The organism is Aliigemmobacter aestuarii, assembly GCF_004799285.1.
Lineage (GTDB): Bacteria > Pseudomonadota > Alphaproteobacteria > Rhodobacterales > Rhodobacteraceae > Aliigemmobacter > Aliigemmobacter aestuarii.
In genome coordinates, this window is record NZ_SSND01000002.1 from 338,522 (window position 1) to 450,861 (window position 112,340).

Below are 112,340 nucleotides of genomic sequence, written 5' to 3' on the forward strand. Positions count from 1 at the left end.
AGTCGGTCTGGGCCGGGCGGCCGTGTTCGTGGCTGACCATCTGGCGCGGGCGGTTCGGCCAGTCGGCACAAAGCGGCAGGTCAACCCGTCCGCTTTCGGGGGTCAGATGGCCCCAGAGCCGCGCGACATAGGTCTTTTCGGTCTGCCGGTGTTCGAACTGCTTGCCCAGATGCCCCTGTGCCGCCTTGGTCAGGGCAAAGACCATCACGCCCGAGGTGTCGCAATCCAGCCTGTGCACCAGCAGGACCTGCGGGATCTCGGCGGCGATGCGGGCAATCAGGCAATCCTCGCGCCCTTCCAGCTTGCCGGGCACCGACAAAAGCCCCGGCGGCTTGTCCACCACCAGGATCGCCTCGTCCCGGTGCAGGATTTTCAGCGGCACATCGGGCGGCGCATAGGTGAATTCCATCATGCGATGCGGTGCCCCGCCGCGACCAGCCGCGCGGCAAGTTCCCGGATATGGGCAGGCCCCACCTCGCAGCAGCCGCCGACGATGGTCGCGCCCATCTCGACCCAGCCCATTGCGAAATCCGCGTATTTCGCGGGCGTCAGGTCGTGCCGGTGGGTCAGCTCCTTGACCGTGGGCGCATCCTTCAGGAAATTGCCCGAGATGTGGGTGAACCCGTTGGCATAGGCCCCGAAGGGCAGCCCGAGCGTTCTGAGCCCTCCCAGAGCATCGGCCATCGCCTCGGGGACGGAACAGTTCGCCAGGACCGCCGCCACGGGATAATCCCGCACCAGCCGCGCCAGATCGGCGACAGGCTCGCCCGACCGCAGGCGGCTGCCGTCATGGTCATCCACCGTCACCGAAAGCCAGACGGGCACGCCCGCAACCGCGGCCCCCTTGACCGCGCCTTCGCACATCTCGACCGAGGCGAGCGTTTCGCACAGGATCATGTCGACATGGGCGCCGAGGATACGGGCGATCTCGGCATATTTCGGGGCGGCGATCGCGACCGGCAGCGTGACCTCGGGCCGATAGGTGGCCACCAGCGGCCCCATCGACCCGGCGATCCGCCCCGATCCGTGCGCGGCACGGGCCTCGTGCGCCTCGACCAGCGCGCGCAGGTGCAGCGCGTGGAACATGTGGTCAAGGTCGAACCGCTCAAGCCGGTCGTGATGGATCGCATAGGTGTTGGTCGTGGCCACTGTGGCGCCTGCCGCGAAATAGTCGGCGTGGATGTCGCGCACCATGCCGGGGTGGTCGATCATCACCCGCGTGGCCCAGAGCGGCGTCGGATCATCACCCGACCGCGCCACCAGTTCCTGCCCCATGCCCCCGTCCAGAAGCGTGATATCGGCCATGATGTTCCCCTTTTCCGTTGCCGAACAAGAACCACAAGCCGCGCCGGATTGCCACCACAGATGACACCGCGCCGCGTCACCCGGGGACGGAATTGACAGGTACAGAAAGGTCAGCGATGCTGTCCTGAAATCCGGAGCCCGCGCATGGATTACGAAACCGTCCCCGCACCCGACTTCGGCCGCGCACTGCGCGGCATGGGGCTTAATCTTCTGGTGGCGGATGTGCGCCGTTCGGTCGCCTTTCTGGAAACCGTGTTCGGGATGACGGCCCACCGCGTCAGCGCGGATTTTGCGATCCTCGTCTATCACGGCCAGCCGTTTCAGCTGCATGCCGATGGGACCTTCGCCGCGCATCCGCTGTTCGCGCTTCTGCCCGAGGCCGGACCGCGCGGCGCGGGGGCCGAGTTGCGGCTTTACGAAACCGATCCGGATCAGGCGGCGGCACGGGCCGAAGAGGCGGGCGGCATGGTGGTTCAGCCCCCGGCCGACAAACCCCACGGGCTGCGCGAAACGGTCATCCTTGACCCGGACGGATACGCCTGGGTGCCGTCACGCCGGATCTGATGGTTCCCATTCCGGATATTGCGGCAGGCCGTCGGTCAAATGCAGCCAGCCCGGGGGCGAGGCGATGAAGATATGCGCGCCCATCCGCCCCCCGGTCGGCCCCGCGATGCACCCCGCCTCGATCGAGAAGGCGCCGTCAACCGCCCGGAAATAAAGCGACGATCCGCAATCGCCGCAGAACCCGCGCAGCGCGCCGCCGGCGGTGCGGTATTCCTTCAGCGCAGTGCGCGATCGCCAGATCAGCCGCGCCTCATCGGCATCGAAGCTGGCCGAATGATAGCCCGAAAGGCGGCGGCACTGGTCGCAATGGCAGGCCGTCACCGCCCCCATCGGCCCCGGCAGCCCGAACCGGCACGCCCCGCACAGGCAGGACCCCTCCAGCCGATCCGGAAGCGGCACATCGGGCAGCGGGGGCGGGCCTTCGGGGGCGTAATAGTAACCGGCTTCGGCAGTAAAGACATGGCCACCATGCGACAGCAGCGCCGGGTCGTCGAACGCGCCCGCGGCGATCTCGATGGTGCCCGCGGCATCTTCGGCCCGGAATAGGCTTGCGCCGCAGTCACCGCAGAATCCGCGCCGCGCCCTTTCTGACGAACGATGCCAGCGCAGGGCTTGCGCCCTGTCCAGGTGAAGGCCGGAACGCGCCACCTCGACCGCGCCCCAGACATGGCCCGACCAGGCCCGGCACTGCCGGCAATGACAGACCGTGACCGCCGGGCGTGTCACATCGGCCCCGAACCGCACAGCGCCGCAATGGCATCCGCCCGCATGCATGGCCTTACCCCCACCCCGAAAGCGCCAGCGCCAGCCCGTAGCCCACGAATGCAACCCCCATCAACCGCCGGAACCAGACGTTCAGGACCGCCCCCAAGGCCGCCCGTCCCAGTCCCGTGCCAAGCGCAACATAGCCGGAATAGCTGGCGGCGGTGATCGTCAGCGCGGTCGGATAGATCAGCCCCATCTGCGCCATCACCGGCACGTCGGGCTGCACGAACTGGGTGAAGGCGGCAAGGTATCCCGCCAGGCTTTTCGCGTTGAAGGTGGCGATGGCAAGCGCGCGCAGATAGATCGACCGCGACGGCACCTGATCGACGCGAACCGGCCGCCCCGCAAGCCACAGCGTGCGCAGCCCGAGTCCGACCAGCACCGCCGCCCCCGCCAGCCGCAGCGCGCCGTAAAGCCCGGGCGAAGCCGCGACGAAGGCCGCGATCCCGGCTGCGGAAAGGGTCAGGAACAGGGCCGCCTGCGTCAGGATGCCCGCCACCGCCCAAAGCCCGCGCCGGAACCCCACCTGCATCCCGGTCGTCATGCAGTTGACGGCATTCGGCCCCGGCGTGGTGACGAAGAAGACCCAGAAGCTGGCGAAGACCAGCCAGCCCTGAAGGCTCACGCCGCCACACCCCCGCGCGCGTCGCGGAAGGTGCGCGCAAGGATCGCGGCCAGTTCGCCTGCGTCCTTTTCGGTGAAGGCGGCCGGCGTGTCGCTGTCCAGATCCAGCACCCCCAGCAGTTCGCCCGCGCCGTTCCGCACCGGCAGGACAAGTTCCGACCGGGTGGAAGACGAACAGGCGATGTGATCGGGAAAGGCGTCCACATCCGGCACAAGCTGCACCTCGCCCGTGCGCGCGCAGGCCCCGCACACCCCGCGCGAGAAGGGGATGACAAGGCAGCCGTGCCCCCCCTGATAGGGTCCGATCTTCAGCATGCCGGGCGCGGTGACACGGTAGAACCCGGTCCAGTCGCACATCGGGTGGCTATGGTGCAACTCGCAGACGACAGTCGCCATCAGGGCGACGGTGTCGGTTTCACCGTGGCAAAGCGCCTCGATGCGGGCGGACAGATCGGCGTAATCCATGACGGGCCTCTGAGGTGCAGGAAGGCCGGGGAGCTGTCTGCCCCCGGACCCCCCGAGGATATTTGAACCAGGGTGAAGGGAAAAGGGGGCGCGGGTTCAGGGGCGTTCGATGGCGATGGCCGTGCCTTCGCCGCCGCCGATGCAGATCGCGGCGACCCCGCGTTTCAGGCCGCGCGCCTCAAGCGCGTGGAGAAGCGTCACCATGATCCGTGCACCCGAGGCGCCGATCGGATGGCCGAGCGCGCAGGCCCCGCCGTTCACGTTGACCCTGTCATGCGGGATGCCGAGTTCCGCCATGAAGGCCATCGGCACCACGGCGAAGGCTTCGTTCACTTCCCACAGATCGACATCGGCGACCGACCAGCCGAGCCTGTCCAGCAGCTTGCGCGCGGCAGGCACCGGCGCGGTCGGGAAATCGGCCGGCGCATGGGCATGACTGGCATGGCCGCGGATGATGGCGCGGACGGGAAGGGACGCCGCCTCGGCCACGCTGCGCGCCGCCAGAACCAGCGCCGCCGCCCCGTCCGAGATCGACGAGGAATTCGCCGCCGTCACCGTGCCGTCCTTGCGGAAGGCGGGTTTCAGCGTGGGGATCTTTTCGGGCCGCGCCGTGGCGGGCTGTTCATCGTCGGCCACCACCGTCTCGCCCTTGCGGGTGGTCACGGTGACGGGCGCGATCTCGGCCAGCAGCGCGCCGCTAGACTGGGCCGCCCGCGCGCGGGTGAGCGAGGCGAGCGCATAGGCATCCTGTGCCTCGCGGCTGAATTGGAAGGCCTGGGCGCAGTCCTCGGCGAAGGTGCCCATCAGGCGGCCCTTGTCATAGGCATCCTCAAGCCCGTCGAGGAACATGTGGTCGATCACCTGCCCGTGGCCAAGCCGCGCGCCGCCGCGCATCTTCGGCAGAAGGTAGGGGGCGTTCGTCATGCTTTCCATGCCGCCCGCCACGATCACCCCGGCCGCGCCGAGCGCGATCTGGTCATGGGCGATCATCGCGGCCTTCATGCCCGAGCCGCACATCTTGTTCAGTGTGGTCGCCGGCACGGATTGCGGAAGACCCGCGGCAAAGCCCGCCTGCCGCGCGGGCGCCTGGCCCTGACCCGCCGGAAGGACACAGCCCATGAGCAGCTCGTCCACCCGGTCGGGGGCAACGCCCGCCCCCTGCAACGCCGCCCGGATCGCCGCGCCGCCCAGCTTCGGGGCATCGAGTTCGGCAAAGGCGCCCTGAAAGCCACCCATCGCGGTCCGCGCCGCCCCGACGATCACCACGTCCTGCATCCGATCCTCCGCTTCGCTGTCGTTGACCGAATGCTAACGATGCGCGCCTAGGCTGCAAGGCATCTTCCGGGGAAAGGACAGAGATGGACGTGAATTCGGAACGGGTGGGCGATGCGCTGATCGTCCGGATCGGGGATGAAAGGATCGACGCGGCGGTCGCGATCCACTTCAAGGACGCGATGCGCGAGGCCGCGCGAACGCCGTCCCGGCGGGTCGTGCTGGACCTGTCCGGCGTAGGCTTTCTTGACAGCAGCGGCCTTGGCGCGGTCGTCGGCGTGATGAAGGAACTGGGGCCGGGCCGACCGCTGGAACTGGCCGGCCTGACCCCGACGGTGGATCGCGTGTTCCGCCTGACACGCATGGACAGCGTCTTTACCATCCATGCGGATGCCTCTGCCGCCGTCGCGGCGACCGCCGGGCAGGATGTCCGCCGCGATGCCGGTTGAAGCCACCTGCGTTCGGGAGGGGTGCGTCCGCCCGTTGCGCCTGGCCTTTGCCGCAGACAGCCACGCGGTGCGGCAGGCACTGGCCGCGACCCTGGCGCATCCGGTTCTTGCGCAGGCCGACCTGACCTTTGCCGGGCAGGTCGAGATCGTTCTGGCCGAGGTGTTGAACAACATCGTCGAACACGGCTATGCGAATGGCAGCGGGACGATCCGGCTGGTCGGGCGTCGGCATCGCGGGGGCGTGCTGTTCCGGATCACGGATCTGGGGCGGCCCTTTCCGGGGGGGACGCTGCCCGAAGGCCAGCCGCCGGACCCCGGCAGCGACGGAAATCCACCGGAAGGCGGCTTTGGCTGGTTTCTGATTCGACGGTTGTCCTGCGCCCTGCGCTATCGGCGGGGGCAGGGCCGGAACCGGCTTCTTGTCCTGCTATGCCCGGAACAATCGGAAAACTGACCGCGCGACTGTTTCCGCGCCGGGATTTCTGACACCAAGTCGCCGCATTTTCCCCCTAAACGCGCCGCAAGGACCGACCATATAAGCGGTGTAGCTGCATAAAGCTTCCCTCGGCGTCGCGGATAAAAGCCCCCACCCAGTCTGCGGCGCCGAGGTTCTGCCCCCCATCAGTGAAGACCTGCAGATTTCCACCGGTTCCGGTGTCCGGACGCTTGAATCGCCCGCCGCGATGCCTAGGCTCTGACCCGCAACAAGCGGGAGGAAGCGATGCGCGATTTTCAGATGCCGGGCCGTTCGGCCGTGCTTGCCACGAACGGGGTCTGTGCCACCTCGCACCCGCTGGCCGCGAAGGTCGCGATCGACATCCTGCAATCGGGCGGAAACGCCGTGGACGCCGCCATCGCCGGGGCGGTCGTTCTGGGGATTTGCGAACCGCAGATGACGGGGATCGGCGGCGATTGCTTTGTCCTGCTGAAACCCGCCGGAGAGGATGGTGTTGTCGCGCTGAATGGATCGGGCCGGGCACCTGCGGGCCTGTCAGCCGCCGAGATGCGCGACCGAGGCCTGACCGCCGTACCGCTGCGGGGGATCGAATCGGTCACCGTTCCGGGCGCGATCGATGCATTCTGCCGCCTGTCCGCCGACTGGGGGCGCCTGTCGCTTGCCGAAACGCTGGCGCCCGCGATCCGCTATGCCGACGAGGGCGTGCCAGTCGCACCGCGCGTGGCCTTCGACTGGGCGGGCGATGAACCCGACCTGAAGGGCGCGGCGCGCGATTTCTATCTGATGGGCGGCAAGGCTCCGCAGGTCGGTCAGGTCTTTCGCGCTCCGGGCCAGGCCGAGGTTCTGCGCCGCATCGCCCGGGTAGGCCGCGCCGGGTTCTACGAAGGCGAGGTGGCCGAGGACATGGTCGCCTCGCTCCGCGCGCTTGGCGGCACCCACACGGCCGAGGATTTTGCCGCAACTGCCTGTACTTACACCGATCCGGTCAGCGGACCCTATCAGGGGATCGACCTGCTGGAACACCCGCCGAACGGCCAGGGCGCCACGGCCAACCTGATGCTGAACATCCTGTCGCATTTCGATATCGCCGGGATGGACCCTTGGGGCGCGGACCGCATCCATATTGAGGCCGAGGCGACCAAGCTGGCCTATGACGCGCGCAACCGGTTCATCGCGGATGCCGATCACACCACCCGGCTGGCGCATATGCTGTCCCCGGAAACGGCGGCGCGGCTGGCTGCCCTGATCGACCCGAAACGCGCGATGCCCTCGGCCGCCCCCCTGGCCGAGGCCGTTCATCGCGACACCATCTACATTACCGTCGTCGACCGCGACCGAATGGCCGTCAGCCTGATCTATTCGATTTTCTGGGGCTTCGGGTCCGGCTTCGCCTCGTCGAGGTTCGGCATCAACTTCCAGAACCGCGGCGCGGGCTTCACGCTTGAAGCCGGCCATCCGAACGAGGCCGCGGGTGGCAAGCGCCCCATGCATACGATCATTCCGGGGATGATCCGCAAGGGCGGGCGCGTCACCATGCCCTTCGGCGTGATGGGCGGGGCCTATCAGCCCTGCGGACATGCACGGTTCGTGTCGAACCTTGTCGATTTCGGCCAGGACCCGCAGGCGGCGATCGACGCGCCCCGCGCCTTTTCCGCACCCGAGGGGCTGAAACTGGAACGGGGCTACCCGGCCGCAGTGGCGGCCTCGCTGGCCGAAATGGGCCACAAGGTCGTTCCCGCCGACGAACCGCTGGGTGGCGCGCAGGCGATCCTGATCCATGATACAGGCGTTCTGGAAGGGGCGTCGGACCCGCGCAAGGACGGCTGCGCCCTGGGCTACTAGGCCCGGCGCATCCGCCCCCCGTCAGTTGAGCTGGAAGGTCAACGGATAGCGGCCGTTCTCGAAATCGCCGAACAGGTCATGCAGGTCGGGGTGATCGACCGGTTCCCCGGTTTCGTCCGGAACAAGGTTCTGTTCCGACACATAGGCGACGTAATAGCTTTGGTCGTTTTCGGCCAGAAGGTGATAGAACGGCTGGTCCTTCGACGGGCGGCTTTCCTCGGGGATGTTCTCGTACCATTCCTCGGTATTGGAAAACATCGCGTCGACATCGAAGACGACACCCCGGAACGGGTGCTTCCGGTGCCGCAGCACCTGACCCAGATGATATTTCGCCTGCGTCTTCAGCATAGCTTCAAGTCCCCCGATTTTGGTTAGTAATCCTCGGGGGGGCCACTTGTCCACATTGACCGCGCGAAAAAAGGGGAAACAGTCTGTGGCCCTTAGCCCGACAGTCGGGCGCGCGGGATCGGTGCGTCGGCACCGGCTGCGGCTGTGTCCTTGTCGCCCCCTCTCGGTTTTCTGATCGGAAATCGCTGCGGCGGGCATTCCCCCGGCGCGTGTTTTCCCCTATCCTTGCTGCAAAACAAGAATGGTTTCGCGAGGGGCAGATGAGCAGACTTCTCCGCGCGGCGGTGCTTTTACTGTTGCTGGCGTCCTGCGGGGGAGGCCGGTTCTCGGCGCCCCGCGATCTGGACAACGCATGCAGTATTGTGCGCGAGCGCCCGCAGTATTACCGCGCCATGAAGGCCACCGAACGCAAGTGGGGCGTGCCTGTGCATGTGCAGATGGCCACGATCCATCAGGAATCGAAGTTCATCGGAAACGCCCGCACGCCGCACCGGTTTGCGCTCGGGATCATCCCGATGGGACGGCAATCCTCGGCCTATGGCTACAGCCAGGCCTTGGACGGCACCTGGGAAGAATACCAGGTCGCGCAGCGCAAGCGATCGGCCAAGCGCGACCGCATCCAGGATGCGACCGATTTCATGGGCTGGTATTTCCACGAAACCGAAGCGCGGCTTGGCATTTCGCGAACCGACGCCCGCAACCAGTATCTGGCCTATCACGAAGGCCGCACGGGTTATGCCAACGGCAGCTATCGCGCCAAGTCCTGGCTGATGGATGTGGCCGACAAGGTCGGGTCGCGATCGGAAATGTACCGCCAGCAGTTGCAATCCTGCCGCCGCTGACAGCCTGACCGCAATCGGAAAAGCGGATGCCTCAGCGCATCCGCTTTTCGGTTTCCCGGGTGATGTTGAACAGCGAGGGCGAGATGTCGCCGCCCTTGGCCATCTCGCCAAGGATCACAGTCGTCTGGTTGCCGGAATCGTCATTGATGACCCATTGCCGCAGCTCCGTCGGTCCGGCGGTGAACACAAGGTCGATGGAGCCGTATTCCGGGTGCTCGGGGTCCTGCGCGCGCACCTTGGTGGTGGTGCCGTCCTCCTTGTGCGAGATCACCATCTTCGCCCGGCCCAGATCGACATTCGCATCGAGGATCAGGTTCAGCGGCGTCTTTTTCAAGGGATACTGTTCCGGTGGCTGGTTCGACTTGGGGTCGAACACGGCGACCTGCCCGCCACCGGCCAGGACGAGGCTTCGATCAGGCGGGTTGTATTCGAACCGCACGCGACCGGGCCGCTTGATGAACAGCGTGCCGGTGGTGATCGACCCGTCGGGGTTCACCTGCGTGAACTGCGCCTGAGCCGTGGTCAGCGCATTCAGATAGCGCGACAGTTCCGAAAGCGGAATCTTCTCGGCCTGCGCCGGAAGGGCGAAGGCCGAGAAGGCGAAGGCCGAGAGGGCGAGCGGGGCAAGAAGGGCACGAAGACGCATCATGGGCCGAATATAGCAACGCCGGGGGTAGGCTGCATCCCCCGGCGCATCACGAAAGAGGGATGGCGCGGAAACATGCCGGGGCGACACGGCGCACCCGGCATGTTGCGCTCTGGCCTTATTGCTCGGGCAACAGGATCTCGCGCTTGCCCACATGGTTCGCGGGTGTGACGACGCCGTTTTCCTCCATCTGCTCCACCAGACGGGCGGCCTTGTTATAGCCGATCCCCAGCTTGCGCTGGATGTAGCTGGTGGAACACTTCCGGTCCTTGGCCACGATGGCGACCGCCTGATCGTAAAGCGCGTCGTCGCCGTCGGTGTTGCCGCCGGTGTTCAGCCCCAGCACCGCGTCGATATCGTCGGCGCGGTCATCCTCGGGGCCTTCCACCACACCCGACATATAGCTGGGCGGACCGAAGGATTTCAGATGGTTCACGATTTCCTCGACCTCTTCGTCGGAAACGAAGGGTCCGTGGATGCGGGTGATGCGCGCACCGCCCGCCATGTACAGCATGTCGCCCATCCCCAGCAGTTGCTCGGCGCCCTGTTCGCCAAGGATCGTGCGGCTGTCGATCTTCGACGTCACCTGGAAGGAAATCCGGGTGGGGAAGTTCGCCTTGATCGTGCCGGTGATCACGTCGACCGAAGGCCGCTGCGTGGCCATGATCAGGTGAATCCCCGACGCCCGCGCCATCTGCGCAAGGCGCTGGATGCAGGCCTCGATCTCTTTCCCCGCGACCATCATCAGGTCGGCCATCTCGTCGACGATGACGACGATATAGGGGAACAGCTGCGGCGCGAATTCCTCAGTCTCGAAGACGGGTTCGCCGGTGTCCTCGTCAAAGCCGGTCTGGATCGTGCGCTTGAACATCTCGCCCTTGGCCAGCGCCTCGCGGACGCGGCCGTTGTAGCCCTCGATGTTGCGAACGCCCATCTTCGACATCTTGCGATAGCGTTCCTCCATCTCGCCCACGACCCATTTCAGCGCGACGACCGCCTTCTTCGGATCGGTTACCACCGGCGACAGAAGATGCGGGATGCCGTCATAGACGGACAGTTCCAGCATCTTGGGATCGATCATGATCAGGCGGCATTCCTCGGGCGTCAGCTTGTAGAGCAGCGACAGGATCATGGTGTTGATCGCCACCGACTTGCCCGAACCCGTGGTCCCGGCGATCAGGAGGTGGGGCATCTTGGCCAGGTTCGCCACGATCGGATCGCCGCCGATATCCTTGCCAAGCGCAAGCGGCAGCCGCATGTTCGAATCGCCGAAGTCACGGGCGGCGAGGATTTCCCGCAGGACCACCTTTTCGCGATGCGCGTTCGGCAGTTCGATCCCGATCACGCTGCGTCCCGGCACGGTCGAGACGCGCGCCGACAGGGCCGACATCGACCGCGCGATATCGTCGGCAAGCCCGATCACGCGGCTGGCCTTCAACCCCGGAGCGGGTTCCAGTTCGTATTGCGTCACCACGGGGCCGGGACGCACGGAAACGATCTCGCCCTTCACACCGTAGTCGTCCAGCACGCTTTCCAGCATGCGGGCGTTTTCCTCAAGCGCCTCTTCCGACAGCGTATGCCGCTGGATCGAGGAGGGGCTGGCCAGAAGCGACAGGGGCGGAAGCTCGTATTCCTGCTTCGGTTCCTCGAACCGCAGGCGCGGCTGCGCCTCGGCCATCGCCTGACGCGAAGGCGCAACCGGCTTCTTCGCCGGGGCCTGCACGACGCGGCGCGTGTCAAACTGCACGGCGGCACGCAGCGGCGGCGGGGCCATGACGGGCAGTTCGTCTTCGGCCTCCAGTTCCCACTGGGCCATCGCGTCCATGTCGTCATCCGGTTCGTCGGCGTCGTCCCATTCCGTCCGGGGATCGGTGGACGGGGCGGCCACATGCGGCGGCACGGCCTGCGACGGGGTCAACGCCATCGTCCCCCAGGACGGGGATGCCGGCGGTTGGGTCGCACCGGCGGCCGCGGCAACGGCCACATCCGCCACAGAACGCGTTGCGCGCAGGCCGGATACGACCGGCGCCGTCGCGGCTGCATGGGCCGCTGTCAGCGGCGGTTCAGCGACCATGAGCCCCCGGTTGCGCGCCGTGTCGGCCATCAGGGGCTGCGGCCCGCGCGGCCGCATCATCGCAGGTTCGCGCCGGGCGATCGCCGCCTGGATCGGCGTCATCGGCTGGGTCGGCGCGGCAGTCGGAAGCCCTTGGCGCGCGCGCGTCCTGATCACGCTGTTGATGCGGGCACGGATGCGTTCATCGGCGGAAAGGGCGGACAGGTCTTCCTGTTCCGTCTCGACCGGGTCGGCCACGGGGCTGGGTTCCACCGCGCGACGGATGCGGGCCAGAAGCCCCTTCTTCTCGGGCGGCGCGGAAACCACTGCGGCCTGCGCCATCATCGGATGCGCAATGCCCGGGGCGGCAGGCTCATACGGTTCGCCCTGGTCGTCCCAGGGTTCGATGACCGGTTCGGCGCGGCGGACGCGGGTCGCCCGCAACGGTTCGGGCGTCATCGCAAGGGCGGGTTGGCCGCCGGTCACCGCCGGTTCGGCGCGACCGAAAAACCCGCGCCGACGGACAGGCGCGGCGTCTTCCGCCATCCAGTCGGCGGGTTCGGCGTGGCTTGCAGCCTGTTCGCGGCGCTGCCTCTGGCGCTCCTGAAGCGAGGCGGCCGCCCGCGCGGTTCCCGCCGCACCCCGGCCCGCTAGGCCAAGCAACGCCGAATAGGTGGTGACAAGGCTGATCGACAGGAACCGCAGCACGCCCGCCAGTTCGGCCCGGTCGCAGCCCGCCACGAACAGCACCAGCGCCACCATCACAAGGCCCGAGATCAGCGACAGGATCTTGAGCCCCGCCCCCGCACCGATCGGCAGCAGGCCCAGAACCGCGCCAAGAACCGTGTCGCCGAACAGCCCGCCCAATCCGAAGGAATGTGGCCAGTCGGCGCCCGGAACATGGGTTGCGGCAAAGACCGAACACATCGCGACCGCGATCACCGCAAAGACCATGCGCCCCATCGCGCGATCCTCGCCCTGATGCAGGACAAACCGCGCGCCCCAGGCCAGCAGGATCACGGGTATGCCCCAGGCGCCCTTGCCGCCGATGATCATCAGGGTCGATGCCACCGAAGCGCCAAACCGGCCAAGCCAGTTGCGCGCCGGTTCATCAGTGGCCACCATCCAGCCCGGATCCTCGGGCGAATAGGATGCCAGCATCGCCGCGAACAGCGCCGCGACCACGATCAGCCCGACGCCCAGCAATTCGCGCCCGCGCCGCTCCAGTGCGGCTTGCGTGCCCGGATCGACCAGAGGGTCGCGCTGCCTGACCTGATAGGATGCCATGCCTTACCGTCCTCACCCGTAAAGGCAGTCGCGAAGCGTCGTCAGCCCGCGCTGCATTTCGTCTTTTGGGGCCACAAGCGCGACCCGGATATATCCCTTGCCGGGGTTCTCGCCCCCGACATCGCGCGACAGGTAGGCGCCGGGCAGAACCCGCACCCCCGTCTCGCGCCACAGTTTCAGCGCCGCCGCCTCGCCATCGGGCACCGGCAGCCACAGGAAGAACCCGCCTTCAGGCGATTGATAGCCCTGCATTCCGGCAAGGATCCGGTCGGCCAGGGCGAACTTTTCCTGATAAAGCGCCCGGCTTGCCGCGACATGCGCCTCGTCTGACCAGCAGGCCTCGGCCACGCGCTGCAGCGGCAGCGGCAGGGGCGCGCCGGCAAAGGCCCGCAGCTTGCGGATGCGCGCGATCCCCTCGCGCCCGCCCGCGACAAAGCCCGACCGCAGCCCCGGCAGGTTCGACCGCTTCGACAGCGAATGGAAGGCAAACACGCGTTCCGGATCCGCGCCGACCTGGGCCGCCACCTCCAGCACACCGGGCGGGGGCGCGCTGCGCCAGATCTCGGAATAGCATTCGTCGGCGAAGATCACGAAATCATGCTTTTCCGCCAGCGCCAGCAGATCGGCCCAATAGTCGCGCCTGGCCACCGCGCCCTGCGGGTTCGCGGGCGAACAGATATAGGCCACCGTCACCCGGTCCAGCAGATCGGCGGGAAGGCTGCCGAAATCGGGAAGATGCCCCGTTGCCGCCGTGGCAGGCACATATACGGGCTCTGCGCCGGCGGTGACGGCCGCAACCGTGTAGACCTGGTAGAACGGGTTCGGCATCAGAACCACGGGGGCCTTGCCGCCCTTCCGTTCCGGGCTGATCGCCAGACAGGCGTTGAACAGCCCTTCGCGCGTGCCGTTCAGGACCATCAGGCGGTCTTCTTCCACCGCCACGCCATAGCGGCGCGAGATCCACCCCGAAATCGCGGCCAAAAGTTCCGGCGTGCCATCGTTCGGCGGATAGACCGCGAACCCGGACAGGTTCGCCGCAAGGATCGGCCCAACGAAATCGGGCATCGCATGGCGCGGCTCGCCGATGGTCATGGCGATGGGTTCGCCCCCCGGCGCATGTGCATCCAGAAGCTTCCGCAGACGCGGAAACGCATAATCCGGCAGGTTCGAAAACCGCTCAGGAAACGCCATGACTGCCTCGTTCTCGGGGTCGTTTCGCCCCGTATTGCGGCCAGATTAGCGCGCGATTTCGCGGTGGTCCAGAAAAACGCGTCAATCTGTGGGGTTAGAGGCCACAGGTTGTGGCTTTTTCGTCCTGATCCGAGAGACTCGCCCCCTGCCCCGTTTCAGGCCAGGGCGCGTTCCGCCGCCGCCCCGATCCGGAGCAGCCGTTCCTCGCCCATCGGTGTGCCCATCAGGCTGATCCCGCAGGCGGGCTCGCCCGTGGGCAGGGTCAGGGCGCAGAGGCCCAGCACATTGCCGATCCGGGTGTTGCGCAGCGCCATCAGATTCTCGGTGGCGAAATAGTCGGGATCCGTCAAAAGCCGCGTCGCTTCGGGCGGAAGGATCGGCGCGGTCGGTACCAGCACCGCATCATATCCCGCGACGGCGTCAAGCCATTCGGCGCGGTGCCGGTGCAGCGCCTGCCAGGCGCGGATATGGTCGATCGCGGATACGGCAGCCCCGCTGCGGAACCTTTCGAGGATCACGGGGAACATCCTTTCCGGCGCGGCCTCGATCACCTCCTGCCACTGGGCATAGGCCTCGGGCGCGAACAGCGCGGGCGACAGCGCAAGCGCCTTGTCGGCGGCAGGCACGGCCCGGCGTTCGATCACCGCCCCCGCCCGCGCCAGCCGGTCGACTGCGGCCTCGAACCCGGCGCCGGGCAGTTCGCGCACCCCGTCCAGCGCGACTCCCTCCAGAACCAGAAAACGCGCACCCTTCAGCGTGACACCGCGCAGGTCCACGGCGCGCCCGCCTTCCAGAACCGCGAGGATCTCGGCGCAGTCCTCGACCGTGCGGGCCAGCGGGCCGACCGTGTCGAAACTGGCGCACAGCGGAACGACGCCCTTCAACGACAGCCGACCGTGCGTGGTCTTCAGCCCCACAAGATCGTTCCAGGCGGCCGGGATACGGACCGATCCGCCGGTGTCCGATCCGATGGCGGCGGGCGCCAGATGATGCGTGATCGAGGCTGCGGCGCCGCTGGACGACCCGCCCGGTGCCGCACCGGGGATGACGCGGTTGGGGGGCGTGGCCGTCATCGGGTTGATGCCCAAGCCGGAAAAGGCCAGTTCTGTCATATGGGTCTTGCCCAGGCAGACCGTACCGCAGGCGGTGGCGGTGGCCAGCACCTCGGCATCGCTGCGCGGCACGCGGCCTTTCAGAAGGCGGCTGCCTGCCTCGGTCGGGGCGTCGGCGGCATCGAAGAGATCCTTCCAGGACAGCGGCACGCCATCCAGAAGGCCGATCCGCGTGCCTGCCTTGGCCCGATCGGCGGCTGCCATCGCCATCGAGCGCGCCCGTCGCGGGGTGACGCGGGCATAGATGCGATCGCGGTCGGGGTGGCGTGCGATCGCCTCGAGAAAGACCTCGGTGAGTTCCAGCGCATGGATCCTTCCCGCGCCGATCCCGCGCCCCAGATCCGCCGCCGTCATCTTCAGCCAGTCGCTGCCCATGCCATGTTCCCCACTCGCCGGATTTTCCAGACGCTAGCGGCTGAGGGGCGCATGGACAATCCCGCATCAAGGGCCATATTGGACCCCATGATACCGAACCGGAAACATGATGCGGATGTGCTGATCGTGGGCGGCGGGCTGAACGGCCCGGCGCTTGCGCTGGCCTTGGCCCAGAACGGGCTGACGGTCGCCGTGGTCGATGCCCGCCCCGCCCCGGCCCGGGCCGAAACGGGGTTCGACGGGCGCGCCTATGCTCTGGCGCTGGCATCGCAGCGGTTGCTGGCGGCAACGGGCGTCTGGCCCCTGATCGCCGGGCAGGCGCAACCCATCCTTCAGATCAAGGCCAGCGACGGGCTTGCGGGCGACGGGCCTGCTCCCTTCTTCCTGGCCTTCGACTCGGCCGAGATCGAGGAAGGCCCGATGGGCTTCATGGTCGAGGACCGGCATCTGTACGCGGCCTTTCTGAAGGCAATGCGGGACGAACCGAAGATCACGCTGATTTCCGGCGAAACGGTCGTGGAACAGACCTGTGGCCCGGCCGAGGCCAGCCTTGCCCTGGCCTCTGGCCGCCGGTTGACAGGCCAGATGATCGCGGGCTGCGACGGTCGCGCCTCGGGTACCGCCCAGCGTGCCGGGATCGGGCGGACGGGCTGGGGCTATGGCCAGACCGCGCTGGTCACAGCGATCCGTCACGAACGGGATCACCAGGGGATCGCGCATCAGTTCTTCATGTCGGCCGGTCCGCTGGCGATCCTTCCGCTGCCCGGCGGGCATCATTCGTCGATCGTCTGGTCGGAACGGGATGATGTGGCCCAGGCAATCCAGGCGCTTCCGGACGATCAGTATCTGGCCGCGCTGCGCCCCCGTTTCGGCGATTTCCTGGGCCGGATCGAACTTGCAGGCGCGCGCTTCACCTATCCGCTGAACCTGACGCTGGCCAACAGCTTTGCCGCGCCGCGCCTGGCGCTGGTGGGCGATGCGGCGCACGGGGTTCACCCGATCGCCGGTCAGGGGCTGAACCTTGGCCTGCGCGACGTGGGCGCGCTGGCCGAAGTGCTGGTCGAGGCGATGCGGCGCGGCGAGGACATCGGCGCCATCGACGTGCTGGAACGCTACCAGACCTGGCGGCGGTTCGATTCAACCACGCTCGCCCTCGGGATGGATACGGTGAACCGGCTGTTCTCGAACGACAATCCGATCCTGCGCGCGGCCCGTGACATCGGTCTTGGTGCGGTGAACGCCATGCCCGGCCTGCGCCGTGCGTTCCAGCGGCAGGCCGCGGGGCTTACGGGCGAGTTGCCAAGGCTTCTGGCGGGGCAAAAGCTGTAAGTCGCGGGGCAACGGCCCGCGGCGGGGTCATTCGACCTCGCGCGCCTCGTTCACCAGCATGATCGGGATGCCGTCGCGGATCGGAAAGGCCAGATGCGCGGCCTTCGACAGCAGTTCCTGCCGTTCGGCATCATAGGTCAGCGCGGCATGCGTCACCGGGCAGACCAGCGCCTCGAGCATCCGGCGGTCGAACTGCGGAGCCTCGTTCATTGCATCACCTCGTCTTCACCGCCCCCGCGCAGGGCGAATTCCATCAATGTCACCAGTGTCTCGCGCCGGGTCGAAAGCGACGGCGCCTCAAGCAGGGCCTGCTTGTCCTCGGGCGCGAAGGGGCAAAGCATCGACAGCGAGTTAATCAGCAACTCGGCCTCGGCCTCTTTCAGGCTGGACCAGTCCGATGAAAGCTGCATCGCCTGGAAATAGCGCGCGAGAAGGTCAAGAAACGCATCGCGGTCAAAGGCCCGGTCCTGTTCCGCCTCGCCCAGATCGCGGGAAAAGGGCGCCCAGTCCACGTTGCAACGGCGATAGGGGGTGAACCCCTGCACCTCTTCGATCACGCGGAACCGCGAGATTCCGGTCAGCGTGATCATGTAGCGCCCGTCCTCGGTTTCCGAAAACCCGGTCAGCCTGCCCGCGCAGCCGATGGCGTTAAGCCGCTTTTCCCCGGTGCCCGGCACCTCGCGCGGCTGGATCATCCCGATCAGCCGGCCGGGCGTCTTCATGCAATCCTCGATCATCGCAAGATAGCGGGGTTCGAAGATATGAAGGGGCAACCGCCCCCGGGGCAGCAGCAACGCTCCGGGCAGCGGGAACACCGGGATGATGGCAGGCAGGTCGGCGGCTTTGATCATGCCCTCGAACCTAGACCGGAACGGCCATCAGGCAAATATCATCGACGACAGGCGCCGACGGCCCTTCAGGACCACGGGGTCCGTCGGTTTCAGCGCCTCGAAGATGGTCATCAGCTGTGCCTTGGCCGCGCCGTCGTTCCATTCGCGGTCGCGCCGGAACAGTTCCAGCAGTTCATCCACGGCTTCGTCCACCTTGCCGCTGGCATGCAGCGCCTGCGCCAGATCGAACCGCGCCTGATGATTGCCGGGATCGGCATCGACTGCGGCGCGCAATTCGGCCTCGGGCCCGGCATTGGCCGCCTGCCGTACCAGCGCCAGTTGCGCGCGGGCGGCCTCCACCTCCTGCGCGCGGGCGATGGCCGCGGGTGCCGCATCCAGCAGCCCTTCGGCCTGGTCCAGATTGCCAAGGGCCAGGTGCGCCCGCACAAGCCCGCCATAGGCCGCAGCGTTTTCCGGCTCTTCCCCCAGGATCGCCGCGAAGGTTTCGGCGGCATCCACCGCCGCGCCTTCGGCCAGCATGCCTTCGGCGGCCTCGATCGCCTCGGCCAGGCCGCCGTCACCGGCCACGCCCGCGACACGTTCGATGAACTTCTTCAACTCCGACGCCGGAAGCGCGCCCTGGAACCCGTCAACCGGCTGGCCCTGCCAGAAGGCATAGACCGTGGGAATCGACTGGATCCGCAGTTGCGCGGCGATCCGCTGGTTTTCGTCCACGTTGATCTTGACCATGCGGACACGGCCCTTTGCCTCGGTCACGGCCGCTTCGAGGGCCGGGCCAAGCGACTTGCACGGGCCGCACCACGGCGCCCAGAAATCGACGATCACCGGCACGTCCCGGCTGGTTTCGACGACGTCGGCCATGAAGCTGGCCTCGTTCCCGTCCTTGATCAGATCGCCCGCTGCGGCAGGGGCGGCGGGCTTGTCGCTCATCCCGAACATGATGGTCCTCATGCGCTTTGACTTTGCACCCTATATGCGCGCGCATCCGGGAAAGGCCAAGGGGCAAACACCCGATGCGACCTTCAAGCCGATGCCGCGCCCCCCGCGATCAAAGATCAAAGGTGGCAAAAACGGGCGCGTGGTCGCTTGGCTGGTCCCAGCCGCGCGCGGCCCGCAGGACGCGGCTGGAATGGGCGGCATTGGCGATATCGGGCGTGGCCCAGACATGATCCAGCCGCCGCCCTTTGTCGGCAGCGTCCCAATCCGCCGCGCGGTAGGACCACCAGGAATACAGAAGGCCATCGGGAATGTCCTTGCGCGTCACGTCCACCCAGGCCCCCGCATCCTGCACCGCCCCAAGATGATCGACCTCGATGGGCGTGTGGCTGACAATCTTCAAAAGCTGCTTGTGGTTCCACACGTCATCCTCGCGCGGGGCGATGTTCAGGTCGCCCACAAGGATGGATTTCCGCGGCCGGTCCGCGTGGAACCAGTCGCGCATCCCGGTCAGGTAATCCAGCTTCTGGCCGAACTTCTCGTTCGCGTCCCGGTCGGGAATGTCCCCGCCCGCGGGCACATAGAAATTGTGGATCGTAACCCCGTTTTCCAGCCGGGCCGCGACGTGGCGGGCATGACCGAGCGCGGCGAAATCCTCGCCCCCGACATCGGCGATCGGCAGTTTCGACAGGATCGCGACCCCGTTATAGCCCTTCTGCCCCCGCGCGACGATGTGGTGGTAGCCCAGGGCGCGGAACCGATCCATCGGGATCTTTTCGACGGGGCTCTTGCATTCCTGAAGGCACAGGATGTCCGGCATCTCTTCGGCCATCAGGCGCGCCACCAGCGCCTCGCGCAGGCGGACCGAGTTGATGTTCCAGGTGGCAAGGGAAAAGGGCATCGTCTGTCTCGCTTCTGTTCGCGCGCCAGAATGCATGTTTCCCCGCCGGGGTCCAGACCGGCATCCGGGCGGCCCCGTCATGCAAAACGCCGCGCTGGCCGGGCGCGGCGTTCCAAATCATGTCACCGGGTGCGGGCCTTGGTTGGCCGGCCTCAGTTGATCGTGTAGCTGGGGTTCTCGCAAAGGTTCGCGCGGTCTTCGAGCTGGTCGCCATCGGCAAAGACCATCCGCAGGTCGAACTCGCAGGCACCCGCGCCCGCGATCGTCACCGTGCCATCGTTGCCGGAGGGAAGCGTTGCACCGGCAAGGATGTTTTCCTCCCAGTCGCCAGCCCCCGCGGCACGGGCATAAAGCTCGGTGATGTCCACGCCGCTCTGGTTCACTATTGTGAACTGGATGTCCTGCGCCAGGGCGGGAGCCGCCGCCAGAACCGCCACTGCTGCCATCAGGGTTTTACGCATACCCGTCTGCCTTTCCATTCCGCGCCCCAAGCCAGGCACGATTGCAACATAGGGATTGATTGCATGTTTTCCAATATCCCCCGGCCCGCTTTGCGCAAGGTCAGCCGCGCGGCATGGAACCGGGATCGTCCCGGAGAGGCCAGAAACAGCACGCCAGAAACAAAACGCCGGGCACGAAGGCCCGGCACAGTCCAACAGGGAGGTGAGACGTGTATACCACGGGATTCCCGAAACGATCTGATCTAAATCAAACATTCAAAAGGTCTGATTTAAATAAGTGCAGAAATGCAACGCAACCTTTGCGCGAAACCGCAAAAAAAGGCCGGGCACAAGGCCCGGCCAGTCCAACAGGGAGGATGCCGTGTCATGACCCCGACACGGCGAGGGGTGCTCGTAGCGGAACCAATTCCGCAATATCGTTCGGATAACAGGCGATTCCGGCGACAATAAGGCGCGGATCACGCCACCAGACGGTAGCCCCCCGACTCGGTCACCAGAAGACGTGCGTTCGAGGGATCGGGTTCGATCTTCTGGCGCAGACGGTAGATGTGGGTTTCCAGCGTATGGGTCGTGACCCCGGCATTGTAGCCCCAGACCTCATGAAGCAGCACATCGCGCGCCACCACATTTGACTGTGCCCGATAGAGGAACTTCAGGATGTTGGTTTCCTTCTCGGTCAGGCGGATCTTTCGTTCACGTTCATCCACCAGCATCTTCTGCGCCGGCCGGAAGGTGTAGGGGCCAAGCTGGAACACCGCATCCTCGGATTGTTCGTGCTGGCGCAACTGCGCCCGGATCCGCGCCAGAAGCACCGGAAACTTGAACGGCTTGGTCACATAGTCATTCGCGCCGGCATCCAGGCCAAGGATCGTGTCGGCGTCCGAATCATGCCCCGTCAGCATCAGGATCGGGCATTTCACCCCCTGCTTGCGCATCCTGCGGCACAATTCGCGCCCATCCGTATCGGGCAGGCCGACATCGAGAATCACCAGGTCGTACTGGCCCACCTTTGCCTTTTCCATGCCCTCGGCGCCATTGCCGGCTTCGAAGACGTCGAAATCCTCTGTCATCACCAGTTGCTCGGACAGCGCCTCGCGCAGGTCATCGTCATCGTCGACAAGAAGGATCTTCTTCAGGTTCGGCATGGCATCGCTCCTTTGGGCGGGCTCCCTTGGTCGTGATTTCCAGATGCGTCACGCGCGCTCTTGCGGCAAGATTTGCAACGGCCATCTCACGCGGTCGTGTCGCCCTGCGGGCAAATGTTTCAATTTCCTGCAAGCGGTTCTAGATATGGGCGCGAAAGGATGCCGCATGACCCTTGGCCCGACCCTGTCCGAACGGCTGTCCCGCGCAAGGGGCGATCTGCGCATGGGGGTTCCCGTGGCGCTGACGCTTGGCACCGGGGCCGCTCTGGTCGCGGCGGTGGAAACACTTCCACCCGACCGCCTGGCGGACCTGCGCCGGATCGGGCGGCCGGAACTGGCGATCACCGCGCGGCGGGCCGAAACCCTGAAGGCACGCGCCTATGATGGCGATCTGGCCCGCATCGCCCTGCCGGACGAGGCGGATGTCGGATGGCTTCTGGCCGTGGCCGACCCGGTGGATGACCTGCGCCATCCGATGAAGGGGCCGTTCCATGCCCTGCGCGAAGGTGATGCGACCCTGCACCGCGCCGCGCTGGAGCTTGCGAAATCCGCACACCTTCTGCCCGCCGTTCTGGTCCTGCCCCTGCCGCCTGCGTCGCCCCTGCCCGAGGGTGTGACGCAGATCGACCTGACGGGCGCCGATCTGCGGGCGGCCGCGCAATTCACCCCCGTCGTGCATGCCCGCCTTCCGATGGAAGCCTCGCAATTCGGCCGGGTCCATGTCTTTCGCCCCGAGGACGGGGGCGAGGAACATTATGCCATCGAAATCGGCCAGCCCGACCGGTCAAAGCCGGTTCTGGCGCGGCTTCATTCGGCCTGTTTCACCGGCGACGTTCTGGGCAGCCTGAAATGCGATTGCGGCCCGCAGTTGCGCGCCGCCCTGCAGCAGATGGGCGAGGAGGGCGCGGGCATCCTTCTTTACCTCAACCAGGAGGGCCGCGGCATCGGGCTTGCCAACAAGATGCGGGCCTATGCGCTTCAGGATCAGGGGTTCGACACCGTCGAGGCCAACCATCGGCTTGGCTTCGAGGATGACGAACGCGACTTCCGCATCGGCGCCCAGCTTCTGCGGCGACTGGGGTTCGGGTCGGTGCGCCTTTTGACGAACAACCCGAAGAAGATCGCCATGATGCAGGCGCAGGGGATCGACGTGGTGGAACGCGTGCCGCTGAAGGTCGGGCAGACCGAACAGAACGCGGGCTATCTGGCGACCAAGGCCGCCAAGTCGGGGCACCTGCTGTGAAGCCCGCAGATATCGTCGTCACACGGCAGGGCGCGCGCTTCATGGGGCGGCATTTCCCCTGTTCGATCGGCCGGGGCGGCATCGTGCCCCGCAAGGCCAAGCGCGAAGGCGACGGGGCCACACCCGATGGCGAACACCGGATCGTGGGCATGCTCTACCGTCCCGACAGGCTCCGGTCGCCGGCAGACTGGGCGCTGCCCCTCGCACCGTCGGACCTGTGGTCGGATGACGTGGAAGACCCGGATTACAACCTGATGGTCCGCCGGCCGCACGAGTTTTCCCACGAACGCCTGTGCCGCCCCGACCCGCTTTACGACCTGATCCTGATCACCGACTGGAACTGGCCGCAGGCCGAACCCGGACGCGGATCGGCGATCTTTGTCCACACCTGGCGCAGGCCGCGCTTTCCCACGGCGGGCTGCGTCGCCTTCGCCCGGGCCGACCTGCTGTGGATCGCCCCGCGCATCACCCATCAGACCCGCCTGATCGTGCGCGGCTGACGCAGCGTCAAAGTCTTTCCAAACCGCTTTGGAAAGACTATCCTCCGCCCCGCGACAGGGGGAAACGGCATGGCACGCAAGGCAGGCAGCATCACGCCCGAGGACGAGGTCTTTGCCTTGCGGCTGGAACGGTCGGCCCCAGATCTCTGGCCGATGCTGGAACAGCTTTACGGGCATCGCGAGGATTTCGCAGGCTTTCGCGAGGCACTGATGGATTGCCTGCGCCGCAACTGGGCAGAGCGTCCCGCCGATCTGAAGCGGCTTGACCTCAAGCGCGACCTGGAGCCGGACTGGTTCCAGCGCCCCGACCGCGCAGGCTATGTCTTCTATATCGACCGCTTCGCGGGAAGCTTGAACAAGGTTTTGGAAAAGCTGGATTATCTTTCCGATCTTGGAATCACATACGTCCATCTGATGCCCTGCCTTCACCCCCGTCCGGGTGACAGCGACGGCGGCTATTCGGTGATGGACTACCGTTCGATCAACCCGGCCCATGGCACGATGGACGATCTTGAATCGGTTGCCCGCGCCCTGCGGCAAAGGGGGATGAACCTCTGCGTCGATCTGGTTTTGAATCACACCGCAAAGGAACATGCCTGGGCGCAGGCGGCGCGGGCGGGCGACCCCATCCATCAGGATTACTACCTGATGTTCGACACCCCCGACCTTCCAAAGCGGTATGAAGAAACCCTGGTCGAGGTCTTTCCCGACCACGCGCCGGGCAACTTCACCCATTACCCGGATTTCGGCAAATGGGTCTGGACCACGTTCAGCGAACATCAATGGGATCTGAACTGGGCCAATCCGCGCGTGTTCCTGGAAATCACCGACATCATGCTGTTTCTGGCCAATCGCGGGGTGGATGTGCTGCGGCTGGATGCGGTGGCCTTCATGTGGAAGCGGATGGGCACGCGATGCCAGTCCGAACCCGAGGTGCACATGATCCTTCAGGCCTTGCGCGCCTGCTGCCGGATCGCCGCCCCCGCCGTCATCCATCTGGAAGAGGCGATCGTCGCCCCGGCCGAGATGCTGCCCTATCTGGGCCGGGGAAAGCACGATGGCAAGGAGGGCAACCTTGCCTATCACAACAGCCTGATGGTGCAGTTCTGGGGGGCGCTGGCCACCCGCGATACGGGCATGATGACCCATGTCCTGCTCAGCCATTTTCCGACCGTCCTTACCAACGCGACCTATGCCACCTATATCCGCTGCCACGACGACATCGGCTGGGCCGTGACCGACGAGGATGCCGCCGCACTGGGGATTTCCGGCCCCGCGCACCGCGCCTATCTGTCGGATTTCTACGAAGGCGGGTTTCCCGGGTCCTTCGCGCAGGGAGCCCTGTTCCAGGTCAACGAAGCCACCGGCGACAAGCGGATTTCGGGCAGTTTCGCGTCACTGGCCGGTCTGGAAAAGGCGCTTGCTGCGGACGATGCCGCCGCGGTCGAGGCCGCCATCCACCGCATCCTGATGGGGCACGCGCTGATCGCCTCCTTCGGGGGAATCCCGCTGGTCTACATGGGCGACGAACTTGCGATGCTGAACGATTACAGCTATCGCGACGATCCCGACCACGCCCATGACAGCCGCTGGCTGCACCGTCCGCGGATGGACTGGGCGGTTGCGGCGCAGCGGGAAACGGACGATGGTCCGGCGGGCCGCGTGTTCCGCGGCATCCGGCACATCCTGCGGCGGCGGCGCGATACGCCGGGCCTGCACGCCATGTATCCGACCGAGGTGTTGCCTGCCCCGGCGCATGGCGTCTTCGCCTTTGCGCGGCGCGCGCCGACCGGCACGATCCTTTGTCTGTTCAACTTCGCCGACGCTTGGGTCAACCTTCCGGCCGATTGGCTGCGCGGGAACGGGGCCGGCAAGATGTTCGATCTTCTGCACGAAGCGCCTCTGGTCGGGCACGACGGGCTGATCCCGCTGCCCCCGCAGGCGCGTGTCTGGGTGGCCTGAGCAGCCTCAGCCGTAGTTGCGGGCGCCGAAGATGGCCGAGCCCACCCGCACATGGGTGGCGCCGTGGGCGATCGCGGCCTCGAAATCGCCGCTCATGCCCATCGACAGGCCGGAAAGCCCGTTCCGCGCCGCCATCGTGGCCAGCGTCGCGAAATGCGGTGTGCTGTCCCGATCCTCGGGAGGGATGCACATCAGCCCCTCGACCGGCAGGCCCAGGCCGCGGCACATCGAAACGAAGGCATCCGTTTCCCCCGGAAGGACGCCCGCCTTCTGCGGCTCCTCGCCCGTGTTGACCTGCACGAAAAGCCGCGGGCAGGCGCCGCGCTGGTCGGCAAGACGCGCCAGCTTTTCGGCCAGCGACGGGCGATCGACGGTGTGGATGGCGTCGAACAGATCGACGGCCACTTTCGCCTTGTTGGTCTGCAACGGGCCGATCATGTGCAGTTCGACCCCGGCAAAGCGGTCCTTCCAGGCCGGCCACTTGCCCGCCGCCTCCTGCACGTAGTTTTCGCCGAAGACGCGGTGGCCTTCCCTCAGCACCGCTTCCACCCGTTCGGGCGGCTGCACCTTGGACACCGCGATCAGTGTCACCGATCCCTCGGGCCGCCCGTGTGCCGCCTCGGCCGCGCGGATGCGGGCAAGGATATCAGTCAAGGACATGGCCATCCTCCTTCAGCGCCTCGATCATCGGGGCCAGTTCGGCCTCGTACCGCCGCCAGGCCTGCACCGACCCTTTCGAGATCGGCTGCCGCACCTGAAAGACGCTCAGTGTTTCGACCTTGCGGCGGTTTTCGTGGAAATTGAGGCAGGCATCCTCCCAGTCAAGGCCGCAGGCCGCGATCAGCTTGCGCGTCTCGGCCTCGGGGTTCGCAACCAGGTCTTCGTACTGCACCTCATGGAACCACCCCGGCACCAGATCACGCCAGAAGTCGATCATGCGGGTGAAGCTGGTGTAGTATTTCGCCAGGTCCCGCTGGTCATAGGCATAAAGATGCGTGCCGTCCGGGAACTTGTTCTTGTAGATCGACAGCAGCGTGTCGCGCGGATCGCGGCGCACTACGATGATGCGCGACTTCGGCAGGGCCAGCCGTGTCAGCCCCAGGAACAGATAGGTCTGGATCGACTTGTCGGTGACGCGGGGGGCGTCGGGGAAACGACGGCGCATCATCGCCTCGTATTCGCGGCCCAGTCCCGCGATCTTGTCCCCTGACAGGTCGGCCATCCGGCGGAACATGCCCGCCCCCGCCCCCTGCATCAGCAGCGCCTGCGCCGCGCGGGTGCCGTCACCGACCTCGCCCGCGCCTTCCACGGTGGAATGACTGGCAATGATCTGTTCCACCAGCGTCGTCCCCGAACGCGGCATGCCGGTGACGAAGATCGGGGCGAAATCCGTCGCGCCCTCGATCCGCGCCGCCTGCCAGTCGAAACCGGACATGGCCGTGCGCACGGCCTGCACTTCGGCCTCGCGTTGCGCGATGTCATAGGGATGGGCCTTGCGCATCAACCCGTTGGCGGCATCCAGATAGCGGAAGACGCGGGCGTGATCCTTCACATCCTCCAACACCTTGGCGATGGCAAAGCCAAGGTTCATCCGGTCGGTCTCGGGCGTGGCGGGATCGTCAAACCGGGCGGTCATCTGGTCGATGATCGGGTCGCCTGCCTGCGTCTTGTGCGAGGCGACGAACAGGCGGTAATTCTCGCCATTCGCGGGGTCGGTGCGAAAGGCGCGGCGGAACCAATCCTCGGCCTCGTCGAACCGGCCAAGGGTCTGCAACAGGGCGGCCTTGCCTCCCTGCGCGACCGGATGATCGGGGTTGATCGCAAGGGCCGCGTCATAGTTCCGCAACGCTTCTTCATCGCGCCCCTGCCGGGCCTGCGCCTGCGCCAGCATGGCAAGGACGGCAGGCGTGCGCCCATCGGGCAGCCTTGCGGCCTTTTCCAGCGCCTCGGCGGCGGCGGCGTAGTCATGCAGCCGCGTCCGCGCATTTCCCATCGCCAGCAGCGCAGGCATCGACCGGGGATCGGCCTTCACGGCCCGTTCCAGAAGCGGCAGCGCCTTTTCCGGCTGGTCAGATCTTGTGAACTGCACCGCAAGCGCGACCAGTGCCGGGACCATCCCCGGCGCACGCACGACAGCCTCGCGGAAGGCCAGGCGCGCGGCTTCCTCTTCGCCCCGCTCCAGCAAGAGCTGGCCAAGGTTCAGGTGCGGTTCTGCATAGGCCGGGTCAAGCCTTGCCGCTTCGCGGAACGTGGCCACGGCCTCGGCCTTGCCAAGCGCGGCGCGGGCCGAGGCCAGGATGTTCGCCGCCGCAGCTGATTTCGGATGCGCCTTCAGCAGCGCCATGGCGCGGGCCTCGGCCTCGGCGGGCTTGCCCGTGGCCATCGCCTGCGCGGCGGCGGTCAGCGCGGCGGGCGCCGCCCCGCCGGTTTCCGGCCGCGATTTCGCGCGCCGCGCGCCGAAGCGGTCCTGAAGTGCAAGTTTCAGCGCCGGAGGCAGGGCCGCGGCCTTGAGCCGGGCAAGGAATTCCGCCTCGGCCGCGGTGTCGCCATGCAGCGCCACGGCAGCGGCCCAACCGTGCCAGATGCTGGCCTCTTGCGGGCGCAGCCCTGCGGCAAGGGCGAAATGGTGATGCGCGCGGTCGTACCTGTCCGCCGAAAGAAAGATCCGCCCGATCTGGAACTGCACTTCGGGGATCGAGGGGTTCGCCTCGGCGATCTCGCCCAGAACCGGCAGGGCCTCGTCCGGCTTGCCATCCGACAGCAGCGCCATCGCACGGGCATAGCGTGCCTTGATGTCGGCGGGGGAAAGAGCGGGCATGGGCAGGTCCAGTCAGATCGGAAATCCGTGCGGACCATAACGGCGGGTGGCCGCAGTGTCGAGTTACCCGCCCGAAATGAAAAGAGCGGGCACAAGGCCCGCTCTTCCCATAACCGTCTGATCGTCAGATCAGAACGACAGGCCGAGACCCAGCGAGAAGGTGTCGTCGCCGTGGCCGTTGCCAGCCGGGCCGTTGCCCGAGCCGTAGCCAGCCATCACGACAGCGCCGCCGCCCAGGTCGTAGTTCACGACCAGACCGAAGCCGTCAGCACCCGAGTCGTACTCGCCGTAGTTGGCCTGCACGAGCAGAGCGCCCGAGGTGTAGCCGATACCCAGGCCCATCCACTCGTCCACGTCCAGGTCAGCGTAGTTCAGACGCAGGTCCAGGCCGCTCGACAGAGCAGCGTGAGCCGACACACCGATGATGTCGGTGGTGCCGTCGGTCTGGTAGCCGAGGCCGACGTTGACGGTGGTGCCGCCCATGTCAGCGCCCCACTTGAAGCCGAGGCCGATGACAGCGTCGTTGACGCCGGTGTCGTCGAGTTCAGCCGACAGAGCAGCCGCGAAGTCGCCGAACGAGTACTCGTAGCGCATCACCTGGCCGTCATAGGTGCCGTCGAGGCCCGAGTTGCCGTTCGAACCAGCGTGGGTCGAATGGTCGTCGGCCAGGGCGGTGCCCATGTAGACTTCGGTCAGAGCCCAGTCGTAGGCGCCGTCGGTGTCACCCAGGGTGACTTTGCCGAACGAACCCGAGATGAACACCGAATCCGGGCCGCCATCGCGAGCGTCGAAGTCACCAGCCACGTTGCCCGCGTTGGTCACTTCGTCCAGGTCGATGGTCGCGCCGAACTGCAGGCCGCCATCGGTTTCACCCGACAGGGTGAAGGTCACGTCGATCTCGTTCCAGAACTGGGTTTCGACGGCGTCACCACCAGCGATACCCATTTCGGCGTAGCCCGACAGGCTGACTTCGGCGGCAGCAGCGCCGGCGAAGCCGACGAGAGCGGTCGAAGCGAGAAGAATCTTTTTCATCGTTTTCCCTCTTTTCTCACAAGGTGCGGCCCAACTCAGGGGAATCCGAATTGGGTATGCCTTTGTTTCCCTCTTGTGACCGACGATTGCAATCACGACCGTCTGGCGGATCGGGAAAGACGGCAATGATGGTGCAGCAATGCCACACTGATCCCGACCTGCCCCGGCGTCACCCGGCGCACCTTTGCGGTCACGCATGCGCGCGATTGATGCGGCAAACCTGCAGGCCATCAGGGCAAAGGCCGCCAAGTGGCGGGCAAGTGGCGGGATTGTCGGCTGAAAAGCCTTGTTCGGGCCGGAACGCTCGGCTAGACAGACCCATGCGTGTATCGGGGGACCGTATGGCTTTTGAACGTCTCGTCCGGATGGCCGCCATGAGCGGCGTTGTTCTTTCGCTTGCCGCCTGCGGTGGCGGGATCGCCAGCGGGGACAGCGGTCTTTTCCGTCGCCAGAACAGTATCCCGACCCAGGATCAGTTCGAACGCCGGATCGCGGCCGATCAGCAACGCGCAGCCATCGAACGGGTGGAACAGCGCGGCCAGCGCCAGCGCGGCACTATCTGGGACCTTTTCACCAACAACCAGGATCCGAACAACACCGTCGAGGTGAACAAGTATCTCTGGAACGCCTCGCTCGACATCCTGAACTTCCTGCCCATCGAATCGGTGGACCCGTTCACCGGCGTGATCGTGACGGGCTATGGCACGCCTCCGGGCGGCGGCCGGGCCTATCGCGCGACTGTCCTTGTGCAGGATCCGGCGCTGGATGCCCGGTCGCTGAAGGTGTCGCTTGTGGCACGCGGCGGCGGCCCGGTTTCGTCCGAGACGCAGCGCGCCGTGGAAGACGCGATCCTGACCCGCGCGCGCCAGCTGCGCATCCAGGACGGCAACCTCTAAGGCCGCGCCCGCACTCTGGACCTTTTCCCCAAGGTCGGTGTAATTCCGCCGGGCAACCGGAGGGAACCTGATGTCGCGCTACGACCCCGCAGTGATCGAGAAGAAATGGCAGGATGCCTGGGACCAGGCGGGCTGCTTCACCGCGCGTCGCGATCCGGCCCGGCCGAAGTACTATGTGCTCGAGATGTTCCCCTACCCGTCGGGACGCATCCACATGGGACATGTGCGCAACTACACGATGGGCGATGTGGTGGCCCGGACCAAGATCGCGCAGGGCTATTCCGTGCTGCATCCGATGGGCTGGGACGCCTTCGGCATGCCCGCCGAAAACGCCGCGATGGAACGCGGGGGCCATCCCAAGGAATGGACCTACGGCAACATCGCCGACATGCGCGACCAGATGAAACCCCTGGGCCTGTCGATCGACTGGAGCCGCGAATTCGCGACCTGCGATCCGGAGTATTACGGCCAGCAACAGGCGATGTTCATCGACATGATGGAAAAGGGGCTGGTCTATCGCAAGAACGCGGTGGTGAACTGGGACCCGGTCGACATGACCGTGCTGGCAAACGAACAGGTGATCGACGGCAAGGGCTGGCGGTCGGGCGCGGCGGTCGAACGGCGCGAACTGACGCAGTGGTTCTTCAAAATCTCGGACTATTCCGAGGACCTGCTGACCGCGCTCGACGGGTTGAAGGACTGGCCGGAAAAGGTGCGCCTGATGCAGGCCAACTGGATCGGCCAGTCGCGCGGCCTGCAATTCGCCTTCGAAACGGTGGGCGCGCCCGCGGGCTTTGAGCGGCTGGAGGTCTACACCACCCGGCCCGACACGCTGCTGGGGGCGTCCTTCGCCGCCATCTCGCCCGATCATCCGCTGGCCAAGGCGCTTGAGTCAGACCCGAAGGTCGCGGCCTTCGTCGCCGAATGCCGCAAGGGCGGCACCAGCGCCGAAGAGATCGAGACCGCCGAGAAGATCGGCTTCGATACCGGCATCCGCGTGAAGCATCCGCTGGACCCGAACTGGGAACTGCCGGTCTGGATCGCGAATTTCATCCTGATGGATTACGGCACCGGCGCGATCTTCGGTTGCCCCGGCCATGACCAGCGCGACTTTGATTTCGCAACGAAATACGGCCTGCCGATCAAGCCCGTCTTCGTCGCCGAAGGCGCCGACGAGGCGCCGCTGGCCGAAGCCTTCGTGCCGATGAAATCCGAACGCGTCCGCTATGTGCGCGGCTTTGCCGGCGATGCGGTGCAGACCGGCGATCAGGCCGTCGCCGCCGCCATCGCCCATGCCGAGACCAATGGCTATGGCCAGGGCGTCACCAAGTACCGGCTGCGCGACTGGGGCATCAGCCGCCAGCGCTATTGGGGCTGTCCGATCCCGGTCATCCATTGCGCAACCTGCGGCGTGGTGGCCGAGAAGAAGGAAAACCTGCCCGTCCGCCTGCCCGACGACGTCACCTTCGACGTGCCCGGCAACCCGCTTGACCGGCATCCGACCTGGCGCGATTGCACTTGCCCGAAATGCGGCGCGAAGGCCCGGCGCGAGACCGACACGATGGATACCTTCGTGGATTCGTCCTGGTACTACGCCCGCTTCACCAGCCCGCATGCGGCCACGCCCACCGATGCGGCGGATGTGGATTACTGGATGAACGTCGACCAGTATATCGGCGGCATCGAACACGCGATCCTGCACCTGCTGTATTCGCGCTTCTTCGCCCGTGCCATGCACAAGACCGGCCACCTGCCCGCCAAGGCGATCGAACCGTTCAACGCGCTGTTCACCCAAGGCATGGTGACGCACGAGATCTACATGACGCGCGACGGCAACGGCCGCCCGGTCTATCACCTGCCCGAGGACGTGATCCGCAGCGAAAGCGGCGCGACGCTGAAGGACGGCACCCCGGTCGAGGTCATCCCCTCGGCCAAGATGTCGAAATCCAAGAAGAACGTCGTCGATCCGATGAACATCATCGCCCAGTTCGGCGCGGACACCGCGCGCTGGTTCGTGATGTCCGACAGCCCGCCCGAACGCGATGTGGAATGGACGGCCAGCGGCGCCGAGGCCGCGTTCAAGCACCTGACCCGCGTCTGGAACCTGTGTTCCCGCATCGGTGAGCTGCCCGCCGATCACACCGGCCCCGATGACGACATGCTGCGCAAGGCCACCGCCCGCGCCATCCATGACGTGACGCAGGGCATCGAAACCTTCGCCTTCAACAAGGCGATCGCCACGCTTTACGCCTTCACCAACACGCTGGCCAAGGCCGATGCCTCGACCCCGGTGATGAAGGAGGCGATCCGCACGCTGGCGAAACTGATGTCGCCGATGACGCCGCATATCGCGGAATCGATCTGGACCTACCAGGGCGGCGATGGCCTTTGCGCCACTGCGCCCTGGCCCAAGGCCGACCCGGCGCTGCTGGTCGATGACACCGTGACCCTGCCGATCCAGATCAACGGCAAGCGGCGCGCGGAAATCACCGTGCCGAAAGAGATGCCCGCATCCGAGGTTGAAAAGATCGCGCTGGCGGACGAAGCTGTGATCAGGTTCCTCGCCGGTCAGCCGGTGAAGAAGATCATCGTCGTGCCGGGGCGCATCATCAATGTGGTTGTCTGACCGCCGTGCCTTTCTGATCCTGCTGGCGGGCCTTCCCGCCTGCACCTTCACCCCGGCCTATGCGCCGGGGGGGCCTGCGGCGGGGCTGCAAGGCGCGATCCGCGTGGACGGGCCGGACACGAAGAACGGTTTCGATCTGGTCGAACGGCTGGAAGAACGGCTCGGCCGCCCGGAAGGCGCGCGCTTTCGGCTGGCCCATTCGATCACGACCGAGGCGATCGGCGTCGGCATCACGCCGGAAAACGCGATCACCCGCTACAACCTTGTCGGCCGGGTGGACTGGACCCTGTTCGACGCAGAAGGCCAGCGCCTGACCGGCGGTCGGGTGGAAAACTTCACCTCATATTCCGCGACCGGTTCCACCGTGGCGGGGCTTGCTGCCGAAGAAGACGCCGCCTTTCGCCTGATGCGGATTCTGGCCGACCAGATCGTCACCCGGCTGCTGGCGACTTCGGGCCAGTGGGCGGGGGACCCGTCGACCGGGTCCGGCGGCGCATGAAACTTACCGGCGCCGCGGCAACGTCCTATTTCGCCAAGCCCGATCCGAACGCCGCGGGCCTTCTGATCTTTGGCGCCGATGCGATGCGCATCGCCTTGCGCCGGCAAGAGGTGATCGCCGCCCTGATCGGACCCGAGGGCGAGGCCGAGATGCGGCTCGCGCGCCTGCCCGCCGCCGATGTGCGCAAGGATCCGGCGGCACTTCTGGATGCGGTCAAGGCGCAGGGGTTCTTCCCTGGTCCGCGTGTGGCCTTCCTTGAGGATGCAACCGACGCCATGACGCCCGTCGTGACCGAGGCGCTGAAGGCCTGGAAACCCGGCGATGCGCAGATCGTCGTCACGGCAAGCGGCCTGACCACGAAATCGAACATGGTCAAGCTGTTCGAAGCCCACCCCACCGCACGCTGCATCGGCATCTACGACGACCCGCCAAGCCGCGAGGAAATCGAGGCGACGCTGGCGAAATCCGGCCTGACCAACATCGACCGCGCCGCGATGACCGATCTTCTTGCGCTGGCCAAGGAACTGGACCCAGGCGATTTTCGCCAGACCGTGGAAAAGATCGCGCTTTACAAATGGGGCGACCCTTCGCCCCTGACGCCCGCTGACGTGGCCGCGATGGCACCCGCCACGATCGAGGCCGAGGTCGATGACATCCTGCATGCCGTGGCCGAGGGGCGCGGCGCCGAGGTCGGGCCGATCCTCAGGCGGCTGGAAGGCCAGGGCGTCAACCCGGTGACGCTGTGCATCGGGGCGATGCGCCATTTCCGCACCCTGCATGTTGCGGCCTGCGATCCGGGCGGACCGGCACAGGGCGTGGCCCGGATGCGCCCGCCCGTGTTCGGCCCGCGCCGCGACCGGATGATCCGTCAGGCGCAGGGCTGGGGCCTTGCGCGGCTGGAAGAGGCGCTGTCGATCCTTGTCGAAACCGATCTGACGCTGCGATCCTCGTCGCGGGCGCCCGCGATGGCGGTGATGGAACGCAGCTTGATCCGCCTTGCGATGATGCGCCGATGAGGCTGCCGCTGCGAGTCCTGCGGGGCCTTGGCCCTGCGATGGGTCGCCCCCGCCTGCGCGAGATGATGCGCGCTTCGGCCGGGGCGGCGGCGGGGCTGCTGGCCTGCCTGGCGCTGGCCCATCTGTTGACCCCGGTCGATACGGCGATATCCCCGGCGGCGCTTCTTTTCGCGCCGCTCGGGGCGACGGCCTTCCTTGTGTTCGCGGTGCCAAACAGCCCGCTGTCGCAGCCGTGGTCGGCCATCGTCGGCAACACCGCTTCGGCCCTCATCGCGCTGACGGTGATCCGGGTGGTCGGCAACCCTGCGCTGTCGGCGGCGCTGTCGGTCGGGGGCGGGATCCTTGCGATGATGTCCCTGCGGGCGATCCACCCGCCTGCCGCCGCGGTGGCCTTGCTGATCTCGCTGAACGCGGGGGCGCTGCGCGATACCGGCTATGCCTTTGCCTGGCGCCCGGTAATGCTGGATACCACGCTTCTGGTTGCCTTCGCGGTGCTGTGGAACCGGGCCACGGGCCGCATCTATCCCTTTCGCCAACCACCGACCGAGGCAGAACGCGCCAGCGCGCCCGACCGGCGTCTTGGGCTTTCGGCAGATGACCTGGCCGCCATCCTGCAACGGATGCACCTTGGCGCGAACATCGGCCCCGAGGATCTGGCGCGCGTGATCGGCGCAGCCCAGGCCGAAACGACGGCCCGACATCTGGGCGGCATCACCTGCGGCGAGATCATGTCGCGCAACGTCTTTGCCGTTCGGCCAAGCGCCACGCTGGACGAAATCGGCGCGATGTTCCGCAGCCATCCCGTCAAGGCGCTGCCCGTGACCGATGCAGCAGGCCATCTGTGCGGCACGGTGAACCAGTCGCGCTATATCAAGGCGTTGACCGATGCCCCGGACGCGACCGCCGAAAGGATCATGCGCCGCGACATGGCCACCGTGGCACCGGACGATCCTCTGGCGCCGCTGATCGCGATCCTTGCGGCGGGCGGGCAGGCCAACGTGCCTGTGACCGAGGATGGGAAACTGGTGGGCGTGATCACCCGGACGGATCTGATCGCGGCCCTCGCGGCAGAGTTCGGCCATTGACCAGCGCCGCGGCGTGGCGTCCGGCCCAGAGGCCGGTAGCCATGCAGCCCGTCAGCAGGTAGCCACCAGTCGGCGCCTCCCAGTCCAGCATCTCGCCCGCGGCAAAGACACCGGGCAGCGCCCGCAGTTCCAGCCCGCCGGTCAGTGCTTCGGCCATGATGCCGCCTGCGGTCGAAATCGCCTCGTCCATCGGGCGGGGGCCGGCGTGCCGGACGGGCAGCGCCTTCACTGCCTGCCCAAGCGGCAGATCGCGCCCCCATTCCATGACCAGCGCCGCCGCGGCCGGTGACAGGCCCAGCTTTCGCAGCCGGTTCGGCAGGCTTTCCCCCGGTTTCAACCGGGCGATCCGGTCGGCCAGCGCCCGGGGCGTGACATCGGGCACAAGATCCAGCGTCAGGGATGCGCCATCCCGCACCGCGCGCGATACCGCATAGATCCCGCCACCCTCGATCCCGCGGGCCGAGATCACGAATTCGCCCCTTTCCACCTGATCGCCGACAATCAGGGCTGCACCCTTTACCGGCTGGCCGAAATGGCGGGCCATGTGCGGCGACCAATCCACCGCGAATCCCATGTTGGCGGGCCGGAACGGGGCCAGCGCCACGCCGCGGGCCGCCAGAAGCGGCGCCCAGTCCCCGTCCGACCCCAGCCTGCGCCAGCTTGCGCCGCCCAGGGCCAGAACGGTGACCGAAGGGACGATCCTGCGCCGCCCCTCGGGCGTGTCAAAGGCAAGGGCCGCGTCTTCCCATCCGGTCCAGCGCCAGCGGGTCCGCACCTCGACCCCCGCCCCGGCCAGCCGGTGCAGCCAGGCCCGCAACAGCGGCGATGCCTTCATCGACACGGGAAAGACCCGCCCGGACGATCCGGTGAAAACCTCCTGCCCCAGATCGCGGCACCATTCGACAACCTGTTCGGGCCCGAACCCTGCCAGCACCGGACGCAGCCATTCGGCCCCATAAGCCGCGGCGAAGCGGTCGAACGGTTCATCCTTGGTGATGTTCAGGCCGGATTTCCCCGCCATCAGGAACTTGCGGGCGGGGCTTGGCTTTGCTTCCGCCACGATCACAGGCACCCCGGCCCGCGCTATCGCCTCGGCCGCCATCAGGCCGGCAGGCCCGGCCCCGATCACAAGCGCCTGGGTCACGCCCCGGCCTTCTTCACCCGCGCCTTCACCGGCGTTGATCCGTCGCGCAGTTCGACAACGCGATGCGGATAGGGGATTTCGATCCCTTCCGCCTTCAGCGCGTTCCAGATCGCGAACAGCACCTGGCTGCCGTACTTGTTCTTGCCGTCGTCGATCCCGTTCACCCAGTATTCGACCGCGAAATCGATGCCGCTTTCGCCAAAACCGCGCAGTTCCACATCCGGCCCGTCGGGTTTTTTCAGCACGAAGGGCAAGGCGGCGACCGCTGCTTCGATGATCCCCGGCACGCGGTTGATGTCAGTGTCATAAGAGACCGAAAAGGCCGCCTCGTACCGGTTGGCGCTGCCCTGGTCGGAATAGTTGACGACCCGGCTGGTGATGAAATGTTCGTTCGGCACGACGATCCATTTGCCGTCGAACGTCTCGAGGATGCAGGAGCGCGCCGTCATCTTCACGATCGTGCCCTTCTCGCCACCGTCAAGTTCGACGTAATCGCCCACGGTCGTCTGACCCTCGACCAGCAGGATGATACCCGACACGAAATTGGCCGCGATCTGTTGCAGGCCAAGGCCGATGCCCACGCCAAGGGCACCGCCCAGAACGGCAACGGCCGTAAGGTCGATCCCCATGATCGACATCAGCAGAAGGAAGGCCGCGCCGAAGATCAGCACCTCGGTCGCCTTCACCGCCAGCTCGCGCGTGGCCGGGCGCAGTTCGGCCTGCTTCTTGATGTAATCGGCGCTTTGCCGGTTCGACCATGACCCCAGCCAGAACAGCAGGCTGCCCGCGATCACGCCCCGGATCAGCGCCATCACCGAAAAGCGGATGTTGCCAAGCGCGATCACCGTTTCCTCAAGCCGGGTGGTGATGTCGTCCAGCAGCCCGAGGGTATAAAGCGCGGCAACCGGGATCAGCACGTACCGCCCCAGAAGCCGCAGGAACGGATCGGTCAGGATATCGCGCACAAAGGCGCGGACGGCCAGAAACAGGAACACCCGCTTGCCGAAGGCGATCACCTCGCCCGAGCCGAACAGCGACCGCGTCACCTCTTCGCCGACCGCCGTCAGGCCATAGGCAAAAAGCGGCAGCAGAAGCGGCAGGAACCGCAGCACGAAGGAACGCGCGGTGGCGATCGGGCCGGTCCTGCCTTCGGGCGGCGCGATCAGGCGGCTGAGCACGGGGTTGACCCGCAGCGTCACGATGCGCGCCACGATGAAGGCCGCCGCCAGCAGCGCGAACTGCGACCAGGCCGCCGGGCTTGCCAGCCAGCCCATGGCCACCTCGCCCGCATCGGCAAGCCAGCCTGTGACCTTCGTCACGATTTCCGGTGTCTCATCCATGGCACGGCCTTACCAGTCACGACCGGCCATCGTTTAGGCCAGAAGGCCCTTCCCACTCAAGCGAAAGCGGTGGCTTCCCGGCGGCAGGCACGGATTCAGATCATCCGGATGGCATCCTTGCCCACGGCCAGAACATAGCCACGCCGCGCGATGGTCTTGACCAGAAGCTCGCTGACAAGCTGGTTGCCAAGGGTGTCGCGCAGGCGTTTCACGCGGGTGGCCCCCGCCGCCTCGTCGCAATCGGCTGCATCGCGCCCGGAAATGACTGCCTCGATCTGGGCGCCGGTCAGCACCTCGTCATCCATCCGGGCCTCGGCCAGGACCGCCAGCGTCTCAAGCGCCGCATCGGTCAGGGCGAATTCCAGATCGTTGATGTAGACCGCGCGCGCATCGCGGCTGATCAGCATCGACGACACCTGGATCCCCGACCGCTGGATTGCCGAGATCCGACGGTTCAGGGTGACGATCGTCACCAGAAACACCAGCGCCGCCAGAAGAAGCGCGGTCGAAAACACCAGAAGCACGAAGATGATGCCGCGATAGCTGGCCAAAACCTCGGAAAAGGCCGTGCCCGACTGCGCGAGAATCTCCAGCAGCTTGATCTCGGCCCCCGAGGTCATATCGTCATTCTCGACAAAGATCCGTTCGACACGGGCGTTGAAGGCGTTCGCGTCGGGCAGGTTCACGAACAACAGGACCGCCGCGACCAGCAGGATCACGACGATGGCGATGATCCCGCCCGCAACCACGCGGTTGCCGGCCTTCAGCACATCAGTAGCGGAGGAAGTATTCGCGCGCACTTGCCTTCCCTTCGTCCAGACCTTCCGGCCCGAAGATGTCAATCACGTTGAGCAGCGTCCAGCCCCCTTGGGCAAGGCGAGGGGCAAGTGCGCGTTTCGCTGCCGCCTTGCTGCAATCGGCATCGGCCACCTCGGCCACGCCGACGTGAAACCGCAACGGGTTGTCCTGCTTGGCCTTGTATTGCGCATAGCAGGCCGCCTGGGCCGGGGCGGCCAGCGCCATGACCGCCACCACGGCCAGAACCACGGGGGCCATAACGGCGGGAATCGGGCGTTTCATGGGACTGCTCCATAGGTTCTTCTTGGGCACATCCTCGTGATCGGGGCACTGCTATTCAATAACAATCCGCCTTTCGCGCGCCGCTATCGCATAGCCGGGCGGCGATATTGCCTGTCCGGCGGGGGCTGGCCGACCTTTCCGGCATCCCCGGTGCGATCGTCGTGCCGGACCCGCAACGAACGACCCGCAACGAACAAGGATGCACGCCATGACACGCACCCGGAACATCAAGCGCCGCTTTGTCGCCACTCTGGCCGCGACGGCAACCGCGCTTGGCCTGATGACCGCGGCCGCCCTTCCGGCCCGCGCCGAAACCGATGGCGCCGATGTCGCCAAGTGGATCGCGGGACTCGCAGTTCTGGCGATCATCGCCGACGCGGTCGAAGACAACCGCAAGAAATCGGCGCGCCCTGCCCCGGTTCCGCAGCCGGTCCCCGACTGGCAGGGCGTGAACCGCCATCCGGTTCCGACGCAACCGGCCTATCCGCCCTATGGCAATGCCTGGGGCCATCACAAGCCCGTGCCGCCCGTCGCGCAACCGCATTGGCCGCACCGCCCGCCGGTGGTCGCGCCGGTCAAACCGCCGGTCCGGGTCGAACCGCAACTGCCGCGCATCTGCCGCGTCAACGTGCAGGGCATCCGCGGCGAAACCCGCGCCTATGCCGAAAACTGCCTGCGCGCTCAGGGTTTCTGGGACCCGCTGCCGCAGCATTGCGCGACGCCGGTGCAGATCAAGGGCCGGTGGGATCGCGTCTATGGCGCGAACTGCATGGCCGATCTGGGGGTCTACGGCCGCCAGAAGCGGCGCAACTGATCGTCCTGTCCCCGGCCTTGGCGGGCCGTGAATTCCCTTGACCACCAGGCCCGCCTTGGGCGCGGATCGGCCGAGCAGCGATCCGCGCCCCTCTTTTTTCCGCTTTCCTCGACCGGCGTGATGGGGTCTTGATGCGACCATGCGCCCGCCCGTTCCCGCCCCCGACTTCGCCTTTGAAACCGCCGCCCTTTCGCGCGGCGCACGCATCGTCTGCGGGGTGGACGAGGTGGGGCGCGGACCGCTTTGCGGCCCGGTCACTGCGGCGGCCGTCGTCCTTGATCCCGGCCGCATTCCACCCGGCCTGAACGACAGCAAGAAACTGACACCCGCCCGTCGCGAGGCGCTGTTCGATGCGATCCTCGGGTCGGCCGAAGTCGGCATTGCGCATGCCACGGTCGAAGAGATCGACAGCCTGAACATCTTGCGCGCCAGCCAGCTGGCGATGATCCGCGCCATGGCCGCCCTGCCCCGCGCGCCCGACCATGCGCTGATCGACGGGAACCGCCTGCCCTCGGGTCTGACCTGCGCCGCCGAAGCGGTCGTGAAGGGCGACGCGCGGTCGCTGTCCATCGCGGCGGCGTCGATCGTGGCCAAGGTGACACGCGACCGGATCATGGTGGATTTGGCGCAACAATACCCCGGCTACGGCTGGGAACGGAACGCGGGCTACCCCACAAGAGACCACCTCGACGCGCTTCTAAATCTTGGGCCAACCGCAGTTCATAGACGTTCCTTCGCGCCGGTGCACAAGATATTGTATCAACAGATTTCTGTAAGTGATTGATTCAAAAAAGAATTTGACGCCGAATCGGTCCTGACTCATTCTTGGCCTCAACGACACGGCACAAAATGGCCGGGGACAGAGGCAGATATGACGACGAAAACCAAGGCAGCAGAGGCGCCGGCGCTTCCGCTCAACCAGATTCTTGCGGGTGACTGCATTGATGTGATGAACGCGCTTCCGGCGGGCAGCGTGGATCTTGTGTTTGCCGATCCGCCCTACAACCTGCAACTGAAGGGCGAACTGCATCGCCCCGACAACAGCAAGGTCGACGCTGTCGACGATCACTGGGACCAGTTCTCCAGCTTTGCCGCCTATGACGATTTCACCCGCGAATGGCTGAAGGCCGCGCGCCGCCTGCTGAAGCCGAACGGCGCGATCTGGGTGATCGGCAGCTATCACAACATCTTCCGCCTGGGCGCCGAGTTGCAGAACCAGGGGTTCTGGCTGCTGAACGACGTGGTCTGGCGCAAGTCGAACCCGATGCCCAACTTCAAGGGCAAGCGCCTGACCAATGCGCATGAAACGCTGATCTGGGCCAGCCGCGACGAGACCGCGAAATACACCTTCAACTACGAGGCGCTGAAGGCGCTGAACGAGGGCGTGCAGATGCGGTCGGACTGGGTCTTGCCGATCTGCACCGGGCATGAACGCCTGAAGGACGAAAACGGCGACAAGGCGCATCCCACGCAGAAGCCCGAAAGCCTTCTGCACCGCATCCTTGTCGCCACGACCCATCCGGGCGACGTGGTCCTTGACCCGTTCTTCGGCACCGGCACCACCGGCGCGGTCGCCAAGATGCTGGGACGCGAATTCATCGGGATCGAACGCGAAGAGGCCTATCGTCAGGCCGCCGCGCAGCGCATCGCCCGCGTCCGCAAGTTCGACGCCTCGGCGCTGGAAGTCACCGGATCGAAGCGCGCCGAACCCCGCGTGCCCTTCGGGCAGGTCGTGGAACGCGGCATGCTGCGCCCGGGCGAGGAACTTTATTCCATCGGCAACCGCCACAAGGCCAAGGTCCGCGCCGACGGCACGCTGATCGGCAATGACGTGAAGGGCTCCATCCATCAGGTGGGCGCCGCGCTGGAAGGCGCGCCCTCGTGCAACGGTTGGACCTACTGGCACTTCAAGCGCGACGGCAAGATGATCCCGATCGACCTTCTGCGCCAGCAGATCAGGGCCGAAATGGAAGCCGACGGCACCCGCCCGAACTGACGGGCCCATCCCCGAACACATCGGTTACGCCTGTGCCATGGTCCGCCTGTGGCACAACTGCCCCGCCATGTCCGCATGGCGGGGCCTTTTCGTCACGACAGGCCCGCCACAGGGGGCGACATGGCGCGCCCCTCCGCGCGCCAGTCCGGCAGACCGCCCTCCATCCGGCGCGCGGCCAGCCCGTGGCGGCGCAGGGCGGCGACAGCCTGATGGGCATAGATGCAGTAGGGCCCCCGGCAATAGGCGACGATCTCGGCCCCGTCGGCAAGCTGCGGCAGCGCTTCGGGCAGGGTGGCAAGGGGGACGTTCATCGCACCGGCGATGTGACCCAGCGCGAATTCGTCGGCAGGCCGCACATCCAAGAGCGTCACCGAACCTTCCGCCAGACGCGCCTCAAGTTCGTCCCGGCTCAGCGGTTCGGGCGCCTCTTGCCCGCCGGACAGAGCCCGCAGGATCTGTCCGACCTCGGCCAGGTTCCGTTCGGCCACCGTGCAGAGCAGTTCCATCAGGCGCAGCGCGCGAGAATCCGTCAGGCGGTAGAGGATCGACTTGCCCTCGCGCCGGTTTGTCACCAGACCCGCCCGCCTGAGTTGCTGAAGGTGCTGCGAACAGTTGGCGAAGGTCAGCCCTGTGCGTTCGGCCAAGCCTTCGACCGCGCGTTCACCCTGTGCGACCTGTTCAAGGATCAGCAGCCGTGCAGGGGCCGCAAGGGCGCGTGCGACAAGCGCGTATTCCTCCAGCAGCGCTGCCTTCGGGCTTGTTGACATCGGCAACCCCGCCTTCCTATCATTCAAGTGATCACTTGATTATCATGTCGCAACCCCGGACGACAAGGCAGGAGCAAGAAACCGGATGGGCGAATTCCTAATGGTGCACGAACCGGGGGTCCGGGTTGTGGCCTTCCTGTTCGTGCTGGTTGCGATGATGATCTGGGAACTGGCCGCGCCGCGCCGCCGGCTGGAGATCCCCCGGGTGATCCGCTGGACAAACAACCTGGCCCTCGTCGTGATCGATACGGCGATCCTGCGGCTTGCCTTTCCGGTCCTTGCGGTGGGCCTCGCCGGTCTTGCCGCCGAACGGGGGTGGGGCCTGTTCAACGTGATCGACCTTCCCGGATGGCTGGCCTTCGTGGCAGCGATCCTGATCCTGGATCTGGCGATCTACCTGCAGCACGTCTTGTTCCATGCGGTGCCCGGGCTTTGGCGATTGCACCGGATGCACCATGCCGATCTGGATTTCGACGTCACCACCGGGCTGCGGTTCCACCCGGTCGAGATCCTGCTGTCGATGGTCATCAAGCTTGCCGTGGTGGGGGCAATCGGTGCCCCCGCCGTGGCGGTGCTGGCCTTCGAGGTGATCCTGAACGCCACGTCGCTGTTCAACCATTCCAACATCGCCCTGCCGCCGCGGGTTGACCGCGTGTTGCGGCTGATCCTTGTCACCCCGGACATGCACCGCGTGCACCATTCGGTCGACCCGCGCGAGACGAATTCCAACTACGGGTTTTCTGTCCCCTGGTGGGACCGCCTGCTGGGCACCTATGTGGCCCAGCCCGCCAAGGGCCATCGGGGGATGGAGATCGGGATCGATCAGTTCCGCACGCCGCGTGACCTGTGGATCGACAGGATGCTGGTGCAACCCCTGCGCGGACCGGCCTCGGGGCATGCGCTTGATCCGCGGATCACCACAAGGCGCGATCCCGACTGACGGCAAAAGAACAGGGTCCTGCAGTCGGGTCAGGCGCAGTGACGTCAGGCGTAGTGACGTCAGGTGCAGTCACGTCAGGCGGGCAAGAAGCGCCGCCAACTGTTCCACCTCGGCGGGCGAAAGGGGCGCAACGGTGCGGGCAGAGACTGCAAGCGCATCGGCCACGCGCCTGCGATACAGCGCCTGCCCCGCCTCGGTCAGCGATACCGTCAGGCGACGCCTGTCGTCGGGATCGGGCAGCGTCGCCACCAGACCCTGCCGCGCCAGACGCCCCACCACCCCCTTGATCGTGGCCGCGTCCATCGCCGTCTCGCGCCCCAGGTGGTTCTGCGACAGCGGGCCCATCTGGGCCAGCCGCGCCAGAACGGCGAACTGGGTCGTGGTCACTTCGGGGATAGCCTCGGAAAAGATGGCAAGATGCCTTTGGGTCACGCGACGCAGCACGTAACCGATCTGGTCGTCCAGCAGGTAGGAAACATCGGCATCATCCACAGGTTTGTGGCATAGCGGGCCGCCACCCCTGCCGCAAGCCGATTGACAGGGAACCGGGCGATTGGCCACAGTGTTTGCACACAAATGAAATTCGCTGCCCGAACGGTGAATGTGCAACAGGGAAAAACCGGCCGATGGGTGACTATCTCCGCCCCCGTTCCTTGCACGAGGCCCTTGCCGCCATGGCGACAGGCCCTTGGCGCCTTCTGGCCGGCGGCACCGATCTTTACCCGGCTGAGAAGGGCCGCGCCCTGACCTTCCCGGTTCTCGATCTTGCGGGGCTCGACGGCCTGCGCGGGATTGCGGCTACCGATAACGGGCTGCGCATCGGCGCCTGCACGACCTGGGCCGACATCGCCCGCACCCCGTTGCCACCGGCGCTGGCCGCGCTGCAACAGGCGGCGGTCGAGGTGGGCGGGCCGCAGGTCCAGACCGCGGGTACACTGGGCGGCAACCTCTGCAACGCCTCACCTGCGGCCGATGGCGTGCCACCGCTGCTGGCCTGCGACGCAAAGGTCGAACTGGCCTGCCAGCGCGGGACGCGCCAGATGGCGCTTTCCGACTACCTGACCGGGCCACGCCAGACCTTGCGCGCGCCCGATGAAATCCTGACCGCGATCCTGATCCCGCAAACGGGGCTGTCCGGACGGTCACGCTTTCTGAAACTCGGCGCGCGACGGTATCTGGTGATCTCGATCGCCATGGTGGCTGTCCGGCTTGCCGCAGATGCGGGCCGGATCACCGATGCCGCCGTGTCGGTCGGGGCCTGTTCGGCAACGGCACGCCGCCTGCCCGCCGTCGAGGCCGCCCTTGCCGGCCATGCCCCCCATCTGGCCGCCACCGCCGTGCGCGATGCGGATGTGGCCGCGGCACTGGCGCCGATGGATGACCTGCGCGCCTCTGCCGCCTATCGGGCGACGGCGGCAGCCGAACTGATCCGCCGCGCCCTGTCCGATCTCGCCTCTTCCGGGGCATCCGAGCCTGCTTGGGGGACGGCATGAGACTGCGCTTTTCCCTGAACGGACAACCCGCGGAATGTGACACGCCCCCCACCCGGCGCCTGTCCGAACTCCTGCGCGAGGATCTGGGCCTGCGCGGCACCAAGGTCGGCTGCGACGCGGGCGATTGCGGGGCCTGCACCGTGCTGGTTCAGGGCGAACCGGTCTGCGCCTGCCTGACACCCGCTGCCAGGATCGACGGACAAAACGTGGAAACCGTCGAGGCCGAAGATCCGGTTCTTGCCCGCTTGCGCGCCGCCTTCCTGCGCCAGGGGGCGGCGCAATGCGGCATCTGCACGCCGGGCATGCTGATGGCCGCCGCCGCCCTGCTGCGCGACCGGCCCCGCCCGACCCCGGCCGAGGCCGAAGCCGCACTAGGCGGCGTCCTGTGCCGGTGCACCGGCTATGCCGCCATCATCGCCGCCGTCTGCGATGCCTGGCGCGACGGCGATCCTCCGGCTGCCGTGACCGGCGCGGTCGGTGCCCCGCTGCCCCGCCTCGACGGCGCCGAGAAGGTGGCGGGCGACGCCTTCGGCGCCGATGTCTGGCAACCCGGCGGCCTGCGCCTTCATGCCATCCGTTCACCGCATTTCCACGCGGCCTTCTCCTTCGGCGATCTGGCAACATGGGCGGCGCGCCATCGGGCGCAGGTGTTCACCGCCGCCGACATCCCCGGTCGCAACGTCTTTGGAGCGATCCCGTCCTTTGCCGACCAACCCGCCCTTGCGGTTTCGCACGTCCGTTTCCGGGGCGAGGCGGTGGCCATCGTCGCGGTCGAGGATGACGGCCACGACCCCGATCTTTCGGATTTTCCGGTGACATGGACACCGCAGGATGCCTGCCTTGATCCGGCCGAAGCGGCGCGGTGCGCGCCCCTCCATCCGGCCCGGCCCGGCAACCTGCTGATCGAAGGGCGCGTCCGCAAGGGCGATGCGGCCGCCGCCCTGGCCGCCTCGACCCATGTGGCCGAGGCAACGACCGAAACCGGGTTCGTCGAACATGCCTATATCGAACCCGAGGCCGGCGCCGCATGGATGGAGGGCGATACGCTCTGCATCCGCGCCTGCACGCAGGCCCCGGTCATGGATCGGGATGAAACCGCGCTGATCCTGGACCTGCCCCCCGAACGGCTGCGCATCCTGCCTTCGGCTGTGGGCGGCGGCTTCGGGTCGAAGCTCGACGTCTCGCTGCAACCGCTGATCGGGCTGGTCACGCTCAGGACGGGGCGACCCTGCCGGATGGTCTTTTCCCGGCAGGAAAGCATGGCCTCGACGACCAAGCGCCACCCGTCGCGCATCACCGGGCGGATCGGCTGCGACGCCAAGGGGCGGATCACCGGCGTCGAGGTCGAAGGGATCTTCGACACCGGCGCCTATGCCAGCTGGGGCCCGACGGTGGCCAACCGCGTGCCGGTCCACATCTCGGGCCCCTACCGGACGCCCGCGATCCATGCCCGCGCCCGGGCGATGCACACGAACGGCCCCGTCGCCGGGGCCTTCCGTGGCTTCGGCGTGCCGCAGGCGGCGATCTGGCAAGAGCCGCTCTTTGACCGCCTGGCCGCAGCGGCAGGGATCGACCGGCTGGAATTCCGCATCCTGAACGCCCTTCAGACAGGCGATGCCACGGCCACCGGCCAGGTCCTTCGGGCGGCCGGCATCCGCGATTGCCTTGTCGCGCTGCGCCCGGCCTGGACCCGCGCGCTGGCCGAGGCTGCCGCGGCCAATGCCCGCCCCGGCCCGGTCCGGCATGGCGTCGGCGTCGCCTCTTGCTGGTATGGCTGCGGCAACACATCGTTGCCCAACCCGTCGACGATCCGCCTGGGGATCACGCGGCAGGGCGAGGTCGTCCTGCACCAGGGCGCGACCGATATCGGCCAGGGTGCGAACACCGTCATCACCCAGATCGCGGCCGAAGCCCTGGGCCTGCCCGTCACGGCCTTCCGGCTGATCGGGCCCGATACCCACCTGACGCCCGATGCCGGCAAGACCTCGGCCAGCCGCCAGACCTATGTGACGGGCCGGGCCGCACAGGCGGCGGGCGCGGCGCTGCGTGCGGCCGTGCTGCGGATGGCCAATGCGGGCGAAGGGGCGTCGCTTGCGCTGGAAGGCGCGGCGCTGCTGGTCCGTGACGGCGGGCGGACGACGCGGATCGACCTCGCCGCCCTTCCCGCCGACGGCTCCGGCTATGCCCTTTCGGCCGAAGAAACCTACGACCCGCCCACGGCCCCCCTCGATGACGACGGGCAGGGCACCCCCTACGCCGTCTACGGCTTCGGCGCGCAGCTTGTGGAACTCTCGGTCGACACCGCCCTCGGCACCGTCGCCCTGCACCGGATCACCGCCGCCCATGACGTGGGCCGGGCGATCAACCCGCAACTGGCCCGAGGCCAGATCGAGGGCGGCATCGCCCAGGGCGTCGGCCTTGCGCTGATGGAGGAATACATCCCCGGCCGGACCGAGAACCTGCACGATTACCTGATCCCCACGACAGGCGACATCCCCCCGGTCGAAAGCCTGTTGATCGAGGTGCCCGATCCCGAAGGTCCCTACGGCGCAAAGGGCCTTGGCGAACATGTGCTGATCCCCACCGCGCCTGCGATCCTGAACGCGATCCACCATGCCACCGGCGCCACGGTCACCCGCCTGCCCGCGCTGCCGCACCGCGTCCTCGATGCGATCCGAAAGGCCGGATCATGACCTGCATTCAACCTGATCCAAATACCCTCGGGGGGTGCGGGGGGCAGACAGCCCCCCGCCGCCACGCTCGCCAACCCGCGACGCGGCCATGACCCAAGCGCCCGAAAAGATCCGCTGCGACGCCTGCCCGGTGATGTGCTACATCGCCCCCGGCCAGACCGGCGCCTGCGACCGCTATGCCAATGACGCGGGCCGGATCGTGCGGACCGACCCTGTGGTGATGCTCTCGCGCACCGCCGAAAGGGGCGGCCGTCTGGTGCCCTTCGCCCGCGCCGGATGGGATGGCAACCCCGTCACCCCGTCCGATGCCTTCGTCACCGGAATAGGCTCGGGCACCACCTATCCCGATTACAAGCCCGCGCCCTTCATCGTCGCCTCGCAGGTCGACGGCGCCGATATGGTAACGGTCGTCACCGAGGCGATCTTTTCCTACTGCGGCGTCAAGGTGAAGATCGACACCGACCGCTTCCTTGGCCCCGAGGCCGCCACCGTCCGCGCCGGGGGCGAGGCCGTGGGCCATGTCACCACCGCCGAATACGGCAGCCAGATGCTGTCGCTCGGCGGTGTCCATCACCTGACCGGGGGCGAAAAGGCCGAGGGCCGCGTCACCTGCGCCACGCTCCTGGCGCTCTGCAACGGCGAGGCGGTGGAACTTTCCATCGACGGCGGCTCCACGGTGATCGTGCAGGCGGGCCGCGCGCCCATCGTCGATGGGGTGCCCGAACGGCGGATGCGGGTGGGCTGCGGGTCGGCCACGATCGGCATGTTCGCCAGCCAGTGGCGCGGCCTCGTCGATGAGGTCGTCGTGGTCGATGACCACATCACCGGCGTCGTCAGCGAACACCAGGCCGGAAAGGTTCTGGGATGGGAACCGACGGGGATCAGGATCAAGGGCCACCGCTCCACGCCGGGGCGGTATTTCCGCGTCTCGGAACCGGGCCTTGGCTGGGGCGGCACGCGGCTGACCGACCCGCTGGAAATCCTCGGGCCGTGGAACGCGGCCAAGGGCGCACGGCCCGGCCTGCGGCTGTTGATGGTGTCGACCACGGGCGAGGAATACGCCTATTTCGTCCTCGACGAGGCGTTGCAGCCGGTCCCGCGCCCCCTGCCGCCCGAACTGGAACCCACCGTCCGGCTGATCGACGAAAACTGCGAACCCTCGCTCTGCACCGTCCTGTTCATGGGGGGCGCGGGCGGGTCGCTGCGGGCAGGTGTCACGCGCAATCCCGTGCGGCTGACACGATCCGTGCAGGCCGGGATCACGCGGCTCACCTCGGGCGGGGCGGAAACCTATGTCTGGCCCGGCGGGGGGATCACCTTCATGGTGGACGTCACGCGCCTGCCTGCCGGCGCCTTTGGCCATGTGCCCACGCCGGCGCTGGTCGCACCCCTGGAATTCACCCTGCCGCGCGCGGATTACCTTGCCCTCGGCGGCCACGCCGAGGCGATCCGGGATCTTGCGGGGGTCGAGGCCGAGGGCGGCGAATACACCACTGCCGGAAGGGTTGAACCATGGCCCGCGCGCTGAAGCCCGCGCCCCGGTATCAGGCGGCCTGGCTTCCCGGCGGGCGGCTGCACCTGAACCACGGCCCAATGGACCTGGTCATCGGCGCGGACGGGCCGGGGGCCGAGGCCGGATTTTCCCGGGCGATATCGCGGTTCGACGGCCTGCTCGAGGAACTGGTGGCCGAACTGCCCGCATTGCGAAAACCCGATGCGCCGCTCGCTGGCCCGGTGGCGCGGGCTATGGGGCAGGCGGTCGCGCCGTTCCGCCCGGCCTTCGTCACCCCGATGGCGGCGGTTGCGGGCGCCGTGGCCGATGCGGTTCTGGCCGCGCTGATCGCCGGGCCGGGGATCAGCCGCGCCTATGTGAACAATGGCGGCGACATCGCCTTGCACCTGACCGCCGGGCAGTCCTACGCCGTGGCCATTGGCCGGTCGGGCCAGACCGCACGGGTTGCTCATGGCGCGGGCGTGGGCGGGATCGCCACCAGCGGCTGGCGCGGGCGGTCGCAATCTCTGGGCATCGCGGATGCGGTCACCGTGCTGGCCCCCACCGCCGCGATGGCCGATGCGGCCGCCACGATGATCGCCAATGCCGTGGACCTGCCGGGCCACCCCGCCATCACCCGCCGCCCCGCGCATGAGGTGAAGGCCGACAGTGACCTTGGCTTTCGCCACGTGACGGTGGATGTCGCGCCCTTGTCGCGGCGCGATGCATCCCGCGCGCTGGACACGGGCGCAGCCTTTGCCGATACCTGTCTGGGCCGGGGTCTGATCCTTGGTGCCGCGCTGTTCCTGCAATCCGAAACCCGCATCCTTGGCCGGGCCGTCCTGCCCGCCGCACCGCCGGAGGCCCCCCATGGCTGACTTTCCCATCCGCAAGATCGTGACCCAGATCGAGGAAATCCGCCACGAAGGCGGGGCCGATGCCGCCACCCCGCGCCTGCGCGGTGCCATCGCGGCCATTGTCGCGAACCCGTTCGCGGGGCAGTATGAGCCCGACCTGCAAAGCGCGATGGACGACCTGAAGCCCCTCGGCCTGATGATGACCGACCGGCTGATCGCCGCCCTTGGCGGGCGCGAGGGGATCGACGGATACGGCAAGGGCGCCATCGTGGGCGAGGCGGGCGAGGCCGAACATGGCGCGATGTGGCATGTGCCGGGGGGCTATTCGATGCGCGAACGGCTGGGCGAAAGCCGCGCCATCGTGCCGTCGGCGATGAAGGTGGGGGCCATGGGCGCGGCCCTTGACGTGCCATTGGGCCATATCAACGCGGCCTATGTCCGCAGCCATTTCGACGCGGTCACCGTGGCCGTCCCCGATGGCCCCCGCGCGGGCGAAATCCTGTTTATCCTCGCAATGGCCAAGGGGCCGCGCATCCATTCCAGGATGGGCGGGCTCGAGGTCTGGCAGGTCAAGGGCGAAGACGGGCTGCGCTGATGGGGGGGCAGGTTGCGGGGATCGACGTTGGCGGCACCTTCACCGATCTGGTGCTGCTTGACCCGGTTACCGGGGCGGTAAAGCTGGCCAAGGTGCCCACGACCCTGCCCAATCAGGCGGGCGGCGTCCTCGCCGCACTTGACGAGGCCGGGGCCGACCTCGCCACCATGGACCTGATCGTTCACGGCACCACGACGACGACGAACGCGGTGCTGGAACGCAACCTGTGCCGCACCGGACTGATCACCACCGAAGGTTTCCGCGACGTGCTGGAACTGGGCCGCCGCACCCGCCCGCAGGCCTATGGCATGTCCGGCCGCTTCACCCCGGTGATCCCGCGTGACCTGCGGCTGGAAGTGCCCGAACGGATGGACGCACGCGGCAATGTGCTGACGCCGCTGGACGAGGACGCCCTGCGCGAGCGCGTCGCGCGCCTGCTGGAGGCCGGTTGCGAAAGTCTGGTGATCCATTTCCTGCACGCCTACGCGAACCCCGCGCACGAGTTGCGTGCAGGCCAGATCGCGCGCGAGCTTTGGCCGAACGACCACATCACCCTTGGCCATGCGCTGCTGTCGGAAAGCCGCGAGTTCGAACGCGGCGTGACTGCGGCGGTGAATGCCTCGGTGCAGCCCCTGCTGGAACGCTATGTCGGGCGACTGGCGGGTGAGTTGCAGGCACGCGGGTACGCGCGTGACCTTCTGGTGATGAACGGAAACGGCGGCATGGTCAGCGCCCGCGCGGTGTCGCGCGAAGCGGTGAAAACGGTGATGTCGGGCCCCGCTTCGGGCGTGATGGCGGCCTGCTACACGGGCCGCCGCGCCGGGGTGGGGAACCTCATCACCTATGACATGGGCGGCACCTCGACCGATGTGGCGCTGATCCGCGATGCCCGCGCGCCGGTTTCGAACGAGATCGAGGTGGAATACGCCATGCCGATCCATGTGCCGATGGTCGATGTCCGCACCGTCGGCGCGGGCGGAGGCAGCATCGCGCGGGTCGATGCGGCGGGGATGCTGCGCGTCGGCCCGGAAAGTGCGGGCTCCGATCCGGGCCCCGTCTGCTATGGGCGTGGCGGCACAAGAGCCACGATTTCGGACGCGAACCTAATCCTTGGCCGCCTGCCCGCCAGCCGCTTCGGGCAGGCCGCCGAGGCCGCGCGCGCCGCGATGGCCGATCAGATCGCCCGCCCGCTTGGCCTGTCAGTGGAGCAGGCGGCCGAGGCCGTGCTGCGCATCGCCAACACCCATATGGCCGGTGCGATCCGGATGGTTTCCATCTCGATGGGTGCGGACCCGCGCGATTTCGCGCTGTTCGCCTTCGGTGGCGCGGGGCCGCTGCATGCCGTGGCTCTGGCCCGCGAACTGGCCATTCCGCGCGTGCTGATCCCGGCGCGGCCGGGTATCACCAATGCCCTGGGATGTGTGGTTGCCGATCTGCGGCATGATTTCGTTCGCACCCTGAACCGCCCTCTGGACGGCTGCGACATGGAACAGGTCCATGCCATCTGGGCCGCGCAGCAGGCCGAGGGCCGCGCCCTGATCGGGGCCGAGAAACTGGCGCTGAAGGGCATCCGCGCCGAATATTCCGCCGATATGCAGTTCATCGGCCAGACCCACCTGCTGCGCGTGCCGCTGCCCGATGGCACGCCGACCCGCGAGGCCCTGCAACAGCGGTTCGAGGCGGCCTATCACGCCCGCTTCAAGGTCGATCTGCCGACGATCCGGGCGAACCTTGTGAACCTGAACTGTTCCGTCATCGGCGAACGCCCCGAGATGGACCTGCGCGCGCTGATCGCCCCCGATGGCCGCCGCGATCTGGCAGGCGCGCTGACGGGGAACCGGCCCGTGTGGTTCGGCGGGGGCTGGCAGGATGTGCCGGTCTACTGGCGCGATCACCTGCCGCTTGACCTTCACCTGACGGGCCCCGCGATCATCGAACAGATGGATACGACGACCATCGTCGAACCCGGCGGCATCGTCACCTCGGACGCCGAGGGCAACCTGTTCATCGAGGTGGGCCATGCCGCTTGATCCCGTCACGCTGGCCGTCATCCAGGCGGGCCTGCAACAGGTCTGCGACGAGATGGACCTGTCCTTTTCCCGCGCCGCCTTTTCCCCCGTGATCGCCGAGGCCGACGACCGGTCTGACGGCATCTATTCGGCCTCCGACGGCAGCCTGATCGCGCAAGGGTCAAGGGGCCTGCCGGTGTTCGTGGGGGTGATGCAGTTTTCCACCCGGACGATCATCGAACGCATCGCCGCGGGCGAAACCGAGCCGCCCGACGAGGGCGACATCTACATCGTCAACGACCCCTACCTTGGCGGCACCCACCTGATGGACGTGCGCTTTGCCATGCCGTTCTACCGGGGCGGCCGGCTGGTCTGCTGGCTGTCGAACACCGGGCACTGGCCCGATACCGGGGGCGCCGTGCCGGGCGGGTTTTCGGCATCCGCCATTTCCGCCGAACAGGAAGGGTTGCGCCTTCCGCCGGTGAAACTGTTCCGCAAGGGCGTGATGAACCGCGACATCTGGCAGATCGTCTGTTCCAACATCCGGGTGTCGGAACAAAGGATCGGCGACGTCAAGGCGCAGGCGGGCGCGCTGATGGTGGGGGCCGAACGGCTGGCCGCACTGATGGACCGCTACGGCGACGCGACCGTGGAACAGGCCATCGCCGAGATGCGCGCCCTGGCCGCCCGGCAGATGCGGGCGATGATCGCGCTGGTCCCCGATGGCCGATACGAGGCGCAGGCCTTCGTCGACAGTGACGGCGTGGTGGACCGCCCCCTGACCATCGCGCTTGCCGTCACGAAACGCGGCGACGGGCTGGAATTCGATTTCGCCGGGTCCTCGCCGCCCTGCATGGGGCCGATGAACTCGGTCCGCGCAACCACCCTGTCATCGGTCTATCTGGCGATGCGCCACATCTTTCCCGACGTGCCGATCAGCGCGGGCGCCTTCGACCCGCTGCACGTCACCGGGGTCGCGGGCACCTTCCTTGACGCTTCCTACCCCCGCCCCGTATCGGGCTGCGCCGCCGAGGTCAGCCAGCGCATTGCCGAGGCGGTCTTTGCCGCCATGGTGCAGGCCCTGCCCGACCGCGTCACCGCCGCGCCCGCGGGCACCTCGGGCAACTTCGGCCTGGGCGGGCATGATCCGGCGACGGGGGCGGATTACGTGATGTACCAGATTTCCGGCGGCGGCTACGGCGGCAATGCCGACCATGACGGGCTGTCGAACGGCTGTTCCACCATCGGCATCTCGAAGGCGCCGCCGGTCGAGATCATGGAACAGAAGTTCCCCGTCCTCTACCGCCGCTATGCGCTTCACGAAGGGTCGGGCGGGGCCGGGCGGCACCGGGGCGGCTTCGGCCTGGATTACGAGATCGAGCTGTTGCGGGGCGAGGCGCGGGCCTCCTTCGTGATGGATCACGGCCGCTTTGGCCCGCAAGGGGTGGAAGGCGGATGGGACGGCGCGCTGAACCGGGTCGAGGTGATCCGCGAAGGCGAGGTCTGGGTGCCGCCGCACCTGTCCAAGGCGCAGGACATCCCGCTGAAACCCGGCGACCGCGTGCGCGTCCGCACACCGGGCGGCGGCGGCTACGGCCCCCCCTCCGCCCGAGACCCGGCGGCGGTGGCCGAAGACGTGCGGCTCGGCCGCTACTCCCCCCTCGACGCCGAGCGGCTCTGGGGGTGGCAAGCCTGACGTTCAGATCAGGACGGATCCAAGTCCAAAGCCAACCCTTCTCAGGGCTGGATACGGAACGCTTTTGACACAATGCGCCAAGCGCCTTCATGGTAAAGCAGGGTCAGGATATCGTCAAAGCGCATCCCCGCCCAATCATCCTCTACGTGGACAACAGCGATATCGCCGTGAACCGAGAGGTTGCGAATTGTCCATGCTGGATCTGTTGAACCGTCAGCGGCCTCCTCGCACATGCGGATGAACCCATCCCGTGAGTTCCAGAGAAGTTCACCTTGATAGTGACCAACTTCGCTCGCGTTTTCGAAGAACACTCGCTCAAGGCCCTGACGATCGCCAGCGGTCATGGACGTAACGTAGGTGCGAACAACCCTAACAATAGCTGCAACTGTTTCTTCGTTGGTCATGGCCTCCTTGCCTCCCATGCCCGACTCTTGCAGAAAGAAGACGCGGTAGGGCTTTGCCCATGCAATGCGCACCGCCCGCGACCCAACTTGCCGATGATACGATTTCTACAGCTTTCAGGCCAAATATTCTTTGCCCGGTTCGGCTCGCCCGGCAAAGCACGGCCAGCGGTATTCGTCTGTTTTTACCCCACCACCCGCGCCAATGCCTCGTCCAGCGCCGTCGGATCGTCGATCCGCAGCCGGACGGGCAGGGTCAGGACCTTCGAGCGGAAGGCGGGGGGCAGGCGGACGGCGTCCTTTTCGGTCGTCACCATCTGCGCGCCCAGAAGTTTCGCCTCGGCCTCGAGCCGCAAAAGAAGCCGGTCGGTCAGCGGCTGGTGATCCTCCAGCGCCTCGGCGCGCAGGATCGTGGCGCCTTCGGCCCTGAGCGTGGCAAAGAACTTTTCCGGATGGCCGATCCCGGCGAAGGCCAGCACGCGTTCCTCTGCCCAGTCGATCCCCATGGGCAGCACCTCAAGCCGGCCGGTCAGATGCGGCACGGGGCTTTGCAGGCCTGAGGCAAAGACGGCCTGCGCGGCGGGCGGGCCGATCGACAGCAGCAGATCCGCCCGTGCCAGCCCCGCCTTGACCGGCTCGCGCAGGGGGCCGGCCGGAAGGCAGCGCCCGTTGCCGAACCCGGCGACCGCATCGACCACGACGATGGACAGGTCCTTTTCCACCGACGGGTTCTGGAACCCGTCATCCATCAGGATCACCCGCGCGCCCGCGGCCTCGGCGGCGCGCACCCCGGCGGCGCGGTCCCGTGCGACCCAGGTCGGGGCGAAGGCCGCCAGAAGCAGCGGCTCGTCCCCCACCTCATCGGCGGTGTGGCGGACCGGATCGACCTGGACGGGCCCCGACAGGCGGCCGCCATAGCCACGGCTGACGACATGCACGCCGGTCAGACGGTCGATCAGGGCGATGGCCGTGGGCGTCTTGCCGGTGCCGCCCGCGTTCAGGTTGCCCACGCAGATCACCGGCACGCCCGCGCGATGGCCGGGCCGCGCCACACGCCGCGCCGTCGCGGCGGCGTAAAGCGCGCCGAGGGGCGACAGGAGCCGCGCCAGAAGGGCGGGCCGGTCGGGCGGCGTGAACCAGAAGCGGGGCGCGCGCATCACTCTTCCCCCAGCAGGTGGCGCACCAGGGACAGCGCCCGTTCCGTCGCTTCCACCCCGTCCGAACAGACGCCCCAGGCCGCACCGGCCAGGCGCGCCATCCGGTCGGGCGACAGAAGGTCGGCCAGCGCCTCGGCCAGGTCCGAGGCCGAGGCCACCGACCGCGCGCCGCGCGCCGCGCCAAGCCGCCCGAAGGCCACGCCCCAGGGGCCGGGGCGCGGCCCGTGGATGATGGCAGAGCCAAGCGCCGCGGCCTCCATCGGGTTGCGGTAGCACCCGGTGCCCGAAAGGCTGCCGCCGAGGAAGGTGATCGGCGCAAGCCTGTACCACAGCCCGTATTCCGAAGGGTTCTCGACGATGTAGACCTCGGTTTCGGGGTCGGGCTCTTCTTCCTGCGAGCGGCGCGCCACGGCCCAGCGTTCCTGTGTTTCCATCCGCTCGGCCAGCGCGGGCACGCGCGCCGGGTCGCGCGGCATGACGATCAGAAGCAGGCGGTGCGCCAGGCGAAGCGCATGGCGATGCGCCTCGATCACGGCGGTCTCTTCGTCCTGCGGCAGGTCGGCGGCCAGCCAGACCGGTCGCGCCGCCCATCGGTGGGCCAGCGCGGCGCGTTCGGCCTCGGTACAGGGCAGCGCCGCCGACCCTTCTTCCAGGCGTCCGCTGACATGCACGGCCGCCGGGTTCGCGCCGGCCTTGAGAAAGGCGCGTGCCGCTGTTTCGTCGATCACATGGACATGCCGCATCCGGGCAAGGACACTGCGCAGCGTCCCCGGCCACCAGCTGTCGCGCCCTCGGGCCAGCGCGGGCGCGCGCGCGTTGATCATGGCATGAGGAATGCGCCACCTGTCCAGTTCGCCAAGCAGAGCCGCACGCAGTTCGCCCCCGACGATCACCGCACATTCCGGCCGCCAGTGATCCACGAAGGCACGCGCGTCGCCGGGCTGATCGGCCGGAACCGTCGCCGTGAGAATGCCGATATGCGACGTGGCCTCGGCGGCCAGTTCCGCAGGGAAGGTCAGAAGGACGGGGTGCCCGTCGTCGTCACGGATGCGGCGTGCCAGTTCCGCTGCGGCGGGCAGATGCACATGGTCGCGCGCATGCAACCACACCAGCCGCCCCGAAGGCCGTTCGGGCGGAACGGCGGCTTCGGGGGGCGCCTTCCTTCCGCGCGACAGGGGATTGAGCCGCAGCCCCAGACGACTGGCCATGGTCAGGCGGCGCGTCAGTCGCCAAGTTCTTCCGTCGGCGAACCGGCCTGCGCCTCGTCGCGAAGACGGTGGATATGGGCGATGAAATAGCGCATGTGCGCATCATCCACGGTCCGCTGCGCCTCGGCCTTCCAGGCGCTGAAGGCGCTGGCATAGTCCGGGAACATGCCAACGATGTGGATCTTGGACACGTCCTTGAACACGGTCTTCGACGGCGTCACGAGTTCGCCACCGAAAACGAGGTGAAGGCGTTGGGTCATGGGTCGGGCTCCTGCCGTTGCATCGCGCGCAACCTACTGGAACCCGGGCCGAAGGAAAAGGCGCGACGGGCGCTTATCCCTTGGCGGCCAGAACCTCGTCCTGATGCTCGCCCAGCTTCGGGGCCGGCCGCGACAGGGCCAGGTCGGCGCCCGAGAAGGCGAAGGGCGACCGGACACCCGGCACGCCATCCAGGTCAAGCTGCATGCCCCGCGCCACGATCTGGGGATCGGCGAACACCTCGGCCAGGTCGTTGATCGGCCCGGCCGGCACACCCTGCGCCTCGCAGGCGGCCAGCAGGTCGGCCTTGGTCCAACGGCGCGTCGCCTCGGTCAGGCGTCGCGTCATTTCGGCCCGGTTGGCGATGCGGTCGGCGTTGGTCAGGAAGTCCGGCGCCTCGGCCATCCCGTCAAGCCCGAGGATCGCACAAAGCTTGCGATACTGGCCGTCGTTCCCCGTAGCCAGGATCAGCCAGCCATCGGCGCAGTCGAACACCGCATAGGGGGCAAGGTTCGGATGGGCGTTGCCCATCTTCTGCGGCGCACGCCCGGTGGCCAGATAGTTCATCGCCTGATTGGCCATGATCGAACAGGCCACGTCCATCAGCGCCATGTCGATCTGCTGGCCCTCGCCGGTGCGGTCGCGCTGGATCACGGCGGCCAGGATCGCGGTGGCGGCATAGATGCCGGTGAAGACGTCCGTCACCGCGACACCCACCTTCTGCGGCTGTCCGTCGGCCTCGCCCGTCACGCTCATCAGCCCGGCCATGCCCTGGATGATGAAGTCATAACCCGCGCGATGCGCATAGGGCCCGGTCTGGCCGAACCCGGTGATCGAACAATAGATCAGCCGCGGGTTGACCTTGCGCAGGCTGTCGTAGTCCAACCCGTATTTCGCCAGCCCGCCGACCTTGAAGTTCTCGATCACCACATCGGCCTCGGCCACAAGGCGGCGCACCACCTCTTGCCCTTCCGGCGTGCGGAAATCGCAGGTGACGGATCGCTTGCCGCGGTTGGTGGCGTGGAAATAGGCCGCCGATCGGTCGCCCTCGCGGTCGATGAAGGGCGGGCCCCAACGGCGGGTGTCATCGCCTTCGGGCGCCTCCACCTTGATCACGTCGGCACCCAGATCGGCAAGCGTCTGACCGGCCCAGGGGCCGGCCAGGATGCGCGCCAGTTCGATGACCTTCAGGCCGTCAAGCGGAGACGTCATGGGATTACTTGGCCAGTTCTTCTTCGATGATCGCCTTCAGGTCGGCATAGCTCATGTTCGAGTGCTTGACGCCGTTGATCATCAGCGTGGGCGTGCCCTGGATGCCGTCGGCTTCCATGTTCGCCTGCGAGGTCGTCACCATCGCCTGCGCCATCGCACCGTTTTCCATGCAGGCGCCAAGCGTCGCATCATCCATGCCCGCCGTCCGGCCAATGGTCTTGATGTTCTCGACCGCGACCAGCGGATCATCCGTCGCCGCCCATTCGGACTGTTTTTCCATCAGCAGGCCCGAGATGCCGAAATACCGCATGTCGCCACCGCAGCGCGCCACCATCGCGGCCCACAGGCCGTAACGGTCGAAATAGACCTCGCGGAAGGTGAAATGCACCTTGCCGGTGTCGATGTAATCGGCCTTCAGCGGCTTGAAGACAGCCTCGTGGAAGGTGGCGCAATGCGGACAGGTGTAGCTGGCATATTCGATGATCTTGACCTTGGCATCGGGGCTTCCCAGGGCCATGTCCTTGATCTCGATCGCCTCGCCCGCGGCGGGCGCTTCCTGGGCGTTCGCGGCCATCGTCGGCAGAAGTGAGGTTCCGGCAGCCTCTGGCGCGCGGGTGGTGGACCAAAGGCCGAAACCGGCGATCAGGGCCAGCGCAAGGGCGCCGATACCGAGTTTTGCGTTCATGTCGTGAAGCCTCATTCTGATTTGTGGCGAGTTAAGATGTTTTGCGCCAAAGCTTCAAGGGCATGGCGCAGCCCATCGTCATGGATGCCTTCGGCAACCTCATGCGCGCGCGCCACGATCTGCGGCGGCACGGGTGGCGGGCCTGCCGGTTTCGGCGCGGGCGCGAAGGCGGCCTGACCTTCGGCAAAGCCGCTGGCGGCGGTCTGGGTCAGGTGGATGCGCGACACGGCGTTGTAGCCGTAGCAGGCGTTCACCTTCTCGCGGATCTGTTCCTTGCGCATCTCGATCACCGGGGCCATCGGTCCGGTGGTCAGAAGGGTCAGCGTCGCGCCAAGCCCGCCCTTGCCATAGCCGATCTTGACCGGCCGGGTGCATCTGGCCAGGTCCTCGCCCACGATATCGGCCCAATGCGTCAGAAGCCGCGTTGCGGCAAAGCCCCGGCTTTCGCCCGCGACCCGGATGCGATCCTTCAAAAGGCCCGATGCCGCTTCGAACCCGCGCATGCGGCGGGTATCGGCGGACGGTTCATCGGCTTTGCGAGCGGCCATCTGGCAATCATCCTTTCACCGGTTATCTTACGCCGGATCGGGCCATGTGCCAGCGAATAGGAACCGCGGGGAGCATAAACATTGCGTGACGGCGATCTGAGCGGCAGCCTTCTGGCCTGGTATGACCGGTACGCGCGGGTGATGCCCTGGCGCGTCGGTCCCGCCGACCGCGCGGCGGGCATCCGCCCCGATCCCTATCGCGTCTGGCTGTCCGAAGTGATGCTGCAACAGACCACGGTCGCCGCGGTGCGGGATTATTTCCGTCGTTTCACGGACCGCTGGCCAACGGTGACCGATCTGGCCGCCGCCGCCGATGCCGAGGTGATGGCCGAATGGGCGGGTCTGGGATATTACGCCCGGGCGCGGAACCTTCTGAAATGCGCGCGCGCCGTGGTGGCGGATCATGGCGGGGTGTTTCCTGCCACGCGCGAAGGGCTTCTGGCGCTGCCGGGGATCGGCCCCTATACCGCGGCTGCCATCGCCGCCATCGCCCATGACGAACCCGCGACCGTCGTGGACGGCAACGTTGAAAGGGTGATGGCCCGGCTTCACGCGGTTGAAACGCCGCTGCCCGCGGCAAAACCGGAACTGGTGGCGCTGGCCGCCGGACTGACGCCAGCGGATCGGCCGGGCGACTATGCGCAGGCGGTGATGGACCTGGGCGCCACGATCTGCACGCCCCGCAACCCGGCCTGCGGCATCTGCCCCTGGTCGGCCCCCTGCGCGGCGCGCGCGCGGGGGATCGCGGCGCAGTTGCCGCGCAAGACGCCGAAAGCCGCCAAACCGGTGCGCGAGGGTACGGTCTGGGTGGCCCGGCGCGCCGACGGCGCGATCCTCCTGGAAACCCGGCCCGAGCGCGGCCTTCTGGGGGGCATGCCCGGCTTTCCCGGCGATGGCTGGGACGGCGCGGGCGGCGGCCCACCCCTGGCCGGCGACTGGCGCCTTGCGGGCGAGGCGCGGCACACCTTCACCCATTTCCATTTGATCCTGTCCGTGATGGTCGATCCCGACGCGTCGGACGCCCCCTTGCGCGGTGCCTTCGTGGCGCGCCCGGCCTTCCGCCCGGCAGACCTGCCCACCGTCATGCGCAAGGTCTGGGATATCGCATCTGGCACCTTTGGTCACAGTTGAGCCGCAAGCCGGATTGGCGCTAGACTTCCGCCAGCGTGAGTGAAGGTGTGACAGATGACGATGATCCCCGCAGCCGAGGTTTCCCGCCCGGTCAATGCCTTGCCCTTCTGGCTTTCGCTGGGGATGATCCCGGTCGCCTTCATCGAGGCCTGGCATGGCGGCTGGACGCTGGTTCTGCTGCCGCTCTACAGCTGGGGGATGTTTTCGCTGCTGGACGCGATCACCGGGCTGAACGAGGACAACGCCGACCTTGATACCCCAGAGGGCGGGTTGTTCTGGTACCGGCTGATCACGCTGCTGTGGTTTCCGATCCAGTTCACCGTCCTGTTCGCGCTGATCTGGTACGTCCCGCAGGCGGATCACCTTTCCACCATGGAAAAGGTCGCCCTGTTCTTCGGCGTGGGCGTCATCTCGGGCACGATCGGCATCAACTACAGCCACGAACTGATGCATCAGAAATCGGCGGTCGAACGCTGGCTGGGCGATCTGCTGCTGGCAAGCGTGCTTTACGGCCATTTCCGCAGTGAACATCTGCGGGTGCATCACCCCTGGGTCGGCACGCCGCGCGATCCGGTCACGGCACGTTACAACGAAGGCTTCCACCGGTTCTTTCCCCGCGTGCTGCGCCAGGTCCTTGCCTCAAGCTGGGCGGCGGAAAAGGCGATGCTGGCGCGGCGTGACCTGCCCGTCTGGCATCGGTCAAACCCGTTCTGGCGCTATGGCGCGCTGCAACTGGCGATGCTGGTCCTTGCGCTGATGCTGGGGGGATGGCAAGGGATGTTGCTGTTCGTCTGGCAGTCGGGCGTCGCGATCTGGCAGCTGGAGCTGGTCAATTACATCGAACATTACGGCCTGACTCGCCGCCATCTGGGCGAGGGCCGATATGAACACGTCCTGCCGCGCCATTCCTGGAACGCCAGCCACCGTGCCTCGAACTGGCTGCTGATCAACCTGCAACGCCACTCGGACCACCATTACAAACCCGACCGGCGCTTTCCCCTGCTTCAGACCTATTCCGAGGACGAGGCCCCGCAACTGCCCTACGGTTATCCGGCGATGACCACGCTGGCGATGATCCCGCCGCTTTGGAAACGCGTGATGAACCCCAGGGTCAGGGCATGGCGGCGCCGGTTCTATCCCGATGTCGAGGACTGGAAGCCCTATAACAAGGCGCGGAACCCGATGCCCCGGGGGGCAGCCTGAGATGGGCGCATGGGCCAGGGCAGCCGACCGGCAGAAGGCGCAAGGCGCAGCGCCTCATGATCAGGGGGTGCGGGCATGACGCCGCCGCCCAAACCCGACGGCGACGCCATCCTGCCCCGCGACACGCGGTCGTCGCTGCCGATGGCGCTGCTTCGGGCGCGCGAGGCGGTGATGGCGCGGTTCCGTCCGCTTCTGGCCGAGGCCGGCATCAACGAACAGCAGTGGCGCGTGATCCGGGTGCTGGCCGAAGCAGGGCCGCTGGATGCCACCGAAGTGGCGGCGCGCGCCAACATCCTTGCCCCGTCGCTGACGCGGATGATCCGCGCGATGACGGAACGCGGCCTGATCCACCAGATGCGCGACGAACGGGACAGGCGGCGAATCGTCCTGTCCATCTCTGACACGGGCGAGGCGCTGATCGGGCAGGTTTCGCCCCACAGCCTGCGGGTCTACCGCGACCTAGAACAGGAATTCGGCGCCGAGCGGATCGCGCAACTTCTGCAACTGCTGCATGCGCTTGCGGCGCTGGACAACCCGTCGGACTGATCCCGATATCGTGAGGTCCGGGGTGCGACACCCACGATCCCTTGACGTTCCCCGCCTTGGTCCCTAGCTTCGATAGCCGACATATTCATTCCCGGAGATATATCATGGGCGCTGCTACGATCGCCGTCACCGACGCCACCTTCGACGCCGAAGTCCGCAAATCGGACATTCCGGTTGTCGTGGATTTCTGGGCCGAATGGTGCGGCCCCTGCCGCCAGATCGGCCCGGCCCTGGAAGAGCTGGCCGCCGAATACGCGGGCAAGGTCAAGATCGTGAAGGTCAACGTGGACGAGAACCCCGACAGCCCGGCCGTTCTGGGCGTTCGCGGCATCCCCGCGCTGTTCCTGTTCAAGAATGGCGAGGTCGTGTCGAACAAGATCGGCGCCGCGCCCAAGGCCGCGCTGGCCAACTGGATCAACTCGGCGATCTGACGTATCCCGAAACGGGTTTCGTGGCATTGGACGATGCCATTGGGGGCGGTTCCGCAAGGGCCGCCCCTTTACCTTGTCAGGCCGCGCCAACCAACCGCGCCATCAGCGCGCCATGCAGGCCGGGGGCCGCGGCCACCACACCGGCATTGCGCGCAAGCGGCGTGTTGAAGGACAAGGGCCGACCGGCCCTGTCGGTCACCACCGCGCCCGCCCGTTCCGCGATCAGCCCGCCTGCCGCGATGTCCCATTCCCAGGCGTCGCGCAGCGTCAGCATCCCGTCATAGCGCCCTTCGGCCACCAGGCACAGCCGGTAGGCCAGCGAGGCGCGAAAACTGCGCTTCAGGTCGGGCACGCCGCCGGGCCATTGCTCGGGCTGGAAATTCGCCCTGGTCGAAAGCACATTCGCCCCCTCGATCCCCGCGATGGTCGAGGCGCGGACCGGTTGGCCATCGCACATGGCCGGCGTTACCGCCGACGCGGTGTAAAGGCGATCCATCGCCGGCAGATAGACCACCGCCGCCACCACCCGGCCCCGTTCGGCTACGGCCAGCGAATGGGCGAAATGATCCTCGCCCGCGATGAAGGACCGGGTTCCGTCGATCGGATCGACGATGAAGACACGGTCGGCCGCCTGTCGCGCGGCGCTGTCCTCGCTTTCCTCGGACAGCCAGCCGTAATCGGGGCGCGCGCCCTGAAGCCGGTCGTGCAGCATCCGGTTCACCGCCAGATCGGCCTCGGTTACGGGTCCGGCCCCGTCGCCCTTGTCCCAGACGTCGGGATTGCGCTTCCAGTAGCGCAGCGCGATGGTCCCCGCTTCCAGCGCGGCTTCGGTCAGAAGGGCCAGATCATGCGCCGGCAAGCGTCATCCCCGGAACCAGAAGGCTGGGCACGCGCGTCGCCAGATGCGCCCGCGCGTCATTGGCCGGGACGATCTGCATCAGCATCTGCCGCAGGTTGCCCGCGATGGTGCATTCGTTGACCGGATAGGCGATCTGCCCGCCCTCCACCCAGAACCCCGACGCCCCGCGCGAATAGTCGCCCGTCGTCGGGTTGATGGTGGACCCGATCAGAGACGTGACCAGCAGCCCGGTTCCCATCGCCGCGATCAGGTCGTCGCGGCTGTCGGTCCCTTGCGTCAGGTCGATGTTCGAAGTCGAAGGCGAGGGCGGCGAGGATGTCCCGCGCGAGGCATTGGAGGTGCTTTCCATGCCCAGTTTCCGCGCCGTGGCCAGATCCAGCGTCCAACCGGTCAGAACACCATCTTGAACGATGGCGCGGCGGCGGGTCGGCAGACCCTCGCCATCGAAGGGGCGGCTCGATCCGATCCGGGGGCGATGCGGGTCCTCGATGACAGATAGGCCCCTGGGCAGGATCTGCTGGCCAAGCGCATCCCGCAGCCAGCTTGACCCGCGCGCGATGCTGGCACCGTTCACCGCCGCCAGAAGATGCCCGATCAGCGAACTGGCGATGCGTTCATCGAACAACACCGGATAGACGCCGGTCGCCGGTTTCCGCGCCCCGGCACGTGCCAGCGCCCGTTCGGCGGCCAGCGCGCCCACCTCGGCCGCCGACGGCAGGTCGGCCTGCCACACGCGCGACTCACCGGCCCAGTCCCGTTCCATCGCGGTGCCCTCGCCGGTGAAGGCCACGGCCGAAACCGATCGCGACGTCCGCGCATAGCCCCCGGCAAAGCCGTTGGTGGCCGCAAGGAACATCCGCCGCCGCGAATAGCCCGCCGATGCCTCGACCTGCCGGATGCCCGCCGATGACATCGCCGCATCCTCGGCGGTACGCGCATCGGTTTCCAGCGCCCGCGCCTCGGGTTCGGGGGCAGGGTCGCACAGCGCCAGCGCGTCCAGGTCCCACGCCGTGGCGATCTGTGACGGGTCGGCAAGCCCCGCGTAGGGGTCGACCGGTGCCTCGCGTGCCATCGCGACGGCCCGTTCGGCAAGGTCCGCAATCGTCCGGTCCGAAGTGTCCGAGGCAGAAACGCAGGCCTGCCGCCCGCCGATCAGGACGCGCAGGCCGATTTCCACCGCCTCGGCACGTTCGGCCTGTTCCAGCTTGCCCTGACGGATGTCGATCCCGACCGAGGCACCATCGATGGCCAGCGCATCGGCGGCCTCGGCCCCCGCCTTGCGGGCGGCGGACAAGAGCGCGGCGGTCAGTGTTTCAAGCCTGTCGGTCATCGGCGCCCCAAAATGTTGCTGCGTCTCGCACCTAGTGCGGCTCGCAGGCCAGTGCAAGCCTCAGCCAACGCTCAGGTCGACGGCCCGCATCGCGGCGACCAGCCGGTCATGCGCGCCAAGCGCCAGCGTCTCGAACGCAAGAACACGCTCTTCGGTAAAGAAGCCTTCGGCATCCAGGATGTTGATCGTGCCCAGAACCCGGTCGCCATCGAAGACGGGGATGTTCATCGCGGAATGACATCCCAGGCTGTTGATCAGTTCATGGTCGGGAAAGACATCGGCGAATTCCGCCGTGGTGTTGGCGACAAAGCTTTCGCCCTGCACCAGCACCTGTAGGCTCCATCGATCGTGCTGCAAGGGCTTTGTGCCCGACACCGGATAGGCCTCCGGGGCCGACGACCAGGCCCGGCGCACCACGCCCGCGGCATCGTCCTGCACCGTGATGGTGAACAGCCGGCCCCCCATCGCGGCATGCAGATCGGCAAAGACGATGGCGGGGTCGGTCATCCGGTGGTCCTTTCACAAGAAAGGGCCGCCCGGCAGGTTTGCAGGGCGGCCCGGTTCGCAGGCTCAGCGGCGATTACTGCAGCTGCATGCCATTGGCAAAAAAGCCCTTGTCCTTGAACTCCAGCGTCGAGGTCAGCGTGTCGGTCTCGCCCTCCACGACCTTGGCGAACATGCCCAGCATCATGCGCGCGCCCATCACCTGATCCTCGGGCAGAAGACCCATGGCAACCAGCTTGTCCATCACGCCGTTCACGCCTACGGCCTTGATGTTGATCGTGCCGGTGGGCACGGGCATCCCGCCGAAGGTTTCCAGATCGGAGTTGTCGAAGGTCAGAGCGCCGTCGCCGGTGATCTCGGCGCCGATCGCCTTGATCTGCAACTGCGTCAGGTCAAGCGCGTGCAGTTCGCCCGGCGCGCCCTCGCCCATGGCCTCGGCCTGTGCCGGATCAAGGATATCCGTCGTCATCTTCGCCTTGCCCTTGGTGTCCAGGACCACCGACACCGGATCGCGCGGCAGCTGCGCCGTGGGATCGAACATCCCCCAGATCTCGTCCGAGATGGTCAGGTCGACGATCTTCGTAAGGAAGGCGAAATCGGCGGGTTCATCGGATTTCGACACTGGCATCATGAACTTGAAGGCGCTGTCGGCATAGGCCAGCTTGACCTCGGGGAAGGGCATGTCCGACGACGAAAAGGTCATCTGCGCCCCCTGCGCGCTGGCGCCATAGCCCATCTGCGCCTGGTTCAGGACCACGGTGAAGTCGCCGCCCGTGAAGGTGCCATTGCCCTTGCCGCTTTGCCCGTCGGCGTTGTAATCGAAGCCGAAAGTCGAGGCGCCATAGGTGAAGCCGCCATCAACCGACATGCCCGCCGCCAGCGCCGCCGCAGGGTTGGCCGCATCGTAGTTGGCCGGAAGCGTCGCGTTCGACGTGCCGGTAAGGTTCGCGGCCGCGCCTTCGAACTTCATCACGCCATCGCCTTCGGGTTCGTCGACGTTCATCACGAAGGTCATGCTGTCCGCCTTGAAGGACGAATTCAGCGTCTTGGTATCGGTTCCGGCGAACAGGTAGTTGCCCGCGATCCCGCCAAAGCCGAAATCAAAGGTCATGGCCGGCGCGGTGGCGCCCTCTTCGGTGCCGGTCAGGGTGATCTTCATCTGCGGGCCGGTGAAGTCATACCGCATCTCGCCCGGCGCGCCCGAGGCGATGATCTCCAGCCCCGGCTGGCTGATCTGCATCGCCATGTTGACGGCCTTCGCCTCGCCCTCGACCGGGGGCACGGCCATCTCGACCGGCACCTGTTCGGACATCTTCACCAGAACCGACCCGTCGCCCCGGTCCTGGAACGAGATTTCGTCGATATTGACGGTCGCCGACGCGCCCTCTTCGGTGGCGATCATCTTCACGCCCGACACGACCAGCGTATCGCCCGACCGGTTTTCCCCACCCACCTCAAGCGTCTGGCCATAGGCCTTGATCAGGCCCTGCCAATCTTCCCAGACCTGTTCGGGGGTCACGTCGGCCAAAGCCGAATGGCCGGCGACCAGCGCGATCACCGCCGTCGAAGCCGCGAGTTTCCATTGGGACATAACAAATCATCCTTTCGTAATCGATGCCTCAGCATCAGTCCAAGGCACGGCGCGGTCAAGGGATTCCGCGCAGTCCGCGGATGGGGTAACAAGGTTTGAACCGGGACGAAAGCAGGGGTCGGACATGAACGGAAAGGTGATCGCAATTACCGGCGCAAGCCGGGGGATCGGCGCGGCCGCCGCCCGGCTTTTTGCAGCGCAGGGCGCCCGTGTGGCGCTGATCGCGCGCAGCGGCCATGACATCGCCGCCCTCGCCGAAGAAATCGGAAACGGCGCGATGGCCCTGACCTGCGACGTGGCCGACTGGGTATCGGTGCAGGCTGCGGCCGAAACGGTCATGGCGCGCTGCGGCCGTCTTGATGTCTGGATCGGGAACGCCGGCGTGATCGACCCGATCGCCCGCCTGACCGAGGCCGACCCCGCCGAATGGGCGCGGTCGATCCAGATCAACCTGACCGGCGTCTTCAACGGCATGCGCGCGGCCATCCCCTTGATGAAACGGCAGGGCGGGGGGACGGTGATCACCGTATCCTCCGGCGCGGCGCACAACCCCCTGGAAGGATGGAGCGCCTATTGCGCCGGAAAGGCCGGGGCGGCGATGCTGACCCGCAGCGCGCATCTGGAAGAGGCGTCGAACGGCCTGCGCGTCATGGGCCTGTCGCCCGGCACCGTTGCGACCGAGATGCAGGTCAAGATCAAGGCCAGCGGCATCAACCCCGTCAGCCAGCTCGACCCTTCGGTGCACATTCCCGCCGAATGGCCGGCGCGGGCGCTTCACTGGATGTGCAGCCCGGATGCCGACGAATTCCTGGGGCAGGAAATCTCGTTGCGGGACGAGGCCATCCGCCGCCGCGTGGGGCTGATCGCATGATCGGGGTGCAGGTCGATGAGGGCGTGTGGACGCTGACCCTGAACCGGCCGGACAAGGCCAATTCCCTGACCCGCACCATGCTCGAGGATCTGGATGATGCCGTGGCGCACGCGCATGCGGCCAGCGCCCGCGTGCTGGTGCTGACCGGGGTGGGCAAGGTGTTTTCCGCCGGCGCCGACCTGGACGAGGCGCGCGCCGGCCTCGCCACCGATGGCGTCTGGGAACGGCTGTCGGGCCGGATCGCGGCCCTGCCCTGCCTGACCATCGCCGCGCTGAACGGGACGCTGGCGGGCGGCGCGATGGGTATGGCGCTGGCCTGCGACCTGCGCATCGCAGTGCCCACGGCCCGGTTCTTCTATCCGGTGATGAAACTGGGCTTCCTGCCGCAGCCATCGGACCCCGGTCGCCTTGTGGCGCTGGTCGGGCCCGCCCGCGCAAGGATGATCCTGATGGCAGGCGCCCGCGCCACCGCCGAAGAGGCGCTGGCCTGGGGCCTGATCGACCGGATCGTGGAACCGCAGGACCTGATGGCCGAAACCGCCACCCTCGCCGCCGACGCAAGGGGCGCCACGGCGGATCATGTGGCGGCGATCAAGGCGATGACCGCCGCCCGCTGATCGTCACTTCTTTTTCGGCGGGACGAACCGTTTGGAGGTGTCGCGCGCGTCGGCCTTGGGGCGCGCCGGTTTGGCGGCGGCTGCCGGCTTGGCCCCGAACTTGCCCGCGGGCTTGCCAAAGGGCTTGCCGCCCGGCTTGCCAGCGCTGCCCGATGCGGGCTTGCCATAGGGTTTGCCCTCGGGCTTGGGCCTGTCGCCGTGGCTCTTGAAGCCGCCGGACCGCGCCGGGCGGGCGTCGGCGCCTTCGGCGCGCGGCGGACGGTCGCCATGGGGCTTGTCGCCGTGGCTCTTGAAGCCGGAGGACCGGGCCGGGCGATCCTCGGCCCCGCCGTGCGACTTGTAGCCGGCGGAACGCGCGGGCTTCCCGGCGCCGCCGCCGTGGCTCTTGAACCCGGCCGAACGTGGCGCGGGGTTGGCCGCACGGTCGCGGTCATCGGGCGTCCAGCGCGGCTTGCGCGGGGCGGGCGCATCGCCCTCGGCGCGGCGCGGGGGACGCGGCGCATCCTCGCCACGCGGGGCGCGCGGCGTCCAGCCGCCTTCGTCGCGCGGCTTTCTGGGGCGCGGGGCCTCCTCAGCCACGGCGCGGGGCTTGCGCGGTGCGCGGTCTTCGCCGGCATCCTCCTTGCGCGCCCAGGGTTTGCGCGGCGCTTCGGCCTGTGCATCGCGGCGCGGGCGCGGCGCTTCGGAGGCATCCTCGTCGACAAAGCGCGGCGGCTTGGCCGAACGATAGGCGGGACGCTCCTCGCGCGGCCTGTCGTCGCGAGGGCGATCCTCGCGCGGGGCACGGGCGGGGCGCGGGGCGGCACCGTCGCGCGGCGCGGCCGGGCGACGGTCCGGGCGGGCACCGCTGCGCGGCGCACCGCGTTCGGGGCGCGCCAGATCGGGCTCGTCGTCCATCGGCTCCATCAGGATACCGTTCTCAAGCTCGATCCCGTCGGCGAAGCGTTCCGCCGCCTTGGTCGCAATCTGCACGAAGGTCCGTTCCTGCTGCACCCGGATCGCGCCGATATCATTGCGGGTGATCCCGCCCGCGTCGCAGATCTTGGGCAGAAGCCAGCGCGCCTCGGCCCGGCCGGTATGGCCCACCGACAGCACGAACCAGCGGCTTGCGCCGAATTCGGTGCGCGGCCGGGGTTCGGCCGGGGCCGGTCCGGGCGAGACGTCATCCCGCAGCACCTCGGGCGCTGACCGCCCCTGCCGCCACAGCCGCACGAAGGCCGCCGCCACCTGTTCGGGGCCGTAACGGTCCAGCAGGTCCACCGCCAGCGCCTCTTCGTCGCCGGGTGCATCGGCCAGCGCGGGATGATCCAGCATCCGCGCGTCCTCGCGTTCCTGCACCTGATCGGCCGAGGGCGGCTGGCCCCATTCGGCCACCACCTTCGCGCCCTGAAGCAGGCGATGCGCCTTCTTGTATTCGGACCCGGCGACGATCAGGGCCGAAACGCCCTTCTGCCCCGCGCGCCCGGTCCGGCCGGAGCGGTGCAGAAGGGTTTCGGAATTCGACGGCAGATCGGCATGGATCACCAGTTCCAGCCCCGGCAGGTCGATCCCGCGGGCGGCGACGTCGGTCGCGATGCAGACCCGCGCGCGCCCATCACGCAGCGCCTGAAGCGCGTGCATCCGTTCCGATTGCGACAGCTCGCCCGAAAGGGCCACGGCCTGAAAGCCCCGGTTGCCCATCCGCGCCAGCAGGTGATTGACCGCCGTGCGCGTCTTGCAGAAGACGATCGCGGTCTGCGCATCGTAGAAGCGCAGCACGTTGAAGATCGCACCTTCGCGGTCGCGCGGCGAGACCGACAGCGCGCGGTATTCGATATCGGCGTGCTGGGTCGCCTCGCCCTTCACCTCGATCCGCTGCGCGTCGCGCTGGAAGGTTTCGGCCAGCTTGGCGATCTCTTTCGGCACCGTGGCCGAGAACATCAGCGTGCGGCGGCCTTCCGGCGCGGCCGAAAGGATGAATTCCAGATCCTCGGCAAAGCCCAGATCCAGCATCTCGTCCGCCTCGTCCAGCACGACGGCGCGCGCCTCGGACAGATCGAGCGAACCGCGTTCGATATGGTCGCGCAAACGGCCCGGTGTGCCGACGACGATATGCGCGCCACGTTCCAATGCCCGGCGTTCGGTGCGATAATCCATTCCGCCCACGCAGGTGGCGATCTGCGCGCCTGCATTGGCGTAAAGCCAACCCAGTTCGCGCGCCACCTGCTGCGCCAGTTCGCGCGTCGGCGCGATGATCAGCGCGATTGGCTTGTCGGCGGGCAGAAGCGCATCGATCCCGCCCAGGATCTCGCCCGCGACGGCAAGCCCGAAGGCCACCGTCTTGCCCGATCCGGTCTGCGCCGAAACCAGCAGGTCGCGTCCCGCGATCTCGGGGGCCAGCATCGCCTGCTGCACGGGGGTGAGGCTGGCATAGCCCCGGTCGGAAAGGGCCGCAGCCAGAGGCGCGGCAATCGTCGTCATGTCAGTCATGGTCCAAGCCTGATGGGGGGCGGTGGCGGCCTTCGGCCGGGCGCCCGTATGGTGCCCCCTCATCCCGTGTCGCGGCAGGGCCTCCCTGCCCGTGCCACCCCTGGAACCGCAGGGCGAAGCGTGGGCGATACAGGAAAAGGCCGGGGTTGTATAGGGGGAAGGCCGGAAGCCTGGCCCGAAGTTTGGCCGCGATGGTTGACCGCGTGGCGGCGTGCCTGCCGCTTTACCCGACGGCGCGGGCGGCCGTCACACCGGCCCAAGCGGAAATCGCCGTGACCGTCGTGCCCCAGACCATGTCGATCGCGACCATCGAGGGATGCCAGTCGCGCATCACGGCCCAGCTTGTCAGCTCATAGGTCCCGTAGGCGACAAGCCCCAGGACCGCGCCGTTGACCAATGCCGAGGTCGTGCTGGCCTCGCGCAGGGCAGGAAGGCTTACGAACCACATCACCCCCAGCATGTAGACCAGGTAGAACCCCACCGCCGCGGGCAGGCGGAACCCGTCGGGATAAAGCTGATCGCCCAGATGGCTGGCAAAAAGCGGTTGCAGCACATTGCGCAGCATGACCGCATCGGCAGCCAGAAAGACAAGCGAGGTGACGACGAAGGCGATGACGGCCTGCATGGGATGCCCTTTCCTTTGTCGGGGATACGGCCCGGCGTCAGGCCCGGATCACACCGCGGGCGCACCAATCGTCGAATTCTGCCAGGACCGCCTCGGCAAAGGCCGCATCGTTGATGTGGGCGTCGATCTCGACAAGCCGTGCCGTGGCCGGGCAGACCGCGCGGATTTCCTCGCAGAAGGCGGCAAGCCCGCCTGCATCATGCAAGGGCGCGCCGGGGCGGTCCCATTCGTTGCAGCCCTGCGTCGGCAGGAACAGCGTGACCGGCCCGGTGGCACCGGCCAGCTTCGCCGCGATCTCGCGCGCCACCATCCGCCTTTCTTCCGCCCCCAGAAGATAGGACGACAGAAGCCGGTTGTGCGCATGAGCAGGATGGTCGCGGAAGCGGTCCGGCGGGGCGTGCCAGCCGACCACGTCCAGCAGGTCGTAGCAACCCGGCGCCACCATCTGCGGGATGCCCTGCGCCCCGGCGGTCGTCATCCGGTCAGGACCGGCGGTGATCGCCGAGCCGAACAGGTGGTTGGCCACCTCCTGCGGGGCGAAATCCATCACCGCTGCAAAGGCGCCTTCGGCGGCGAGGCTTTCGAAGGCGCGCCCGCCCATGCCGGTGGCGTGAAACACCGCCACCTCGAACCCGCGCGCCTCAAGCGCGGGCTTCAGCGCCACCATATAGCGCAGCACGGTCTTGCCGAAGCTGGTCATGCCGATCAGTGGGCGGTCGCGGGTGGGCGGCTCCACCGCGCGCACGGCCCCGAGAACCGCGCCCGCCGCCTGGCTGAGCGAGGCCTTGCAGACCGAGTTCAGCCCGTAGAGCCCGCCCGCCCAAAGGATCATCTGGATATCGGCCGCCAGCCGTTCGGGCGGGATCATGGGCGAGAAGCTGACGGTCGAGACGACGTATTTCGGCACCCCCATCGGCAGCGCGGCGCACAGGTCAAGCGCAAGGTCGGTGCCCATCGTGCCCCCCAGCACGATCACCCCGTCGAAGCGCCCCGCCTGGAACCATTGCCGCGCCAGCCGCGCCGCGCCGGTGGCCATGATCTGCATGGCGGTGTTTTCATCCTCGGCCGCGATCGCCGCGGCAATCGACGATCCGGCCGCCGCCGCGACATCGTGCTTGGAGATGTCGGTGGGCGCCTTCGGTTCGCCCAGGACGGACACGTCCATGGTGACGACCTCGCCGGCCTGCGCGCGGATGCGTCGGGCCAGGTAGGTCAGTTCATCGTCCTTGGTGTCATAGGTGCCGACAACGAGGATGCGGTTTCCCATCGGATTGACCTTTGCTTGGGTGGCGGGCGCCGGGGGCCTTGCCCCCGGACCCCCAGGGTATTTGCATCAGGTTGAAGAGGTCAAAGCTGGATCCAGGCGGTCTTCAGGTCGGTGTACTTGTCCAGCGCGTGCAAAGACTTGTCATGCCCGTTGCCGGATTGCCTGACGCCGCCCAGGGGCACGGTGATGTCGGCCCCGCCGTAGGTGTTGACATGGACCACACCGGCGCGGATGGCCCGCACCATGCGGTGCGCGCGCGACAGGTTCGCGGTCCAGACCCCGGCGGCAAGGCCGTAGTCGGTGGCATTGGCAAGGCGGACGGCCTCGGCCTCGTCGGTGAAGGGGGTGACGGCCAGCACGGGGCCAAAGACCTCTTCGCGGAACAGACGGTGCGCGGGGGCGACATCGGCGACCACGGTCGGCGCCATGTAGTAGCCGCCGGTGTCCGCCAGCACCCGTTCGCCGCCGGTCACGACACGACCGCCTTCGGCGCGGGCATCCCGCACGAAGCGAAGGTTGCCCTGCAACTGCCCGTCCGAGTTCACCGCGCCGACCTGGGTGGCCAGCGACAGCGGATTTCCCACGCGCATCGCCCCGGTCGCGGCGACGAGTTCGGCCAGGAAGGGCTCTTGCACCGATGCCTCGACCAGAAGGCGCGAGCCTGCCACGCAGACCTGCCCGGCATTGCGGAAGATCGCCGTCGCGGCGGCGCGGGCGGCGGCGGCAAGATCGGGCGCATCGGCGAAAACGATGTTGGGAGACTTGCCGCCCAGTTCCAGATAGCAGCGTTTCAGGTTCGATCTGGCTGAATATTCCAGCAGCCTGCGCCCCGTCGCCCCGGAGCCGGTGAACACCAGCACATCGACATCCCGCGACAGGGCCAGCGCCTCGCCGGTGATGTGGCCCGGGCCAGTGACCACATTCAGAACGCCGGGCGGAAGCCCCGCCTCAAGCGCGAGATCGGCCAGCCTCAGCAGGGTGAGCGAGGCGGTCTCGGCCGGTTTCAGCACCACGGAATTGCCCATGGCCAAGGCGGGTGCCACCTTCCATGCGCCGATCATCAGGGGAAAGTTCCAGGGCACGATGGCCCCGACCACACCCACCGGTTCGCGATGGACGAGGCCAAGGACACCGGCGGCGGTGGGGGCGATTTCGCCCGTCACCTTGTCGATCGCCTCGGCGTAATAGCGGAAGGTCGCGGCGGCGCTGCCGGGTTCGGCCTTCAGCGCCATGGAAATTTCGGTTCCGTTGTCGCGCACGCCCAGTACCGCAAGCTCCAGCGCATGCGCGTCGATCAGATCGGCAAGCCGCATCAGCACCGCCTTTCGCGCGGCAGGCGGCTGGCGCGACCAGCGGCCATCCTCGAAGGCGGCGCGCGCGGCGGCAACGGCGCGGTCCACATCCGCGGCACCGGCGGTCGCGATCGTGGTCAGCACCCGGCCATCGATGGGCGAGATCACCTCGGCCTCGCCGCCTTCGCCCGCCACATGGCGGCCCCCGATCTGAAGGCGGCCCGGCGGCACCGGCGCACGCGCGAGCGTATCGATGCGGGTCTGAAGGTCGTCCGTGCTATTGGTCATTGATCTGCCAGTCTTCGCGGGCGCGGCGGCGGTTCTTCAGCTCTGCGCGCAGGGTGAAAAGGATCAGGATCGCCAGCGCGGCCACCAGTATGGCCGAGATCGGCCGCGTCACGAAGATCGAGAAATCGCCGTTCGCGCCGCCAAGGGCCTGGCGCATCCGGCCCTCGACGATCGGCCCCATCACGAGGCCCAGCATGATCGGTGTAAGCGGCCAGCGGTGGCTGCGCAGGATATAGCCCAGAAGCCCGAAGACCATCGCGATCGCGCAATCCGAGAAATTGTAGTTCGAGGCATAGGTGCCGATCAGCGACAGGGTCAGGATCAACACCCCGAGAAAGCGCCTGTCGACCGTCGCCGCGCGCGCGATCCACCGCGTCGCGAACAGCAGGAAGACGATGATGACGACGTTCATCAGAAGCAGCGTCCAGTAGAGCCCCGCCACGAACTCGGGCCGGTTCAGGAACAGGTCCGGGCCGGGAATGACGTTGTGGACCAGAAAAACCGCCAGCATCATCGCGGTCAGTTCCTCGCCCGGGATGCCAAGCGCCAGCATCGGGATCAGGGCGGCGGGGGGCACCGCATTGTTGGTGGCCTCGGACACGATGATGCCCTCGGGCGCGCCCTTGCCGAAAAGATGCCCCTCGCGGCTGAACTTGCGCGCCCAGACGTAATTGACCTGCTGGGCCAGAAACTCGCCCACCCCCGGCATGATGCCGATCACGATGCCTACGCCGGACGATCCGAACAGCGTTCGCGGATAGCGGAAGACCTCGGCAAAACCCTGAAAGAAGCGACCGCCCAGCTGTGCGGGGGCCGCCGCGTGGCTGCGCGAGGAAAGCTGCACCAGCGCCTCGGACATGGCGAACAATCCGATCACCAGCGGCACCAAGGGTATCCCCGATATGAGCGAGGGGATGCCGAAGGTATAGCGCTGCGTGGAATAGGCGGTTTCGATGCCGATCGTGGCGAGGAACAGCCCGAAGGCCAGCGCCGCCGTCGCCTCGGCCCTGCGCCCGCTATGACCAATGATAACCAGCACCAGCGCCGAGATGGCCAACATCGCGAATTCGGCCGAGCCGAAGTTGCTGGCGATCCGCGCCAGCGGCTGCGTCATCACCATCAGCGCCAGCACCGCCAGAACGCCCCCCACGAAGGACGAGGAATAGGCCAGCGACATCGCCCGCCGCGCCTCGCCGCGTTCGACGAAGGGACGCGCCTCCATCGCGGTCAGGACCGCCACGGGCGAGCCCGGCGTGTTGATCAGCACGGCGGGAATGGCCGATCCGTAGGCCGACCCACAATAGACGCCCAGAAGCAGGGTCATCCCCGTCAGCGGATCCATCGCAAAGGTGGTGGGCAAGAGGATCGAGATCGTGACCGCAGCGCCCGCGCCCGGGATCGCCCCGACGACGACGCCAAGGATCGCGCCAATGACCATCACGGCGATCACTGCGGGATCGGACAGTTGCGCAAGGCCGGTCAGCAGGAAATCCATCGCCCCGCCCCCATCAGAACCAGCGGATCAGGGCGGTGCGCATCCCGCCCGGCATCAGGTCATAAAGCGCGGGCGCGGGCATCCATACCCCCAGCCCGACGCGGAAGATCAGCACAAGCGCAAGCGCGGTCAGCGCCCCGGCCAGCATCCAGCGCCCGCCCCGCAGGCCCACGCGCCACATGAGGCCGGTCACGAAAACCAGCGTTGCCGGGAAATAGCCGATCAGCTTCAGCGACCACAGGTAGGCGGCGAAATAGGCCAGAAACTCCACCGGGCGCAGCCACGCGATCACGCGCGCCCGTGCCTCGGCCCATTCGGCGGGCGTGGCCGGGCTGCGCCTGAGGCTTGCGATCTCTTTCCACAGCGTCAGCGCGTTGGCCAGAACCAGCACCGTCAGCGCGACGCCGGGGGCAAGCGCCGGGCGCGTCCACCATCCGGCCTGTGCCGGCCCGGTCCGGGTCGCAACGAAGATGGTCAGCAGAAGCGCCAGTGACAGCGCCGCAAAGATCAGCGTGAGCAGCAGGCTTTCCAGCCGGTTCGTCTGTTCGTCGGGTTCGGGCATGGCTTTCCCGGTTCGGCGCGGCAGGGGCGCGGCGGCAGGATGCGGCGGAGGAGGCGGCGCGGGCAGGATAGGCCGCGCCGCCCGTGCAAAGAGGCGGGGCCTATTCGGTCACGCCCAAGGCTTCGCGCACGCCCATCAGCATCTGCATGTCGCTGGCGATCTGCGCGGCGCTGTCCTCGGCGCCCTTCCAGTAGACCAGCGCACCGGTCGTGCTGGCGATCTCCTGCGCGGCGTCGGATGCGATCACGGTCTGCGCGACGGCGGCGATCTTGTCCTTCACCTCCTGCGGGGTGCCCTTTGGAACGAACAGCCCGTTCCACAGCGTGACATCAAGGCCGGGCACCACTTCGCCCAGGGTCGGGACATCCGGGGTGATGGCGGTGCGTTCGTTGGTGATCGTCGCAAGCACCTTCAGATCGCCGAGGCAGGACAGGACAAGCTGTGCGGTAGTGTTGATGACATCGGCATCGCCATTCGACAGGGTCGAACAATCGACCGCGTCAAAGGCGGCTTCGGCGCTGAACTTGCCACCCAGATCCGCCATCGCCTTGAAGGTCAGCAGCGTCGGTTCAAGACCATAGCCGAAATGGCCCAGGCGCACGTCATTGGCCTTCGAATGTTCCGCCAGTTCCTGCATCGTCGAATAGGGCGCATCCGCCTTCGTCGCGATGAGGAACGGATAGGTCAGGAAGATCCCCACCGGTTCCAGCGCGTCCGGGGCGATCTGCGCATCCGCGCCCATCGTCTTGATCGTGGGAATCCCCACGACGAAAGAGCCGACGGTATAGCCGTCAGGCGCCGCCGTGGCCACCTCGACACCGCCCACGACACCGCCGCCGCCGGGCTTGTTCACCACCGCGGCCGGCACGCCGGTCTGGTTCTGCATTTCTTCCGCGATCATCCGCGTCAGCACGTCCTCCAGATCGCCGGGCGGCCAAGGCACGATGAAGGTCACGGGCTTTTCGGGGTATTCGGCCATTGCCGTGCCGGTCATGGCGGCCAGCGCAAGCCCCGCGGCTGCGCCCAGAAGGTGCATCTTTTTCATTCGCGACTCCCTGTTGTGATTGGTTCATTATTTGAACCATTGGTTTTAATTTAGATTGACAGCGCCCGTGCCGATCTGTCAACAAAAATGACAGGGCGCCCGGCAACAGGAATGGCGCCGCCAGAAGGAAAGGCCGCATATCCGATGGGCACAGTCGCCAAGGCCCTGCAATTGTTGACGCTTTTCGATCGGGCAAGGCCCCGGATCGGGCTGAGCGAACTTGCGCGGCTGTCGGGGGTGAACAAGGCCACCTGTCACCGCCTGATGTCAGAGCTTCAGGACTTCGGGCTTGTGGAACAGCTTGAAGGGTCGCGCGAATACAGGATCGGGCCGGCCGTCCTGCGGCTGGCGGTGTTGCGCGAATCGACCGTGCCACTGCGCGAGGCGGCACTTCCGGTGCTGCAATCCATCGCCCATGCCACGGGCGAGACGACGCATATGTCGGCCTATGCGGGGGGCGAGCTGATCACCCTGGCCTTCGCCTACAGCCCCGCCCACGGCATGAAGGTGATGATGGAGGATGCCGACCGCCTGCCCCTGCACGCCACCTCGTCCGGTCACGCGGTTCTGGCCCAACTGACCGATGCCGAACGGCAGGGGATCCTGGGTGGCGCGCTTCGCCGCCTGACGGCGGAAACCCCGACCGACCGCGCGGCGCTGGATGCACGGCTCGCCGAGGTGCGCCGGAACGGATTTGCCGAGACCGTCGGCACATTCGAGGCGGATGTGCACAGCCTGGCGGTCCCGCTGTTCGGCCAGTCGGGCCGGTGCACGGGGGCGCTTGCGGTGGCGGCCCCGGCCGCGCGGATGACGCCGGACCTGCGCCAGACGATCCAGCGCCACCTGACTGATGGCGCGCGGCGGATGACCGCACTCGCGGGCGGGACCCTGCCCGCCGATCTTGCGGCGATCTGGCAGGCCGCCGGATGGGCAGGTGCCGAAGACGGCAGCCGGAACGACCGGGCCATGGAAACGGGCGGGCCATGAAAGAGGACAGGCCATGAAAGAGGACAGGCCATGAAAGAGGACGGGCCATGAAAGACGAAAACTTCCTGAAGGCGAACAACGCGCGCAGCCTCTGGCATCCGATGACCGCGCCGGCCGACAGCCTTTCGACCCCGCCGACGATCGTCACCGGGGCCAGCGGCGTGCGCATCCGCGACATCGACGGGCACGAGGTGGTCGATGCGGTCGGCGGGCTGTGGAATGTCAACCTCGGCTATTCCTGCCAGCCGGTGAAGGACGCTATCGCCAGCCAGCTTGAGGCGCTGCCCTATTATTCGATCTTCCGCGGCACCTCGAACGACAAGGTGATCGAACTGGCCGAGGATCTGCGCGATTTCTTTGCCCCCGACGGGCTGGAACGCGCCTTCTTCACCTCGGGCGGGTCGGACAGCGTGGAAACCGCGCTGCGGCTGGCGCGGCAGTATCACAAGATCCGCGGCGAGGCCGGCCGGGTGAAGTACCTCAGCCTGAAGAAGGGCTATCACGGCACCCATACGGGCGGAGCCAGCGTGAACGGCAACGCCAATTTCCGCACGGCCTATGAACCGCTCCTGCCCGGCTGCCACCACATCCCGGCGCCCTACACCTACCGCAACCCTTTCAACGAAACCGATCCGGCGCGGCTGGCCCAGCTGTGCCTTCAGGCACTGGAGGATGAAATCGCCTTCCAGGGCGCGGGCACCATCGCCGCCTTCATCATGGAGCCGATCCTTGGCGCGGGCGGCGTGATCCCGCCGCACCCGTCCTTCATGCCCGGAGTCGAGGCGATTTGCCGAAAGAACGGGATTCTGCTCATTGCCGACGAGGTGATCACCGCCTTCGGTCGCACGGGTGCATGGACGGGCAGCAGGCTCTGGGGCGTGAAGCCCGATTTCGCCTGCACGGCCAAGGCCATCACCAACGGATATTTCCCGTTCGGCGCGGTCATGATCTCGGGCGCGGTGGCCGAGGTCTTTGAACGCGACGCCACGGGCAAGGCCGCGATCGGCCACGGCTATACCTATTCCGGCCACCCCGTCGGCGCGGCGGCGGCCATCGCCTGCCTTGCCGAAACCCGCCGCCTGAACGTCACGGACAATGCGGCGGCGCGGGGGGCGGAACTGTTCGACGGGCTGAAAGCGCTTCAGGCGCGCCACGCCGTCATCGGAGATGTGCGCGGCGGGCACGGCCTGATGTGCGCGCTGGAACTGGTGGCCGACCGCGCCACCAAGGCCCCCGCCGACAAGGCGACGACGGCCCGCGTTCAGGAAACCGCCTACCGGGCCGGGGCGATGGTGCGCGTTTCGGGGCCGAATATCATCCTGTCGCCGCCGCTGGTTCTGACCTCGGCCGATGTGCAGACGATCCTGACCGCGCTGGATGCCGGTTTCGCGGCCCTCTGACGGCGCGGCGCTTTACTTCCCGGCCCGCGGCGTTCAAAGAAAGCCCGACGGATCAACCGGAGCGGCGGACATGGCAGCAAAGCACTGCCTCATGGTGGGCGCGGGCCTGAGCGGGGCGGTGATCGGCCGTGCACTGGCCGAGACTGGCCATCGTATCGATGTGATCGATGCGCGCGCCCATGTCGCGGGCAACTGCCACACCGAACGCGACGCGGAAACCGGGGTCATGGTCCATGTCTATGGCCCGCACATCTTCCACACCGACGATGCCGAGGTCTGGGCCTATGTGAACCGGTTCATGCCGTTCCGGCCCTTCGTCAACCGGGTGAAGGCCACCACCGGCGGCGCCGTCTATTCGCTGCCCGTGAACCTGCACACGATCAACCAGTTCTTCGGCCGGACGTTGCGCCCCGACGAGGCGCGCGCCTTCATCGAAGCCCGCGCCGACCTGTCGATCGCCGATCCGCAAAGCTTCGAGGAACAGGCGCTGCGCTTTGTCGGGCCAGAACTTTATGCCGCCTTCTTTAAGGGCTACACGACCAAGCAGTGGGGCTGCTCACCGCGCGACCTGCCCGCCTCGATCCTGAAGCGCCTGCCGGTGCGGTTCAGCTATGACGACAACTATTTCTCGCACCGCTTCCAGGGGATGCCCGAAGGCGGCTACACCGCGATGGTCGAGTCGATCCTCGATCATCCGAACATCGCCGTGACGCTTGGCCATGAAGTCCGGCGCGAGGACGCGGCGGGCTATGACCATGTGTTCTATTCCGGACCGCTGGACGGATGGTTCGGTCATGATCTGGGGCGGCTTGGCTATCGCACGCTGGATTTCGAACGCTTCACCGCGAACGGTGACTGGCAGGGCTGCGCGGTGATGAACTATTGCGACGAAACCGTGCCCTATACCCGCATCACCGAACACAAGCATTTCTCGCCCTGGGAAACGCATGAGGCATCGGTGCTCTATCGGGAATATTCCCGCGCCTGCGGCCCCGAAGACATTCCCTATTACCCGATCCGCCTGATCGACGAGAAAGAACTTTTGCGCCGCTACATCGCCCGCGCCGGGGCGGAACGGGGCGTCACTTTTGTCGGGCGGCTGGGAACCTACCGTTATCTCGACATGGACGTGACCATTCGCGAGGCGCTGGATTGCGCGCAGCGCGCGCTTGGGGCATGGGAACGCGGTGATCCCCTGCCCGCCTTTTCCGCCCCGCCGATCTGAGACACCGATGACCGATCCCCAATCCCGCGCCTCGATCTGCGCCATCGTCGTGACCTTCAACCGGCTGGAGAAGTTCCAGCGCACGCTGCTGCGGCTTCTGGACGAACCGGTGGATCATGTCCTGGTGATCGAGAACGGATCGACGGACGGCACGCGCGAGTGGCTGCGCGGCCTGACGCATGACCGGCTGACCGTTCTGGAACAGGCCGAAAACGGCGGCGGCGCGATGGGGTTCGAGGTGGGCATGCGCGAAGCCACGCGCCGTTTCGATCCCGACTGGCATCTGGTGATGGATGATGACGCGCGCCCGATGCCGGGGGCGATCGCGGCCTTTCGCGCCACGCTGCCACGGCCCGAGGGATCGGTGCTTGCCGCGGTGCATTTCCCCGACGGCGCGATCTGCGACATGAACCGCCCCTGGCGCAATCCGTTCTGGCACCTGTCGACCTTCACCGACACGTTCCTGAAACTGGGCGGTCGCAAGGCGTTCCACATTCCCGACGTGGCCTATCGCGCCGATGCGCCGCTGCCTGTCGACGGCGGTTCCTTCGTGGGCCAGTTCATCCCCCGCGCCGCGGTCGCAGCCTGCGGCTATCCCGACGGGCGGATGTTCATCTATGGCGACGACGTCCATTACACGCTGCGCCTGGCCAAGGCCGGTTTTCCGAACGTCTTCGACCCGCGGATCACCTTCGAACATGAATGCGCCACGGCCCTGCACGGGGCGGCGATGCGCCCGTTCTGGAAGACCTACTACCACCACCGCAACCTGTTCATGGTCTACCGACTGGCGGCGGGCCCGGTCCTGTTCTGGCCGATCCTGCTTGCGCTGCTGCCACGGTGGCTGCGCAAGGGGGCCGAGCTTTCGGGTGACGAACGCATGCGCTATCGCACCCTTGTCCGGCTTGGCATCCGCGATGCGCTGACCGGGAACCTGTCGCGCAGGCACCCCGAGATCCTGGAATTGTCGGGCGAGGGGCGGGCCTGATCCGCGGCGCTCAGCGCAGCCGCTTGCCCGCCGCATCGAAGTGGAACAGATGCGCCGCATCGAAATCCACCCCGATGTCGGCATCCACATCGTAATTGTGTTCGCCGAACATCCGCACCGTCAGCATCCCGTGCTGCACGGTGGTGACGTAAACCAGCGTCTCGCCCCCAAGACGTTCCACATGGTTGACCCGGCCCCGGATCTGCCCGCCACCGGGATGCAGCGTCAGGTGTTCGGGCCGGATGCCCACCGTTTCCGATGACAGGCCCAGCAAGCCCGATTTCAGGAAGTTCATCTGCGGGCTGCCGATGAACCCCGCAACGAAGGTGTTGTCGGGATCGTTGTAAAGGTCCATCGGCCGGCCGACCTGTTCCACAAGACCGGCGCGCAGCACGACGATCTTGTCGGCCAGTGTCATCGCCTCGACCTGGTCATGGGTGACATAGATCGTGGTTGCATTAAGCTCGCGGTGCAGGCGCGCGATCTCGATCCGGGTCGCCACCCGCAGGGCGGCGTCAAGGTTCGAGAGCGGTTCGTCGAACAGAAACAGCTTGGGCCGCCGCACGATCGCCCGCCCGATCGCCACCCGCTGACGCTGCCCGCCCGACAGTTCCGCCGGGCGCCGGTCCATCAGCGGCTGAAGCGACAGCATCGCCGCCGCCTTGTCGGTCGCGGCGATGATCTCGGCGCGCGCGACCCCCGCCTGCTTCAGCGCAAGACCCATGTTGTCGCGCACTGTCAGATGCGGGTAAAGCGCATAGGTCTGGAACACCATCGCGATCTCGCGCTTGGCTGGCGCAAGGTCGTTGATCCGCGCCCCGTCAAGGATCACGTCGCCGCTTGTCACATCCTCAAGCCCTGCGATCATCCGCAAAAGCGTGGACTTGCCGCAGCCCGAGGGACCGACGAACACGCAGAACTCGCCCTCGCTGACCTCCAGGCTCACGCCCTTGATGACATCGGTCTTGCCGAAGGACTTGGTGACATTGGAAAGGGTCAGTGCGCCCACGGGGCTCTCCTCACGCTGTTACGGGCCTTACAGTTTCACGGGCTGGCCGCTGCGCACGCTTTCATCGGCGGCAAGGCAGACGGCAAGCGACCGGACCGCATCGGTCATGTGGCGCGACAGGTCGATGTCTTCCAGAATGGCGCGGGCCATGAACGCCTGTTCGCGGTCGCACAACTGCTGATGGCCCGGCTCATCAGCCATCGACAGATCCTCGTCGCCCCGCCCCACCCGGTGAACCCGCAGCGTGGATGTTTTCGTGTGCGTGTCGATATCGTCCGAGCGCGCGGTTTCCGGCATCCGGATCGACACCGCCCCTTTCGGGCTGACCACATCCTTCACGAAGAACGCCGTATCGCTCATCATCGGGCCCCAGCCCGCCTCGTACCAGCCCACCGAACCATCGGCGAAGATCACCTGGAAATGCCCGTAATTGTACATGTCGGGGCCGATCTCCTCCGACAGGCGCAGGCCCATGCCGCGCACCTCGACCGGGGCGGCGTCGGTGATCTGGCACATCACGTCCACGTAATGCACGCCACAATCCACGATCGGTGGCGTGGTCTGCATCAGCGCCTTGTGCACCTCCCAAGTCGGGCCGCTCGATTGCTGGTTCAGGTTCAGGCGGAACACATAGGGCCCGCCCAGATCCCGCGCCTCGGCGATCAGGCGCTGCCAGCTCGGATGGTGGCGCAGGATGTATCCCACCACCAGCTTGCGCTTCAGCCGGCGGGCCGTTTCCACCACCCGTTCGGCATCGGCCACGGTGGTGGCCAGCGGCTTTTCGACAAAGACATGCGCGCCCGCCTCCATCGCCGCGACCGCATATTCGGCATGGCTGTCGGAATAGGTGGCAATGCAGGCCAGGTCCGGTTTCGTTTCGGCCAGCGCCTCGTGGAACTCCGGATAAAGCGGATAGCCCTGCAATTCCACCGGCAGGTCGACGGGCGAGCGGTTGACCAGCCCGACGATCCGGAAGGCCGGATCCGCATGATAGGCCAGCGCATGGCTGCGCCCCATGTTGCCCAGACCGGCGACAAGAACGTTGATCATTTGACGGCTCCTGCGGTGATGCCCCGGATCAGCTGGCGCGAAAAGATCAGATACAGCACCAGCACAGGGACGATGGCGAGCGACAACGCGGCCAGAACCGCGTTCCAGTTGGTGACGAACTGCCCGATGAAGACCTGGCTGCCCAGTGTGATCGTCTTGACCTCTTCGGCCGGCGCCAGGATCAGCGGGAACCACAGATCGTTCCAGATCGGGATCATGGTGAAAACGGCGACCGTGGCCATCGCCGGGCGCACCAGCGGCAGGACCAGCCGGAAAAAGATGGTGTATTCGCTCAGCCCGTCGATCCGACCCGCGTTCTTCAGATCGTGCGAGACGTTGCGCATGAACTCCGACAGGATGAACACCGCCAAGGGCAGGCCCTGCGCCGTATAGACAAGCACCAGCGCAGTGCGCGTGTTCACAAGGCCCGAGGCGACCATCAGCTGCAGGATCGCGACCGTGCCCAGCCGGATCGGGATCATGATGCCCAGGGCCAGGTAAAGCCCCATCAGCGTGTTGCCGCGAAAGCGGTATTCCGAAAGGGCAAAAGCCGCCATCGCGCCGAACAGCAGGACGAAGAACAGGCTGGCCACAGTGACGATCAGCGAGTTCAGGAAATACTGGAAGAAATCCCCCTGCGCCAGAACGGTGGTATAGCCCACAAGGTCGAAATTCTCGGGCAGGGGCAGCGCCAGCGGATCGCCGAAGATCGCCTTGCGCGACTTGAAGCTGTTGATCACGATCACGAAGACCGGGAACAGCGCGATCACGGTCCAGGCGATCAGGATCGCATGGGCGGCAATGCTGCGGGCGGGGGAATGGCGGGCCTTGTGCATCGCGGGCCTCTCAGAACTGATAGCGGCGCAGCCGCGTCTGCACCAGGAACAGATAGACGCAGACGCCCAGCAGGATGATCAGGAACATGACCGAGGCGATCGTCGCCCCCATGTGCGGGTCCCCCAGTTGCAGCTGGAACCCAAAGAAGGTGCGGTAAAGGAAGGTGCCCAGGATGTCGGTCGCGAAATTCGGCCCGGCCAGCGCGCCCTGCGCCACGTAGATCAGGTCGAAAGCGTTGAAATTGCCGACGAACGTCAGGATCGAGATGATCCCGATCGACGGCAGGATCAGCGGCAGCTTGATCTTCCAGAACTGCGACCAGCCGGTCACGCCGTCCATCTCGGCCGCCTCGATCACCTCATCGGGGATCGACAGCATCGCCGCATAGATCAGCATCATCGGGATGCCCACGAACTGCCAGACCGATACCAGCGCCAGCGTCGTCAGCGCGTATTCCTCCTTGCCAAGCCACGGCGCGAACAGCGCCTTCAGCCCGACCATGTCCAGGATCCCCGGCGCGATGCCCCAGATCGGCGACAGGATCAGCTTCCAGACGAAACCCACGATCACGAAGGACAGGATCGTGGGAATGAAGATCGCGGTCCGGTAGAAGGCCGCCATCCGCAGCCGCGGCGACGAAAGAAGCGCGGCCAGCAGGATGCCGATCGGGTTCTGCACCAGCATGTGCACGACAAAGAACCAGGCGTTGTTGGCCAGAGCATTCCAGAAACTGTGCGACCAGCGCGGATCGCCGAACAGGGTGCGGAAGTTTTCAAGCCCGACAAAGACACGTTCGCGCGTGGCATCCAGATTGAACAGCGACAGGTTCAATGTCCCGAACAGGGGGATGATCATGATCGCGGTATAGACCAGCACCGCCGGGGCCAGGAAAACCACGATATGCCAGCGAAAGGCCCTGCGTCCCGTCACCGCCCTCTCCCTTCATTCTGGTGAAAGTATCCTCTGGGGGTCCGGGGGGCAGACAGCCCCCCGGCCTTGGCGCGGATCGCGCTCTTACTTCTGCGGCTCGTACCAGCTGGCCAGGCCGTCCTGCAGGCGCTTGGCCGCATCCTCGGGCGTCTCTGTCCCGCGGATCACGTTGGCACTGGCGTTCCAGGTCTCGTTCTCCAGGTTCGGCGTGCCGCGCGACAGGATCTGATAGGTGGACCGGATGGTCGACTGGCACTTCGCCCGCCAGCCGACGAACTCCTGCGCCAGGGGATCGGCCATCTCGACCGGGGTCGAGTTCAGGCTGAAGAAGCCCGGCAGGGCATTGGCATAAAGCGTCGCGAACTCGGGCGAACCCACCCATTCAAGGAAGGTCTTGGCCGCATCGGCATTGGCCGACTTGGCGTTCATGCCAAGCGCGATGTCGGTGTGGTCCGAGATATAGCAGGTATCCCCCGCGGCCGCGACCGGCGGCGGGAAGGCCCCCATCTTGAAGGCGGCCTGGGTGTTGAAGCCCGAGATTTCCCACGACCCGGCGGGATAGATCGCCGCCCGGCCAAGGGTGAACAGGTTCTGGCTGTCGGGATAGGTCTGCGCCTCGAATCCGTCGCCCAGATAGTCCTTCCACTTCGCAAGCTGGCGATAGGGCGCGACCCAGGGTTCGTCCGTCAGTTTCTGCTCGCCTGCGATCAGCGCCTTGCGGCCCTCTTCGCCCTTCCAGTAGTTCGGGCCGATGTTGTTGTAGCCCATGGTCGCGGCTTCCCACTGGTCGTTGGTGCCCATCGCCATCGGGATGTAGGTGCCATCCGCCTTGATCTTGTCCAGCGCGGCGAAGAATTCCGCCTCAGTGGTGGGCACTTCGATGCCCAGTTCCGCGAAGGCATCGGCATTGTAGATGAAGCCGTGGATCACCGAGGCCATCGGCACGCAGAAGGTGGCCGAACCGTCATCGGTCTGCCATGCCGATTTCGCGACGTCCGAGAAGTTCGCCATCGAGGCAAGGCCCGACAGGTCGGCCAGATGGCCCTTGTTGTAAAGTTCGAGCGAGGCATCGAACGGGCGGCAGGTGATCAGGTCGCCCGCCGATCCGGCATCCAGCTTGGAGTTCAGCACGGCGTTGTATTCCGCCGGCGCGGTCGGGGCGAATACGACCTTGATGCCGGGGTTCGCGGCCTCGAAGGCGGGGATGATCGTCTGCTGCCAGATCGTCAGGTCGTCGTTGCGCCAGCTTTCGATGGTCAGCGTGACATCCTGCGCATGGGCAGCCCCGGCCAGCAGCGTGCTGGTCAGGATGGCAAGGCGAAGTCTGGATTTCATGTCAGTCTCCCGGTTGGTTTTTGGTCTTCAGCACGGCGGCCAGATGCCCGCCGGTTTCGTTCAGCGCCTCAAGCGCGCGGTCGGGCGGCATCCCCTGCGCCACAAGGATCGCGGGTTTCACCGCGCCCCCGGTCGCCGCCAGGGCCGCATCGGCCCGCGCACGCGATACGCCGGCGACCGCCGCGACGATCCGCGCCGCGCGATCGGCCAGCTTTTCGTTATCGGCCGCAAGGTTGACCATATACCCATCGTGGACGTGGCCAAGCCGGATTCCGACAAGAACCGACAGCATGTTCAGCGCCACCTTCTGCGCGGTGGCCGCCGCCATGCGGGTGGAACCCGAAATCACCTCGGGCCCGGTGTCGATAAGGATGGGAATGTCCGCCGCCTCCAGCAGGGGCGAGTCGGGTACATTGGCGATGCCGACCACGGTCGCGCCCCTGCGGCGGGCCTCGGATGCCACCGCCAGCGCATAAGGGGTGCGGCCCGAAGCCGACAGGACCAGCACCGTATCGCCCGCCGCCATTCCCGAACGCTCCACATCCGTGTAGGCGAGGCCGGTGTCATCCTCGACGCTGCCGATCATGTGCAACAGCGCTGACACGCCTCCGGCGAACAGCATCGGCGTACGATCCGGCGAAAGGCCGAACGTGCCCGCAAGCTCAAGGCAGTCGGCCAGCGCCATCAGGCCCGAACTGCCTGCCCCGGCATAGGCCATCCGCCCGCCCGCGCGCAGCGATTGCGCCCCCGCTTCCGCCGCACGCCCGATTGCTTCCAGCGCGGGCTCCAGCGCGCGCAGGCCCGCAGACTGGGCCGCCAGCAGATCTTGAAGAACCGCGACACCCGGCCGCGCGTGCAGCCCGTCCGAAGCTGGATGCCGGTCTTCCGTGCTGCGGAGCGCCATCTGATTCCTCCCTCATAAAAGATAATGCCAAATTAATACCAATTGTAAAGCACCCTTCAAATTATGCCGATTTCGGCCTCATCATTGACGTATCTCAGATCGTCCTTTTAATTTGGTATTCCTTTGGTATTGTTCATGCAAAAGGAATCGGCATGGCGCTTTTCTTGGGCATTGACGGGGGCGGCACAGGATGCCGCGCGGCGGTGGCGGATGATGCCGGCCGCATCCTTGGCACGGGCCGCGCCGGGCCTGCCAATGTCAACAGCGACCCCGACGGCGCCCTGTCGAATGTGCTGGCAGCGACGGCAGAGGCGCTGGACGGCACCGGCGCCCGTCCACAGGACCTGATCGCCGTGCTGGGCCTTGCCGGCGCCAATGTCACATCCGCCGCACAGGCGCTGGCCACGGCCCTGCCCTTTGCACAAAGCCATGTCGTGACCGATGCAGTCACGGCGGCGCGCGGCGCGCTTGGGGATACGGACGGGATCGTCGCGGCCATCGGTACCGGATCGGTCTTTGCCGTCTGCCGGGGCGGGCGGCTGCGCCAGTATGGCGGGCGCGGGTTCGTCCTGGGCGACGAGGGCAGCGGCGCGGTCATGGGGCGGATGCTTCTGGCGCGGGCGCTGCGGGCCGAAGACGGGTTCGAGCCGATGACACCGCTTCTGCGGACGGTCCTGCAGGACATGGGCGGGATCGAGGGGGTGATCCGCTTCGCCTCGTCCAACCCACCTGCCGCTTTCGCGGCGCTGATGCCCCGCCTGCTTGGCGCGGATGACCCGGCCGCCCTGTCGGTCCTTGCCGCAGGCGTGGCCGACGTGCGGGCGATCCTTGCCCGCTTGCAGGCCGACGGGCCGTTGCCGGTGGTCTTCCTCGGCGGCCTTGGCGCACATTACGCGGCGGCGCTTGCGGGCCTCTGGGAACAGCGCGCGCCTCTGGGATCGGGCGTGGACGGGGCCCTGGCGATGGCGCGCGGCCTGACGGTGGGGGCATGATGGACGATCTGTTTTCCCCTGACGGCTTTGATGAAACCGGCGCCGGGCCGCTTTACCTGCAACTCCATCGCCGCATCGCCGAGGCGATCGGCTCGGGCCGGCTGAAGCCCGGCGACAGCCTGCCCCCCGAACGCGAGATGGCGGCGCTTACCGGCCTTTCCCGTGTCACCGTCCGCAAGGGGGTGGAGGCGCTGGTCGCCTCGGGGCAGCTTGTCCAGCGGCGCGGGTCGGGCACCTTTGTCGCGCCGCGTGTGGAACGGCTGGAACAGGCGCTGTCGCTGCTGACCTCGTTCACCGAGGACATGGAGCGCCGCGGCAAGACGGTGGAAAGCTTCTGGCTCGCGCGCGGCCTGCATGCCCCCGCCCCCGAAGAGGTGATGGCGCTTGGCCTTGGCGCGGGTGACAGGGTGGCGCGGCTGGAACGGGTGCGCACGTCCGACGGCGTGCCGCTGGCCATCGAACGCGCCTCCCTGCCCGCGTCGATCCTGCCCGACCCCGAAGCCGTGACCCGGTCGCTTTACGCGGTGCTTGAGGATCGCGGCCTGCGCCCGGTGCGCGCGGTGCAGCGGATTTCGGCCGCCAACCTTGGCCAGCGCGACGCCGATCTTCTGAACGTGCCGCAGGGCGTGGCGGGGCTCAGGATCGAACGGCTGTCCTATCTGCCCTCGGGCAAGGTCGTGGAATTCACCCGTTCGCTCTATCGCGGCGATGCCTATGACTTCGCGGTGGAACTGAAGCTGGCCCCCGAAACGGCGCACAGGCCGCGCGAAAGGATCCCCGAATGACCCAAAGCCACATGGCGCGCGAAGTCGCCGAAATTCCCGAGGCGGCAGCCCGGTTCCTGAACGGGTCGGGCGCGGCGGTGGCCCGCGCCGCCGATGCGATGCGCGCCTGCGACCCCGCGCTTGTGGTGACGGTCGCGCGCGGATCATCCGATCATGCGGCGACCTATCTGAAATACGCCTTCGAGATCGAGGCGGGCATCCCCGTGGCCTCGGTCGGCCCGTCCGTCGCCTCGATTTATCGCCGTCCCCTGCGGCTGCGTCAGGCTGTCTGTCTGGGCATCTCGCAATCCGGCCGCAGCCCCGACATTGTCGAGATGATGCGCAGCGCGGGCGAGGGCAGCGCGCTGACGATCGCCGTGACCAACCACGCCGACAGCCCGATGGCCGCCGCTTCTGCCCATTGCCTGCCGCTGGCCGCGGGCGAGGAACGCAGCGTCGCGGCGACCAAGACCTTTGTCACCAGCGTCCTGGCGGGGTTGGCGCTGCTGGCCGAATGGCGGGGCGATGCGGCCCTGCGCGCGGCGCTTCTCCGCCTGCCGGACGATCTGGCGCAGGCCATCGCGCTGGACTGGGAGCCACTTTCGGCGCGCCTCGCCCGCGCATCCTCGGCCTTCGTGCTGGGACGGGGGCCGGGGTTTGCGATCGCCAACGAGGCGGCGCTGAAGTTCAAGGAAACCTGCGGCCTGCATGCCGAAGCCTACAGCGCCGCCGAGGTCCTGCACGGCCCCGCCGCCATCGTGCAGGCGCATTTCCCGGTTCTGGCCCTTGGGGTGGAAGATGCCGCCCTGCCGCAGCTTTGCGCCACGGCGGAACGGCTGGCGGCACAGGGGGCGGATGTCTTTCTGACCGGGGCCGATGTGGCGGGGGCCACGCGCCTGCCGTCGGTCGCGGGGCTTCATCCGATGGTCGCGCCGCTTGTGGGGATCGCCGGGTTCTATGCCTTCATCGAACGGCTGGCCCGCCGACGTGGGCTTGATCCCGACGCACCCCCCCATCTGCGCAAGGTGACGGAGACTGTCTGAGATGCCCCGAACCCATGTCCTGACCGGCGCGCGCCTCTTTGACGGAACCGACCTTCACGACGGTCTGGCCGTGGTGATCGAGGGGGGCGTGATCGCCGCCTTGATCCCCGACAAGGAGGCGCCCGCCGATGCCGAACGCGTGTCCGGCATCCTTGCGCCCGCCTTCGTCGATCTTCAGGTGAACGGCGGGGGCGGCCGGTTTGTCGGCGCCGGGACGACTGCCGCCGACCTTGCCGCGATCTGCGCCACACACCGGGCGATGGGAACCGCCGGCATCCTGCCCACGCTGATCACCGATACGCCCGAGGCCACCGCACGGGTGATCGCTGCCGGGATCGGTGCGATCGGTGCGCCGGGGTTTCTGGGCCTACATCTGGAAGGCCCCCATCTGGACCCGCGCCGCAAGGGCGCGCATGATCCGGCCCTGATCCGCCCGATGACGGATGCGGATCTGGCGCGGCTTTGCGATGCCGCGCGGCGCCTGCCTGTCCTCATGGTCACGCTGGCCCCGGAATCCGCGACACCCGACCAGATCGCCGCGCTTGCGCAGGCGGGGGCGATCGTCAGCCTGGGGCACACCGATTGCGGTTACGACACGGCGCGCGCCGCCTTCGCCGCCGGGGCGCGGTGCGCCACCCACCTGTTCAACGCCATGAGCCAGCTTGGCAACCGCGAACCCGGCCTTGTGGGCGCGGTGATGAACGGAACCTGCGCGGCGGGCCTGATCGCGGACACGATCCATGTGCATCCCGCCGCCATGCGCACGGCGTTGACGATGCGGAGCGAGGGCATCTTTCTTGTCACCGATTGCATGGCCTTCGCCGGGACCGACCTGACAGAGCTTGAACTCCACGGCCGCCGCATCCTGAGGCGCGAGGGGCGGCTCACGCTGGATGACGGCACGCTGGCGGGCGCCGACCTGACGCTGCCCGAGGCCATCGGCAATCTGGTCAGGTGGGTTGGCATCGCCCCCCGACGCGCGCTGGCGATGGCCAGTTCGATCCCCGCCGGGGTGATTGGCGCGGACGACCGGCTTGGCGCCATCGCCCCCGGCCGCCGGGCCGAGTTGGTCCTTCTCGACAGCGATTTCGCACGGGACCGCTGCTGGTATGATGACGGCTGGCACGATGCCTGACCGCCGCCCCTTCCCTGCCGCCGCCTTCGGGGCCGGTCACACGCCCAGGTAACGATCCGTCAGTTCGGGCGTCAGCCCGTCGATCCCGCCGGTCCAGACCGTCGCGCCCCGTTCGACGATCACCGCGCTGTCGGCCACGGTCGCGATTTCCTTCAGCGACTTGTCGACAAGAAGGATGGAAAGGCCATCGGCCTTCAGTTGCCGCACGCCGCGCCAGATTTCCTGCCGCACCACGGGGGCCAGCCCCTCGGTCGCCTCGTCCAGGATCAGAAGCCGCGGGTTGGTCATCAGCGCCCGGCCGATCGCCAGCATCTGCTGTTCGCCCCCCGACAGGGTCCGGGCAACCTGTGTCATCCGTTCGGCAAGGCGCGGGAACAGCGCGCAGACACGGGCCGTATCCCAGGGGCCCGGGCGAGCGGCGACCAGCAGGTTCTCGGCCACCGTCAGGGGCGCGAAACACCGACGCCCCTCTGGCACCAGCCCGACGCCCAGTTGCGCCACGCGCGGGGCGGAAAGCCGGGTCACGTCCTGGCCCGCCAGGCGCAGGCTGCCGCCGGTCGCGGGCAAGAGGCGGGTGATGCAGCGGATCGTCGTCGTCTTGCCCATGCCATTGCGCCCCATCAGGGCCACGACCTGCCCTTCCTCAAGCGTCAGCGACAGGTCGAACAGCGCCTGCACGCTACCGTATGAGGCGGTCAGCCGATCGATCTGAAGCAGCGCGGTCATGCCGCCTCTCCCAGGTATGAACGGCGCACCTCGGGGTTGGCGCGGATCTCGTCGACGGTGCCGGTTGCGATGATCCGGCCATAGACCAGAACCGAAATCCGGTCGGCCAGCGCAAAGACCGCATCCATGTCATGTTCGACCAGAAGGATCGGCGCCTCGGTCCTGAGGTCCGAAAGGATCGCCGTAAGCTGCCGGCCGCCCTCCAGCCCCATCCCCGCCATCGGTTCATCCAGCAGGAAGGCACGCGGGCGCAGCGCCAGCGCCATGGCAATCTCCAGCTTTCGGCGTTCGCCATGCGCCAGTTCGGCGGCTTTCACCCCGGCGCGACCGGACAGGCCCGCCTGTTCGATGTGAAAGGCTGCAGGCTCGGTCAGCCTGTGATCCGACAGGGCCGGTCGCAGCAGGCCGAAGGCGTTGCCGCTGGCACCGGCGACCGCCAGCATGACGTTCTGAAGGACGGTGAAATCGGGAATGACCGATGACACCTGAAAGCTGCGCGCAAGACCCAGACGGGCGCGGGCCGCCGCGTCCAGCCCGTCGATCACCTGCCCCTCGAAACGGATGCTGCCCTGATCGGGGCGGATCTCGCCGGTGATCTGCCGGATCAGGGTCGATTTTCCGGCCCCGTTCGGCCCGATCAGGGCGTGAATCTCGCCAGGCCGCAGGGTCAGGCTGACATCGTCCGTGGCCACAAGCGCCCCGAAGGATTTTCGCAGCCCGGTCAGTTCCAGGATCGGCTCATGCATGGCGGCGGCTCCCGGTGACGATGCCGATCAGGCCACCCGGCGCGAACAGCACGATCGCCAGCAGCAACAGTCCCAGAAGCGCCTGCCAGTAATCGCTGACACCTCCCAGAAGGTGCTCCAGCAGGATGAAGATCGCGGCCCCCGCCACCGGGCCGCACAGCCGCCCGACCCCGCCCAGGATGACAAAGACCATGATCTCGCCCGACATGTGCCATGACAGCATCGCCGGGCTGACGAACCGGTTGAGGTCGGCGTAAAGCGCCCCCGCCAGCCCCACGATCATCCCCGACAGCACGAAGGCCGTAAGGCGGATGCCGTAGGGGCGGATGCCGACCGCCACGGTGCGCTGGCTGTTCTGCCGCGCCGCCTGAAGCGCCAGCCCGAAACGCGATTGCGTGACGACCGCCGTGAACAGCAGCGCAAGGCCCAGAAGCGTGGCGCAGATCGCGAAATACTGGATCGGATCGAAGGTGTTCAGGCCGGGAAAGGTGTTGCGGACATAAAAGCTCAGCCCGTCCTCGCCGCCGTATCGCGGCCAGCTGATCGCGAAGTAGAACAGCATCTGCGCGAAGGCGAGCGTCACCATGATGAAATAGACGCCCGTCGTGCGCAGCGACAGCGCCCCGATGACCAGCGCGGCCAGACCGGCCGCGACCATCGCCATCGGCCAGATGCCCAGCATCTCGTTGCTGCCCGCAAGCGTGAAGGGCAGGGTCAGGATGGGCTGGCCGCTGGCCGCGTGGCTTGCGAAGATGCCGGTGACATAGCCGCCGATGCCGAAGAAGGCCGCGTGGCCGAACGACACCAACCCCCCGTAACCCAGTGCAAGGTTCAGGCCCACGCCCGCCAGCCCGAAGATCGCGGCCTTGGTGGCCAGCGTCACGGTGAACCCCTCGCCCATCAGATGCGCGCCGATCGCGGTGGCGACCAGAAGGCCGAAGATCACGAGGTTGATGGTCATGTCCCGCCGCATGGATCAGGCCCTCGCGCCATAAAGGCCCTGCGGCCGGGCGATCAGGATGACCGCCATCAGGATGTAAATCATCATCGAGGCCAGCGCCGAGCCGATGGTGTTGGCGCTGGACGGGTCCATGACCGTAGCCAGAAGCCCCGGCAAGAGCGCCTTTCCCAGCGTGTCGGTCATCCCCACCAGCAGGGCCCCCACCAGCGCCCCCTTCACCGATCCGATCCCGCCGATGACGATCACGACAAAGGCCAGAATCAGCACGGGTTCCCCCATGCCGACCTGCACCGACTGGATGGACCCCACCAGCGCGCCCGCAAGCCCCGCAAGCGCCGCGCCGAGGGCGAAGACGATGGTGTAAAGCCGCGCGATATCGACGCCCAGGGCGCCGATCATCTCGCGGTCGGCCTCACCCGCGCGGATGCGGATGCCAAGACGGGTCCGCGTGATCAGCAGCCAAAGCCCCAGTGCCACGGCAGCCCCCACCGCGATGATGACCAGCCGGAACACGGGGTATTGCAGCCCGCCGGGCAGTGTGACGGCGCCCGACAGGGCGGACGGCAGCGTCAGGTACAGAGGGAACGATCCGAAGACCCAGCGTGTGCCTTCCGAAAAGAACAGGATCAGCGCGAAGGTGGCCAGCACCTGATCCAGGTGGTCGCGGGCGTAAAGCCTTCGGATCACCGCCATTTCCACAACGGCGCCCGCCGCCGCCGCGGCGGCAAGGCTGGCGGCCATCCCCAGCCAGAACGATCCCGTCGCCGCTGCGACCGCCGCGCAGGCGAAGGCGCCGATCATGTAAAGCGACCCATGCGCCAGATTGATCAGCCCCATGACGCCGAAGACCAGCGTCAGGCCCGCCGCCATCAGGAACAGCATCATTCCGTATTGCAGACCGTTCAGGGCCTGCTCGGCCAGAAGCAGCACGCGCGTCTTCCTTCGTGTCAGGGAAAAAGGCGCGGACCGGGGTCAGCCCCGGCCCGCGACAGGGATCAGTTCTGGCACTGATCGGCGTAGGCGTCGCCCCGGTCTGTCATCGCGACACCGATGATGCGATTGGTCAGGACATCACCCTCCTTCACCACCTCGCGGATATAGATATCCTGGATCGGGTGGCGGTTCGGGCCAAAGCGGAACTTGCCGCGCACGCTGTCGAACTCGGCGGCGTTCAGCGCGCCCGCAAAGGCATCGGCATCGGCCACGTCGGCCTTGGCCATCGCCGACAGAAGCAGGTTCGCCGTGTCATAGGCCTGCGCCGCATAAAGCGACGGCAGGCGGCCGTATTCCGCCTGGAACCCCTCGACAAAGGCCTTATTGGCGGCATTGTCCAGATCCTTGGACCATTGCGCGGTGTTCTTCACCCCAAGCGCGGCATCGCCCACGGCGGGCAGGATGTCCTGGCTGAAGCTGAAGGCCGGGCCGACCAGCGGCAGGCCCACGCCGGATTCGGCATATTGCTTCATGAAAGCGATGCCCATGCCGCCGGGCAGGAAGAAGAACACGGCATCCGCCCCGCTGGCGCGGATCTGCGCGATCTCGGCGGCATAGTCGGTCTGTCCCACCTGGGTATAGACCTCGTTCACCACCTCGCCCTTGAAGAACCGCTTGAAGCCCGCCAGCGAATCCTGCCCCGCGGGGTAGTTCGGCGCCATGATGAAGATCTTGCCGATCCCCGCCTCGCTGGCATAGGCACCCGCGGCCTCGTGCAGGTTGTCGTTCTGGTAGGAGACCGAGAAATACTTCGGATGGCAACCCGCGCCCGCCAGCGCCGAGGGTGCGGCATTGGTCGACAGGTAGAACCTGTTCTGCGCCACGGCGGCGGGCACCACCGCCATCGCAAGGTTCGACCAGACAATCCCGGTCAGCACATCGACATTGTCCGACTGGATCATCTTGTCAGCGATCTGCACCGCGATGTCGGGCTTCTGCTGATCGTCCTCGATCACCAGTTCCACGGCCGCGCCCGCATCGCCCGCCTGTTTCAGCGCAAGCAGGAAGCCGTCGCGCGTATCGACGCCAAGCCCCGCGCCGCCGCCCGAAAGCGTGGTGATCATGCCCACCTTGACGCCTTCGGCCTCAGCGGCGCCGACGGCAAGGGCAAGGGCGGCGATCCCGCCCATCAATACGGATTTCAGGTTCATTTCAGGCTCCCTGTTTGTTGTGGGTCCAGTTTTCCAATTCCTTCGGCGCTGGCAAGCAGAACCGTCATGTGCGCCCCTCCAGAAGGCGGAAGCGCTGGATCTTTCCGCTTTCGGTCTTGGGCAGGCCCGTGGTGAAGACCACGCGGCGGGGATACTTGAACGGCGCGATCATCGCCTTGACGTGATCCTGAAGCATCTTCGCCGTGGCATCGCAGGGCGAAACCCCCGCCGCCAGCACGACATGCGCCTCGACGATCTGGCCGCGTTCGGCATCGGGCGCCCCGACAACGGCACATTCCACCACATCGGGATGGGCCAGCAGCGCGGCCTCGACCTCGGGGCCAGCGATGTTGTAGCCGGCCGACAGGATGATCCCGTCGCTGCGCGCGGCAAAGTGGAAATACCCCTCGTCATCGTGCCAGAAACTGTCACCGGTCAGGTTCCAGCCCCCCTGGACATAGGCGCGCTGCTTGGCGGGCGCGGCAAGATACCGGCACCCCACCGGCCCCCGCACCGCAAGCCGCCCGGTTTCGCCGCGCGGCAGTTCGGCCCCGTCCGGCCCGATCACCCGCGCCTCGTAGCCCGTCACCGGGCGCCCGGTGCAGGCCGGTCGGCTGTCGCTGAAGCGGTTGGTCAGGAAGATGTGCAGCATCTCGGTCGATCCGATCCCGTCCAGCATCGGCTTGCCCGTGCGCTCTACCCACTCCTGATAGACCGGCGCGGGCAGCGTTTCGCCCGCCGAGACCGCCGCGCGCAGGCTGGACAGGTCCGCCCCGTCCTCCATCGCGCGCAGCATCACCCGGTAGGCGGTCGGCGCGGTGAAGCAAACGGTCGCGCGGTATTTCTGGATGATCTCGATCATGTTCGGCGGCGTGGCCTGTTCCAGAAGCGCGGCCGACGCGCCAAAGCGCAGCGGAAAGACGGCCAGCCCGCCAAGCCCGAAGGTGAACGCAAGCGGCGGCGACCCCACGAAGACATCCGAAGGCTGCACGTCCAGAACCTCGCGCGCATAGCCATCGGCGATGATCAGGATATCGCGGTGGAAATGCATCGTGGCCTTGGGTTCGCCCGTCGTGCCCGAGGTGAAGCCCAGAAGCGCCACATCGTCGCGCCCGGTCCTGACGGCCTCGAAGCGCACCGGTTTCGACAGGGCCGCGCGGTCCAGTTCGGCATCGTGGTTGGCCGTCCCGTCGAACCCCACCACGCAGGACAGGAACCGGCTGCCCTTGGCCGTGATCGTCAGTTCGTCCATCAGGCGGGTGTCGCACAGCGCATGGCTGATGCGGGCCTTTTCGATGATCTTGCCCAACTCGCCCGCGCGCAGCATCGGCATGGTGTTGACCACCACCGCCCCCGCCTTGGTCGCCGCCAGCCAGCAGGCCACCATCGCCGGGTTGTTGGCCGACCGGATCAGCACCCGGTTGCCCGGTTTCACGCCGTAGTCTTCCACCAGCGCATGGGCGATGCGGTTGGTCCAGTCGGTCAGTTCCTTGTAGGTGCGCATCCGGCCGTTGCCGATCAGCGCAGTATGGTCGCCGAAACCGCGTTCGACCATGCGGTCGGTCAGTTCCACCGCCGCATTGAGCCATTCCGGATAGTCGAACCCGTCCAGCAACAGGTCCGGCCACAGATCGGGCGGCGGCAGGTTGTCACGCGTGAAGGTGTCGACATGCGCCGACGGCCCCAGAGGCGGGTTGCCTTTCATCCCAACTCTCCCTGTTGGCGGGCGCGCCTCTGCCGGGCGGCTTACCCGCGATGCCGCACCCCGTTCAGGGGATCACGGCGGTTGCTTCGATTTCGACCCTGGCGCGGTCCTCGACCAGCGCCACGACCTGCACCAGCGCCATTGCCGGATAGTGCTTGCCGATGATCTCGCGGTAGGCGCGGCCCACCTCGCGCAGGGCGCCGAGGTATTCGTGCTTGTCGGTGACATACCAGGTCAGCCGCACCAGGTGTTCCGGCCGACCGCCCGCCACCGCCAGCACCTCGACGATGTTGCGCAGTGTCTGCGCCACCTGACCGGCGAAATCGTCGGTCTCGAATTCCTGCTGGCCGTTCCAGCCGATCATTCCGCCCAGATAGACCTGACGCCCGGTCGCGGCGATCCCGTTGGCATAGCCCTGGGCGGGCTTCCAGTTCGACGGGTGCAGGATTTCATGCGGCGATTGCGTCATGGCGTGCTCCTGATCTGTTCGGTCAACCGCGCCTTCAGCGGTGCTGGCCAAGCCTGCGCCCGGCCATCCGGGCCCACCCAGACGATGCGCTGCGCACACTCCAGGCGGGTTTCGCCGTCGCGCGCGGCGATGATGCGGAAGTCGGCGCTGCTGCATCCGACGCCCTCTACCTCCAGCGTGAAGCGCACGGTTTCCCCCAGACGGCTGGGCGCGGTGAATGTCACCTGAAGCCGCACCGTCGGCACGCCGCAGCCTTCCTCGATCGTGATCCGCGCGAAGGGGTGGCGCAGCACATCGGCAAAAAAGTTCTCGACGACCGAATTCACCATCTCGAAATAGCGCGGGAAAAAGACGATCCCGGCCGGATCGCAATGGTTGAACTCGATCTGGATGTCGCGCGAATAGCTCATCCCTCGCCCCCCAGCACGGCGCGGGCGATGACGATCTTCTGCACGTCGCTGGCCCCTTCATAGATCCGCAGCGCCCGGATTTCCCGATACAGGCTTTCCACCGCAAAGCCCTTGCGCACGCCATCGCCGCCATGGAGTTGCACCGCCCGGTCGATCACGCGCTGCGCGGCCTCGGTGGCGAAAAGCTTGGCCATCGCCGCCTCGCGCGTGATGCGGGGCGCGCCCCGGTCCTTGGCCCAGGCCGCGCGATAGACCAGAAGGGCGGCGGCGTCGATCTCCAGCGCCATGTCGGCAAGGTGGCCCTGCACCATTTGCAGGTCCGAGAGCGGCGCGCCGAACAGCTGGCGCCCCCGGCACCGGTCCAGCGCCTCGTCCAGCGCGCGTCGGGCAAAGCCAAGCGCGGCGGCCCCGACCGTCGGGCGGAACACATCGAGGACCGACATGGCGATCCTGAAGCCCTGCCCAGGCGCCCCGATCATCGCGGCTTCGGGCAGTTCGCATCCGTCAAACCGAAGCCGCGCCAGCGGATGCGGCGCGATCACCTCGATCCGCTCGGCGACCTCAAGGCCCGGCGTGTCGGCTGGCACCAGAAAGGCCGACAGGCCCCGCGCGCCCTCGCCTTCTCCGGTCCGGGCGAAGACGGTGTAGACTTCCGCGATCCCACCGTTCGAGATATAGGTCTTTTCCCCGTCCAGAACGTAACGGTCGCCCCGTCGCGTGGCGGTCATTGTGCTGCGCGCCACGTCCGAACCCGATCCCGGCTCGGTCAGGGCAAAGCCCGCGATCGCCCGGCCGGCGCGGGTTTCGGCCAGCCAGTCGCGCTGCGGCCCCGTCCCGAACAGCGACACCGCCCCCATGCCCAGCCCCTGCATCGCAAAGGCGAAATCGGCCAGCCCGTCATGGCGGGCCAGAATCTCGCGCGTCAGGCAGAGGCTGCGCACGTCGATCCGTTCGCCCTCGCCCGCCGCTGTAGCCTGCAACCAGCCGCCCGCACCAAGTGCCGCCACCAAGGCGCGGCAGGCGGCATCGGTATCGGCATGATCCACCGAAAGGCCCGCGCACCATGCCTCAAGCGCCTCGGCCCGCGCGCGATGCGCGGGGTCGAGGAAGGGCCAGTCGAGGAAACTCTTGTCGCTCATGTCTTCAACCTGATCCAAGTACCCCGGGGTCCGGGGCAGAGCCCCGGCGCCTCGATCCCAGCCTCAATCCCCACGGAACACCGGGGTTTCCTTGCCGACGAAGGCGCGATACGCCCGTTCGAAATCGCGCGTCTGCATGCAGATCGCCTGCGCCTGCGCCTCGGCCTCGATCGCCTGATCCAGCCCCATGTTCCATTCCTGGTTGAGCTGGGTCTTGGTGATGCCATGGGCGAAGGTCGGCCCGGCGGCCAGGCTCGCGGCCAGCGACAGCGCCTCGGCCTCAAGCCGGTCGGCCGGGTGCAGCGCATTCCAGAACCCCCAGGCCGCGCCCTCCTCGGCGCGCATCATCCGCCCGGTGTAAAGCAGTTCTGCCGCGCGGCCCTGCCCGATGATCCGGGGCAGCATCGCGCAGGCGCCCATGTCGCAGCCGGCCAGGCCCACGCGGGTGAACAGGAAGGCGCATTTCGCCCCCGGCGTCGCCAGCCGAAGGTCAGAGGCCATCGCGATGATCGCGCCCGCGCCCACGCAGATGCCGTCAACCGCCGCGATCACCGGCTTGCCGCAGCCGATCATCGCCTTGACCAGGTCGCCGGTCATCCGGGTGAAGGCCAGAAGGCCCTTCATGTCCATCCCCACCAGCGGGCCGATGATGTCATGCACATCGCCGCCCGAACAGAAATTCCCCCCGTTCGAGGCGAAGACCACCACATCGACATCCGTCGCATAGGGCAGCGAACGGAACATGTCGCGCAATTCGCCGTAGCTGTCGAAGGTCAGCGGATTCTTGCGGTCGGGCCGGTTCAACCGGATCGTCGCCACCCGGTCCTGCCAGTCCCAGATGAAATGCTGCGGCTTCAGATCGGCCATCTTGGTCATTTCGGCTCTCCTTTCGTGATCCGTCGCAGCATGGCGGTCAGCGCGTCCAGATCCTCTTCGGCGAGGTCCGACAGAAGGCGGTTCACCTCGTGCTCGTGCTCGGCCGCAAGCCCCTCGAACAGCCGCGCACCTTCGTCGGTCAGCGCGACATGCACGGTGCGGCGGTCGGTCTCGGACGGGCGGCGGCGCGCCAGCCCGTCCTTTTCCAGACGGTCGACCACAGCGGTGGCGTTGCCGTTCGACACCAGCAGCATCCGGCTGAGCTCGGTCATCGTCAGCCCCTCGCGCCGCCGCCATAGCGCGGCCATCACGTCGAACCGGGGCAGCGTGGTGTCATGCTTGACCCGCAGGAATTCGCGCAGTTCCGCCTCGATCGACCGGGTGACGCCAAGCAGCCGGATCCAGGCCTTGAGGCGGCGCTTGGACAGCGGATCGGTCATGCCGCGCCCCCCGTCAGGGTCAAGGCATGGCCGTTGACCATCGCGGCGGCGGGCGACGCCAGATAGACCGCCGCCGCCGCCACTTCTTCAGGCTGGATCAGGCGGCCTGCGGGATTGTCCGCGACCAGCCGCGCCTCGGCTTCGGCCCGGCTGACGCCAAAGCGGGCCTGAAGGCTGGAAATCGCCTTGTCGGTCAGCGGCGTCACGACGAAATCGGGGCAGATCGCGTTGCAGGTGATGCCCTTCGGCGCGACATCCAGCGCGACCGAACGGACAAGGCCAAGCACCCCGTGCTTGGCCGCCGCATAGGCCGGGATCGAGGCGCCCCCCTTCAGGCTGGCGGTGGAGGCGATGGCGATCAGCCGCCCGCCCCGCCCCATGCCGGGCAGGGCGGCACGGAAGGTCAGGAAGGTGCCCGTCAGGTTCACCGCCAGCGTCTGGTTCCAGTCGGCCAGCGTGGCCTGCGCCAGCTTGCCCGCGACACCGCCCCCCGCATTGGCGATGACGACATCGAAGGGCCCATCGAACAGGGCCTGAACGGCGCCCTCGTCCGTCACGTCAGCGACCCGGCAGGTCATGGAATAGCCGGCGGCGGTTTCGGCCAGCGCCTCGGCCCGGCGCCCGGTGATGGTGACAGCGTCGCCCGCATCCGCGAAGGCGCGGGCGATGGCCCGCCCGATCCCCGATCCGCCCCCCGTGACCAGAACCCGCCGCGTCATGCCCGGATCGCCTCGGCCTGTTTCTGCACCAGGCGCCGCGCCTGATCGGCCCCCGCCAGATAGGGCAGCGGCCAGTCGGCGGCGCGGTCGCCCAGGTCCAGGGCGGCGTGCAGTGTCCAGTAGGGATCGGCCAGATGGGGCCGCGCAAGACAGACCAGATCGGCCCGGCCGGCCATCAGGATGGAATTCGCCTGATCGGCATCGGTGATGTTGCCCACGGCCATCGTGGCCAGATGTGCCTCGTTCCGGATCCGGTCGCTGAAGGGCGTCTGGAACATCCGGCCATAGACGGGGCGGGCCTCGGTGGTGGTCTGACCGGCCGACACGTCGATGATGTCGGCCCCCGCATCCGCGAACATCCGGGCGATCTGAACCGCCTCGGCCGGGGTCACGCCGTGCTCGTCCACCCAATCGTTGGCCGAGATCCGCACCGACATCGGCCGCGCCTCGCCCCAAGCGGCGCGCATGGCCGAAAACACCTCGAGCGGCCAGCGCATCCGGTTCTCAAGCGACCCGCCGTAGGCATCCGTCCGCCGGTTCGACACCGGCGAGATGAAGGACGAGATCAGATACCCATGCGCCGCGTGCAGTTCGATCATGTCAAAGCCCGCGCGCGCGGCCATCCCGGCAGCGGCGGCGAACTGGTCGCGCACCCGGTCCATGTCGGCGCGATCCATTGCGCGGGGGGTGGCGTTCGCCTCGCTCCAGGGCAGGGCCGAGGGCGCCAGCAGCGGCCAGTTGCCCGTCGCAAGCGGCTGATCCATCCCTTCCCAGCCGATCCGGGTCGATCCCTTGCGCCCGGCATGGCCGATCTGGCAGCAAACCTTCGCGGTGGTCTCGGTGTGGATGAAATCGACGATGCGCCGCCAGGCGGCCTCGTGTTCCGGGGCATAGAGACCGGGGCAACCGGGGGTGATGCGTCCATCCGCCGAAACGCAGGTCATCTCGGTATAGACCACGCCCGCGCCGCCCTTGGCGCGTTCGCCGTAATGCACCAGGTGCCAATCGCCCGGCACACCGTCGCGCGCCTTGTATTGCGCCATGGGCGAAACGACGATGCGGTTCTTAAGCTCCATGTTCCGCAGACGAAACGGCGCGAAGATCGGCGCGCGTCCGGGGGTTCCGCCGGCCTGTTCCTGAAACCAGTCCTCGGCCCGGCGCAGCCACTCGGGGTCGCGGGCGCGCAGGTTTTCATGGCTGATCCTCTGGCTGCGGGTCAGCAGCGAATAGGCAAACTGCAACGGCGGCATGTCGAGATAGCGTTCGACCTGTTCGAACCATTCCAGCGAATTGCGCGCCGCCGATTGCAGGCGCAGCACTTCGACCCGGCGTTCGTCTTGATAGCGGCGGAAGGCGTCTTCCATCGTCGGTTCGCTGTGCAGGTAGTCGGCCAGCGCAATGGCGCTGTCAAAGGCCAGACGGCTGCCCGACCCGATCGAGAAATGCCCCGTCGCCGCCGCATCGCCCATCAGCACGACATTTTCGTGATACCACCGGTCGCAGATCACGCGCGGAAACTGCATCCAGACGGCAGACCCGCGCAGATGCGCCGCGTTCGACATCAGGTCATGGCCACCCAGATGCGCCTCAAAGATCCGGCGGCAGGTTTCCACCGTCTCTTCCTTGGACATGGTGGCGAAACCCCAGCGATCCCATGTCTCGGGCAGGCATTCCACAATGAAGGTCGCGGTGTTGTCGTCGAACTGGTAGACATGCGCCCAGACCCAGCCGTGTTCCGTCTTCTCGAAGATGAAGGTGAAGGCGTCGTCGAATTTCTGGTGCGTGCCAAGCCAGACGAACTTGCACAAGCGGGTGTCGATGTCGGGCCGGAACACATCGGCATATTCGCGGCGCACCACGCTGTTGATGCCATCGGCCGCGACCACCAGATCGTATTCCCTGCGATAGTCCTCGGCGGTGCGGAATTCGGTTTCGAACCGCATGTCCACGCCCAGTTCGCGGGCGCGGGCCTGCAACAGGACCAGCATCGCCTTGCGCCCGATCCCGGCAAAGCCGTGCCCGCCCGAAACCGTGCGATGCCCGGCATGGACCACGGCGATATCGTCCCAATAGGCAAAGCTGCCCCGGATCGCGGCGGTCGAGACGGGATCGTTCCGTTCCATCCGCCCAAGGGCATCGTCCGACAGCACAACGCCCCAGCCGAAGGTATCATTCGCGCGGTTGCGTTCCAGCACCGTCACCTGATGCGACGGATCGCGCAGCTTCATCGAGATGGCAAAGTAAAGGCCGGCCGGTCCCCCGCCAAGGCACAGCACCTTCATCCCCATTGCAGCCTCCGGTTCAGCGATCCTTAGCGGACGCTGCCACTTTGTCCCTTTAATTTCAAGTTTGAAATTTTGATCTTGAAATATATTGCCGACAGGCGAAGATCGCCGGGCGGACAAGGGGCTGACCGAAGGGGCAAGGCGCCATGGCGAAACCGATCATCGCGGTCGTGGGTCTGGGCACGATGGGCCTTGGCATCGCGCAGGTCTATGCGCAGGCCGGTCACCGGGTGCTGGCCACCGATGCCCTGCCCGGCGCGCGCGCCACGGCGGCGGAACGGGTGTCGGCAATGTTGGCGTCCCGCGTCACGGCGGGCCGGATGACCGCCGACGAGGCGCAGGCCATTGCCGGACGGCTGGAGATTGTCGGGGATGTCGCGGACCTTGCCCCGGCATCGCTGGTCATCGAGGCGATCGCCGAGGACGCGGATGCCAAGCGCGCGCTTTTCACCCGCCTCGAACAGGCCGCACCTCTGGCGGTTCTGGCGACGAACACCTCTTCCCTGCGGGTGGGCGACCTTGCGGCAGGGCTGGCCGATCCGACGCGCCTGATCGGGCTGCACTTCTTCAATCCGGCTCAAGCAATGAAGCTGGTCGAACTGATCGCGCCACCGGGGACAGAGCAGGCCGCGGCGCTGGCGCGATCCTTGACCGAGGCGGCGGGCAAGACGGTGGTTTCCGCGCCGGACAGCCCCGGCTTCATCGTGAACCGCTGTGCCCGCCCGTTCTATGGCGAGGCTCTCATCCTGCTTGAAGAAGGCCACGACCCGGCCGGGATCGACGCGGCGATGGTGGCGGCGGGCTACCGGATGGGGCCTTTCGCGCTGATCGACTTGATCGGGGCCGACATCAACCTTGCCGCAACGCAATCGCTGTGGCGGGCCATGGGCGGGCATCCCCGCTATCATGTGCCCGAACGGCTGGTGGCCCAGGTCGCGGCGGGGCGGCTTGGGCGCAAGTCGGGTGCGGGCTTCATCGGAACTGGCGCGACCGATCCCCCGGCGGACTCAAGGGCAATCGCCGACCGGATCGAGGCGACGCTTGTGAACGAGGCGCTGTGGCTGGCCGCATCGGGCGGGGTGCGCCCGGACGCAATCGACACGGCGCTTAAGCTTGGCCTCAACTTCCCGCGCGGGCCGTTTGAAATCCTGCGGCAGCGGGGCGAGGCCGCGGTGCGGCACGATCTGGCGACGCTTGAAGGCAGGGCGCCGCCACAACTGAAGACGCGCTACCTGCCACCCGTCCCGGCCTGAGCCGACGGGGCCAGGGAAACCGGGCCGGGGTCATCTGCCCCGGCCCGTTCAGTAGTATCAGCCGACCAGTTTGCCGGTGATTTCCACCAGACGCTTCGCCTGATGTGCGACCGATTTCTTGCCCGTCTCGTCCAGCGCGCCCGGTTGGCCCGAGAATCCATAGGGGTTGCCGCCATCTTCGAACTTGACCGGATCGGTATAGCCCGGCGCGACCGGGATCATCCCGAAATGCATGGCCGAAACATAGGTCTGCTGGATCGCGCCTTCGGTGCCGCCGTTGCGATTCTGCGCGGTGGCCGAGGCGGTGATCGTCTTGCCCGCCAGCGCCCCCTTCACCCACAGACCGCCCAGCGTATCGAGCCAGGCGCGGGTCTGGCTGGCCATGCCGCCAAACCGGGTGGGGCTGGTCAGGTAGAAGCCGTCGGCCCATTCCAGATCCTCGACCGAAATTTCCGGGATCTCGGCGCTGCGGTCGGCTTGCGCCTTCCAGGCGTCCTGGCTGGCCACGACTGCGGCGGGGGCGGTTTCGGGAATGCGGCGCAGACGCACCTCAGCCCCGGCGGCCTTCGCCGCTTCGGCCGCCGCAAGGGCGATGCCGTGGTTGCTGCCATAGGTCGAATAGAAAATGACCGCGATCTTCGGGGATGCCATGTGCTGTCTCCTGCTGTGCAAAAACGTTGCTTTTGAGGTAGGCGGCACGATGCGGCTTGTCGCCTGCCGTGGATGCACCGGAATTGTGCGATAACGCGCAACGGCGCTGCCCCACCCGTTCGCACGGTCGCATGGCGGACCCGCAAAGGACGGTTGCCTGCCGGGTGAAACGGGGCCATGCTGAACCCGTCAAGCGGCATGGGCAGGGGGCGCGCCGCCGTCCGACCCGACACGGGGCCGCACGTATCCGGTCATCGCGATGCCGCCCTCATGGGCCTTGCGCATCGGCCTTCACACCCGAGCCGGGGAGACTGTCGTGGTTGGTATGGACCTTGGGCTGAAACAGCGCGGCGTGCTGGCGATGACGCCGGCGCTGCGGCAGGCGATCGGATTCCTCGCCCTGTCGAACACCGAACTTTCCGCCCGGCTGGCAGACCTTCAGGCGCAGAACGCCGCGCTGGACCCTTCACCCGAGGCGGAACCCGAAGCATGGCTCGGGCTGATGCGGCAGATTTCGCCACCGTCCGACCAGCGGCCCCGCCCGCCGCCAGATCCACAGGGCGCGTCCGGTGGCTACGACACCGACAGGATCGCCGAGGGCGATCCGGGGCTGATCGCGCATGTGGGCGCGCAGCTGCCGCTTCTGGTGCGCGACCCGGCTGACCGGCCCGTCGCCCAGGCGTTCCTTCAGGCGCTGGAACCGTCGGGCTGGCTAGGTGCCGATCTGGCGGACATCGCGACCGAGGCGCGCGTTCCCATCGCCCGCGCCGAAAAGGTCCTGCGGCAATTGCAGGCCGCCGAACCGACCGGCCTCTTTGCCCGGTCGCTGGCGGAATGCCTGCACCTTCAGGCCGAAGAAAAGGGCCTGCTGACCCCGGCCTTTCTGCGGTTGCTTGAAAACCTGCCGCTCTTGGCCGCGGGCGACATCGACGCACTTGCCGCGGCCTGCGGCTGCGATCAGGACGCGGTGCTGACGATGGCGCGGGCGCTGCGGCGGATGAACCCGAAACCGGGGGCCGCCTTTTCGCAGGCTCCGGCACCGGCCCGCCCCCCCGATCTGGTGCTGCGCCGCGATGGCGAGGGCTGGATCGTGGAACTGAACGCGCAGACCGCGCCAAGCCTGCGGCTGACCGGCTCAGGCGCATCGCCCGAATCCCTGCGCGAGGCGCGGGCGCTGGTGCAGGCGCTGGAGCGGCGCCACGGCACGGTTCTGGCCATCGCCGCCGAGATCGTCGCCCGGCAGGATACCCATTTGCGCAGGTCCGGCCCGCTTGCGGCGCTGACGATCAACGATCTGGCCGCAGCGACGGGAATGCACCGCAGCACCGTCAGCCGTGTCACTGCGGCCCTTTACCTGAAGACCCCGAAGCGCACCCTGCGACTGCGCGACCTGATGTGCGCCTCGGCCCCTGCCGCCCGACGGCTGGAGGACCCCCTGTCGGTCGATGCGGTGCTGGAGCGGATGCGGGCCATCGTGGCGGCGGAAAACCCGGCACGGCCCCTTTCGGATGCTGCCATCGCCGAACGTCTGCTGCCCGAGGGCGCGGCGCTGGCGCGACGGACGGTCGCCAAGTACCGCGGGCTGGCAGGAATTCCGCCGCGCGCCGCCCGCCGCCGACAGGCGTGAAAGCCAAACAGGCCTGCGTGACATTCACGCAGGCAGCGCGCCCCCCTTGGCCGATCAGGGATCAGGGGGCGGAACGAGTGTGGCACGTCTTGTGCATACCAGTCTGATGTCCGCACCGATCGGACCAACGCACCCAAAGAACCGGGGCATGATCACATGGGAGATACCAAATGAAAGCACTTCCGCGTCTGCTGATGGCCACCGCTCTGGCCGCCACCCCAGCCCTTTTTCCCGCCGCCGTCGCGGCCGAGGACCTGATCGTCGGCTTCACGCTCGATGCCGACACGCTTGATCCTGCGAACCACCGCAAGCGCGAGACGGAGACGATCATCCGCAACCTTTATGACGGCCTGCTGACTCGCGATGCAAACATGCTTGTCGTGCCCGAGCTCGCAGAGTCGATCACCCAGATCTCGCCCACCGAATACGATTTCAAGATCCGGTCGGGGGTGAAGTTCCATGACGGCAGCACCCTGACCGCCGAGGACGTGAAGTTCACGCTGGACCGTATCACCGTCGAGAACGCGATGGGTGGCCAGACCAGCCCGCGCCAAGGCCTGATGGGACCGGTCGCCTCGGTCGATGTCACGGCGCCGGATACCGTCCGGATCACGCTGAAGGAACCCTGGCCGATCCTGCCCGCGATGCTGCCCAACCAGCAGATCGTGTCGAAGGCCTTCGTCGAATCCGTCGGCAACGAAGGGCTGGCGACCCAGGTCAACGGCACCGGCCCCTTCAAGCTGGTGGAATGGCGCAAGGGCGATGCCATCATCATGGAGCGGTTCGACGACTATTACGGCGGCGCTGCCGATATCCCGCCGGTCGACAAGGCATGCGTCGATCGCGTGATCTTCAAGATCATTCCCGAAAGCGCCAGCCGCGTCGCCGCCCTTCTGGCGGGCGAGGTGCATATCATCAACGAACTGCCCGCCTTCTCGATCTCTCAGGTCGAATCGAACGACGGCACGCAGGTGATGACGGTGAACGGCACCCGCAGCTTCTTCATCGCGATGAACATGGAAGGCGAACATTTCGACGACGTGAAGGTGCGCCAGGCCGCCGCGATGGCGATCGACAAGCAGCTGATCATCGACAAGATCCTCGGCGGCAACGCGGCACCGATCGACGGCATCCTCTCGCCCGACGCGTTCGGCGCCAGCGAACTGCCGAAGGTGGGCTATGACCCGGAAAAGGCCAAGGCCCTTCTGGCCGAGGCGGGCTTCCCCGACGGGATCGACGTGACGATGGACACCGAAGGCGCGTTCAAGGACACGGCCGAGGCCATCGCCTCGATGCTGACCAACGCGGGCATCCGCACCACCGTGATGGTCGGCGAAGGCGCCCAGCTTTCCGACAAGTGGCGCACCAAGGGCGCGCCCAAGTCCGGCGACATGTATTTCACCAGCTGGGGCAACGGTTCGCTCGATCCGTTCGATATCTTCACGCCGACGCACAAGACCAATGACCGCGGCAATTCGGCGGGCTATGCCAACCCGGAACTTGACGCGATCCTTGATGCGGCCGCCGTGGAGCTGGATGTGGAAAAGCGCCGGGCGATGTATCGCGACGCCGAGATGATGATCAACGCGGATCAGCCCTATGTCTATCTCTGGGTTCCCAAGGACATCTACGGCGTTTCCAAGCGCGTGACCGGCTGGCAGCCCAGTGCCGACAGCCGCATCAACCTGCACGACGCCTGCCTGAATTGACCTGACCTGAACCGGGAGGAACGGGGATGAGCCTCGGAAAGCTGCTGGAGCGCATAATCCAGCTTGTCCCCGTATTGCTTGGGGTCAGCCTCATCGTCTTCGTGATGCTGGCGCTGACACCCGGCGACCCGGTGCAGATCATGGTCGGCGAACAGGCGATCACCGCCGAACAGGAGGCCGAGCTGCGCCGCGACCTGGGCCTTGACCGCCCGCTGGTGGAACGCTTCTTCCTGTTCGTCGCGAATGCCGTGCAGTTCGACTTCGGCCAAAGCTACTATCACGGGCGGCCGGTGGCTGATGTCATCGCCGAACGGCTGCCCGCGACCATCGAACTTTCGCTTGTCGCGCTGATCGTGGCCCTGGCCACCGCCATTCCGCTGGGGGTGCTGGCCGCGATCCGGAAGAATTCCATATTCGACCGGATGGCAACGGTTGGCTCGCTTCTGGGGGTGTCGCTGCCCGGATTCTGGTTCGGCATCCTGCTGATCATGCTCTTCGCCGTCCACCTTCAGATCCTGCCCGTGTCGGGGCGCATCGGCTATGCCAGCGAGGTTCTGACCGTCACGGGTTTCCTTCTGATCGACACGCTTCTTGCTGGCGATATCGCCGCCTTCGGCGAAGCTCTGCGCTATCTTCTGCTGCCCGCCATCACGCTCGGCCTGCCGATGACGGCGATCCTGATGCGGGTCACCCGGACCTCGATGCTGGAAGTGATGCGGCAGGACTACATCACCTTTGCCGAGGCCAAGGGCCTGCCCCGCCGCCGCGTGCTTTACCGCCACGCGCTGAAGAATGCGCTGATCCCGACCGTCTCGGTCGCGGCGATCGAAACCGGCAGCCTTCTGGGCGGCAACATGATCGTTGAAACCGTGTTCGGCTGGCCCGGCCTGGGGCGTCTGGTGGTGGAAAGCATCTTCCTGCGGAACTACCCGCTGGTTCAGGCGGCGGTGCTGCTTTACGCGGTCACCTATGTCCTGCTGAACTTCATCGCCGACATCCTCTACACCGTCCTGAACCCGAGGGTGAAGCTGTGACCGACGCAACCCTTGCCCCCACACCCCCCGCCGATTCCCTGTTCCGCCGCAACCTGCGCGAATTCCGGCGCAACCGGCTGGCGATGGCCTCGGTCATCGTGGTGCTGATCTTCGTCATCATGGCCGTGGCGGCACCGCTGATCGCGCCGCAGGACCCGAACGCCACCGACCTGTTCCGCCGCCTGCAACCGCCCGCCTGGGTGCAGGGGGGCGACTGGGCCTATCCCCTGGGCTGCGACGCGCTTGGCCGCGACATCCTTTCGCGCATCATCTATGGCGCGCGGATCTCGATCTTCATCGGGGTCGCGGTCATCATTCTTGCCACCGGCGTGGGCATCCTTGCGGGCCTTGCGGCGGGCTATTTCCGTGGCTGGGTCGATGTCGTCATCGGGCGGGTGGTGGATATCCTTCTTGGCTTTCCCTACCTGATCTTCGCCATCGGCCTGATGGCCATGATGGGGCCGGGCCTGATGAACATCGTGCTGGCGCTGGCCTACAAGGAATGGGTCATCCCCTGCCGCGTGGTGCGGGGCGAAACACTGGCCGTGCGCGAACTGGAATATGTAGAGGCAGCCCGCGCGCTTGGCGCCGGTCCCCGCCACATCATGTGGCGCGAAATCCTGCCGAACATCCTGTCGCCCGTCATCGTCGTCTCGACCATCCGCATGGCGAACGTGATCATCCTCGAGGCGTCGCTGTCCTTCCTTGGCCTTGGCGTGCAGCCGCCCACCGCAAGCTGGGGCAGCATGGTATCGGACGGACGCGCCTTCATCCTCGAGGCCTGGTGGGTTTCCACCTTCCCCGGCCTTGCCATCCTGCTTCTTGTGCTGGCGATCAACGTCGCAAGCCAGGGCCTGCGTGACGCCTTCGACCCGAGGTTCAGCGAATGACCGTGCTTCTGGAAGTCACCAACCTGCGGACCGAATTCAACGCCCGCGCCGGTCTGGTCCGCGCGGTGGACGGGGTCAGCCTGCGCGTCTCGCGCGGGGAATGCCTGGGCGTCGTGGGCGAAAGCGGATCGGGCAAGTCGGTGACGTTTTCCAGCGTCATGGGCCTCGTTCGGTCACCCGGACGCGTGACCCAGGGCACGATCTTCTTTGACGGGCGCAACCTGCGCGACCTGTCGTCCGAAGAGATGCGCGCGATCCGGGGCCGCGACATCGCAATGACGATGCAGGACGCGCTGACCGCTCTCAACCCCGCGCTGACCGTGGGCGAACAGCTTGCCGAGGTGCTGGAGGCCCATGACGAAACCCTGCCCTCGTCGGGCAGCGCACGCCGCGCCGCGATCCGTGACCGGTCGGTCGAGATGCTTGGCCTTGTCGGGATCCCCTCGCCCGACACACGGCTCAGGCAGTATCCGCATGAATTTTCCGGCGGGATGCGGCAGCGGATCATGATCGCCATCGCGCTGGCCTGCCGGCCCAAGCTGCTGATCG

At 67.1% G+C, this 112,340-nt stretch carries 109 protein-coding genes (2 of these 109 running past the window's edge); 45 read left to right on the forward strand and 64 right to left on the reverse strand.

What is annotated here, in order from left to right:
- Both E7811_RS10430 and E7811_RS10435 read right to left on the reverse strand, forming a co-directional pair.
- A protein-coding gene (locus E7811_RS10430) for an RluA family pseudouridine synthase (RefSeq protein WP_136394742.1) crosses the window boundary here: on the reverse strand, positions 1–409 show its 5' portion. Its footprint begins 239 nt before the window's first position; only the first 409 of its 648 coding nucleotides appear in the window; it begins with the start codon at positions 407–409; the stop codon falls past the left edge of the window.
- Complete coding sequence (locus tag E7811_RS10435) at positions 409–1,305, reverse strand: homocysteine S-methyltransferase family protein (RefSeq protein ID WP_136394570.1); 897 nt, start codon at positions 1,303–1,305, stop codon at positions 409–411. Before E7811_RS10435 ends, E7811_RS10430 begins: the two co-directional genes overlap by 1 nt.
- A 144-nt stretch (positions 1,306–1,449) precedes the next feature.
- On the opposite strand from E7811_RS10435, the gene E7811_RS10440 reads away from it, so the two are divergent.
- Positions 1,450–1,869 carry a VOC family protein gene (locus E7811_RS10440; RefSeq protein ID WP_136394571.1) on the forward strand — a complete coding sequence of 140 codons (420 nt, stop codon included), beginning with the start codon at positions 1,450–1,452 and terminating at the stop codon, positions 1,867–1,869.
- Here E7811_RS10440 and E7811_RS10445 read toward each other — a convergent pair.
- The 4 genes from E7811_RS10445 to E7811_RS10460 form a co-directional block, all read right to left on the reverse strand.
- Entirely contained in the window at positions 1,855–2,643 is a 789-nt protein-coding gene (locus E7811_RS10445) for a GFA family protein (protein ID WP_136394572.1), read from the reverse strand. The genes E7811_RS10440 and E7811_RS10445 overlap by 15 nt on opposite strands.
- A gap of 4 nt (positions 2,644–2,647) precedes the next feature.
- Positions 2,648–3,259 carry a LysE family translocator gene (locus E7811_RS10450; RefSeq protein ID WP_136394573.1) on the reverse strand — a complete coding sequence of 204 codons (612 nt, stop codon included), beginning with the start codon at positions 3,257–3,259 and terminating at the stop codon, positions 2,648–2,650.
- The gene (locus E7811_RS10455; protein ID WP_136394574.1) at positions 3,256–3,723 is read right to left on the reverse strand and encodes a GAF domain-containing protein; all 468 of its coding nucleotides are present in this window, start codon (positions 3,721–3,723) and stop codon (positions 3,256–3,258) included. Before E7811_RS10455 ends, E7811_RS10450 begins: the two co-directional genes overlap by 4 nt.
- 96 nt (positions 3,724–3,819) lie before the next feature.
- A complete protein-coding gene (locus tag E7811_RS10460) occupies positions 3,820–4,998 on the reverse strand; it encodes a thiolase family protein (protein WP_136394575.1) in 1,179 nt (392 codons plus the stop codon).
- A gap of 83 nt (positions 4,999–5,081) precedes the next feature.
- On the opposite strand from E7811_RS10460, the gene E7811_RS10465 reads away from it, so the two are divergent.
- From E7811_RS10465 to E7811_RS10475, 3 genes are all read left to right on the forward strand, one after another.
- A complete protein-coding gene (locus E7811_RS10465) occupies positions 5,082–5,444 on the forward strand; it encodes an STAS domain-containing protein (protein WP_136394576.1) in 363 nt (120 codons plus the stop codon).
- Positions 5,434–5,898: an ATP-binding protein gene (locus E7811_RS10470; RefSeq protein ID WP_168732991.1), complete on the forward strand. Its 465-nt coding sequence runs from the start codon at positions 5,434–5,436 to the stop codon at positions 5,896–5,898. The genes E7811_RS10465 and E7811_RS10470 overlap by 11 nt, the downstream gene beginning before the upstream one ends.
- A 267-nt stretch (positions 5,899–6,165) precedes the next feature.
- On the forward strand, positions 6,166–7,743 hold the full coding sequence (locus E7811_RS10475; protein WP_136394578.1) for a gamma-glutamyltransferase family protein: 1,578 nt from the start codon (positions 6,166–6,168) through the stop codon (positions 7,741–7,743).
- Between the two features lie 21 nt (positions 7,744–7,764).
- On the opposite strand, the gene hspQ is transcribed toward E7811_RS10475, so the two are convergent.
- Positions 7,765–8,091, reverse strand: coding sequence for a heat shock protein HspQ (hspQ, locus tag E7811_RS10480; protein WP_136394579.1), 327 nt, complete (start codon positions 8,089–8,091; stop codon positions 7,765–7,767).
- 260 nt (positions 8,092–8,351) lie between these two features.
- Here hspQ and E7811_RS10485 point away from each other — a divergent pair, with 260 nt between their 5' ends.
- Complete coding sequence (locus E7811_RS10485; RefSeq protein WP_136394580.1) at positions 8,352–8,933, forward strand: transglycosylase SLT domain-containing protein; 582 nt, start codon at positions 8,352–8,354, stop codon at positions 8,931–8,933.
- 31 nt (positions 8,934–8,964) lie between these two features.
- Here E7811_RS10485 and E7811_RS10490 read toward each other — a convergent pair whose 3' ends face one another.
- The 4 genes from E7811_RS10490 to E7811_RS10505 all read right to left on the reverse strand — a co-directional run bounded on the left by E7811_RS10490 (position 8,965) and on the right by E7811_RS10505 (position 15,597).
- Positions 8,965–9,582: a LolA family protein gene (locus E7811_RS10490; protein ID WP_136394581.1), complete on the reverse strand. Its 618-nt coding sequence runs from the start codon at positions 9,580–9,582 to the stop codon at positions 8,965–8,967.
- Between the two features lie 115 nt (positions 9,583–9,697).
- Positions 9,698–12,919 (reverse strand): DNA translocase FtsK, encoded by a 3,222-nt coding sequence (locus E7811_RS10495; protein ID WP_136394582.1) that lies wholly within the window; start codon positions 12,917–12,919, stop codon positions 9,698–9,700.
- Between the two features lie 12 nt (positions 12,920–12,931).
- On the reverse strand, positions 12,932–14,110 hold the full coding sequence (locus tag E7811_RS10500) for an aminotransferase class I/II-fold pyridoxal phosphate-dependent enzyme (RefSeq protein WP_136394583.1): 1,179 nt from the start codon (positions 14,108–14,110) through the stop codon (positions 12,932–12,934).
- A 155-nt stretch (positions 14,111–14,265) separates the two neighbouring features.
- A complete protein-coding gene (locus E7811_RS10505) occupies positions 14,266–15,597 on the reverse strand; it encodes an amidase (protein WP_246020355.1) in 1,332 nt (443 codons plus the stop codon).
- Between the two features lie 51 nt (positions 15,598–15,648).
- Here E7811_RS10505 and E7811_RS10510 point away from each other — a divergent pair, with 51 nt between their 5' ends.
- A complete protein-coding gene (locus tag E7811_RS10510) occupies positions 15,649–16,926 on the forward strand; it encodes a UbiH/UbiF/VisC/COQ6 family ubiquinone biosynthesis hydroxylase (protein ID WP_136394584.1) in 1,278 nt (425 codons plus the stop codon).
- 27 nt (positions 16,927–16,953) lie between these two features.
- Here E7811_RS10510 and E7811_RS10515 read toward each other — a convergent pair whose 3' ends face one another.
- The 6 genes from E7811_RS10515 to E7811_RS10540 all read right to left on the reverse strand — a co-directional run bounded on the left by E7811_RS10515 (position 16,954) and on the right by E7811_RS10540 (position 21,220).
- A complete protein-coding gene (locus E7811_RS10515; protein ID WP_136394585.1) occupies positions 16,954–17,136 on the reverse strand; it encodes a Trm112 family protein in 183 nt (60 codons plus the stop codon).
- Positions 17,133–17,777, reverse strand: coding sequence for an LON peptidase substrate-binding domain-containing protein (locus tag E7811_RS10520; RefSeq protein WP_136394586.1), 645 nt, complete (start codon positions 17,775–17,777; stop codon positions 17,133–17,135). The genes E7811_RS10515 and E7811_RS10520 overlap by 4 nt, the downstream gene beginning before the upstream one ends.
- A 27-nt stretch (positions 17,778–17,804) precedes the next feature.
- A complete protein-coding gene (gene trxA / locus E7811_RS10525; RefSeq protein WP_136394744.1) occupies positions 17,805–18,716 on the reverse strand; it encodes a thioredoxin in 912 nt (303 codons plus the stop codon).
- A gap of 109 nt (positions 18,717–18,825) precedes the next feature.
- Positions 18,826–19,614: an exodeoxyribonuclease III gene (locus tag E7811_RS10530; RefSeq protein WP_136394587.1), complete on the reverse strand. Its 789-nt coding sequence runs from the start codon at positions 19,612–19,614 to the stop codon at positions 18,826–18,828.
- Positions 19,615–19,766: 152 nt separating this feature from the next.
- Positions 19,767–20,075 (reverse strand): hypothetical protein, encoded by a 309-nt coding sequence (locus E7811_RS10535; RefSeq protein WP_246020359.1) that lies wholly within the window; start codon positions 20,073–20,075, stop codon positions 19,767–19,769.
- A gap of 458 nt (positions 20,076–20,533) precedes the next feature.
- Positions 20,534–21,220, reverse strand: coding sequence for a response regulator transcription factor (locus E7811_RS10540; RefSeq protein WP_136394589.1), 687 nt, complete (start codon positions 21,218–21,220; stop codon positions 20,534–20,536).
- A gap of 166 nt (positions 21,221–21,386) precedes the next feature.
- Between E7811_RS10540 and ribA the strand changes: the two genes are divergently transcribed.
- The 3 genes from ribA (at position 21,387) to E7811_RS10555 (ending at position 24,925) form a co-directional block, all read left to right on the forward strand.
- A complete protein-coding gene (gene ribA / locus E7811_RS10545; protein ID WP_136394590.1) occupies positions 21,387–22,463 on the forward strand; it encodes a GTP cyclohydrolase II in 1,077 nt (358 codons plus the stop codon).
- Positions 22,464–22,504: 41 nt separating this feature from the next.
- Positions 22,505–22,963 carry a L,D-transpeptidase family protein gene (locus E7811_RS10550; RefSeq protein WP_136394745.1) on the forward strand — a complete coding sequence of 153 codons (459 nt, stop codon included), beginning with the start codon at positions 22,505–22,507 and terminating at the stop codon, positions 22,961–22,963.
- Positions 22,964–23,032: 69 nt separating this feature from the next.
- Complete coding sequence (locus E7811_RS10555; RefSeq protein ID WP_136394591.1) at positions 23,033–24,925, forward strand: amylosucrase; 1,893 nt, start codon at positions 23,033–23,035, stop codon at positions 24,923–24,925.
- Positions 24,926–24,931: 6 nt separating this feature from the next.
- Here E7811_RS10555 and E7811_RS10560 read toward each other — a convergent pair whose 3' ends face one another.
- The 3 genes from E7811_RS10560 to E7811_RS10570 form a co-directional block, all read right to left on the reverse strand.
- Entirely contained in the window at positions 24,932–25,585 is a 654-nt protein-coding gene (locus E7811_RS10560; protein WP_136394592.1) for a YggS family pyridoxal phosphate-dependent enzyme, read from the reverse strand.
- Positions 25,572–27,743, reverse strand: a complete 2,172-nt coding sequence (locus E7811_RS10565; RefSeq protein ID WP_136394593.1) for a tetratricopeptide repeat-containing sulfotransferase family protein — start codon at positions 27,741–27,743, stop codon at positions 25,572–25,574. Before E7811_RS10565 ends, E7811_RS10560 begins: the two co-directional genes overlap by 14 nt.
- Positions 27,744–27,872: 129 nt before the next feature.
- On the reverse strand, positions 27,873–28,775 hold the full coding sequence (locus E7811_RS10570; protein ID WP_168732992.1) for a porin: 903 nt from the start codon (positions 28,773–28,775) through the stop codon (positions 27,873–27,875).
- 341 nt (positions 28,776–29,116) lie between these two features.
- Here E7811_RS10570 and E7811_RS10575 point away from each other — a divergent pair, with 341 nt between their 5' ends.
- The 5 genes from E7811_RS10575 (at position 29,117) to E7811_RS10595 (ending at position 34,897) form a co-directional block, all read left to right on the forward strand.
- Entirely contained in the window at positions 29,117–29,671 is a 555-nt protein-coding gene (locus tag E7811_RS10575; RefSeq protein ID WP_136394595.1) for a DUF3576 domain-containing protein, read from the forward strand.
- A 70-nt stretch (positions 29,672–29,741) separates the two neighbouring features.
- Positions 29,742–32,297 carry a leucine--tRNA ligase gene (gene leuS / locus E7811_RS10580; protein WP_136394596.1) on the forward strand — a complete coding sequence of 852 codons (2,556 nt, stop codon included), beginning with the start codon at positions 29,742–29,744 and terminating at the stop codon, positions 32,295–32,297.
- On the forward strand, positions 32,284–32,796 hold the full coding sequence (gene lptE, locus E7811_RS10585; protein ID WP_136394597.1) for an LPS assembly lipoprotein LptE: 513 nt from the start codon (positions 32,284–32,286) through the stop codon (positions 32,794–32,796). Before leuS ends, lptE begins: the two co-directional genes overlap by 14 nt.
- A complete protein-coding gene (gene holA, locus E7811_RS10590) occupies positions 32,793–33,812 on the forward strand; it encodes a DNA polymerase III subunit delta (protein WP_136394598.1) in 1,020 nt (339 codons plus the stop codon). Before lptE ends, holA begins: the two co-directional genes overlap by 4 nt.
- A complete protein-coding gene (locus E7811_RS10595; RefSeq protein WP_136394599.1) occupies positions 33,809–34,897 on the forward strand; it encodes an HPP family protein in 1,089 nt (362 codons plus the stop codon). Before holA ends, E7811_RS10595 begins: the two co-directional genes overlap by 4 nt.
- Here E7811_RS10595 and E7811_RS10600 read toward each other — a convergent pair.
- The 4 genes from E7811_RS10600 to E7811_RS10615 form a co-directional block, all read right to left on the reverse strand.
- Complete coding sequence (locus E7811_RS10600; RefSeq protein ID WP_136394600.1) at positions 34,848–36,041, reverse strand: TIGR03862 family flavoprotein; 1,194 nt, start codon at positions 36,039–36,041, stop codon at positions 34,848–34,850. The genes E7811_RS10595 and E7811_RS10600 overlap by 50 nt on opposite strands.
- Positions 36,038–37,381: a mechanosensitive ion channel family protein gene (locus E7811_RS10605; protein ID WP_136394601.1), complete on the reverse strand. Its 1,344-nt coding sequence runs from the start codon at positions 37,379–37,381 to the stop codon at positions 36,038–36,040. Before E7811_RS10605 ends, E7811_RS10600 begins: the two co-directional genes overlap by 4 nt.
- Before the next feature lie 95 nt (positions 37,382–37,476).
- Positions 37,477–38,181, reverse strand: a complete 705-nt coding sequence (locus E7811_RS10610) for a winged helix-turn-helix domain-containing protein (RefSeq protein ID WP_136394602.1) — start codon at positions 38,179–38,181, stop codon at positions 37,477–37,479.
- A complete protein-coding gene (locus tag E7811_RS10615; protein ID WP_246020364.1) occupies positions 38,153–38,461 on the reverse strand; it encodes a hypothetical protein in 309 nt (102 codons plus the stop codon). The genes E7811_RS10610 and E7811_RS10615 overlap by 29 nt, the downstream gene beginning before the upstream one ends.
- 208 nt (positions 38,462–38,669) lie before the next feature.
- Between E7811_RS10615 and E7811_RS10620 the strand changes: the two genes are divergently transcribed.
- The 3 genes from E7811_RS10620 (at position 38,670) to E7811_RS10630 (ending at position 41,271) form a co-directional block, all read left to right on the forward strand.
- Positions 38,670–39,275: a hypothetical protein gene (locus E7811_RS10620; protein ID WP_136394603.1), complete on the forward strand. Its 606-nt coding sequence runs from the start codon at positions 38,670–38,672 to the stop codon at positions 39,273–39,275.
- A 139-nt stretch (positions 39,276–39,414) separates the two neighbouring features.
- Complete coding sequence (locus tag E7811_RS10625; RefSeq protein WP_136394604.1) at positions 39,415–40,059, forward strand: ribonuclease HII; 645 nt, start codon at positions 39,415–39,417, stop codon at positions 40,057–40,059.
- A gap of 87 nt (positions 40,060–40,146) precedes the next feature.
- Positions 40,147–41,271: a site-specific DNA-methyltransferase gene (locus E7811_RS10630; protein WP_136394605.1), complete on the forward strand. Its 1,125-nt coding sequence runs from the start codon at positions 40,147–40,149 to the stop codon at positions 41,269–41,271.
- Positions 41,272–41,363: 92 nt separating this feature from the next.
- Here E7811_RS10630 and E7811_RS10635 read toward each other — a convergent pair whose 3' ends face one another.
- Positions 41,364–42,038, reverse strand: coding sequence for an ArsR family transcriptional regulator (locus E7811_RS10635; protein ID WP_136394606.1), 675 nt, complete (start codon positions 42,036–42,038; stop codon positions 41,364–41,366).
- Positions 42,039–42,123: 85 nt separating this feature from the next.
- On the opposite strand from E7811_RS10635, the gene E7811_RS10640 reads away from it, so the two are divergent.
- Complete coding sequence (locus tag E7811_RS10640) at positions 42,124–42,978, forward strand: sterol desaturase family protein (RefSeq protein WP_136394607.1); 855 nt, start codon at positions 42,124–42,126, stop codon at positions 42,976–42,978.
- A gap of 69 nt (positions 42,979–43,047) precedes the next feature.
- Here the strand turns inward: E7811_RS10640 and E7811_RS10645 are convergent, their stop codons facing one another.
- Positions 43,048–43,470, reverse strand: coding sequence for a MarR family winged helix-turn-helix transcriptional regulator (locus E7811_RS10645; protein ID WP_136394608.1), 423 nt, complete (start codon positions 43,468–43,470; stop codon positions 43,048–43,050).
- A 134-nt stretch (positions 43,471–43,604) separates the two neighbouring features.
- Here E7811_RS10645 and E7811_RS10650 point away from each other — a divergent pair, with 134 nt between their 5' ends.
- From E7811_RS10650 to E7811_RS10680, 7 genes are all read left to right on the forward strand, one after another.
- A complete protein-coding gene (locus E7811_RS10650) occupies positions 43,605–44,471 on the forward strand; it encodes an FAD binding domain-containing protein (RefSeq protein WP_136394609.1) in 867 nt (288 codons plus the stop codon).
- Positions 44,468–47,164 carry a molybdopterin-dependent oxidoreductase gene (locus tag E7811_RS10655; RefSeq protein WP_136394610.1) on the forward strand — a complete coding sequence of 899 codons (2,697 nt, stop codon included), beginning with the start codon at positions 44,468–44,470 and terminating at the stop codon, positions 47,162–47,164. Before E7811_RS10650 ends, E7811_RS10655 begins: the two co-directional genes overlap by 4 nt.
- An 88-nt stretch (positions 47,165–47,252) precedes the next feature.
- Complete coding sequence (locus E7811_RS10660) at positions 47,253–48,692, forward strand: 6-hydroxynicotinate reductase (protein WP_136394611.1); 1,440 nt, start codon at positions 47,253–47,255, stop codon at positions 48,690–48,692.
- Positions 48,677–49,534, forward strand: coding sequence for a UPF0280 family protein (locus E7811_RS10665; protein WP_136394612.1), 858 nt, complete (start codon positions 48,677–48,679; stop codon positions 49,532–49,534). The genes E7811_RS10660 and E7811_RS10665 overlap by 16 nt, the downstream gene beginning before the upstream one ends.
- Positions 49,527–50,108, forward strand: coding sequence for an amino acid synthesis family protein (locus E7811_RS10670; RefSeq protein ID WP_136394613.1), 582 nt, complete (start codon positions 49,527–49,529; stop codon positions 50,106–50,108). The genes E7811_RS10665 and E7811_RS10670 overlap by 8 nt, the downstream gene beginning before the upstream one ends.
- Positions 50,108–52,138: a hydantoinase/oxoprolinase family protein gene (locus E7811_RS10675; protein WP_136394614.1), complete on the forward strand. Its 2,031-nt coding sequence runs from the start codon at positions 50,108–50,110 to the stop codon at positions 52,136–52,138. Before E7811_RS10670 ends, E7811_RS10675 begins: the two co-directional genes overlap by 1 nt.
- Positions 52,128–53,813 carry a hydantoinase B/oxoprolinase family protein gene (locus E7811_RS10680; RefSeq protein WP_136394615.1) on the forward strand — a complete coding sequence of 562 codons (1,686 nt, stop codon included), beginning with the start codon at positions 52,128–52,130 and terminating at the stop codon, positions 53,811–53,813. The genes E7811_RS10675 and E7811_RS10680 overlap by 11 nt, the downstream gene beginning before the upstream one ends.
- A 41-nt stretch (positions 53,814–53,854) precedes the next feature.
- Here the strand turns inward: E7811_RS10680 and E7811_RS10685 are convergent, their stop codons facing one another.
- The 7 genes from E7811_RS10685 to E7811_RS10715 all read right to left on the reverse strand — a co-directional run bounded on the left by E7811_RS10685 (position 53,855) and on the right by E7811_RS10715 (position 59,282).
- On the reverse strand, positions 53,855–54,217 hold the full coding sequence (locus tag E7811_RS10685) for a nuclear transport factor 2 family protein (protein WP_168732993.1): 363 nt from the start codon (positions 54,215–54,217) through the stop codon (positions 53,855–53,857).
- Between the two features lie 182 nt (positions 54,218–54,399).
- A complete protein-coding gene (gene lpxK / locus E7811_RS10690; RefSeq protein WP_136394617.1) occupies positions 54,400–55,371 on the reverse strand; it encodes a tetraacyldisaccharide 4'-kinase in 972 nt (323 codons plus the stop codon).
- Positions 55,371–56,579 carry a 3-deoxy-D-manno-octulosonic acid transferase gene (locus E7811_RS10695; protein WP_136394618.1) on the reverse strand — a complete coding sequence of 403 codons (1,209 nt, stop codon included), beginning with the start codon at positions 56,577–56,579 and terminating at the stop codon, positions 55,371–55,373. Before E7811_RS10695 ends, lpxK begins: the two co-directional genes overlap by 1 nt.
- Before the next feature lie 14 nt (positions 56,580–56,593).
- Positions 56,594–56,839 (reverse strand): DUF4170 domain-containing protein, encoded by a 246-nt coding sequence (locus E7811_RS10700; protein ID WP_136394619.1) that lies wholly within the window; start codon positions 56,837–56,839, stop codon positions 56,594–56,596.
- Between the two features lie 73 nt (positions 56,840–56,912).
- On the reverse strand, positions 56,913–58,049 hold the full coding sequence (locus E7811_RS10705) for a CaiB/BaiF CoA transferase family protein (RefSeq protein ID WP_136394620.1): 1,137 nt from the start codon (positions 58,047–58,049) through the stop codon (positions 56,913–56,915).
- A 4-nt stretch (positions 58,050–58,053) separates the two neighbouring features.
- Positions 58,054–58,734, reverse strand: coding sequence for a DsbA family protein (locus E7811_RS10710; RefSeq protein WP_136394747.1), 681 nt, complete (start codon positions 58,732–58,734; stop codon positions 58,054–58,056).
- A gap of 11 nt (positions 58,735–58,745) precedes the next feature.
- A complete protein-coding gene (locus E7811_RS10715) occupies positions 58,746–59,282 on the reverse strand; it encodes a DUF721 domain-containing protein (RefSeq protein ID WP_246020366.1) in 537 nt (178 codons plus the stop codon).
- Between the two features lie 81 nt (positions 59,283–59,363).
- Between E7811_RS10715 and mutY the strand changes: the two genes are divergently transcribed.
- The 4 genes from mutY to trxA (E7811_RS10735) all read left to right on the forward strand — a co-directional run bounded on the left by mutY (position 59,364) and on the right by trxA (E7811_RS10735) (position 62,593).
- Complete coding sequence (gene mutY, locus E7811_RS10720; protein WP_211092106.1) at positions 59,364–60,413, forward strand: A/G-specific adenine glycosylase; 1,050 nt, start codon at positions 59,364–59,366, stop codon at positions 60,411–60,413.
- A 60-nt stretch (positions 60,414–60,473) separates the two neighbouring features.
- Positions 60,474–61,616, forward strand: coding sequence for an alkane 1-monooxygenase (locus E7811_RS10725; protein WP_136394750.1), 1,143 nt, complete (start codon positions 60,474–60,476; stop codon positions 61,614–61,616).
- A gap of 75 nt (positions 61,617–61,691) precedes the next feature.
- A complete protein-coding gene (hpaR, locus tag E7811_RS10730; protein WP_136394621.1) occupies positions 61,692–62,162 on the forward strand; it encodes a homoprotocatechuate degradation operon regulator HpaR in 471 nt (156 codons plus the stop codon).
- A 104-nt stretch (positions 62,163–62,266) separates the two neighbouring features.
- The gene (trxA, locus tag E7811_RS10735; RefSeq protein ID WP_136394622.1) at positions 62,267–62,593 is read left to right on the forward strand and encodes a thioredoxin; all 327 of its coding nucleotides are present in this window, start codon (positions 62,267–62,269) and stop codon (positions 62,591–62,593) included.
- A 76-nt stretch (positions 62,594–62,669) separates the two neighbouring features.
- On the opposite strand, the gene E7811_RS10740 is transcribed toward trxA (E7811_RS10735), so the two are convergent.
- The 4 genes from E7811_RS10740 to E7811_RS10755 form a co-directional block, all read right to left on the reverse strand.
- Positions 62,670–63,452, reverse strand: coding sequence for a 3'(2'),5'-bisphosphate nucleotidase CysQ (locus tag E7811_RS10740; protein WP_136394623.1), 783 nt, complete (start codon positions 63,450–63,452; stop codon positions 62,670–62,672).
- Positions 63,439–64,782, reverse strand: coding sequence for a TldD/PmbA family protein (locus E7811_RS10745; RefSeq protein WP_136394624.1), 1,344 nt, complete (start codon positions 64,780–64,782; stop codon positions 63,439–63,441). Before E7811_RS10745 ends, E7811_RS10740 begins: the two co-directional genes overlap by 14 nt.
- Before the next feature lie 60 nt (positions 64,783–64,842).
- Positions 64,843–65,289 carry a GAF domain-containing protein gene (locus E7811_RS10750; RefSeq protein ID WP_136394625.1) on the reverse strand — a complete coding sequence of 149 codons (447 nt, stop codon included), beginning with the start codon at positions 65,287–65,289 and terminating at the stop codon, positions 64,843–64,845.
- 73 nt (positions 65,290–65,362) lie between these two features.
- Positions 65,363–66,877 carry a DUF2125 domain-containing protein gene (locus E7811_RS10755; RefSeq protein WP_136394626.1) on the reverse strand — a complete coding sequence of 505 codons (1,515 nt, stop codon included), beginning with the start codon at positions 66,875–66,877 and terminating at the stop codon, positions 65,363–65,365.
- A 124-nt stretch (positions 66,878–67,001) separates the two neighbouring features.
- On the opposite strand from E7811_RS10755, the gene E7811_RS10760 reads away from it, so the two are divergent.
- Both E7811_RS10760 and E7811_RS10765 read left to right on the forward strand, forming a co-directional pair.
- A complete protein-coding gene (locus E7811_RS10760; protein ID WP_136394627.1) occupies positions 67,002–67,748 on the forward strand; it encodes an SDR family oxidoreductase in 747 nt (248 codons plus the stop codon).
- The gene (locus E7811_RS10765) at positions 67,745–68,365 is read left to right on the forward strand and encodes an enoyl-CoA hydratase/isomerase family protein (protein ID WP_136394628.1); all 621 of its coding nucleotides are present in this window, start codon (positions 67,745–67,747) and stop codon (positions 68,363–68,365) included. The genes E7811_RS10760 and E7811_RS10765 overlap by 4 nt, the downstream gene beginning before the upstream one ends.
- A gap of 3 nt (positions 68,366–68,368) precedes the next feature.
- Here E7811_RS10765 and E7811_RS10770 read toward each other — a convergent pair whose 3' ends face one another.
- From E7811_RS10770 to E7811_RS10800, 7 genes are all read right to left on the reverse strand, one after another.
- Positions 68,369–70,825, reverse strand: coding sequence for a DEAD/DEAH box helicase (locus E7811_RS10770; RefSeq protein WP_394345617.1), 2,457 nt, complete (start codon positions 70,823–70,825; stop codon positions 68,369–68,371).
- Positions 70,826–71,057: 232 nt separating this feature from the next.
- On the reverse strand, positions 71,058–71,459 hold the full coding sequence (locus tag E7811_RS10775) for a DUF2177 family protein (RefSeq protein WP_136394630.1): 402 nt from the start codon (positions 71,457–71,459) through the stop codon (positions 71,058–71,060).
- A 37-nt stretch (positions 71,460–71,496) separates the two neighbouring features.
- Positions 71,497–72,726 carry a Tm-1-like ATP-binding domain-containing protein gene (locus tag E7811_RS10780; RefSeq protein WP_136394631.1) on the reverse strand — a complete coding sequence of 410 codons (1,230 nt, stop codon included), beginning with the start codon at positions 72,724–72,726 and terminating at the stop codon, positions 71,497–71,499.
- A gap of 80 nt (positions 72,727–72,806) precedes the next feature.
- Positions 72,807–74,306 (reverse strand): aldehyde dehydrogenase family protein, encoded by a 1,500-nt coding sequence (locus tag E7811_RS10785; RefSeq protein WP_136394632.1) that lies wholly within the window; start codon positions 74,304–74,306, stop codon positions 72,807–72,809.
- Positions 74,296–75,801 (reverse strand): tripartite tricarboxylate transporter permease, encoded by a 1,506-nt coding sequence (locus tag E7811_RS10790; RefSeq protein WP_136394633.1) that lies wholly within the window; start codon positions 75,799–75,801, stop codon positions 74,296–74,298. Before E7811_RS10790 ends, E7811_RS10785 begins: the two co-directional genes overlap by 11 nt.
- A 13-nt stretch (positions 75,802–75,814) precedes the next feature.
- Positions 75,815–76,363, reverse strand: coding sequence for a tripartite tricarboxylate transporter TctB family protein (locus E7811_RS10795; RefSeq protein WP_136394634.1), 549 nt, complete (start codon positions 76,361–76,363; stop codon positions 75,815–75,817).
- A 100-nt stretch (positions 76,364–76,463) separates the two neighbouring features.
- Positions 76,464–77,408 carry a tripartite tricarboxylate transporter substrate binding protein gene (locus tag E7811_RS10800; RefSeq protein ID WP_136394635.1) on the reverse strand — a complete coding sequence of 315 codons (945 nt, stop codon included), beginning with the start codon at positions 77,406–77,408 and terminating at the stop codon, positions 76,464–76,466.
- A 144-nt stretch (positions 77,409–77,552) separates the two neighbouring features.
- On the opposite strand from E7811_RS10800, the gene E7811_RS10805 reads away from it, so the two are divergent.
- The 4 genes from E7811_RS10805 to E7811_RS10820 all read left to right on the forward strand — a co-directional run bounded on the left by E7811_RS10805 (position 77,553) and on the right by E7811_RS10820 (position 82,008).
- The gene (locus E7811_RS10805) at positions 77,553–78,395 is read left to right on the forward strand and encodes an IclR family transcriptional regulator (protein ID WP_136394636.1); all 843 of its coding nucleotides are present in this window, start codon (positions 77,553–77,555) and stop codon (positions 78,393–78,395) included.
- A 47-nt stretch (positions 78,396–78,442) separates the two neighbouring features.
- On the forward strand, positions 78,443–79,795 hold the full coding sequence (locus E7811_RS10810; RefSeq protein WP_136394637.1) for an aminotransferase class III-fold pyridoxal phosphate-dependent enzyme: 1,353 nt from the start codon (positions 78,443–78,445) through the stop codon (positions 79,793–79,795).
- Between the two features lie 70 nt (positions 79,796–79,865).
- Positions 79,866–81,020: a UDP-galactopyranose/dTDP-fucopyranose mutase family protein gene (locus E7811_RS10815; RefSeq protein ID WP_136394638.1), complete on the forward strand. Its 1,155-nt coding sequence runs from the start codon at positions 79,866–79,868 to the stop codon at positions 81,018–81,020.
- 7 nt (positions 81,021–81,027) lie between these two features.
- A complete protein-coding gene (locus E7811_RS10820; RefSeq protein ID WP_136394639.1) occupies positions 81,028–82,008 on the forward strand; it encodes a glycosyltransferase in 981 nt (326 codons plus the stop codon).
- Between the two features lie 10 nt (positions 82,009–82,018).
- Here the strand turns inward: E7811_RS10820 and E7811_RS10825 are convergent, their stop codons facing one another.
- The 6 genes from E7811_RS10825 to E7811_RS10850 form a co-directional block, all read right to left on the reverse strand.
- Positions 82,019–83,017 (reverse strand): ABC transporter ATP-binding protein, encoded by a 999-nt coding sequence (locus E7811_RS10825; RefSeq protein WP_136394640.1) that lies wholly within the window; start codon positions 83,015–83,017, stop codon positions 82,019–82,021.
- Between the two features lie 27 nt (positions 83,018–83,044).
- Positions 83,045–84,067 (reverse strand): Gfo/Idh/MocA family protein, encoded by a 1,023-nt coding sequence (locus E7811_RS10830; protein ID WP_136394641.1) that lies wholly within the window; start codon positions 84,065–84,067, stop codon positions 83,045–83,047.
- A complete protein-coding gene (locus tag E7811_RS10835) occupies positions 84,064–84,903 on the reverse strand; it encodes a carbohydrate ABC transporter permease (RefSeq protein WP_136394642.1) in 840 nt (279 codons plus the stop codon). Before E7811_RS10835 ends, E7811_RS10830 begins: the two co-directional genes overlap by 4 nt.
- Before the next feature lie 10 nt (positions 84,904–84,913).
- On the reverse strand, positions 84,914–85,834 hold the full coding sequence (locus tag E7811_RS10840) for a carbohydrate ABC transporter permease (RefSeq protein ID WP_136394643.1): 921 nt from the start codon (positions 85,832–85,834) through the stop codon (positions 84,914–84,916).
- Between the two features lie 84 nt (positions 85,835–85,918).
- On the reverse strand, positions 85,919–87,169 hold the full coding sequence (locus E7811_RS10845) for an ABC transporter substrate-binding protein (RefSeq protein ID WP_136394644.1): 1,251 nt from the start codon (positions 87,167–87,169) through the stop codon (positions 85,919–85,921).
- Between the two features lies 1 nt (position 87,170).
- Complete coding sequence (locus E7811_RS10850; RefSeq protein ID WP_136394645.1) at positions 87,171–88,073, reverse strand: N-acetylmuramic acid 6-phosphate etherase; 903 nt, start codon at positions 88,071–88,073, stop codon at positions 87,171–87,173.
- A 152-nt stretch (positions 88,074–88,225) separates the two neighbouring features.
- Between E7811_RS10850 and E7811_RS10855 the strand changes: the two genes are divergently transcribed.
- The 4 genes from E7811_RS10855 to nagA are packed head-to-tail and all read left to right on the forward strand — an operon-like array spanning position 88,226 to position 92,007.
- The gene (locus E7811_RS10855; RefSeq protein WP_136394646.1) at positions 88,226–89,065 is read left to right on the forward strand and encodes a BadF/BadG/BcrA/BcrD ATPase family protein; all 840 of its coding nucleotides are present in this window, start codon (positions 88,226–88,228) and stop codon (positions 89,063–89,065) included.
- Positions 89,065–89,850, forward strand: a complete 786-nt coding sequence (locus E7811_RS10860) for a GntR family transcriptional regulator (RefSeq protein ID WP_136394751.1) — start codon at positions 89,065–89,067, stop codon at positions 89,848–89,850. Before E7811_RS10855 ends, E7811_RS10860 begins: the two co-directional genes overlap by 1 nt.
- Complete coding sequence (locus E7811_RS10865) at positions 89,847–90,872, forward strand: SIS domain-containing protein (RefSeq protein WP_136394647.1); 1,026 nt, start codon at positions 89,847–89,849, stop codon at positions 90,870–90,872. The genes E7811_RS10860 and E7811_RS10865 overlap by 4 nt, the downstream gene beginning before the upstream one ends.
- A 1-nt stretch (position 90,873) precedes the next feature.
- The gene (gene nagA, locus E7811_RS10870) at positions 90,874–92,007 is read left to right on the forward strand and encodes an N-acetylglucosamine-6-phosphate deacetylase (protein WP_136394648.1); all 1,134 of its coding nucleotides are present in this window, start codon (positions 90,874–90,876) and stop codon (positions 92,005–92,007) included.
- A 36-nt stretch (positions 92,008–92,043) separates the two neighbouring features.
- On the opposite strand, the gene E7811_RS10875 is transcribed toward nagA, so the two are convergent.
- From E7811_RS10875 to E7811_RS10935, 13 genes are all read right to left on the reverse strand, one after another.
- Positions 92,044–92,733, reverse strand: coding sequence for an ABC transporter ATP-binding protein (locus tag E7811_RS10875; protein WP_136394649.1), 690 nt, complete (start codon positions 92,731–92,733; stop codon positions 92,044–92,046).
- Positions 92,730–93,479, reverse strand: a complete 750-nt coding sequence (locus E7811_RS10880; RefSeq protein WP_136394650.1) for an ABC transporter ATP-binding protein — start codon at positions 93,477–93,479, stop codon at positions 92,730–92,732. The genes E7811_RS10875 and E7811_RS10880 overlap by 4 nt, the downstream gene beginning before the upstream one ends.
- A complete protein-coding gene (locus E7811_RS10885) occupies positions 93,472–94,452 on the reverse strand; it encodes a branched-chain amino acid ABC transporter permease (protein WP_136394651.1) in 981 nt (326 codons plus the stop codon). Before E7811_RS10885 ends, E7811_RS10880 begins: the two co-directional genes overlap by 8 nt.
- Before the next feature lie 3 nt (positions 94,453–94,455).
- A complete protein-coding gene (locus E7811_RS10890; protein WP_136394752.1) occupies positions 94,456–95,367 on the reverse strand; it encodes a branched-chain amino acid ABC transporter permease in 912 nt (303 codons plus the stop codon).
- A 68-nt stretch (positions 95,368–95,435) separates the two neighbouring features.
- Positions 95,436–96,584 (reverse strand): ABC transporter substrate-binding protein, encoded by a 1,149-nt coding sequence (locus E7811_RS10895; RefSeq protein WP_136394652.1) that lies wholly within the window; start codon positions 96,582–96,584, stop codon positions 95,436–95,438.
- A gap of 64 nt (positions 96,585–96,648) precedes the next feature.
- Positions 96,649–98,289, reverse strand: a complete 1,641-nt coding sequence (locus tag E7811_RS10900; protein ID WP_136394653.1) for an AMP-binding protein — start codon at positions 98,287–98,289, stop codon at positions 96,649–96,651.
- A gap of 64 nt (positions 98,290–98,353) precedes the next feature.
- Positions 98,354–98,758: a RidA family protein gene (locus E7811_RS10905; protein WP_136394654.1), complete on the reverse strand. Its 405-nt coding sequence runs from the start codon at positions 98,756–98,758 to the stop codon at positions 98,354–98,356.
- Positions 98,755–99,168, reverse strand: coding sequence for an acyl-CoA thioesterase (locus E7811_RS10910; protein ID WP_136394655.1), 414 nt, complete (start codon positions 99,166–99,168; stop codon positions 98,755–98,757). Before E7811_RS10910 ends, E7811_RS10905 begins: the two co-directional genes overlap by 4 nt.
- Complete coding sequence (locus tag E7811_RS10915; protein WP_136394656.1) at positions 99,165–100,307, reverse strand: acyl-CoA dehydrogenase family protein; 1,143 nt, start codon at positions 100,305–100,307, stop codon at positions 99,165–99,167. The genes E7811_RS10910 and E7811_RS10915 overlap by 4 nt, the downstream gene beginning before the upstream one ends.
- Positions 100,308–100,370: 63 nt before the next feature.
- Entirely contained in the window at positions 100,371–101,183 is an 813-nt protein-coding gene (locus E7811_RS10920) for an enoyl-CoA hydratase family protein (RefSeq protein WP_136394657.1), read from the reverse strand.
- The gene (locus tag E7811_RS10925; protein WP_136394658.1) at positions 101,180–101,623 is read right to left on the reverse strand and encodes a MarR family winged helix-turn-helix transcriptional regulator; all 444 of its coding nucleotides are present in this window, start codon (positions 101,621–101,623) and stop codon (positions 101,180–101,182) included. The genes E7811_RS10920 and E7811_RS10925 overlap by 4 nt, the downstream gene beginning before the upstream one ends.
- A complete protein-coding gene (locus tag E7811_RS10930) occupies positions 101,620–102,342 on the reverse strand; it encodes an SDR family NAD(P)-dependent oxidoreductase (RefSeq protein WP_136394659.1) in 723 nt (240 codons plus the stop codon). Before E7811_RS10930 ends, E7811_RS10925 begins: the two co-directional genes overlap by 4 nt.
- Positions 102,339–104,624 carry a bifunctional salicylyl-CoA 5-hydroxylase/oxidoreductase gene (locus E7811_RS10935; RefSeq protein ID WP_136394753.1) on the reverse strand — a complete coding sequence of 762 codons (2,286 nt, stop codon included), beginning with the start codon at positions 104,622–104,624 and terminating at the stop codon, positions 102,339–102,341. Before E7811_RS10935 ends, E7811_RS10930 begins: the two co-directional genes overlap by 4 nt.
- Positions 104,625–104,773: 149 nt before the next feature.
- On the opposite strand from E7811_RS10935, the gene E7811_RS10940 reads away from it, so the two are divergent.
- A complete protein-coding gene (locus E7811_RS10940) occupies positions 104,774–105,880 on the forward strand; it encodes a 3-hydroxyacyl-CoA dehydrogenase (protein WP_136394660.1) in 1,107 nt (368 codons plus the stop codon).
- 57 nt (positions 105,881–105,937) lie between these two features.
- On the opposite strand, the gene E7811_RS10945 is transcribed toward E7811_RS10940, so the two are convergent.
- Positions 105,938–106,531 carry an NAD(P)H-dependent oxidoreductase gene (locus E7811_RS10945; RefSeq protein ID WP_136394661.1) on the reverse strand — a complete coding sequence of 198 codons (594 nt, stop codon included), beginning with the start codon at positions 106,529–106,531 and terminating at the stop codon, positions 105,938–105,940.
- Positions 106,532–106,856: 325 nt separating this feature from the next.
- Here E7811_RS10945 and E7811_RS10950 point away from each other — a divergent pair, with 325 nt between their 5' ends.
- From E7811_RS10950 to E7811_RS10970, 5 genes are all read left to right on the forward strand, one after another.
- Positions 106,857–108,158 carry an RNA polymerase factor sigma-54 gene (locus tag E7811_RS10950; protein WP_246020394.1) on the forward strand — a complete coding sequence of 434 codons (1,302 nt, stop codon included), beginning with the start codon at positions 106,857–106,859 and terminating at the stop codon, positions 108,156–108,158.
- A gap of 170 nt (positions 108,159–108,328) precedes the next feature.
- Positions 108,329–109,867 (forward strand): ABC transporter substrate-binding protein, encoded by a 1,539-nt coding sequence (locus E7811_RS10955; RefSeq protein WP_246020369.1) that lies wholly within the window; start codon positions 108,329–108,331, stop codon positions 109,865–109,867.
- Positions 109,868–109,893: 26 nt separating this feature from the next.
- A complete protein-coding gene (locus E7811_RS10960) occupies positions 109,894–110,901 on the forward strand; it encodes an ABC transporter permease (protein ID WP_136394663.1) in 1,008 nt (335 codons plus the stop codon).
- A complete protein-coding gene (locus E7811_RS10965; protein WP_136394664.1) occupies positions 110,898–111,791 on the forward strand; it encodes an ABC transporter permease in 894 nt (297 codons plus the stop codon). The genes E7811_RS10960 and E7811_RS10965 overlap by 4 nt, the downstream gene beginning before the upstream one ends.
- On the forward strand, positions 111,788–112,340 hold the 5' portion of the coding sequence (locus E7811_RS10970; RefSeq protein WP_136394665.1) for an ABC transporter ATP-binding protein. 437 nt of this gene lie beyond the right edge of the window; 553 of the gene's 990 nt are visible here — the first part of the coding sequence; it begins with the start codon at positions 111,788–111,790; the stop codon falls past the right edge of the window. Before E7811_RS10965 ends, E7811_RS10970 begins: the two co-directional genes overlap by 4 nt.

Bases quoted from the DNA above. Each gene is read 5' to 3' on its own strand.
- E7811_RS10435 (WP_136394570.1), bottom strand. From the start codon at position 1,305: ATGGCCGATATCACGCTTCTGGACGGGGGCATGGGGCAGGAACTGGTG.
- E7811_RS10440 (WP_136394571.1), top strand. From the start codon at position 1,450: ATGGATTACGAAACCGTCCCCGCACCCGACTTCGGCCGCGCACTGCGC.
- E7811_RS10445 (WP_136394572.1), bottom strand. From the start codon at position 2,643: ATGCATGCGGGCGGATGCCATTGCGGCGCTGTGCGGTTCGGGGCCGAT.
- E7811_RS10455 (WP_136394574.1), bottom strand. From the start codon at position 3,723: ATGGATTACGCCGATCTGTCCGCCCGCATCGAGGCGCTTTGCCACGGT.
- E7811_RS10460 (WP_136394575.1), bottom strand. From the start codon at position 4,998: ATGCAGGACGTGGTGATCGTCGGGGCGGCGCGGACCGCGATGGGTGGC.
- E7811_RS10465 (WP_136394576.1), top strand. From the start codon at position 5,082: ATGGACGTGAATTCGGAACGGGTGGGCGATGCGCTGATCGTCCGGATC.
- E7811_RS10470 (WP_168732991.1), top strand. From the start codon at position 5,434: ATGCCGGTTGAAGCCACCTGCGTTCGGGAGGGGTGCGTCCGCCCGTTG.
- E7811_RS10475 (WP_136394578.1), top strand. From the start codon at position 6,166: ATGCGCGATTTTCAGATGCCGGGCCGTTCGGCCGTGCTTGCCACGAAC.
- hspQ (WP_136394579.1), bottom strand. From the start codon at position 8,091: ATGCTGAAGACGCAGGCGAAATATCATCTGGGTCAGGTGCTGCGGCAC.
- E7811_RS10485 (WP_136394580.1), top strand. From the start codon at position 8,352: ATGAGCAGACTTCTCCGCGCGGCGGTGCTTTTACTGTTGCTGGCGTCC.
- E7811_RS10490 (WP_136394581.1), bottom strand. From the start codon at position 9,582: ATGATGCGTCTTCGTGCCCTTCTTGCCCCGCTCGCCCTCTCGGCCTTC.
- E7811_RS10495 (WP_136394582.1), bottom strand. From the start codon at position 12,919: ATGGCATCCTATCAGGTCAGGCAGCGCGACCCTCTGGTCGATCCGGGC.
- E7811_RS10500 (WP_136394583.1), bottom strand. From the start codon at position 14,110: ATGGCGTTTCCTGAGCGGTTTTCGAACCTGCCGGATTATGCGTTTCCG.
- E7811_RS10505 (WP_246020355.1), bottom strand. From the start codon at position 15,597: ATGGGCAGCGACTGGCTGAAGATGACGGCGGCGGATCTGGGGCGCGGG.
- E7811_RS10510 (WP_136394584.1), top strand. From the start codon at position 15,649: ATGGACAATCCCGCATCAAGGGCCATATTGGACCCCATGATACCGAAC.
- E7811_RS10515 (WP_136394585.1), bottom strand. From the start codon at position 17,136: ATGAACGAGGCTCCGCAGTTCGACCGCCGGATGCTCGAGGCGCTGGTC.
- E7811_RS10520 (WP_136394586.1), bottom strand. From the start codon at position 17,777: ATGATCAAAGCCGCCGACCTGCCTGCCATCATCCCGGTGTTCCCGCTG.
- trxA (WP_136394744.1), bottom strand. From the start codon at position 18,716: ATGTTCGGGATGAGCGACAAGCCCGCCGCCCCTGCCGCAGCGGGCGAT.
- E7811_RS10530 (WP_136394587.1), bottom strand. From the start codon at position 19,614: ATGCCCTTTTCCCTTGCCACCTGGAACATCAACTCGGTCCGCCTGCGC.
- E7811_RS10535 (WP_246020359.1), bottom strand. From the start codon at position 20,075: ATGCGTAAAACCCTGATGGCAGCAGTGGCGGTTCTGGCGGCGGCTCCC.
- E7811_RS10540 (WP_136394589.1), bottom strand. From the start codon at position 21,220: ATGCCGAACCTGAAGAAGATCCTTCTTGTCGACGATGACGATGACCTG.
- ribA (WP_136394590.1), top strand. From the start codon at position 21,387: ATGACCCTTGGCCCGACCCTGTCCGAACGGCTGTCCCGCGCAAGGGGC.
- E7811_RS10550 (WP_136394745.1), top strand. From the start codon at position 22,505: ATGGGGCGGCATTTCCCCTGTTCGATCGGCCGGGGCGGCATCGTGCCC.
- E7811_RS10555 (WP_136394591.1), top strand. From the start codon at position 23,033: ATGGCACGCAAGGCAGGCAGCATCACGCCCGAGGACGAGGTCTTTGCC.
- E7811_RS10560 (WP_136394592.1), bottom strand. From the start codon at position 25,585: ATGTCCTTGACTGATATCCTTGCCCGCATCCGCGCGGCCGAGGCGGCA.
- E7811_RS10565 (WP_136394593.1), bottom strand. From the start codon at position 27,743: ATGCCCGCTCTTTCCCCCGCCGACATCAAGGCACGCTATGCCCGTGCG.
- E7811_RS10570 (WP_168732992.1), bottom strand. From the start codon at position 28,775: ATGAAAAAGATTCTTCTCGCTTCGACCGCTCTCGTCGGCTTCGCCGGC.
- E7811_RS10575 (WP_136394595.1), top strand. From the start codon at position 29,117: ATGGCTTTTGAACGTCTCGTCCGGATGGCCGCCATGAGCGGCGTTGTT.
- leuS (WP_136394596.1), top strand. From the start codon at position 29,742: ATGTCGCGCTACGACCCCGCAGTGATCGAGAAGAAATGGCAGGATGCC.
- lptE (WP_136394597.1), top strand. From the start codon at position 32,284: ATGTGGTTGTCTGACCGCCGTGCCTTTCTGATCCTGCTGGCGGGCCTT.
- holA (WP_136394598.1), top strand. From the start codon at position 32,793: ATGAAACTTACCGGCGCCGCGGCAACGTCCTATTTCGCCAAGCCCGAT.
- E7811_RS10595 (WP_136394599.1), top strand. From the start codon at position 33,809: ATGAGGCTGCCGCTGCGAGTCCTGCGGGGCCTTGGCCCTGCGATGGGT.
- E7811_RS10605 (WP_136394601.1), bottom strand. From the start codon at position 37,381: ATGGATGAGACACCGGAAATCGTGACGAAGGTCACAGGCTGGCTTGCC.
- E7811_RS10615 (WP_246020364.1), bottom strand. From the start codon at position 38,461: ATGAAACGCCCGATTCCCGCCGTTATGGCCCCCGTGGTTCTGGCCGTG.
- E7811_RS10620 (WP_136394603.1), top strand. From the start codon at position 38,670: ATGACACGCACCCGGAACATCAAGCGCCGCTTTGTCGCCACTCTGGCC.
- E7811_RS10625 (WP_136394604.1), top strand. From the start codon at position 39,415: ATGCGCCCGCCCGTTCCCGCCCCCGACTTCGCCTTTGAAACCGCCGCC.
- E7811_RS10630 (WP_136394605.1), top strand. From the start codon at position 40,147: ATGACGACGAAAACCAAGGCAGCAGAGGCGCCGGCGCTTCCGCTCAAC.
- E7811_RS10635 (WP_136394606.1), bottom strand. From the start codon at position 42,038: ATGTCAACAAGCCCGAAGGCAGCGCTGCTGGAGGAATACGCGCTTGTC.
- E7811_RS10640 (WP_136394607.1), top strand. From the start codon at position 42,124: ATGGGCGAATTCCTAATGGTGCACGAACCGGGGGTCCGGGTTGTGGCC.
- E7811_RS10650 (WP_136394609.1), top strand. From the start codon at position 43,605: ATGGGTGACTATCTCCGCCCCCGTTCCTTGCACGAGGCCCTTGCCGCC.
- E7811_RS10655 (WP_136394610.1), top strand. From the start codon at position 44,468: ATGAGACTGCGCTTTTCCCTGAACGGACAACCCGCGGAATGTGACACG.
- E7811_RS10660 (WP_136394611.1), top strand. From the start codon at position 47,253: ATGACCCAAGCGCCCGAAAAGATCCGCTGCGACGCCTGCCCGGTGATG.
- E7811_RS10665 (WP_136394612.1), top strand. From the start codon at position 48,677: ATGGCCCGCGCGCTGAAGCCCGCGCCCCGGTATCAGGCGGCCTGGCTT.
- E7811_RS10670 (WP_136394613.1), top strand. From the start codon at position 49,527: ATGGCTGACTTTCCCATCCGCAAGATCGTGACCCAGATCGAGGAAATC.
- E7811_RS10675 (WP_136394614.1), top strand. From the start codon at position 50,108: ATGGGGGGGCAGGTTGCGGGGATCGACGTTGGCGGCACCTTCACCGAT.
- E7811_RS10680 (WP_136394615.1), top strand. From the start codon at position 52,128: ATGCCGCTTGATCCCGTCACGCTGGCCGTCATCCAGGCGGGCCTGCAA.
- E7811_RS10685 (WP_168732993.1), bottom strand. From the start codon at position 54,217: ATGACCAACGAAGAAACAGTTGCAGCTATTGTTAGGGTTGTTCGCACC.
- lpxK (WP_136394617.1), bottom strand. From the start codon at position 55,371: ATGCGCGCGCCCCGCTTCTGGTTCACGCCGCCCGACCGGCCCGCCCTT.
- E7811_RS10695 (WP_136394618.1), bottom strand. From the start codon at position 56,579: ATGGCCAGTCGTCTGGGGCTGCGGCTCAATCCCCTGTCGCGCGGAAGG.
- E7811_RS10700 (WP_136394619.1), bottom strand. From the start codon at position 56,839: ATGACCCAACGCCTTCACCTCGTTTTCGGTGGCGAACTCGTGACGCCG.
- E7811_RS10705 (WP_136394620.1), bottom strand. From the start codon at position 58,049: ATGACGTCTCCGCTTGACGGCCTGAAGGTCATCGAACTGGCGCGCATC.
- E7811_RS10710 (WP_136394747.1), bottom strand. From the start codon at position 58,734: ATGAACGCAAAACTCGGTATCGGCGCCCTTGCGCTGGCCCTGATCGCC.
- E7811_RS10715 (WP_246020366.1), bottom strand. From the start codon at position 59,282: ATGGCCGCTCGCAAAGCCGATGAACCGTCCGCCGATACCCGCCGCATG.
- E7811_RS10725 (WP_136394750.1), top strand. From the start codon at position 60,474: ATGATCCCCGCAGCCGAGGTTTCCCGCCCGGTCAATGCCTTGCCCTTC.
- hpaR (WP_136394621.1), top strand. From the start codon at position 61,692: ATGACGCCGCCGCCCAAACCCGACGGCGACGCCATCCTGCCCCGCGAC.
- trxA (WP_136394622.1), top strand. From the start codon at position 62,267: ATGGGCGCTGCTACGATCGCCGTCACCGACGCCACCTTCGACGCCGAA.
- E7811_RS10745 (WP_136394624.1), bottom strand. From the start codon at position 64,782: ATGACCGACAGGCTTGAAACACTGACCGCCGCGCTCTTGTCCGCCGCC.
- E7811_RS10750 (WP_136394625.1), bottom strand. From the start codon at position 65,289: ATGACCGACCCCGCCATCGTCTTTGCCGATCTGCATGCCGCGATGGGG.
- E7811_RS10755 (WP_136394626.1), bottom strand. From the start codon at position 66,877: ATGTCCCAATGGAAACTCGCGGCTTCGACGGCGGTGATCGCGCTGGTC.
- E7811_RS10760 (WP_136394627.1), top strand. From the start codon at position 67,002: ATGAACGGAAAGGTGATCGCAATTACCGGCGCAAGCCGGGGGATCGGC.
- E7811_RS10765 (WP_136394628.1), top strand. From the start codon at position 67,745: ATGATCGGGGTGCAGGTCGATGAGGGCGTGTGGACGCTGACCCTGAAC.
- E7811_RS10770 (WP_394345617.1), bottom strand. From the start codon at position 70,825: ATGACGACGATTGCCGCGCCTCTGGCTGCGGCCCTTTCCGACCGGGGC.
- E7811_RS10775 (WP_136394630.1), bottom strand. From the start codon at position 71,459: ATGCAGGCCGTCATCGCCTTCGTCGTCACCTCGCTTGTCTTTCTGGCT.
- E7811_RS10780 (WP_136394631.1), bottom strand. From the start codon at position 72,726: ATGGGAAACCGCATCCTCGTTGTCGGCACCTATGACACCAAGGACGAT.
- E7811_RS10785 (WP_136394632.1), bottom strand. From the start codon at position 74,306: ATGACCAATAGCACGGACGACCTTCAGACCCGCATCGATACGCTCGCG.
- E7811_RS10790 (WP_136394633.1), bottom strand. From the start codon at position 75,801: ATGGATTTCCTGCTGACCGGCCTTGCGCAACTGTCCGATCCCGCAGTG.
- E7811_RS10795 (WP_136394634.1), bottom strand. From the start codon at position 76,363: ATGCCCGAACCCGACGAACAGACGAACCGGCTGGAAAGCCTGCTGCTC.
- E7811_RS10800 (WP_136394635.1), bottom strand. From the start codon at position 77,408: ATGAAAAAGATGCACCTTCTGGGCGCAGCCGCGGGGCTTGCGCTGGCC.
- E7811_RS10805 (WP_136394636.1), top strand. From the start codon at position 77,553: ATGGGCACAGTCGCCAAGGCCCTGCAATTGTTGACGCTTTTCGATCGG.
- E7811_RS10810 (WP_136394637.1), top strand. From the start codon at position 78,443: ATGAAAGACGAAAACTTCCTGAAGGCGAACAACGCGCGCAGCCTCTGG.
- E7811_RS10815 (WP_136394638.1), top strand. From the start codon at position 79,866: ATGGCAGCAAAGCACTGCCTCATGGTGGGCGCGGGCCTGAGCGGGGCG.
- E7811_RS10820 (WP_136394639.1), top strand. From the start codon at position 81,028: ATGACCGATCCCCAATCCCGCGCCTCGATCTGCGCCATCGTCGTGACC.
- E7811_RS10830 (WP_136394641.1), bottom strand. From the start codon at position 84,067: ATGATCAACGTTCTTGTCGCCGGTCTGGGCAACATGGGGCGCAGCCAT.
- E7811_RS10835 (WP_136394642.1), bottom strand. From the start codon at position 84,903: ATGCACAAGGCCCGCCATTCCCCCGCCCGCAGCATTGCCGCCCATGCG.
- E7811_RS10845 (WP_136394644.1), bottom strand. From the start codon at position 87,169: ATGAAATCCAGACTTCGCCTTGCCATCCTGACCAGCACGCTGCTGGCC.
- E7811_RS10850 (WP_136394645.1), bottom strand. From the start codon at position 88,073: ATGGCGCTCCGCAGCACGGAAGACCGGCATCCAGCTTCGGACGGGCTG.
- E7811_RS10855 (WP_136394646.1), top strand. From the start codon at position 88,226: ATGGCGCTTTTCTTGGGCATTGACGGGGGCGGCACAGGATGCCGCGCG.
- E7811_RS10860 (WP_136394751.1), top strand. From the start codon at position 89,065: ATGGACGATCTGTTTTCCCCTGACGGCTTTGATGAAACCGGCGCCGGG.
- E7811_RS10865 (WP_136394647.1), top strand. From the start codon at position 89,847: ATGACCCAAAGCCACATGGCGCGCGAAGTCGCCGAAATTCCCGAGGCG.
- nagA (WP_136394648.1), top strand. From the start codon at position 90,874: ATGCCCCGAACCCATGTCCTGACCGGCGCGCGCCTCTTTGACGGAACC.
- E7811_RS10875 (WP_136394649.1), bottom strand. From the start codon at position 92,733: ATGACCGCGCTGCTTCAGATCGATCGGCTGACCGCCTCATACGGTAGC.
- E7811_RS10880 (WP_136394650.1), bottom strand. From the start codon at position 93,479: ATGCATGAGCCGATCCTGGAACTGACCGGGCTGCGAAAATCCTTCGGG.
- E7811_RS10885 (WP_136394651.1), bottom strand. From the start codon at position 94,452: ATGCGGCGGGACATGACCATCAACCTCGTGATCTTCGGCCTTCTGGTC.
- E7811_RS10895 (WP_136394652.1), bottom strand. From the start codon at position 96,584: ATGAACCTGAAATCCGTATTGATGGGCGGGATCGCCGCCCTTGCCCTT.
- E7811_RS10900 (WP_136394653.1), bottom strand. From the start codon at position 98,289: ATGAAAGGCAACCCGCCTCTGGGGCCGTCGGCGCATGTCGACACCTTC.
- E7811_RS10905 (WP_136394654.1), bottom strand. From the start codon at position 98,758: ATGACGCAATCGCCGCATGAAATCCTGCACCCGTCGAACTGGAAGCCC.
- E7811_RS10910 (WP_136394655.1), bottom strand. From the start codon at position 99,168: ATGAGCTATTCGCGCGACATCCAGATCGAGTTCAACCATTGCGATCCG.
- E7811_RS10915 (WP_136394656.1), bottom strand. From the start codon at position 100,307: ATGAGCGACAAGAGTTTCCTCGACTGGCCCTTCCTCGACCCCGCGCAT.
- E7811_RS10920 (WP_136394657.1), bottom strand. From the start codon at position 101,183: ATGACCAAGATGGCCGATCTGAAGCCGCAGCATTTCATCTGGGACTGG.
- E7811_RS10925 (WP_136394658.1), bottom strand. From the start codon at position 101,623: ATGACCGATCCGCTGTCCAAGCGCCGCCTCAAGGCCTGGATCCGGCTG.
- E7811_RS10930 (WP_136394659.1), bottom strand. From the start codon at position 102,342: ATGACGCGGCGGGTTCTGGTCACGGGGGGCGGATCGGGGATCGGGCGG.
- E7811_RS10935 (WP_136394753.1), bottom strand. From the start codon at position 104,624: ATGAAGGTGCTGTGCCTTGGCGGGGGACCGGCCGGCCTTTACTTTGCC.
- E7811_RS10940 (WP_136394660.1), top strand. From the start codon at position 104,774: ATGGCGAAACCGATCATCGCGGTCGTGGGTCTGGGCACGATGGGCCTT.
- E7811_RS10945 (WP_136394661.1), bottom strand. From the start codon at position 106,531: ATGGCATCCCCGAAGATCGCGGTCATTTTCTATTCGACCTATGGCAGC.
- E7811_RS10950 (WP_246020394.1), top strand. From the start codon at position 106,857: ATGGACCTTGGGCTGAAACAGCGCGGCGTGCTGGCGATGACGCCGGCG.
- E7811_RS10955 (WP_246020369.1), top strand. From the start codon at position 108,329: ATGAAAGCACTTCCGCGTCTGCTGATGGCCACCGCTCTGGCCGCCACC.
- E7811_RS10960 (WP_136394663.1), top strand. From the start codon at position 109,894: ATGAGCCTCGGAAAGCTGCTGGAGCGCATAATCCAGCTTGTCCCCGTA.